This window comes from Eubacterium album, assembly GCF_025336545.1.
In the GTDB taxonomy this organism is placed as follows: Bacteria; Bacillota; Clostridia; order Lachnospirales; family Lachnospiraceae; genus Eubacterium_U; species Eubacterium_U album.
Genome location: NZ_JAODBU010000006.1, coordinates 229,544 through 318,091, shown reverse-complemented (window position 1 = coordinate 318,091; position 88,548 = coordinate 229,544). Strand labels below are relative to the sequence as shown.

General features: G+C 42.1%; 102 protein-coding genes (1 of these 102 running past the window's edge). 66 read left to right on the top strand and 36 right to left on the bottom strand.

Annotated features, from left to right (window positions below; translation table 11 throughout):
- The first annotated feature begins 298 nt into the window (after positions 1-298).
- Complete coding sequence (istB, locus tag N5B56_RS07550) at positions 299-1,009, top strand: IS21-like element helper ATPase IstB (RefSeq protein WP_313958660.1); 711 nt, start codon at positions 299-301, stop codon at positions 1,007-1,009.
- Here the strand turns inward: istB and N5B56_RS13450 are convergent.
- Both N5B56_RS13450 and N5B56_RS07540 read right to left on the bottom strand, forming a co-directional pair.
- Positions 963-1,211 carry an Arm DNA-binding domain-containing protein gene (locus tag N5B56_RS13450; protein ID WP_346432196.1) on the bottom strand — a complete coding sequence of 83 codons (249 nt, stop codon included), beginning with the start codon at positions 1,209-1,211 and terminating at the stop codon, positions 963-965. The two genes, istB and N5B56_RS13450, sit on opposite strands and share 47 nt — an antisense overlap.
- Before the next feature lie 11 nt (positions 1,212-1,222).
- Positions 1,223-1,411: a helix-turn-helix transcriptional regulator gene (locus N5B56_RS07540; protein ID WP_260978670.1), complete on the bottom strand. Its 189-nt coding sequence runs from the start codon at positions 1,409-1,411 to the stop codon at positions 1,223-1,225.
- 160 nt (positions 1,412-1,571) lie between these two features.
- Between N5B56_RS07540 and N5B56_RS07535 the strand changes: the two genes are divergently transcribed.
- The 4 genes from N5B56_RS07535 to N5B56_RS07520 are packed head-to-tail and all read left to right on the top strand — an operon-like array spanning position 1,572 to position 4,058.
- Positions 1,572-2,180 carry a helix-turn-helix domain-containing protein gene (locus tag N5B56_RS07535; RefSeq protein WP_260978669.1) on the top strand — a complete coding sequence of 203 codons (609 nt, stop codon included), beginning with the start codon at positions 1,572-1,574 and terminating at the stop codon, positions 2,178-2,180.
- A 33-nt stretch (positions 2,181-2,213) separates the two neighbouring features.
- Positions 2,214-2,450, top strand: a complete 237-nt coding sequence (locus N5B56_RS07530) for a colicin E3/pyocin S6 family cytotoxin (protein ID WP_181967115.1) — start codon at positions 2,214-2,216, stop codon at positions 2,448-2,450.
- On the top strand, positions 2,443-2,757 hold the full coding sequence (locus N5B56_RS07525) for a hypothetical protein (RefSeq protein ID WP_260978668.1): 315 nt from the start codon (positions 2,443-2,445) through the stop codon (positions 2,755-2,757). Before N5B56_RS07530 ends, N5B56_RS07525 begins: the two co-directional genes overlap by 8 nt.
- Entirely contained in the window at positions 2,757-4,058 is a 1,302-nt protein-coding gene (locus tag N5B56_RS07520; protein ID WP_260978667.1) for an ImmA/IrrE family metallo-endopeptidase, read from the top strand. The genes N5B56_RS07525 and N5B56_RS07520 overlap by 1 nt, the downstream gene beginning before the upstream one ends.
- Before the next feature lie 252 nt (positions 4,059-4,310).
- Here N5B56_RS07520 and N5B56_RS07515 read toward each other — a convergent pair whose 3' ends face one another.
- The 8 genes from N5B56_RS07515 to N5B56_RS07480 form a co-directional block, all read right to left on the bottom strand.
- On the bottom strand, positions 4,311-5,252 hold the full coding sequence (locus tag N5B56_RS07515) for a DUF1848 domain-containing protein (protein ID WP_260978666.1): 942 nt from the start codon (positions 5,250-5,252) through the stop codon (positions 4,311-4,313).
- 4 nt (positions 5,253-5,256) lie between these two features.
- Positions 5,257-6,159, bottom strand: a complete 903-nt coding sequence (locus tag N5B56_RS07510) for a hypothetical protein (RefSeq protein ID WP_260978665.1) — start codon at positions 6,157-6,159, stop codon at positions 5,257-5,259.
- Positions 6,160-6,238: 79 nt separating this feature from the next.
- On the bottom strand, positions 6,239-6,589 hold the full coding sequence (locus N5B56_RS07505; RefSeq protein WP_260978664.1) for a DUF6061 family protein: 351 nt from the start codon (positions 6,587-6,589) through the stop codon (positions 6,239-6,241).
- A 21-nt stretch (positions 6,590-6,610) separates the two neighbouring features.
- Positions 6,611-8,230, bottom strand: coding sequence for a plasmid recombination protein (locus tag N5B56_RS07500; protein WP_260978663.1), 1,620 nt, complete (start codon positions 8,228-8,230; stop codon positions 6,611-6,613).
- 290 nt (positions 8,231-8,520) lie between these two features.
- Positions 8,521-8,829 (bottom strand): complexin-2, encoded by a 309-nt coding sequence (locus N5B56_RS07495; protein ID WP_313958659.1) that lies wholly within the window; start codon positions 8,827-8,829, stop codon positions 8,521-8,523.
- 48 nt (positions 8,830-8,877) lie between these two features.
- Positions 8,878-9,858: an AAA family ATPase gene (locus N5B56_RS07490; RefSeq protein WP_260978662.1), complete on the bottom strand. Its 981-nt coding sequence runs from the start codon at positions 9,856-9,858 to the stop codon at positions 8,878-8,880.
- 107 nt (positions 9,859-9,965) lie between these two features.
- On the bottom strand, positions 9,966-10,355 hold the full coding sequence (locus N5B56_RS07485) for a plasmid mobilization protein (RefSeq protein WP_260978661.1): 390 nt from the start codon (positions 10,353-10,355) through the stop codon (positions 9,966-9,968).
- Positions 10,352-11,413, bottom strand: a complete 1,062-nt coding sequence (locus N5B56_RS07480; protein ID WP_260978660.1) for a site-specific integrase — start codon at positions 11,411-11,413, stop codon at positions 10,352-10,354. The genes N5B56_RS07485 and N5B56_RS07480 overlap by 4 nt, the downstream gene beginning before the upstream one ends.
- 374 nt (positions 11,414-11,787) lie before the next feature.
- On the opposite strand from N5B56_RS07480, the gene N5B56_RS07475 reads away from it, so the two are divergent.
- On the top strand, positions 11,788-12,327 hold the full coding sequence (locus tag N5B56_RS07475; protein WP_260978659.1) for a helix-turn-helix domain-containing protein: 540 nt from the start codon (positions 11,788-11,790) through the stop codon (positions 12,325-12,327).
- A gap of 144 nt (positions 12,328-12,471) precedes the next feature.
- Here N5B56_RS07475 and N5B56_RS13530 read toward each other — a convergent pair whose 3' ends face one another.
- The 4 genes from N5B56_RS13530 to N5B56_RS07460 all read right to left on the bottom strand — a co-directional run bounded on the left by N5B56_RS13530 (position 12,472) and on the right by N5B56_RS07460 (position 14,971).
- The gene (locus N5B56_RS13530; protein WP_022085598.1) at positions 12,472-12,588 is read right to left on the bottom strand and encodes a putative holin-like toxin; all 117 of its coding nucleotides are present in this window, start codon (positions 12,586-12,588) and stop codon (positions 12,472-12,474) included.
- A gap of 152 nt (positions 12,589-12,740) precedes the next feature.
- Positions 12,741-13,712, bottom strand: a complete 972-nt coding sequence (locus N5B56_RS07470) for a GNAT family N-acetyltransferase (protein WP_260978658.1) — start codon at positions 13,710-13,712, stop codon at positions 12,741-12,743.
- 297 nt (positions 13,713-14,009) lie between these two features.
- Positions 14,010-14,528, bottom strand: coding sequence for a GrpB family protein (locus tag N5B56_RS07465; RefSeq protein WP_260978657.1), 519 nt, complete (start codon positions 14,526-14,528; stop codon positions 14,010-14,012).
- A 38-nt stretch (positions 14,529-14,566) separates the two neighbouring features.
- Entirely contained in the window at positions 14,567-14,971 is a 405-nt protein-coding gene (locus N5B56_RS07460) for a transposase (RefSeq protein ID WP_260978656.1), read from the bottom strand.
- Positions 14,972-15,335: 364 nt separating this feature from the next.
- On the opposite strand from N5B56_RS07460, the gene N5B56_RS07455 reads away from it, so the two are divergent.
- The 5 genes from N5B56_RS07455 (at position 15,336) to N5B56_RS07435 (ending at position 21,457) form a co-directional block, all read left to right on the top strand.
- On the top strand, positions 15,336-18,389 hold the full coding sequence (locus tag N5B56_RS07455) for a VaFE repeat-containing surface-anchored protein (RefSeq protein WP_260978655.1): 3,054 nt from the start codon (positions 15,336-15,338) through the stop codon (positions 18,387-18,389).
- A gap of 177 nt (positions 18,390-18,566) precedes the next feature.
- The gene (locus N5B56_RS07450; protein WP_008704175.1) at positions 18,567-18,890 is read left to right on the top strand and encodes a YdcP family protein; all 324 of its coding nucleotides are present in this window, start codon (positions 18,567-18,569) and stop codon (positions 18,888-18,890) included.
- A 15-nt stretch (positions 18,891-18,905) separates the two neighbouring features.
- Positions 18,906-19,289: a YdcP family protein gene (locus N5B56_RS07445; RefSeq protein ID WP_260978654.1), complete on the top strand. Its 384-nt coding sequence runs from the start codon at positions 18,906-18,908 to the stop codon at positions 19,287-19,289.
- A gap of 87 nt (positions 19,290-19,376) precedes the next feature.
- Positions 19,377-19,994 (top strand): hypothetical protein, encoded by a 618-nt coding sequence (locus tag N5B56_RS07440; RefSeq protein WP_118278886.1) that lies wholly within the window; start codon positions 19,377-19,379, stop codon positions 19,992-19,994.
- 74 nt (positions 19,995-20,068) lie between these two features.
- A complete protein-coding gene (locus N5B56_RS07435; RefSeq protein ID WP_260978653.1) occupies positions 20,069-21,457 on the top strand; it encodes an FtsK/SpoIIIE domain-containing protein in 1,389 nt (462 codons plus the stop codon).
- Here N5B56_RS07435 and N5B56_RS07430 read toward each other — a convergent pair.
- Complete coding sequence (locus N5B56_RS07430; protein WP_117613155.1) at positions 21,449-21,649, bottom strand: helix-turn-helix domain-containing protein; 201 nt, start codon at positions 21,647-21,649, stop codon at positions 21,449-21,451. The two genes, N5B56_RS07435 and N5B56_RS07430, sit on opposite strands and share 9 nt — an antisense overlap.
- A 107-nt stretch (positions 21,650-21,756) precedes the next feature.
- Here N5B56_RS07430 and N5B56_RS07425 point away from each other — a divergent pair, with 107 nt between their 5' ends.
- The 18 genes from N5B56_RS07425 to N5B56_RS07340 all read left to right on the top strand — a co-directional run bounded on the left by N5B56_RS07425 (position 21,757) and on the right by N5B56_RS07340 (position 37,340).
- The gene (locus N5B56_RS07425) at positions 21,757-22,170 is read left to right on the top strand and encodes a hypothetical protein (protein ID WP_118640745.1); all 414 of its coding nucleotides are present in this window, start codon (positions 21,757-21,759) and stop codon (positions 22,168-22,170) included.
- Positions 22,171-22,422: 252 nt separating this feature from the next.
- Positions 22,423-23,622: a MobT family relaxase gene (mobT, locus tag N5B56_RS07420; protein ID WP_428979593.1), complete on the top strand. Its 1,200-nt coding sequence runs from the start codon at positions 22,423-22,425 to the stop codon at positions 23,620-23,622.
- Between the two features lie 3 nt (positions 23,623-23,625).
- Positions 23,626-23,760 (top strand): DUF3789 domain-containing protein, encoded by a 135-nt coding sequence (locus N5B56_RS07415; RefSeq protein ID WP_005611092.1) that lies wholly within the window; start codon positions 23,626-23,628, stop codon positions 23,758-23,760.
- A complete protein-coding gene (locus N5B56_RS07410) occupies positions 23,757-23,978 on the top strand; it encodes a hypothetical protein (protein ID WP_004844214.1) in 222 nt (73 codons plus the stop codon). The genes N5B56_RS07415 and N5B56_RS07410 overlap by 4 nt, the downstream gene beginning before the upstream one ends.
- A gap of 97 nt (positions 23,979-24,075) precedes the next feature.
- Complete coding sequence (locus N5B56_RS07405) at positions 24,076-24,603, top strand: YcxB family protein (RefSeq protein WP_005334889.1); 528 nt, start codon at positions 24,076-24,078, stop codon at positions 24,601-24,603.
- A gap of 83 nt (positions 24,604-24,686) precedes the next feature.
- Positions 24,687-25,178 carry an antirestriction protein ArdA gene (locus N5B56_RS07400; protein WP_055200583.1) on the top strand — a complete coding sequence of 164 codons (492 nt, stop codon included), beginning with the start codon at positions 24,687-24,689 and terminating at the stop codon, positions 25,176-25,178.
- Between the two features lie 15 nt (positions 25,179-25,193).
- Complete coding sequence (locus N5B56_RS07395; protein WP_118365087.1) at positions 25,194-25,589, top strand: hypothetical protein; 396 nt, start codon at positions 25,194-25,196, stop codon at positions 25,587-25,589.
- Positions 25,590-25,605: 16 nt separating this feature from the next.
- Positions 25,606-26,109, top strand: a complete 504-nt coding sequence (locus N5B56_RS07390) for an antirestriction protein ArdA (protein WP_260978652.1) — start codon at positions 25,606-25,608, stop codon at positions 26,107-26,109.
- Between the two features lie 114 nt (positions 26,110-26,223).
- Positions 26,224-26,613: a conjugal transfer protein gene (locus N5B56_RS07385; protein WP_005611098.1), complete on the top strand. Its 390-nt coding sequence runs from the start codon at positions 26,224-26,226 to the stop codon at positions 26,611-26,613.
- Positions 26,600-29,053 carry a conjugal transfer ATPase TcpF gene (gene tcpF / locus N5B56_RS07380; RefSeq protein WP_260978651.1) on the top strand — a complete coding sequence of 818 codons (2,454 nt, stop codon included), beginning with the start codon at positions 26,600-26,602 and terminating at the stop codon, positions 29,051-29,053. The genes N5B56_RS07385 and tcpF overlap by 14 nt, the downstream gene beginning before the upstream one ends.
- On the top strand, positions 29,050-31,188 hold the full coding sequence (locus N5B56_RS07375; protein WP_260978650.1) for a CD3337/EF1877 family mobilome membrane protein: 2,139 nt from the start codon (positions 29,050-29,052) through the stop codon (positions 31,186-31,188). Before tcpF ends, N5B56_RS07375 begins: the two co-directional genes overlap by 4 nt.
- Positions 31,185-32,192: a bifunctional lytic transglycosylase/C40 family peptidase gene (locus N5B56_RS07370; RefSeq protein WP_118093456.1), complete on the top strand. Its 1,008-nt coding sequence runs from the start codon at positions 31,185-31,187 to the stop codon at positions 32,190-32,192. The genes N5B56_RS07375 and N5B56_RS07370 overlap by 4 nt, the downstream gene beginning before the upstream one ends.
- A gap of 14 nt (positions 32,193-32,206) precedes the next feature.
- Positions 32,207-33,109 (top strand): conjugal transfer protein, encoded by a 903-nt coding sequence (locus tag N5B56_RS07365; RefSeq protein ID WP_260978649.1) that lies wholly within the window; start codon positions 32,207-32,209, stop codon positions 33,107-33,109.
- 169 nt (positions 33,110-33,278) lie between these two features.
- Positions 33,279-33,965, top strand: coding sequence for a response regulator transcription factor (locus tag N5B56_RS07360; RefSeq protein WP_005342931.1), 687 nt, complete (start codon positions 33,279-33,281; stop codon positions 33,963-33,965).
- A 101-nt stretch (positions 33,966-34,066) separates the two neighbouring features.
- Entirely contained in the window at positions 34,067-35,005 is a 939-nt protein-coding gene (locus N5B56_RS07355) for an ABC transporter ATP-binding protein (RefSeq protein ID WP_035403278.1), read from the top strand.
- The gene (locus tag N5B56_RS07350) at positions 34,983-35,678 is read left to right on the top strand and encodes an ABC transporter permease (protein ID WP_106493214.1); all 696 of its coding nucleotides are present in this window, start codon (positions 34,983-34,985) and stop codon (positions 35,676-35,678) included. Before N5B56_RS07355 ends, N5B56_RS07350 begins: the two co-directional genes overlap by 23 nt.
- A 15-nt stretch (positions 35,679-35,693) precedes the next feature.
- Complete coding sequence (locus N5B56_RS07345; RefSeq protein WP_035403273.1) at positions 35,694-36,431, top strand: ABC transporter permease; 738 nt, start codon at positions 35,694-35,696, stop codon at positions 36,429-36,431.
- A gap of 9 nt (positions 36,432-36,440) precedes the next feature.
- Positions 36,441-37,340 (top strand): sensor histidine kinase, encoded by a 900-nt coding sequence (locus N5B56_RS07340; RefSeq protein ID WP_035403270.1) that lies wholly within the window; start codon positions 36,441-36,443, stop codon positions 37,338-37,340.
- A gap of 231 nt (positions 37,341-37,571) precedes the next feature.
- On the opposite strand, the gene N5B56_RS07335 is transcribed toward N5B56_RS07340, so the two are convergent.
- Positions 37,572-37,931: a helix-turn-helix transcriptional regulator gene (locus N5B56_RS07335; protein WP_005342894.1), complete on the bottom strand. Its 360-nt coding sequence runs from the start codon at positions 37,929-37,931 to the stop codon at positions 37,572-37,574.
- A 498-nt stretch (positions 37,932-38,429) separates the two neighbouring features.
- Between N5B56_RS07335 and N5B56_RS07330 the strand changes: the two genes are divergently transcribed.
- From N5B56_RS07330 to N5B56_RS07275, 12 genes are all read left to right on the top strand, one after another.
- On the top strand, positions 38,430-38,861 hold the full coding sequence (locus tag N5B56_RS07330; protein ID WP_044925118.1) for an RNA polymerase sigma factor: 432 nt from the start codon (positions 38,430-38,432) through the stop codon (positions 38,859-38,861).
- Complete coding sequence (locus tag N5B56_RS07325; protein ID WP_005423216.1) at positions 38,851-39,090, top strand: helix-turn-helix domain-containing protein; 240 nt, start codon at positions 38,851-38,853, stop codon at positions 39,088-39,090. Before N5B56_RS07330 ends, N5B56_RS07325 begins: the two co-directional genes overlap by 11 nt.
- 494 nt (positions 39,091-39,584) lie before the next feature.
- Complete coding sequence (locus N5B56_RS07320; RefSeq protein WP_009265203.1) at positions 39,585-39,779, top strand: DUF3173 domain-containing protein; 195 nt, start codon at positions 39,585-39,587, stop codon at positions 39,777-39,779.
- A complete protein-coding gene (locus tag N5B56_RS07315; RefSeq protein ID WP_428979592.1) occupies positions 39,776-41,005 on the top strand; it encodes a site-specific integrase in 1,230 nt (409 codons plus the stop codon). The genes N5B56_RS07320 and N5B56_RS07315 overlap by 4 nt, the downstream gene beginning before the upstream one ends.
- A 301-nt stretch (positions 41,006-41,306) precedes the next feature.
- The gene (locus N5B56_RS07310) at positions 41,307-42,482 is read left to right on the top strand and encodes a MarR family transcriptional regulator (RefSeq protein ID WP_226850870.1); all 1,176 of its coding nucleotides are present in this window, start codon (positions 41,307-41,309) and stop codon (positions 42,480-42,482) included.
- Between the two features lie 2 nt (positions 42,483-42,484).
- Entirely contained in the window at positions 42,485-43,015 is a 531-nt protein-coding gene (locus N5B56_RS07305; RefSeq protein WP_005333547.1) for a hypothetical protein, read from the top strand.
- A 132-nt stretch (positions 43,016-43,147) separates the two neighbouring features.
- Positions 43,148-43,996 carry a MerR family transcriptional regulator gene (locus tag N5B56_RS07300; protein ID WP_117470887.1) on the top strand — a complete coding sequence of 283 codons (849 nt, stop codon included), beginning with the start codon at positions 43,148-43,150 and terminating at the stop codon, positions 43,994-43,996.
- 328 nt (positions 43,997-44,324) lie between these two features.
- Positions 44,325-44,852, top strand: coding sequence for a DUF5697 family protein (locus N5B56_RS07295; RefSeq protein WP_117536971.1), 528 nt, complete (start codon positions 44,325-44,327; stop codon positions 44,850-44,852).
- 6 nt (positions 44,853-44,858) lie between these two features.
- The gene (locus N5B56_RS07290) at positions 44,859-45,560 is read left to right on the top strand and encodes a DUF6100 family protein (protein ID WP_117536972.1); all 702 of its coding nucleotides are present in this window, start codon (positions 44,859-44,861) and stop codon (positions 45,558-45,560) included.
- Between the two features lie 109 nt (positions 45,561-45,669).
- A complete protein-coding gene (locus N5B56_RS07285; protein ID WP_022415648.1) occupies positions 45,670-46,776 on the top strand; it encodes a hypothetical protein in 1,107 nt (368 codons plus the stop codon).
- The gene (locus N5B56_RS07280) at positions 46,766-48,736 is read left to right on the top strand and encodes a VirD4-like conjugal transfer protein, CD1115 family (RefSeq protein ID WP_117823279.1); all 1,971 of its coding nucleotides are present in this window, start codon (positions 46,766-46,768) and stop codon (positions 48,734-48,736) included. Before N5B56_RS07285 ends, N5B56_RS07280 begins: the two co-directional genes overlap by 11 nt.
- Positions 48,737-48,752: 16 nt before the next feature.
- Entirely contained in the window at positions 48,753-49,679 is a 927-nt protein-coding gene (locus N5B56_RS07275; protein ID WP_117718923.1) for an RNA-binding protein, read from the top strand.
- Positions 49,680-50,064: 385 nt separating this feature from the next.
- Here the strand turns inward: N5B56_RS07275 and N5B56_RS07270 are convergent, their stop codons facing one another.
- From N5B56_RS07270 to N5B56_RS07230, 9 genes are all read right to left on the bottom strand, one after another.
- Positions 50,065-52,527 (bottom strand): ABC transporter permease, encoded by a 2,463-nt coding sequence (locus N5B56_RS07270; RefSeq protein WP_117718924.1) that lies wholly within the window; start codon positions 52,525-52,527, stop codon positions 50,065-50,067.
- Positions 52,527-53,198, bottom strand: a complete 672-nt coding sequence (locus tag N5B56_RS07265; RefSeq protein WP_172676439.1) for an ABC transporter ATP-binding protein — start codon at positions 53,196-53,198, stop codon at positions 52,527-52,529. The genes N5B56_RS07270 and N5B56_RS07265 overlap by 1 nt, the downstream gene beginning before the upstream one ends.
- A 95-nt stretch (positions 53,199-53,293) precedes the next feature.
- Entirely contained in the window at positions 53,294-54,547 is a 1,254-nt protein-coding gene (locus tag N5B56_RS07260) for a sensor histidine kinase (protein WP_117823338.1), read from the bottom strand.
- Entirely contained in the window at positions 54,520-55,194 is a 675-nt protein-coding gene (locus N5B56_RS07255; protein ID WP_117823340.1) for a response regulator transcription factor, read from the bottom strand. The genes N5B56_RS07260 and N5B56_RS07255 overlap by 28 nt, the downstream gene beginning before the upstream one ends.
- Before the next feature lie 225 nt (positions 55,195-55,419).
- Entirely contained in the window at positions 55,420-55,836 is a 417-nt protein-coding gene (locus N5B56_RS07250; RefSeq protein WP_005333532.1) for a hypothetical protein, read from the bottom strand.
- Between the two features lie 22 nt (positions 55,837-55,858).
- Positions 55,859-56,092 carry an LPXTG cell wall anchor domain-containing protein gene (locus N5B56_RS07245; RefSeq protein WP_005333531.1) on the bottom strand — a complete coding sequence of 78 codons (234 nt, stop codon included), beginning with the start codon at positions 56,090-56,092 and terminating at the stop codon, positions 55,859-55,861.
- Between the two features lie 61 nt (positions 56,093-56,153).
- Positions 56,154-56,483 carry a DUF1648 domain-containing protein gene (locus tag N5B56_RS07240; RefSeq protein ID WP_117887990.1) on the bottom strand — a complete coding sequence of 110 codons (330 nt, stop codon included), beginning with the start codon at positions 56,481-56,483 and terminating at the stop codon, positions 56,154-56,156.
- Positions 56,484-56,568: 85 nt separating this feature from the next.
- On the bottom strand, positions 56,569-57,282 hold the full coding sequence (locus tag N5B56_RS07235) for a hypothetical protein (RefSeq protein WP_117887989.1): 714 nt from the start codon (positions 57,280-57,282) through the stop codon (positions 56,569-56,571).
- Positions 57,283-57,438: 156 nt separating this feature from the next.
- Positions 57,439-57,750, bottom strand: a complete 312-nt coding sequence (locus N5B56_RS07230; protein WP_260978673.1) for a helix-turn-helix domain-containing protein — start codon at positions 57,748-57,750, stop codon at positions 57,439-57,441.
- Between the two features lie 448 nt (positions 57,751-58,198).
- On the opposite strand from N5B56_RS07230, the gene N5B56_RS07225 reads away from it, so the two are divergent.
- From N5B56_RS07225 to N5B56_RS07165, 13 genes are all read left to right on the top strand, one after another.
- A complete protein-coding gene (locus N5B56_RS07225) occupies positions 58,199-58,576 on the top strand; it encodes a fimbrial protein (RefSeq protein ID WP_182396778.1) in 378 nt (125 codons plus the stop codon).
- Between the two features lie 18 nt (positions 58,577-58,594).
- On the top strand, positions 58,595-59,305 hold the full coding sequence (locus tag N5B56_RS07220; protein ID WP_005333522.1) for a hypothetical protein: 711 nt from the start codon (positions 58,595-58,597) through the stop codon (positions 59,303-59,305).
- A 15-nt stretch (positions 59,306-59,320) separates the two neighbouring features.
- On the top strand, positions 59,321-60,229 hold the full coding sequence (locus N5B56_RS07215) for a hypothetical protein (protein ID WP_005333520.1): 909 nt from the start codon (positions 59,321-59,323) through the stop codon (positions 60,227-60,229).
- Position 60,230: 1 nt separating this feature from the next.
- On the top strand, positions 60,231-61,922 hold the full coding sequence (locus N5B56_RS07210) for a lysozyme family protein (protein WP_005333517.1): 1,692 nt from the start codon (positions 60,231-60,233) through the stop codon (positions 61,920-61,922).
- A 10-nt stretch (positions 61,923-61,932) separates the two neighbouring features.
- Positions 61,933-62,553 carry a DUF5038 domain-containing protein gene (locus N5B56_RS07205; protein ID WP_158575516.1) on the top strand — a complete coding sequence of 207 codons (621 nt, stop codon included), beginning with the start codon at positions 61,933-61,935 and terminating at the stop codon, positions 62,551-62,553.
- Positions 62,550-65,747 carry a TraG/VirB4 family ATPase gene (locus N5B56_RS07200; RefSeq protein ID WP_117536982.1) on the top strand — a complete coding sequence of 1,066 codons (3,198 nt, stop codon included), beginning with the start codon at positions 62,550-62,552 and terminating at the stop codon, positions 65,745-65,747. The genes N5B56_RS07205 and N5B56_RS07200 overlap by 4 nt, the downstream gene beginning before the upstream one ends.
- A 56-nt stretch (positions 65,748-65,803) precedes the next feature.
- Positions 65,804-69,073, top strand: coding sequence for a VaFE repeat-containing surface-anchored protein (locus N5B56_RS07195; RefSeq protein ID WP_260978648.1), 3,270 nt, complete (start codon positions 65,804-65,806; stop codon positions 69,071-69,073).
- A 67-nt stretch (positions 69,074-69,140) separates the two neighbouring features.
- Entirely contained in the window at positions 69,141-69,503 is a 363-nt protein-coding gene (locus N5B56_RS07190) for a hypothetical protein (protein ID WP_260978647.1), read from the top strand.
- Entirely contained in the window at positions 69,493-69,750 is a 258-nt protein-coding gene (locus N5B56_RS07185; protein ID WP_005333506.1) for a hypothetical protein, read from the top strand. Before N5B56_RS07190 ends, N5B56_RS07185 begins: the two co-directional genes overlap by 11 nt.
- Positions 69,751-70,001: 251 nt before the next feature.
- Positions 70,002-70,421, top strand: a complete 420-nt coding sequence (locus N5B56_RS07180) for a DUF3268 family zinc-finger domain-containing protein (protein WP_117536983.1) — start codon at positions 70,002-70,004, stop codon at positions 70,419-70,421.
- A gap of 13 nt (positions 70,422-70,434) precedes the next feature.
- Positions 70,435-71,022, top strand: a complete 588-nt coding sequence (locus N5B56_RS07175) for a sigma-70 family RNA polymerase sigma factor (protein ID WP_117536984.1) — start codon at positions 70,435-70,437, stop codon at positions 71,020-71,022.
- Between the two features lie 20 nt (positions 71,023-71,042).
- A complete protein-coding gene (locus N5B56_RS07170; protein WP_260978646.1) occupies positions 71,043-71,729 on the top strand; it encodes a cell division protein in 687 nt (228 codons plus the stop codon).
- A gap of 13 nt (positions 71,730-71,742) precedes the next feature.
- Positions 71,743-72,189 (top strand): hypothetical protein, encoded by a 447-nt coding sequence (locus tag N5B56_RS07165; RefSeq protein WP_117827098.1) that lies wholly within the window; start codon positions 71,743-71,745, stop codon positions 72,187-72,189.
- Positions 72,190-72,377: 188 nt separating this feature from the next.
- Here N5B56_RS07165 and N5B56_RS07160 read toward each other — a convergent pair whose 3' ends face one another.
- The 10 genes from N5B56_RS07160 to N5B56_RS07115 form a co-directional block, all read right to left on the bottom strand.
- Positions 72,378-72,710 carry a hypothetical protein gene (locus N5B56_RS07160; protein WP_260978645.1) on the bottom strand — a complete coding sequence of 111 codons (333 nt, stop codon included), beginning with the start codon at positions 72,708-72,710 and terminating at the stop codon, positions 72,378-72,380.
- Entirely contained in the window at positions 72,667-73,503 is an 837-nt protein-coding gene (locus N5B56_RS07155) for an EcsC family protein (protein WP_005333496.1), read from the bottom strand. Before N5B56_RS07155 ends, N5B56_RS07160 begins: the two co-directional genes overlap by 44 nt.
- Before the next feature lies 1 nt (position 73,504).
- The gene (locus N5B56_RS07150) at positions 73,505-73,864 is read right to left on the bottom strand and encodes a YccF domain-containing protein (protein ID WP_005333494.1); all 360 of its coding nucleotides are present in this window, start codon (positions 73,862-73,864) and stop codon (positions 73,505-73,507) included.
- A gap of 3 nt (positions 73,865-73,867) precedes the next feature.
- Complete coding sequence (locus N5B56_RS07145; protein ID WP_005333491.1) at positions 73,868-74,302, bottom strand: hypothetical protein; 435 nt, start codon at positions 74,300-74,302, stop codon at positions 73,868-73,870.
- Positions 74,303-74,531: 229 nt separating this feature from the next.
- Positions 74,532-74,864: a hypothetical protein gene (locus N5B56_RS07140; RefSeq protein ID WP_005333489.1), complete on the bottom strand. Its 333-nt coding sequence runs from the start codon at positions 74,862-74,864 to the stop codon at positions 74,532-74,534.
- Between the two features lie 3 nt (positions 74,865-74,867).
- The gene (locus N5B56_RS07135; RefSeq protein ID WP_022415108.1) at positions 74,868-75,158 is read right to left on the bottom strand and encodes a hypothetical protein; all 291 of its coding nucleotides are present in this window, start codon (positions 75,156-75,158) and stop codon (positions 74,868-74,870) included.
- Positions 75,159-75,279: 121 nt separating this feature from the next.
- Positions 75,280-76,143 carry a sensor histidine kinase gene (locus tag N5B56_RS07130; protein ID WP_346432195.1) on the bottom strand — a complete coding sequence of 288 codons (864 nt, stop codon included), beginning with the start codon at positions 76,141-76,143 and terminating at the stop codon, positions 75,280-75,282.
- Between the two features lie 33 nt (positions 76,144-76,176).
- Positions 76,177-77,028: a DUF2705 family protein gene (locus N5B56_RS07125; RefSeq protein WP_008373910.1), complete on the bottom strand. Its 852-nt coding sequence runs from the start codon at positions 77,026-77,028 to the stop codon at positions 76,177-76,179.
- Entirely contained in the window at positions 77,021-77,947 is a 927-nt protein-coding gene (locus N5B56_RS07120; protein ID WP_008373911.1) for an ABC transporter ATP-binding protein, read from the bottom strand. Before N5B56_RS07120 ends, N5B56_RS07125 begins: the two co-directional genes overlap by 8 nt.
- Before the next feature lie 77 nt (positions 77,948-78,024).
- On the bottom strand, positions 78,025-78,714 hold the full coding sequence (locus tag N5B56_RS07115) for a response regulator transcription factor (protein ID WP_022415110.1): 690 nt from the start codon (positions 78,712-78,714) through the stop codon (positions 78,025-78,027).
- Positions 78,715-79,048: 334 nt separating this feature from the next.
- Between N5B56_RS07115 and N5B56_RS07110 the strand changes: the two genes are divergently transcribed.
- The 12 genes from N5B56_RS07110 to N5B56_RS07055 all read left to right on the top strand — a co-directional run bounded on the left by N5B56_RS07110 (position 79,049) and on the right by N5B56_RS07055 (position 88,328).
- A complete protein-coding gene (locus tag N5B56_RS07110; RefSeq protein ID WP_005333477.1) occupies positions 79,049-79,750 on the top strand; it encodes a single-stranded DNA-binding protein in 702 nt (233 codons plus the stop codon).
- 141 nt (positions 79,751-79,891) lie between these two features.
- The gene (locus N5B56_RS07105) at positions 79,892-80,668 is read left to right on the top strand and encodes a hypothetical protein (protein ID WP_022415111.1); all 777 of its coding nucleotides are present in this window, start codon (positions 79,892-79,894) and stop codon (positions 80,666-80,668) included.
- A 16-nt stretch (positions 80,669-80,684) separates the two neighbouring features.
- Positions 80,685-82,496, top strand: a complete 1,812-nt coding sequence (locus N5B56_RS07100; RefSeq protein WP_260978644.1) for an AAA family ATPase — start codon at positions 80,685-80,687, stop codon at positions 82,494-82,496.
- A 9-nt stretch (positions 82,497-82,505) separates the two neighbouring features.
- Positions 82,506-82,772 carry a helix-turn-helix domain-containing protein gene (locus N5B56_RS07095; protein ID WP_005333471.1) on the top strand — a complete coding sequence of 89 codons (267 nt, stop codon included), beginning with the start codon at positions 82,506-82,508 and terminating at the stop codon, positions 82,770-82,772.
- Complete coding sequence (locus N5B56_RS07090; RefSeq protein WP_260978643.1) at positions 82,769-84,886, top strand: vWA domain-containing protein; 2,118 nt, start codon at positions 82,769-82,771, stop codon at positions 84,884-84,886. Before N5B56_RS07095 ends, N5B56_RS07090 begins: the two co-directional genes overlap by 4 nt.
- Before the next feature lie 16 nt (positions 84,887-84,902).
- Positions 84,903-85,589: a hypothetical protein gene (locus N5B56_RS07085; protein WP_005333468.1), complete on the top strand. Its 687-nt coding sequence runs from the start codon at positions 84,903-84,905 to the stop codon at positions 85,587-85,589.
- Positions 85,590-85,651: 62 nt separating this feature from the next.
- Positions 85,652-86,170 carry an AbrB/MazE/SpoVT family DNA-binding domain-containing protein gene (locus N5B56_RS07080; protein ID WP_005333466.1) on the top strand — a complete coding sequence of 173 codons (519 nt, stop codon included), beginning with the start codon at positions 85,652-85,654 and terminating at the stop codon, positions 86,168-86,170.
- A 19-nt stretch (positions 86,171-86,189) separates the two neighbouring features.
- Positions 86,190-86,438, top strand: coding sequence for a hypothetical protein (locus tag N5B56_RS07075; RefSeq protein ID WP_005333464.1), 249 nt, complete (start codon positions 86,190-86,192; stop codon positions 86,436-86,438).
- Positions 86,435-87,022: a hypothetical protein gene (locus tag N5B56_RS07070; protein WP_022415112.1), complete on the top strand. Its 588-nt coding sequence runs from the start codon at positions 86,435-86,437 to the stop codon at positions 87,020-87,022. The genes N5B56_RS07075 and N5B56_RS07070 overlap by 4 nt, the downstream gene beginning before the upstream one ends.
- Positions 87,003-87,380, top strand: coding sequence for a hypothetical protein (locus N5B56_RS07065; RefSeq protein ID WP_117537003.1), 378 nt, complete (start codon positions 87,003-87,005; stop codon positions 87,378-87,380). The genes N5B56_RS07070 and N5B56_RS07065 overlap by 20 nt, the downstream gene beginning before the upstream one ends.
- A complete protein-coding gene (locus N5B56_RS07060; protein WP_005333458.1) occupies positions 87,380-87,988 on the top strand; it encodes a hypothetical protein in 609 nt (202 codons plus the stop codon). The genes N5B56_RS07065 and N5B56_RS07060 overlap by 1 nt, the downstream gene beginning before the upstream one ends.
- Positions 87,989-88,043: 55 nt before the next feature.
- Positions 88,044-88,328 carry a hypothetical protein gene (locus N5B56_RS07055; protein ID WP_005333456.1) on the top strand — a complete coding sequence of 95 codons (285 nt, stop codon included), beginning with the start codon at positions 88,044-88,046 and terminating at the stop codon, positions 88,326-88,328.
- A gap of 32 nt (positions 88,329-88,360) precedes the next feature.
- On the opposite strand, the gene N5B56_RS07050 is transcribed toward N5B56_RS07055, so the two are convergent.
- Positions 88,361-88,548: the final stretch of a winged helix-turn-helix domain-containing protein gene (locus N5B56_RS07050; protein WP_005333454.1), read on the bottom strand. It continues 214 nt past the right edge of the window; only the last 188 of its 402 coding nucleotides appear in the window; its start codon lies beyond the right edge, outside the window; its stop codon occupies positions 88,361-88,363.

The window sequence follows — 88,548 nt, the reverse complement described above, 5'->3', positions numbered from 1 at the left end:
GTACTTAAATTTTAACACTTATTACCCTTTATTCAACCAAAAACTTTTAAATTTAGGTTGATTTTTAACAGCGGGTGGAATTTAGTCTTTCATACGGAATTTACTTTTACAAGTCAGCAAAGCTTAATTATAAAACTTCACATTACAAGCAACTTTTATCTGGTTGTATCGAAGATAACGCTACGATAGATGAACTTGCAGAGGGCAACCTAAGGCAGCTTGATCAACTCCTGTAAGGAGGTATTATGGCTACATATCAAATTTATTATCTGGTCTAGAGGAATTAGGCATACACAAAATGCAGGAATATCTAGACACTTATGTCAATCTGGTTAATAATGGTGAAAAATCATTTACCCAAGCACTAGAGGAATTAGTTGAAATCGAAAAAAAAGAAAATCAAAAAAGAAGAGATTTAGCAAATGTAAAGGTTGCCAATTTCCCATTTTTAAAAACATTTGATGATTATGAATTCGATTTCCAACCAAACGTAAACAAAAAAGAGTTACTAGAGTTAAACTCATTAGGATTTGTAGACAAACACAAAAATGTAGTGTTTGTCGGTTCTAGTGGTGTTGGTAAAACACATCTTGCAACATCATTAGGAATAACCTGTGCAAAAGCAAGGTATCAAACATATTTTATTACATTTGAAAATCTAATTACTCAGTTAAAGAAAGCAATTCAAGAAAACAGGCTTGAAAACAGGCTAAAATTCTATGCTAAATACAGAGTATTAATTATTGATGAAATAGGATACATGCCTATTGATCAAGATACTGCAAATGTGTTCTTCCAACTCATAGCTAAACGTTATGAAAAGAATAGTACGATAATTACAACAAATATGCCATTTTCAAAGTGGGGTGAATTCTTCGGTTCTGCAACACTAGCTAATGCAGTATTAGACCGATTACTGCATCATTCCACTGTTATATCAATAAAAGGTCCGTCATACAGGCTCAAAGATAAGAAACTACTTTTTGAGTCGAATTCAAAGGAAGGTTAACGGATAAAATGTACATTTTTATTTTCCACTTTTTGTACATTTTAATATTGACATTTACAATGAGGAAATTTCTAAGCCATTCCTCCGCCTCTCTTTTGGTCGCAAAACCTCTTTTGGTAGATTTCCGACGTTTCCCTTGCCAATCCGTATAATGATACTGAATCAACCATTTTCCTGTTTTCTTGTCTTTTTCCGCTTTCATTCGACCACCTCCTACAAACTGAAACCATACCAGCGTTTTTCAAAATAGCGTCTGGGAACTTTACCCGCAATCACCAGAAATCCCTCTTTTTTAAGTTCCTGATTCAGCTTACGAATCAACTTGTAAGCATGACCTACAGAAACACCCAGCATTTCTGCGAGTTCATTTGCAGTAATATAAATCTTGTTGTTTTCTGCCATATATGCATCCTCCTTTTCTTTTTTATAGCGTTATCGCTACATTCTATATCCCCATTATATGTAGCGACTTCGCTATTGTCAAGTATTTTGAAATGCCAGTAGAAAAAATTTTTCAAACATGGTATAATGTAGCCATCTCGATACATGGAGGGCAATAAAAATGACTATAGGAGAAAAAATCAAATACTGCCGAAAGCAAATCGGCATCACGCAAGATAAACTGGCTGAGCTGACCGGCATCCATCCGGTTTCTATCCGAAAATACGAAACAAATAAAATGCAGCCACAACCTCCTCAGTTAGAGAAAATTGCAGCTGCACTTGGTGTCAGTTATAATGCTTTGAATGGCAGTGATACTGCCGGACTTCGTCTGGAAACAGTCGGTGATCTGATGGGCGTACTTATGGTCCTTTGTAATTCCGGCATCCTCCAGATTAGCGGAGAGCGTGGAGAGGACAAGATGTTAAAAGATGATACTGTATCTATCCATCTGAATCCGGTTCTTTCTTCTTATCTTGAAATCGGATATAACAGCAGAGGAAAAGCACATACGCTGTCTTTGCAAGATGCATTGTTGAATATCAAAAGTTACCAGGTATTTAATGACCTGTTGAAATGGGAAAAGATGAATCATCTCTATCAGAGTGCTTTGAAATCCGCTGGAGATAATCCAAATGAAGCTACACAGGCAGCTATAGGGGAAATAGCAGAGACGAAAGAGAAGGTAGAATTGGAATTGCAGAGATCAGGAATAAGATTAATTCCTTAATATATCTGTTTAAAAATAAGGAGGAATAAACATTTGATACCATATAGTCCACCTTCTTTTCTCGAAGATTGCTTTATTCTTTCGAAAAGAATTGAAGGTAAAAAAACTTGGAAATCCAGAGATGGAAAAAGACTATATCAGTGGGATTCGCAGCATGGTGACGTAGAAATCTATAGTGCTAAAAACGGAGTACATCTTGGATCCGCTGATAAAATCACAGGTCGAACAATTAAACCAGCAGTAAAAGGGAGGAAATTAAGTGATGTCTAATTTTATCAATGATGTTATTAATGCAGACGCAATATTAGATGAAATTGATGATTATATAAAAAAATGGCATGACTCAGATACAGATTGTAGTGTATTTGAATATCTTGGTATGACAGAAGAAGAATACTTTCTTTGGGTTGAAAATGATTTCTATCTTAAATATATCATTTCAGCTCACGAAAAAGACATTAATATTAATGAATTACTTAAAGAAGAATATACTTCTAAATTAGTCGCTCGTTCTTCATCACCGGAAGAAGCAAAAAAGATTTATAATTGGCTTAAAGAAAAAGGAATGATTGAATAATGAGTATAGAATTAGCACGAAAAAGAGCAAAAAAATTTTTTCAATATCATAAACTATCACTACCAGTAAAAATAGATGAACTCTTGAAGCATTATGCCGACGTTAAAGAAGCCTATATTCCTGTTGATGGCGATGCCATCTGCCTCAATAATGACAAACCCCTCATTATTATAAAAAGCAATATGTCCCCTTTACGTAAACGATTCACATATGCACATGAGCTAGCTCATTTGCAAATACCTTCACATACCGGAATGATTTCATGTACAACAGAATTTTTAAATGAAATTGATATAACAGAGTATTATCAAATGGAACAAGAAGCAAATGCTTTTGCAGCAGAGCTGCTTATGCCTTCATCCTGGTTACAATCCTTAATAGCACAACATAATAACAAAATTACAACATTAATAGACGATATATGTCAAAGAGCGATTGTTTCATTGCCTGCCGCAATATATAATATAATACCACTACTTCCTGCAAATTATCTATTTATAATCAATAACAAAATTAATAATTATTCACATATGAAATGTGGTTCTAATAGTCCTAGACCTTTTTTACTGGAAAATCCCAATTACACGCTTGATAATAATTGGCTTGCAATTAACTGTTTAGATACTGAAAATATTGATACTGACATAATGAGCGTCAAAATATATCATTTCAAAAATATACTTGATGAAACTACCATACAAAAAATTGCAAAGCATATTTCAACTAAATCTCATTGTGCCACTATTTGCAATAAACTTGTATCTTCCTCAAATATTAATTATGCTCATTTATTTAATAATCTTAGACAATATCTATTACCAGGAACCATATTAAAAATAGAAGTTGTTTCATCACATAACTATAAATATATTTTTGCTCCTAATACATATATCCATTCTCCCTATCAAAACAACATTGATACAGATAACTGGTACAGCCAAAATTGTATTTATCACACAACTGCTTCTGGCAAGCATATAAAAATTACCGTCTGGTATTGTCGTGCTGATTACAAATTCACTGGAAACACACATGATAGAAGGGATTCTAAAACTATTTTACATAATATTATTGATTATTATTATCCAGACAAAAAAGAACGTGCTAGCCTATTCGGTCGCATAAATGGAATCATAGGGAATCTAAATACTTCTCAGTGTTCTTATTCTAAACAAGAATTTTATAATATATTAAAACAAAAATTTCTCAGTCGTTCTGATTTAGAATGGATTACCAACACTGAAGAGTTTGATCAATTTCTTTTTCGAAAAACAGAAGAAATATTTCAAAAGAAAAATTAATTTTTATACTCAATCTGCACTCAAACCACACAACAAGAGCCCGGAAACCCGCATAAATGCTGGATTTCCGAGCTCCATTTTTTTACTCAAACTCTTGGACGGAGAGATTTATCTGGCTGTTTCTAGGTGCACATTTGTGCATTTTATTCTTCATATTCATCTTATTTCGCATTTTTGTGTACCTCGTCTAAAATTTTTAGAGCCAAAATGGAGCCAAATATACTCTTAAAAATATACGTTATAATAATGAACTCACATATCAAAAATACTTAGCTGTGTTTCTTTTAATGACTCAACTTTTCTAATCGTTATTTTGTCATCTTCTTGAACTTGCCCACATAGAAGAGGTGACGAAGGATCATATTTGGCAACGTTTGTTTCTACACTTTTTGAACTATAATTTGCATAGCAATATGCACATCCATTTTTGCATGTATTATAAGTACCTATTTCAACGCTTTCAACGCATCCACATTCTTTACGCTGATTTTTGTCTTTGCCAACATTAAGTTTACATCCGATAATTTTTTCAATTAATTCTCTATCTATGCAACAATTATGAATTATACCACATTCATCCAAATCTATTTTTTCTGCACAACTTCCAATCTTAATATTATTATCCGCAGCTATCTTACTTAATTTCTCAGCAAATTCCCGCAGCTCATCATCATTTAATTCATAACTTGACAATCCATCCATATTTTTTTTATTTTTAGGATATATATCAACAAAACTAATCACGCATTTTTCCGTGTATCCACTTAAAGCCTCAGCAATACTTTTAAATGCCTTCAAATGATATTCTTTCGTATATCTATCAGAAAAGAATATAGGATCATATCTCCAAATCACTTTTTGCTTGCCAATTTTTTCAGATAGTTCTTGAAATACTGGAATCATTTTTGTTTTTTTATTTGGCAAATTAACCTCAACATCATTTCCATATCCCGTTAATGTGAATTGAAAATAATAATTATAATCTTTTATCTCGTCTAACCTCTTTATCATTGGCAAAGGGTTCTTTGTCCAAAACACTATGCAATCTACAACATCTGGAGTAATTTTTATTTCACTTATCTGATGAGCATTCATAGGATTACGAACATATAAAAATCCTTCTTTTATTCTATTATAGAACCATTCCGAATAATAATTAGGAATATCCGTTCTTCTACTAACACTTAATATCATTTCATCACTTCTTTCTTTCCTTTTTTATGAGCATCTGTGCGCTAGCACAACTTTCAAATGGATTATACGCATTTCTAATTTCATCTGAAATCATATTAAAGACGAGCTCACTACTATCATACTGCCCGCCATATTCGTAATGTCTTTCTTTATTTACATTATTAAAATGCATTCTTCTCACTATTTTCGGTGTTTGAATTTTTGACTCTAATAAATCAAAGAATTCTCTTCCTCCGCCCATAGATTTGCTGAGATTAATGTCATTACACAAAATATATATAGGCTCTTGATTATATGAATTCAAAAAAGATGCCAACTTACCAATAAACTGAACTATTTGCTTTTCGTCTGAATGTTTATACATATCCGAAAATACATATTGAAAAATAAGCACATCTGGCACCCACTTTTTTGGAACAATAATATCCACTAATTGTAATATATCATTTGGATAAAATCTTATTCCGTCGCCAAAATAATCTATAATATCATTCCAAATAGGTTGCCATACCTCTCCTAATGGATCAATTCCCCTATAGTCCAATTGGTCATAATTAAGCACCCCCTCATTTCTAAGATAATCAACTGCAGCCAATTCTGTACATGGTCCGCATCCAACTGACATAATCTTCAATTTCTTCTTATCTCGAATTTCAGCAAAGCAGCTTAATTCATACACCATTTCAGATGCATATTTATATGCATATTTACAATAATAGCAATCTGCCATATGTATACAGTCATATTTTCTTGGAGCCGGAGCATTTTGAGGAAAATGTACATACTGTAAACAACTTTGACAATCTCGTGGACAACAGTCCCCATATGAGCAATCCTCACATTGTTCATGTTCCTTCTGATATTCATCTCTGTAAGAACATTTCTCAATCAAATCATATAAAAGCATATCATTCCCTCCCACACATATTTTTATTAATTATACTACATTTTTTCACATTCTTATAGTTATTTTATTTACATCTATCTCAACTCTCATAACTAAAGAACTCCCTAGCCATCATCTCCGCCGTAGCCCGATTATACCCCTTTTTCAAATACCCCTGCACAATCGTCCCAAACATTCCCTTAACCATATCATCCTCAATATCACAATATGCCTGCATTTCCCCGGACAAAGCCATTGCCACATACTCTATCGGCTTGTTATCCAACAACCTATGCAACTTCGCCAGAGACTGCTCTGTTGTCCTCAGAGCAGCCTCCACTTCTTCGCACTTTATCCGTAACATATTTCCATCTGTAAACCACACCTCAACATAGCCGTTATCCATGTTATAAGCACATTCTACGATATTATCCATTCGATTATCTTTCATATCATCAATCCATCCTTCCCATTATCTTGTCCCATAGGACCTGTCATACCGCCTTATCTGCTGTTCTGTACGCTCCTGTTCCTTTACCTTACGAATAATCGCATCAATCTGCTCCGCACCAGCATATCTCTTCACACGCTCCAGATCATCAGCCTTTTCCTGCAACAGCTCTGTCCTATCACTCATATCCTTAATCTTACCCTTATAAAACTCCACATCATCTGACAGTCTCTTCTTTTCCTTCCGAAGCTGTAATACTTCCTCTTTCAGCCTTACGCACTGGATTGTCAGATTTTTTATCAAGGTCTTAAGTTTATTCACAAATGGTATAACCACCTTCTCCCGAAATGACTTAGCACTTGCAAATGCTCCCGGTCCCGGCAACTGCCATTCCGGTGCTTCATCATACTTCCTTACATCACGCTGTAATAACTGCTCCGACTGTACTATCTGCTCTATATGGCTCTTAAGCTCATTCTGTTGCTTTTCAAGTTGAACATTATTCTGTTGCAAATCATTGTATTTCTGTCTTAGTGCCTGATTATCAGATTTCAATGAATCATTCCTTTGCTCCAGAGTGTGATTGTCAGCAGATAACTGATCATTCACATTCTTCAATTTACTATTCTTATATTGTAAATCTTCATTCCTTTGTTCCAGTTCTTCATTATCTGTCTGCAACTGTAGCTGCTTCTGCTTCAAATCATGATTTTCCATGCGAAGTCTGTCCTTGCGACTTTCAAGCCTTGTATTCTCCATCCTCAAATTCTGATTACCTGCAAGCAGTACTTCCTTCTCTTGTTGTGCTATAGTTCTCTCTTCATTTGCCTTCTGTATAGCTTCCTCAGCCAGTTCCTTTTCTATAGTAACATTTTGCAATTCCTGTTTCTTTACAGAAACCGCTTCCCCAAGCTGTAAAACCACCGAAGATATTTCCTGTTTTTGGCTATCCAGCTCAGCTACTTCTTTTGCTCGCTCTTTCTTTTCAAATTCAAGCACCGACAAATGCTTCTCATGTGTTCCCTTTTTCAGCCATTCCACACCATATCGCTCCATGACTGTAGCAAGTTCCTGCTTCTCTGATGCAATCCATTGATTTAATTCTGTTGCACCCCTTGTACCACCAGCAAATCCTTCTGCCGCTAGTGCAGATTTTAATGATACCCTTGTATCAAGTCCTCGCTTACTTCCTGTAATATATGGTACAAAATCAATATGCAAATGCGGTGTTTCTTCATCCATATGCAAATGCGCCGAGAATACATACAAGTTCGGATTTCTAGCTTGGAACTCATCCATAAATTCCGTTAAAATCCTTTTTGCCAACAATCCATCTTCATTTTTGGCATTCATATCATCTTTATTTCCAATCTGAAATATCACTTCATGAAATAACTTTTCCTGCTTACCCCTCCTGATTTTTTCATAGTAATTATCAATCATGCGATCTTTCCGTTTCTGTTTTGCATTATATCGTTCCCGTGCTTCATCAAACAATTTATGATAAACCTGCTTAATATCTTCCTGGCAAAATTCCACATTATCAGCACTTCTGTTTTTATCTACATTTTTAGCTGTAAATGCTCTGGTATTATGGTTCACAGAACCTTTTCCGATCATTGCACTTATCGTTCTCTCCATAGGCAATCTTCCCCTTTCTTTTATCTGTCATATTAGCGCCGGATTTCGGCATAGAGCGAGGTTTCCTCGCTCTGGCTTTGTTACTTTCGTCGAAAGTAACGCAAAAGCACTTTTGACAGCTACGCCATCAAAAATGCAACCTGACAAGTCAGGTTTTGCGCCCTGCCGGGAGCTTTTCTGCCTGCGGCAGTCAGTGTACACAAGCCTCTACTGTGTCAAGCACACCACATTTTCCTTATCGATTCTAACGGAAGCGTGACACGCAGCCGTTATATATGTTTAAGAAAAAACTACCACCGGAAGCTCTCCGGCACACCTCGTCTATCCAAATATTCCTTTCGAGCCTTTTCCTTTTCTTCTTCCGTTGGTGCAGTCTTATATTTTGTATATAATTCTCTCATTACCATTGCATCCAGCTTCTTCTCTAGTCCCTGTTTTATCTGAGGCAACATTTCCTCCTGTTCCAACATAAAATATCTCATTATCGCAACGAAAAGTTCTTCTGAAATCTGTACATTTTTCATATCAATCCACCATTCCTTTCCTAACTCGTTCAAGACCGCAACACTGCAAAGTCTATATGCTTTGCAACCTTGCAAATTTTATCTCCGCAATTTCTATATAGCCTGCAATGTTGCGTTCTTGTCCTATCTCTGTTTTACTGCATCCAATTCCCAATACCACGAGTTATTGATTTTCTTTGCCTGGATGCCCAATTCTTTCTTTGCATTTTCCAATGTTCTCTTTGAAATGCCCTGTCTATCAGCCATTTCAAATATTTCATTACTCTGCACCATATTAGTTGTTTCTGCCAATTCACGAAGCATTTGCTTTGCTTGTTCCAGCTTATTTGCCTTTGGTGCAATACCGCCAAGTACTTCATCTGCTGTAATCTCATAATCTCCCAACCAACGAAAGCCCGTTTCTGATAACATAAATGCCTTCGGATGTCCAAATGCCGCAAGATTATTCTTTATCTGAACAACTGCTCTTGTATTAGGTTCTCCCTCTATTCTGCCGACCAAAAGCACACTCCTCGCCACAGCAAAGAAGTCAATGGAACCCATGCCCCTGTATGCAGCTTTATTACCAGATGCCTTGTTCATATGACCAATAAGAAGAATTGCACACTGGTATTTCTCTGCTAATGCTCCCAGCTTCTTCGTCATATCTCTTGCCTCATTTGCCCGGTTCATATCCATGCCACCACCGAGATACGCCTGTATCGGGTCTAATATCAATACTTTTGCCCCTGTCTTTGCAAGTGCCTCTTCCAGTCTTTCATCTGCCATAGATAAAGATTTATCACTTTCATCAATAACCAGTATCTTTTCACAGTCCGCCCCGGCAAGTTCAAGCCTCGGCTTTACTGTATCTGCCAGTCCATCCTCTGCTGTCTGATAAATGACATTTACCGGCTCCTGCACATCCATATCACTGTCGAGACATTCTCCCTTTGACAGCTTTACTGCTATGTTTAACACCAATGTGGTCTTTCCATCACCCGGATCTCCCTGAATAATTGTCAGCTTCCCATATGGTATAAACGGATACCACAGCCATTTCACTTCTTGTGACTCAACCTCCGACATTCGTATTATCTTTAATTCTGTCTTCTGTCCTTCCATAAAAGTCCTCCATTTTCAAATCTTTTATTTGCTCCTAAGAAGAACCTCTGCTATACTCTAGTTGTATTTACAGGTGTAACAGAGGTTTTCTTTTGTTACCGCAAGTCCTAACAGTTGCCGCTGTCAGGACTTCTTTCTTTATCAATCTGTACTCCCTGCCAGAGATACTTTGCACCATCCAGCATTGCAATAATCGCCTGTAACATATCCATACAGTCATTTCGCATATCTTCCAACCCCTCAGCAGTAAGTGTTACCTCCTGCTGTCCCAGTTGTTTTACCAGTTCGGAAAGATTTGTCTGCATATTCTGCAATTCCTCTACAAGCTGGTAAATGACCTCTTTCTTTCCTACAACACATATTCTGTTATAAATGCAGGAACGGACAAAATAATCTTTCTTCTGCATACCACTTGCAAGTATCTTAGCTTCAATCATTTCCCACTCTCTGTCCGATACACGAAAGCTGATTGTTGGATGTTTGTGTACTCCACTCATAGATTGTCCTCCCCATTCTCCAGCTCTAGCCTGTCTGCCAGTTCTGCCTGCTTATTCGGATATAAATGTGAATAAGTATTTAATGTTGTTTCTATCTTTTCATGTCCCAGTCGTTCTGCTATTGCCAATGGCTGAAATCCAAGCTCCACCAGAAGTGATGCGTGGCTGTGACGCAGATCATGAATACGGATTCTCTTAACTCCTGTTTCCTTTATGCCTCGTACAATCTCATGCTCCATATAAGATTTTGTAAATCGGAACATTCTTTCATTTGGCATAATTCCATATAAACGACTACAATATTCTTTTAACTCTTCTGCCAGAAATGGTGGAATAGTAATCTTACGATTGCTCTTTGGTGTCTTAGGCGGTGTAATTACATCTCTTCCATCCAATCTCTGATATGATTTAGAAATGCTTATAATTCGTTTTTCCAAATCAATATCTTCATAGGTAAGTGCCAGCAATTCTCCTATACGCATCCCTGTCCAATACAGAAGCATAAATGCCATTCTCGCCTCCGGTTTCTTGTCCATAGACGGAAGAAACTGCTTAAATTCCTGTTTTGTCCAAAACTCCATATCATCAGCCTTGCTTTTCCCGATACTTCCTGCTTTCCTGCATGGATTATCTTTCAGGTCATTATATCTGACCGCATAATTGAAAAGTACTGCCAACTGGTTATTAATACCTTTAAGATAAGTTGGTGCGTACCCCTGCTTAATCAATTCATTCTGCCAAGCCCGGATATCTGAAGTCTTAATCTCACACATCTTTTTCTTTTTAAAATAAGGTGTAACCTTTAAATCAAACACATATCTTTTATTCTTGATTGTGCTTTCTCTAAGCCGGTTCTCCACATCAGAGAAATAGATTTCAACAAAATTCTCAAAGTTAATATCCAAATCTTTTCTCTGCTGTTGACGGAAGTTCCGCTCCCACTCCTCTGCTTCTGCTTTTGTCTTAAAGCCTCTTTTGTTCTTTTTATGGCGTACACCCTGCCAGTCCTCATAATAGAACTGGCTGCGCCATGTTTTACCATCTCTTGTAGCTGGCATATCATCATCTCCTCTCCATTAACCAACTGCCATACCATAAACTTTTCTTTAAAATACTTTGTAGGTACCTTGCCTGAAATCACTCGATAGCCTTTTTCTTTCAATTCATTATTAAGACCACGAATGATTTTATAAGCATATCCTCTTGATACTCCAAGAATCTGTGCAGCTTCATCTGCTGTTACATACATCTTCATCGTATTCTCCATATTGTGTTCTCCTTCCTGTTTTTATTTTAGTACACTTTTATGACCTTATTTACTCGTATTGTATAGTACACATTTGTGTCCGTCAAGTAATTTAATCAAATTTTTATACACAAATGTGTCCCATTGTGATAGAATAGGGGTAACAAATCATAAAGGAGCATTTTTATGACTATTGGAGAAAAGATTAAATACTTTCGCAATATGCGTGGAATATCGCAGGAAACGCTTGGTCAGTTATCCGGCATAAACTCCGCAACAATAAAGAAATATGAATATGGAATCCGTAATCCAAAGCCTGACCAGCTTTTAAAGATTGCCAATGCATTAGGCATCAGTATTAACATTTTCATGGATTTTGATATAGAAACAGTTTCTGATGTATTATCATTGCTGTTTAAACTGGATGACCAGATTGATATGAAATTTGAAGCAGATAAGGACGATGAGGGCAATTTCAAGCCATCAACTGTAAAGCTGTCATTTAAGAACAACCTCATCAACAAGAAACTTTGTACCTATATGAAAGCTTTGGAAATTCGTGAAAATATGCTAAAAGCTAAAGATGATTATTCAGAAGAAGAGTATGCTGACAGTTTGCAGCATATCAATGAAAATATCGAAGAAATCAAGCAACACCTGCTTGATGACAATATGGTTGTCAAAAAAGGCACTGACCGCCTTACTGTAAAATTTTTCCCAAATTAGTGAAACCTCTTGAATTATCAGACATAAGATGATAATATCTAATTAAACAGAAAGCACCCACTCCAAAGGTGGATGCTCCGAGTTTAGGTTAATGAATGTCCTTAAGGACACCGCCTATCCTGTTGGCAGACAGGATAGGCATTTTTATTTTCGCTTGTTTCTCTTATCGAGAAAGGCAAGCAACGCTACAATCAAGCTACCAAAGGACATCAACAATGCTAATATCCCAATGAAAATCGAAATGATCTCATAAGCCGTCATCGGCGCCACCTCCCTTCCTATGTATTCCGGTTGCCCGGTATCATAAAACTCGGGAGGCTACCACCCTGTCATGGGTACTTTCCTTAGAGAGTATCCTAACATAAGAACTAATGCTTCTGCAAGGATAAATAAAAATAATTGATTATCTGTTGTTATTTCAACCCTGCCGCCTTAAACTTTTCCAATCTGTAATGGTGTTCATCATCCAATTCCTTAACACCATTTTTGTAATCATATCCAAATTTTCTATAAAATTCCGTTGCTGTAATGGATGCCGGTATCTCAATTCTGCTTGCTCTTACATAAAATTCATCCGTTTCTAATGTATTTATGATTTTTCTTCCAACACCCTTCCCATGAAATTCTGGGAGGACAAAAATGGACAAAAGTATACTTTCTGTTTCACTTCCCCAAAAACTTGAGATAGAACCTGTTCCAATTATTTTTCCATCAAATTCAAAGACGTACATATGCGCATAACTTGCCACATTCAGAACTTTTTCCACATCGTAAACCTTTGCAAGTTTTTCCATTGCTGATATGCCATAATCTTTACTATTAACCTCTAAGAAATTCCTGACAATAAGATTTCTGACCTCTTTGGCATCCTCTTCCTTAAATCTCCTTACCTCAATATAACTCTTTACATAAAAAACTAATGTCATATTTTCTTTTACAACTATTTCATCTCCAGTTCGAACAAATCCACATTTTTCATACAAATGACAATTTTTCTCTTCCTGCTTAATAGTAGATAACCACCATTCTATTGTATTCGGATAAATATCAAATAATTGTTTGATTACGTTACTGGCAATTCCTTTATTTTGAAATTTTGGAATAACAAAAATAGGAGATATCCAATTTACATTCTTGTGTACTTTTTGCCCTTTATGCCATTTAACTCTTACAGCTCCAGCTTTCTCACCATTAAACAAAATAAAATAGAAATCCGAATTATCATCAACTATCTTCTTTGTTATTGTTTCAAGGCTTTCTTTCGCCGGACTTGTAGCATCATCCTGATATTTTTCATATAAGGGCATAAACGCTTCTATCTGCAGTTTATGCAGACATTCAGCATCTTCTCTTGTTATCAGTTTAAGTTCAATTAAATCATTCATTTTCTGCACCTCTTTCTTGTAAACATAAAAAATCGCACCAAACATTCAATGTCCAGTGCGATATCTCCAATTTAATAAGATGCAATGTATGTAAAATCTTCTCTTATATTCTGGTTTTATGCACTAGACTAAAAGACCTACAAGCTATAACCTAATGCACTATCCTTGCATGTTTATAGCCGTGTACGTCCGTAATACATGTACATATAATGTCTTGAATATAAGTTCTGATTCATGTGTATGTTCTCCTTGTTTTTGTTGAATAATATACCAGTCTTGGCAATTCATGTCAACAATCTATTTGCCATTCAGAATAATATCTATCATTTCTTGCTTTCCATTAGTATATGCCACCCTATCATCTGCATACTTACTTTCCAGTTCTTCCTTCACCCTATCATACTGCAAAGCTATATTCTCATTAGCATTTAGACAATCTCTAAAATGAATATAATTCTTCCACTCAGTTCCATTCCACTTCACAACATGAATATGGTGTGTCCTAATATCCTTTTCCATATCACCCATTACATAAAGAATCTGATATTCCACATCCGAGCCACGATAAAAGATTCCTTCCTTCTGTAACTGCTCATTATGTAACATTATTCTCTCAAAATCGGTTACCCCAACGACAATATCAATAACCGGTTTTGCTTTGATTGCCGGTATTGCTGTACTCCCAATATGCTGTATATCAATAGCATCATCACCTAATATAGATTTAAGTTTTCTGATTGTTTGAATGGCAGCCTCATCCCACTGTTTATCATGTGGTTCAAGCTGCACTGTTCCTCTTTTTAATCCTAATGGCATAATAACATTTTCCTCTTTTCATTCTGCAATAAACCTGTTTATATCTTTGTGTTATCAGGTTGATGTCTTCTAATATATGAAATGCAATTATCAAGGTGGTTTTTATCAACAATAGGTTCAAATGACTTACCACCCCACAAACCTTTTGGTATTTGTTCTACAAGAACAGGAAATTCTTTTCTCAATATTCTTGACGAAACCCCAAATAAAAGTTGTCCTACTTTAGAAGGATCTACTTGCGTTTTTACTAAAACATGAATATGATTATATGCAACTGTACTTTCAACTAACTCTATCTCTTCTTTTTTATTAAAAATGTCTGCTATAATGCAACTTAATCTATCACGAATCTCATTGTCATAAAAAAGAGGTTTTCTGTATTTTGTAGCACCTACAAATTGATAATAATTTTCATATGCATCATTCTCGGATAACTGTTTCATTTTTATCTCCCTTCCAATCAATTACTCCACCCACAAATAGAGCCAAACTAGAGCCATTTGATAAAACAAATGCCGGAAGCCCGCATAAATACAGGCTTTCGGCATTCTAATCCGTTATTCAAACTCCAGACAGACAGTACGGAGTATAAAGCAAAATCGTTGATTTTAAGCCATTTTTAGGCAATATAAGTAACTATAAAACCATATAAAAATATTAAAAAATGCAATTTTAATGCAATGAGGTGCAATTAAAATTATCTGATTTGTACCTAATCCCAAATCTCAATATCGACTATTTAGTTAAAGGCGTTCAATAAATGAGCGTCTTTTTTCATACCCAAAATCGAAAGGAGAAAGAGAAAATATGAATAAGCTAGTAAAGCGATTACTGACAGGAACGCTTGCTTTTGCAACCATTCTCACGGCATTACCAATGACGGCGGTTCACGCTTCCGGCAATCAATACTGGACAGAATCAGCAGAACGTGTCGGCTACATTGAACACGTTATGAATGATGGTTCTATCAAATCCACATTTAATGAGGGACACATGAAAGTTGAGGGCGAAACTGCTTACTGCGTGGACATCAATACCAGTTTCAAGAATGGCTATAAAACACGCTCTGACGCAAGCTCCCGTATGAGTAGCGATCAGATTGCGGACGTTGCTCTTTCATTAGAGTACGTCAAGCAATATACCGCTACTCATACCGGACTGAATAACAACCAGAAGTATTTGCTGGAACAGTGTGTTATCTGGCAGAGATTGAGTGAACAGCTCGGCTGGCAGTGTGACAACGTCAGAGCTTCTTATAATGAAATCTCACAGACAATACAAAATGAAGTGTACACTGGTGCGAAAGCATTTGTGAAAGAAAACAAAGGACGCTATGAATGTGGTGGTTACATCTACACTGGCGAAGGACAGGACATCGGACAGTTCTGGACGAAGTTAAATGTGGGAAATGCAAAAGTCAAAAAGACTTCTTCCAATCCAACGGTCACAGATGGTAACGCCAGCTATTCCTTTGAGGGTGCGACATTTGGTGTCTATTCTGATAAGGGCTGTAACAGCCAGCTTGCCACACTTACTGCCGATGGAAACGGTGATACCAAAGAAGTTGAGGTAAAAGCCGGAACAGTTTACATCAAGGAGCTTTCTGCTCCAAAGGGTTACAAGCTGGATTCTACTGTCCATCCCTTAAATGTGGAAGTTGAGAAAACAGCGACTTTGACTGTTGCGGACACTCCAAAGGTCACAGAAACTTTGATTGATTTATTTAAAATCGACATGGAAACAGGAAAATCCACTCCACAGGGAACTGCTTCTTTAGAGGGTGCAGAGTTCACATGGAGCTATTATGACGATTACTACAATGCAGACAATCTCCCTGCAAAGGCTACCCGTACATGGACAACCAAAACCGTTGCCAAAAAAGACAGTGACGGAACTATCCATTATGTATCCAGACTTGCCGACAGCTACAAAGTATCTGGCGACAGCTTCTATACACAGGACGGTAAAAATGTACTGCCACTTGGTACCCTCACTGTCACAGAAACAAAAGCACCAAACGGCTACTTATTAGAGGGTGCATATATGCAGGCTGACGGAAGTTCCGAACAGATTAAGGGAACATACCTTACACAGATTTCCGAAGATGGCGAACTTGCCGTACTTTCTGGAAGCAACCAGTATTCCGTATCCGACAAAGTTATCCGTGGCGGTGTAAAAATCCAGAAGCGTGACCTTGAAACAAAGGATACCAAAGCACAGGGCGGTGCTACCTTACAGTACACAGAATTTAATATCATTTCCTTAAATGACAGTCCTGTACTGGTTAAGGGAAAATTATACAGCAAGAATGAAACGGTAAAGAAGATTCAGACAGGCATTGACGGAATTGCTTCTACTTCTGCTGATTTACTCCCTTACGGAAAATACAGATTAGAAGAAAGCAAAGCACCAGAGGGCTACTTAACAGATGGTGCAAAGACAATCGACTTTTCTATCACGGAAGATGGAAAAATCGTGGACTTGACCGACAAATCCCACTCTGTCTACAACCAGATTAAACGTGGCGATATTGAGGGTGTAAAAATCGGTGCAGGTACACATAAACGCCTTGCAGGTGTTCCATTCAGAATTACAAGCAAGACAACAGGAGAATCCCATATTGTAGTTACTGACAAAAACGGTCAGTTCTCCACTGCTTCAAGCTGGGCTTCCCACAAAGTCAATACCAATGCTGGAAAATCCAGTGAGGACGGTGTATGGTTTGGGACATCTGAACCAGACGACAGCAAAGGTGCATTACTCTATGATACCTATGTGATTGAGGAATTAAAATGTGATTCCAATACCGGATTTAAGCTGATTCCAGCTTTTGAGGTGGTCGTATCCAGAAATAAAGTGACCGTAGATTTAGGGACACTTACTGATGAATACGAAAAAGAAATCACAATCCATACCACAGCTACCGACAAGAAAACAGGCGAAAAAATGATTGTTGCTGGAAAAGACATCAAGATCGTGGACAAAGTCACACTTGATGGCTTGGAAACAGGCAGAAAATATAAACTTTCTGGCTGGCAGATGTTAAAGGAAGAAAACGCCGAACTTCTGATTGACGGGAAATGTGTAGACAGTGATTACACATTCACTGCTGACAGTGAAAAAATGACGGTTGAGATTACTTACAGTTTTGACGGTTCTTCTCTTGGCGGTCAGAACCTTGTTACCTTTGAGGAATTGTACGATATGAGCAATCCGAAAGAGCCTGTCAAGGTTGCCGAACATAAAGACATCAACGATGATGGACAGACCGTTTTTATCACGGAACGTATCATCAAAATCCATACGACCGCTACGGACAAGAACGGCAAGAAAGAAATCGAAGCCGGAAAAGATGTAACGATTGTGGATAAAGTCACATTAGATGGTCTGGAAGTTGGAACAAAATACAAACTTTCCGGCTGGCAGATGTTAAAAGAGGAAAATGCAGAACTTCTGATTGATGGAAAGAAAGTATCCAATGATTATGAGTTTACAGCCGACAATGAAAAAATGACGGTTGAGATTGCCTTTACCTTTGATGGTTCTTCTCTTGGTGGCAAGAGCCTTGTCACATTTGAGGAATTATACGATATGAGCAATCCAGACGAAGCAAAGAAAGTGACAGAACATAAGGACATCACAGACGATGGACAGACTGTGACAATCAAGGAAGTGCCGGAAGTCCCAGACACACCAAAGGATAGCGACACGCCGGATACACCATCTACGGTTACTAAGACAAGTGACAGCCCAAAAACAGGCGACAATACCAATATCTATGCTTATCTTGCCATGCTCGGTCTTTCCTGCGTAGAGCTTGGCAGTATGCTTTACTTCAAACGCCGTAAAAAGAAATCATAAGGCGGTAATGTAGCGGTTGGTAGAGCGTTCAAGGTCGCCACCCTTTTTGCAACTTCACGCTCCCGTGAAGCTCTGATTTACGGGAACGTGAAGTCCACTAGGGGCGTGGGGAGTGTATCTCCCCACAAAGTACAGCAGGAAAGAAACTAAAACAGAAAGAAAAGAGGTCAATCATTTATGGAATTAAGATTTGTCGTACCAAACATGGAAAAGACATTCGGGAACTTGGAGTTTGCCGGAGAAAATACTACGGAACAGCAGAGAATCAACGGGCGTATGGCTGTCATTACCAGAAGCTACAACCTGTATTCTGATGTGCAGAGAGCTGATGATGTAGTTGTGACACTTCCTGCCAAAGCTGGCGAAAAACATTTCTCGCCGGAGCAGAAAGTAAAACTTATCAACCCACGAATCACTACCGATGGCTATAAAATCGGGGAACGTGGTTTTGTCAATTACATCTTACTTGCAGACGATATGTTACCAGCAGAAAGTAAATAAGGGGGTATTCAGATTATGAGATTAGCAAATGGAATCGTCATTGATAAAGAAAAGACTTTCGGAGTGTTGAAGTTCTCCGCATTACGCCGTGAGGTTCATGTACAGAATGAAGATGGAACAGTCAGTGAAGAAATCAAGGAACGCACTTACGATTTGAAGTGCAACACACAGGGACGCATGATACAGGTATCTGTTCCGGCGACTATTCCGTTAAAGGACTATGACTACAACGCCGAAGTGGAACTTATCAACCCTGTTGCAGATACGGTAGCTAATGCGAATTACCGTGGTGCAGATGTGGACTGGTATGTAAAGGCAGACGATATTGTTCCGAAGAACAAAGGTACTCGCGCCGGAAATCCACAGAACAATGCTCCACAGCAACCAGCGAAGAAATAAATCCATAGCTTAGATTTTCATTGTACTGGTCAAATGCAATTGTTATAATGTATTAAATCATCAAATCATTTTTTAGGAGTCATAAATATGGATTATAAAGATTATATAAAAGCGGAATATTGTGACGCATATGTACAAGAGAGAGATAATTTAGCTGATAGGCTGATTGAAGCAAAGTATAATTTGCTGTTCTTAAACATGGTATATGAACGAGATGTAGCTTATCGTAATAGTAATGATAGTACAGAAAGATTTGAGATTAGGATTATCTTAAGGCGAATATATATAACCGTGGCTTGGGAATTAGTTCTTCAAATTAAAGCGTTTACTGACGATAAAGAAAAAGATTGTTTGACCGTTGATAAATTTAAAAATAATATTTTTAGATATATTAAAGACGAAAAAAAGCAAGAGTATTATGATTCTTTAGGTGCAATAAAAAAGGAAATTGACCGAAGTACCTGTGATAAATTGGTTGCTCGTATATCTGAGTATCGAAATAAAATTGTTGGACACAATATGCTGGATTCTCCTAAATTGACATTTGATATTCGTGATGCGGATTTTGTTATTTCACAGTATGAAAAAATATTTAAAGTACTTAATTTTCAAAATGAAAGTTATGTAAAACGGGTGGCTGATTTAGATGATGAAATGGCAAGTTTTATTACAGCATACTTGGACGTTGTATTACCGTTAAACTAAATAATACTTATATTTGCAAAGCAGTTAGTCTACACGATTGACTGCTTTTCTTATGCCCGAAGAAAGGAGCTTATATGAAAACATGGAAATCTAAAGGTAACAGGATTCGTGCCAGTGACAAGTCACTGGTCTATCATTTCTGTATCGGCTGGTTGTTGCTCCTGTTCGTTGCGGTATTCCTGCTACTGAACCTGCGACAGCTCCTTGTTACCGACTGGAAAGATTTTAACCTGCTCCATGCCGGAATTACTTGGACTGCCTACAATTCCATTACGGTTCTGATAGCGACTGGTATTTGTGTATTGGTCACTTTTCTCTACTACCGTTACGGATATGACCGTATCAAGCGGTTGCTACACAGACAAAAGTTGGCTCGTATGGTGCTGGAAAATAAATGGTATGAAGCGGAGAACACCAAAGACAGCGGTTTTTTCACTGACCTGCAAAGCAGATCAAGAGAAAAAATCGTGTGGTTTCCCAAAATCTACTATCAGATGGACAATGGCTTGCTCCATATCCTGTGTGAAATCACAATGGGAAAATATCAAGAACAGCTCCTGTCCTTAGAGGATAAACTGGAATCGGGGCTGTACTGTGAGCTGACCGACAAGACACTGCATGACGGATATATCGAATACACCCTGCTCTATGATATGATAGCGAATCGTATTTCGATTGATGAAGTGATTGCCGAAAACGGCGGTCTGCGGTTAATGAAAAATCTGGTGTGGGAATATGATTCACTTCCCCATGCCCTTATCTGCGGTGGTACAGGTGGTGGAAAGACCTATTTTCTGCTGACCATCATTGAAGCCCTGCTTAAAACCAATGCGGATTTATACATTCTTGACCCGAAGAACGCTGACCTTGCAGACTTGGGAACAGTCATGAGAAACGTCTATCACACGAAAGACGATATGATTGACTGCGTCAATGCCTTTTATGAGGGCATGGTCACACGCTCGGAAGAAATGAAACTGCACCCGAACTACCGCACAGGAGAAAACTACGCCTATCTGGGGCTTGCTCCACAGTTCCTTATCTTTGATGAATATGTGGCGTTTTTGGAAATGCTGACGACAAAGGAAAGCACTGCCCTGTTAAGCCAGCTAAAGAAAATCGTTATGCTCGGCAGACAGGCTGGATACTTTCTGATTGTGGCTTGCCAGCGTCCAGACGCAAAATATTTCGGAGATGGTATCAGAGATAATTTCAACTTCCGTGTGGGACTTGGTCGCATGAGTGAACTCGGTTACGGTATGCTCTTTGGAAGTGATGTAAAAAAACAGTTTTTCCAGAAGCGAATCAAAGGGCGTGGATACTGTGATGTGGGAACAAGCGTCATATCGGAATTTTACACTCCCCTTGTACCCAAAAGCTATGATTTCTTGGGTACGATTGGGGAACTTGTAGAAAGGAGAACAGAAAAAAAGGCTCTGGAACAATCCGAAGCCTTACTTTAATTTCAAGATGTCATTAGGTGTGCAGTCCAGATATTCACATAACTTTGCTAAGATGGAGAAGTCGATTCTGGTTACTTTATTTTTGCAATAGTTGTTGAGCTGTGTCCTCTGTAAATTACAGGCTTCACAGACTTTGTTTTTACTGACATTCTTTTCTTTGAGAAGATTTTCTAAATCCATGTATACTGTCATTTTTGTTTACCTCGTCTTTTAATCAAATTATAAATATAGCTGTATTGAAAAATAAGCTGTTTTGTTCTACACTTGTACTGTAATACAGGTGTATGGAGGAAATTAAAATGATAAGAAAACGGACAATAATTATAGCAATCACTATACTTCTGCTCTTGGCAGGAAGCCTGTCTTACTTGCAATGGGGTCGGCAGATGGACGTATCTTCTTCGTCCGGCTCTGGCTCGGATAACCATTATGAGCTACGGGTGTCAGTCATACTCAACACTCTGATTGTGACCGATCAACAGAAATGTGCGGAACAAATATTTGAAAAATGCAGGGACAATTCTTTTCACAGTGTCCGTTTCAGTTATGATATTCAGATTCCCCACGCACTTTCTGTTACGGTCTACAAGAACCAGAAAGACGCTGAATCCGGCAACTCGGCATTTAGCTTTTCCTATCAGCAGGAGAACCAGATAGACGGTTCATACAATATTGTGGACAATCCAGAAAAATTTACTCTGGAAATGGAATGATTGCACACATAAGGCAGGACGGACAGGTGGCGTGCGGAGCGAAAGCCACAGGTACGGACTAGCCTTGCTGGTGTGGCGGTAGCCACGCCAGCAATATCAAGCCCCTCGGTATCTAACAGAGGGGCACAAATCACAAGGAAACATACACAAAAGTTACCGATTCTTAGCTGAAATCAAGCATTTGGTAGCTTTTTTTACTGCTGTGACATCGGATATAAAATGTCACAGTTTTTTCGTAAAGGGGGTATCGCACTGAATGATACAGAGTGGATACAGGATTTTGCAGACAGACGTTTGCAGTACGGTGTATCCCAGACGAAACTTGCGGTCATGGCTGGAATCAGCCGTGAACATTTAAGCCGTATCGAATCCGGAAAGGTGGCGGTCACAGAAGAAATGAAAGTAAAACTTTTGGAAGCTCTGGAAAAATTCAATCCAGAAGCACCGCTTACCATGCTGTTTGATTATGTGAGGATACGGTTTCCGACACTGGATATTGGACACATCATTAAGGACATCTTACAGCTCAATATCCAGTACATGATACATGAGGACTTCGGGCATTACAGCTACACGGAACACTACTACATCGGAGATATTTTCGTATATACTTCTCCCGATGAAGAAAAAGGTGTCCTGCTGGAACTGAAAGGAAAAGGCTGTCGCCAGTTTGAAAGTTATCTGCTGGCACAGGAACGGAGCTGGTATGATTTCCTTATGGACGCTCTGGTGGACGGTGGTGTGATGAAACGCCTTGACCTTGCCATCAATGACCATACAGGAATGTTGGATATTCCAGAACTGACCGAAAAATGCCGGAATGAGGAATGTGTATCGGTGTTCCGTTCCTTTAAGTCCTATGCTTCCGGCGAACTGGTCAAGCATGAGGAACAGGACAAGGCTGGTATGGGCTATACACTTTACATCGGCTCATTGAAAAGTGAGGTGTACTTCTGTGTCTATGAAAAAAGCTATGAGCAGTACATCAAACTTGGGATTCCCATTGAGGAAGCACCGATAAAAAACAGATTTGAAATACGGTTAAAAAATGAACGTGCTTATTATGCTGTCCGTGACCTGCTGACTTACTATGACGCTGAACGGACGGCATTTTCTATTATCAACCGTTATGTACGCTTTGTGGATAAGGAAGCAGACAAGAAACGGAACGACTGGAAATTATCTGTCCGCTGGGCGTGGTTCATCGGGGAAAACAGAGAGCCGTTAAAGCTCACGACCAAACCCGAACCCTACACACTGGACAGAACCCTACGCTGGATTCAACGGCAGGTTGACCCGACACTCAAAATGCTGGAAACAATCACAGCGAAAACAGGGATTGATTATCTGAAAGAAATCCGTAAATCCACGAAACTGACGGAAAAGCACTACAAGATAATCGAACAACAGACCACATCAACCGAAGATGTAATTTTAGAAAAGGAGAATTGAAAAATGCAACGATTATTATTTGACTTCCTGTTCTTCTCTTTAGGTGGAACAGTTGGCGTGATTGCCATGTGTATTTTACAGGCTGGCAGACAGTCTGACCGAAAAATGATGGAACTGAAAGGAGAAAAGAAAGCATGAATTTTGGACAGAACCTTTATAACTGGTTTTTAAGCAACGCACAGAGCCTTGTGCTGATGGCGATTGTTGTTATCGGAATCTACTTGGGATTCAAGCGTGAGTTTTCCAAACTTATCGGATTCTTGGTAGTTGCCTTAGTCGCCGTTGGTCTTGTATTCAATGCGTCCGGCGTAAAAGACGTATTGTTACAGTTATTTAATAAGATTATTGGAGCGTAAAATTAAGGATCCCACATTTTGAACACAAACTTGTGGTAATATACTAATTTGTGGTAATATACTAATATCATTAAAATGTTTAAAGGAGATTCTTATTATGGTTAGATACAGTATTGAAATCGGACAGCAAGAACAAGATATTTTAAAAGAAATCGTTTTAGCCAGTGATAAAAATGTAAAGAAACGTAAATTTGCAACAGGGTTATCGTCTGTGATGGCTGTCATAATGTTAATATATACGATTCTTTGTTTTATGAATAGTCGTATTGGATATGGTATTATTGGATTATTATTTTCGGTTTTCTTTATCTGGATTATCATAAACGGAGCTAACACATTTCAGAAAAAAGTAATAAATATTGTTCATTCAAAGATGGATAATAAATTGACTTCGGGAAAACGTGAATATTGTTTTGATACCGATGGTATTACAGTTAGTTCTGATATCGGTAACGGGACTAATCATTGGAACGCCTTTAAATGTTGGGGGATTTTCAGAAATTACATATATATCAGAACAATAAAAAATGAAATGGTTCTTGTTAATCAAAATGATTTGTCTGAAAATGATGTAAAAGAGTTAAAATCCCTTTTGAGTCAGAATTTAAAAGAAGAAACGCTTTAATATTGTTTTAGAGTTAAGCAGTCTTTCAGTTATGATCGACTGCTTTTTTCATACTCAAAATTAGAAGAAAGGACTGAATTACGATGGAAGAATGTAGCGTATTGATTGAAACGACCAAATCAGCAGAGGATAAAACCTCTCGCTGGTTTGATTTACCCATTGATTATGAGCTGTTCCGTGACCTGCTCGGTGTGGAAGCTGACAGCAAAGATTATCAAATCACAGATATGAAACTTCCTTTTGCTGGCGACATTGTAAGGACAACTTCTGTCAGACGCTTAAATAAGCTGTACTTTGCTTACACGGATTTATCGCCAGAGGTTCAGCAGGCTTATAAAGAGTTGATTCCGTATTGTGGCGGTGTTGAGGATTTATTGCAGAAGTCGGAAGAATTTCTGTTTTATCCAGAATGCCACAACATCATGGACGTTGCCCGTTACCGCTTGGAGCATAACATTGAATTTTCTGCACTATCCGAAAAGGGAAAGAAATATTTTAATCTGGAAGCCTACGCCCATGAGTTGGAAGAAAAAGGACGTTATGCTCTCTGCAACAATGGTATGTTCAAACTTTGACAGGTGGTATTGCTTATGGCAGAAATGAAAGTATTTGTTATCAATCTTGATGAACAGGAAAAAGATACAGGCTGTGCATGGTTTACACTTCCCTGCAACATAGAAGCATTAAAACAATCCATTGGCTTACCGCCGGACAGTGACCGTTATCTTATCAGTGATTATGATTTCCCTTTTGAAATCCTGCAAGATACAGACCTTGACCTGTTAAACAATATCTGCCTTGCGATTTCGGAGAGTGAAATTCCACCCGAAGATATACCTGCAATTCAAAGAGAATGGTTTCCAAACCTGCAAGAGCTGGAAGCCGGACTTTGCAATGTTACATACCATCGGAACTGTTCGGATATGGAAGAACCATCAGAACGGTTCTTGTGTGTGCATGGCAGATTTTATGAATACAAAGAGTGAAAGGAAGTGACCGCTTATGATTGATGATATGCAAGTCTATATAGCCAATCTTGGCAAGTACAATGAGGAAGAACTGGTCGGGGACTGGTTCTCTTTTCCGTTGGACGAAGAAGTGATTGCAGAACGTATCGGCTTAAATGCAGAGTACGAAGAATACGCAATCCATGATACGGACAACTTCCCGATGGAGATTAGCGAATACATTTCCATCGAAGAACTGAACCGTATCTATGAGCAGTTGGAAGAATTACCGGATTACCTGCTGGACGACTTGGACAGTTTCGTATCCTATTATGGAAGTCTGGAAGAACTGGTGGAGCATAAAGATGACATCATTCTGTATTCCGGCTGTGAAACGATGACCGATTTAGCCTACTATCTGATTGATGAAGAACAGGTACTCGGAGAAATCCCGTCCTCTTTACAGAACTATATCGACTATGAAGCCTACGGGCGTGACCTCGATATAGAGGGGACATTTATTGCGACAAACGCTGGTATCTGTGAAGTACTGCGTTAAGGGCTGGCAGATCAGCACCAACTACTGGTGCTACTGTCAGCTTTTCTCTTGGGGACAGTCTGTTAAATCCGGCTGTCCCTGTTGTTATGAAAATGAAGAAAGGAGTTACTACAAGTGAAGAAAATCCGAAGTTATACAAGTATCTGGAACGTGGAAAAGGTACTGTATGCCATCAATGATGTAAACTTGCCATTCCCCGTGACCTTTACTCAGATTACATGGTTCGTGCTGACGGAATTTATCATCATTTTGTTTGCAGATGTACCGCCACTTTCCATGATTGAGGGTGCGTTTTTGAAATATTTCGGGATTCCCGTTGCCCTCACATGGTTTATGTCACAGAAAACCTTTGACGGGAAAAAGCCATACAGTTACATCAAGACGATGGTTCTGTATGCCCTGCGTCCCAAAGTGACTTATGCCGGAAAAGCCGTGAACCTGCATAAGCAGAAATTTGAGGAAACTATCACGGCAGTAAGGAGTGTGACCTATGTTCCCGATTAAATATATCGACAATAACCTTGTCTGGAATAAGGACAATGAGGTGTTCGCCTACTATGAGCTGATACCGTACAATTATTCATTCTTATCCCCAGAACAGAAATACCTTGTGCATGACAGCTTCCGTCAGCTTATCGCACAGTCCCGTGAGGGAAAGATTCATGCGTTGCAGATTGCAACTGAAAGTTCAATCCGAAGCATACAGGAACAGTCTAAAAAGCTGGTAATGGGAAAATTAAAGGAAATCGCCTATCAGAAAATAGACGACCAGACCGAAGCCCTTGTATCCATGATAGGCGACAATCAAGTAGATTACCGTTTCTTTCTGGGATTCAAGCTCATGGTCACAGAGGACGAAGTCAATCTGAAGAACATCAAAAAATCGGTATTTCTGACATTCCGTGAGTTTTTGAATGAGGTAAGACACACGCTGATGAATGACTTTGTTTCCATGAGCAATGATGAAATCAACCGTTATGTGAAGATGGAGAAGTTATTGGAAAATAAAATCTCCCGTAGGTTCAAAATCCGCCGACTGGAAGCCAAAGACTTTGCGTATCTGATGGAACACCTCTACGGCAGGGACGGGATAGCCTATGAAGATTATGTATATCCTCTGCCAAAAAGAAAATTAAAAAGGGAAACACTGATTAAGTATTATGACCTTATCCGTCCTACTCGTTGTGTGGTAGAAGAAAGCCAGCGATATTTGCGTCTGGAACATGAGGACAGTGAAAGCTATGTATCCTACTTTACGGTCAATGCCATTGTCGGAGAATTGGACTTCCCATCATCGGAAATCTTCTACTTCCAGCAACAGCAGTTCACATTCCCTGTGGATACGTCCATGAATGTTGAGATTGTCGGAAATAAGAAAGCCTTAACCACTGTCCGTAACAAGAAAAAGGAATTAAAGGACTTGGACAATCACGCCTATCAAGCCGGAAATGAAACAAGTTCAAATGTGGTGGAAGCCTTAGACAGTGTCGATGAACTGGAAACAGATTTAGACCAGAGCAAGGAAAGTATGTACAAGCTAAGTTACGTCATACGGGTGTCTGCACCCAATCTTGACGAGCTGAAACGCCGTTGTGATGAGGTTAAGGATTTTTACGATGATTTGAATGTAAAGCTGGTTCGTCCTGCCGGAGATATGCTGGGACTGCATGGAGAATTTCTTCCAGCCAGCAAGCGTTATATCAATGATTATATCCAGTATGTGAAATCCGATTTTTTAGCCGGACTTGGTTTCGGTGCTACCCAGATGTTGGGAGAAAATACAGGAATCTATATCGGATATTCCGTGGATACGGGAAGAAATGTCTACCTACAACCGTCCCTTGCCAGTCAAGGGGTAAAAGGTACGGTCACAAATGCGTTGGCTTCTGCTTTTGTCGGTTCGCTTGGTGGTGGAAAATCATTCTGTAATAACCTGCTGGTGTATTATTCCGTCCTGTTCGGTGGACAGGCAGTTATCCTAGACCCGAAAAGTGAGCGTGGAAACTGGAAAGCAACACTGCCGGAGATTGCAGAAGAAATCAACATTGTAAACATTACCAGTGATTCCAGCAATCAAGGACTGTTAGACCCGTATGTGATTATGAAAGATGTCAAGGACGCTGAAAGTCTTGCCATTGATATTCTGACGTTCCTTACAGGTATCAGCAGTCGTGATGGCGAAAAGTTTCCTGTCCTTAGAAAAGCTGTCCGTACGGTATCCCAGAATCAGAACCACGGACTGTTGCAGGTCATTGAGGAACTGCGGAAAGAGGATACCGCCGTATCCCGTAACATTGCAGACCATATCGAAAGTTTTACTGACTATGATTTTGCACAGCTCCTGTTCTCGGACGGTTCGGTGGAAAATGCAATCAGTCTGGATAACCAGCTCAACATCATACAGGTTGCAGATTTGGTTCTGCCGGATAAGGATACCACCTTTGAGGAATACACGACCATTGAGCTATTGTCGGTATCCATCTTAATTGTTATCAGTACCTTTGCCCTTGATTTCATTCACAGTGACCGAAGCATTTTTAAAATTGTGGACTTGGACGAAGCATGGGCGTTCTTAAATGTGGCACAGGGAGAAACACTCTCAAATAAGCTGGTGCGTGCTGGTAGAGCCATGAACGCCGGAGTTTATTTCGTGACACAATCCTCTGGGGACGTATCGAAAGAAAGTCTGAAAAATAACATCGGTTTAAAGTTTGCGTTCCGCTCCACAGATACCAATGAAATCAAGCAGACCTTAGAGTTTTTCGGTCTGGACAGTGAGGACGAAAACAACCAGAAACGGTTGAGGGATTTGGAGAACGGACAATGCTTAATGCAGGATTTATACGGACGTGTCGGTGTGGTACAGATACACCCTGTCTTTGTAGAACTGCTCCATGCTTTTGATACCAGACCGCCGATAAAAAGTGAGGTGGATTTGGAATGATGAAATCTGTCACAAAAGAAAAGGTATTCCATGTACTGAAACTGGTTCTGCTTTCCGTGACCGTCACACTGGTACTGCTGTCCCTGCTTGGGACGGTAGCTCATGCGTCTGGACTGGTCGATGATACGGTCAATGCAGACAACCTGTATTCAAAGTATCCGCTTTCCAACTATCAGCTTGATTTCTATGTGGACAATAGCTGGTCATGGCTTCCGTGGAACTGGCTGGACGGCATTGGGAAATCAGTGCAGTACGGACTTTACTGTATCACAAATTTTGTCTGGACAATCAGCCTGTATCTTAGCAATGCCACTGGGTATGTGGTGCAACAGGCGTATAAGCTGGACTTCATCAATGATATGGCAGACAGTATCGGGAAAAGTATCCAGACACTTGCCGGAGTGACCGAACATGGATTTTCCAGCAGTGGATTCTATGTGGGATTCCTGCTCATTATCATTCTGATTGTAGGTGTTTACACCGCCTATACAGGGCTTCTCAAACGTGAAACAAGCAAGGCACTTCACGCCGTTATCAACTTTGTGGTGGTGTTTATTGTATCTGCGTCCTTTATTGCTTATGCTCCCAATTATATCCAGAAAATCAATGATTTCAGTTCGGACATCAGCACCGCTTCTCTGGACTTGGGGACAAAAATCATGCTCCCCGATTCACAAAGCAAAGGCAAGGACAGCGTAGACCTTATCCGTGACAGCCTGTTTGCGATACAGATAGAAAAACCGTGGCTGTTATTGCAGTTCGGGAACAGTGATACCGAAGAAATCGGGGCTGACCGTGTGGAAGCTCTGGTATCTGCCAGCCCATCAGACGAAGATGGGGAAACAAGGGAAAATGTTGTCAAAACAGAGATTGAGGATAACAACAATGACAACCTTACCATTCCACAGGTCGTCAACCGTCTTGGCATGGTGTTCTTCCTGCTCATTTTCAATTTCGGTATCACAATCTTTATCTTCCTGCTTACCGGCATAATGTTATTTTCCCAGATACTTTTTATCATATATGCCATGTTTTTGCCCGTCAGCTTTTTACTGTCCATGATACCGACTTATGAGAACATGGCGAAACAGGCAGTTGTCCGTGTGTTCAATGCCATTATGACAAGAGCCGGAATCACACTGATTGTGACCGTGGCATTTTCGATTTCCAGTATGTTCTACAACATCTCCACGGACTACCCGTTCTTCATGGTGGCATTTTTGCAGATAATCTGTTTTGCCGGAATCTACATGAAGCTCGGAGAACTAATGAGTATGTTCAGTCTGAATGCCAATGACAGCCAGCAGATAGGTCGCCGGATTTTCCGTAGACCGATGGTGTTCATGCGACACAGGGCAAGACGTATGGAACACAGGATTGCAAGGGCTGTCGGTGCTGGAAGTGTTGCAGGTGCGGTGGCTGGTGCAAGTGTTGCCAGAGCCGGAAAGCCAGCAACGAACCAACCGCCAAAGAAACGGGAAAATACCTCTGCCAGCATGGGAAGCCGTGTCGGTTCTGCGGTAGGTGCTGTGATGGATACGAAAAATAAAGTCCGTGACAGTGCTTCCTCTCTGAAAGAAAATGTGAAAGACTTGCCGACACAGGCTGGTTATGCTGTCCACTCTGCAAAACAGAAAGCAAAGGATAATGTATCAGACTTTAAGCGTGGCGTTGTGGAAGAACGGGAAAACCGACAGGAACAGCGTACACAGAAACGCAATCTGCACAGGGAAAATATCTCACAGAAAAAACAGGAATTGCAGAAAGCACAGGAAGCAAAACAGACAGTTCATGCGAATGGATCAGCGACAGCCGGAGCTACCAGAAGCCATGAACGCCCTGTTGCCACACCTGTTCCAAAACCTGCACAGACCGATACGGTCAAAACGCCGGATATGAAACATCCTGCTACTTCTCCTGTGATAAAAAATGCAGAAGTTAAGGCTGGAAAAGAAACTGTCCGAACCAATATCAGACAGGAACAGCAGGTCAAAGCTGTTGCCAGAGCGAATCAGCCAAACGTAGCGGAATCCAGCAGTAATCATAAGGAATCTACGGTACAGAAAACACAGGTCAATGGAAAATCTGCCCGTAAAACTGTTACGAAACATTCAGAGAAAGGACGGAAGAAATGAGATTAAAGCGTATCCTTATCATAGGTACGATATTTCCTGTCCTTTTCTCCATCGTCCTCTTTTTCGGGATACTGATTTCCGGCGAAGATGACGACAGTTCCAACAGTTATTCAACTGTCTACTCTGGCATGAACCTGTCAGCCGATGTCCTCAAACATCAGCCGATGGTAGAAAAATACGCCAGAGAAAGCGGTATCACGGAGTATGTGAACGTCCTGCTTGCCATCATACAGGTAGAAAGTGGCGGTACGGCTACCGATGTCATGCAGTCCAGCGAAAGTCTGGGACTACCGCCAAACTCACTAAGTACAGAAGAATCCATTAAGCAGGGGTGTAAATATTTTGCGTCCCTGCTTTCTTCCTGTAAAGCAAAAGGCATGAATGACATTAACGTGGTCATTCAGTCTTATAACTATGGTGGTGGCTATGCAGACTATGTGGCGAAGAACGGGAAAAAGCACAGCTTCAATCTTGCAGAGAATTTCGCAAAGAATAAATCCGGCGGTACAAAAGTGACCTATACGAACCCGATAGCGGTCAGTAAAAATGGTGGCTGGCGTTACAACTACGGAAATATGTTCTATGTGGAGCTGGTCAACCAATATCTGACCGTGAAGCAGTTCAGTAATGAAACGGTACAGGCGGTTATGAATGAAGCGTTGAAGTATCAAGGCTGGAAATATGTCTATGGTGGCAGTAACCCGAACACCTCTTTTGACTGTTCTGGTCTTACCCAGTGGTGCTACGGAAAAGCAGGAATCAGCCTGCCACGAACCGCACAGGCACAGTATGACGCAACCCAGCATATCCCATTGTCACAGGCACAGGCTGGCGATTTGGTCTTTTTCCATTCCACCTACAACACCAGTGACTATGTTACCCATGTAGGAATCTATGTGGGTAACAATCAGATGTATCATGCCGGAAATCCAATCGGCTATACCGATTTGACTTCTGCCTACTGGCAACAGCACATCATTTGTGCCGGAAGAATCAAACAATAGAAAGGACTTGAAATATGTTTAAGAAGAAAGAAAAAACAGAGAAAGCACCTAAGAATAAGAAAGTGCGTACCATGAAAGTCGGGACACATAAGAAATCTGTCCTGCTGTTGTGGGTGGTGCTTTTAGCAAGCACCAGCTTTGGTGTGTATAAGAACTTTACCGCCATTGACACCCACACGGTACATGAAAAAGAAATCATTCAGCTAAGATTGAACGATACCAACGGTATTGAAAATTTCGTCAAGAACTTTGCGAAAGCCTACTACTCATGGGATACCAGCAAGGAAGCCATTGAAGCAAGAACAACGGAAATCAGTAAATACCTTACCAAAGAATTACAGGACTTGAACGCTGATACCATCAGAACGGACATACCAACCAGTGTTACGGTTACAAATGTGCTGGTCTGGAATGTAGAACAGTCTGGAACGGACGATTTTACCGTTGCCTACGAAGTAGATCAGCAGGTAAAAGAGGGAGAACAGACACAGGCAGTCACAGAAAACTACACAGTGACCGTTCATGTGGATAAGGACGGTGCAATGGTCATTACCCAGAATCCTACCCTTGCTCCGGCAGTGCAGAAATCAAAGTATGAACCGAAAGCACAGGAAGCCGATGTTAGTGTCAGTTCCGACACAGTCAAGGACGCTACCGCTTTCTTGGAAACATTCTTTAAGCTCTACCCGACAGCTACGGAAAAGGAACTTGCCTATTATGTCAAAGACGGAGTGCTTGCTCCTGTATCCGGCGACTATGTATTTTCGGAACTGGTAAACCCTGTCTTTACCAAAGATGGCGATAATCTCAAAGTTAGCGTGTCCGTAAAATATCTGGATAACAAGTCGAAAATGACGCAAATCTCACAGTATGACCTTGTGCTTCATAAGGACGATAACTGGAAGATTGTAGAATAAATGTTACAGCAGAATAGTATGGTAATTGTTTATCCAATCTATACTATTCTGCTTACAATTAGATTGACAAAATAAGAATCCCTCTCATATAATTGGTTGCAATGGTATTGAGGAAATACAACCTTAAATGTATAATGGGAAAGTAGCATTGCAGGAATGAGGTAGGCTAATGAATAAAATATTGATTATTGAAGATGATTTAGAAATAAATGCGTTATTGGCTGATTTCCTAAAAGAAAAAGGATATGCTGTGCATTGCCAATATGATGGACTTCATGTTCTGGATTTTTTGAATAAAGAAAAAATTGATTTGATTATACTTGATATTATGCTTCCTTATCGGAGTGGTGATATTATTTTATCTGATGTACGCAAGAAATTTACGATACCTGTTATTATTATTTCAGCGAAAGAAACTACACAAAATAAAATCGACTTGCTTCGTCTGGGAGCAGACGATTATATCACAAAACCTTTTGATATGGAAGAAGTGCTTGCCAGAATTGAAAGTAATCTGCGAAGAGTACAATTTCAAAATAGCCAGACAGAATGTTTGCAATATAACAATCTGACTTTAGACCTAGAGAAAAATACAGCATTTTTGAATGGAATAGAATTATCCTTAACCGCTAAAGAATTTGGCATTTTAGAATTGTTGATGAAATATCCAGATAAAGTATTTTCAAAATCGAATCTTTTTCAAAGTGTTTGGGATACGGAATATATTGCTGAGGATAATACACTTAATGTTCATATCAGTAATTTACGCAATAAATTAAAAGCGATATGCTCTGATACAGAATTTATTGATACTGTTTGGGGCATTGGCTACCGCCTACATAAAGCTAAGGATTAAACGTTCCTTAGCTTTATTATTTTTTTAACTTTTCTCATTACGATTTAAGAAATTCTTTAAAATTGCCCGTTATACTGGTTTAAGTAAAGGAGGTTTGGGATATGAGTTCAATTATTTTAGAAGCAAAGTCTTTAACCAAAGAATATAAACAAACATTAGCATTAGACCACATAAATTTACAAATAAAAAAAGGAAAAATTTATGGATTTATTGGTCAAAACGGAGCAGGTAAGACTACTTTTTTAAGATTAGTCACAGGGCTTGCGTTTCCAACAAGTGGTACACTTTCTTTATGGGGAAATTCTGGAACAGAAGAATTGCAGAAACAGCGTAAACGAATTGGAAGTATGATTGAAACGCCTGCTCTATTCCCGTCAATGACTGCCTATCAAAATATGGAAGTACAGCGTATTCAACGAGGCATACCAGATAAATCAGTTATTAAAAGGACATTAGATATGGTTGGATTGCAAGATACAGGTAAAAAGAGTGTCCGCAATTTTTCATTAGGTATGCGTCAACGATTGGGGATAGCGATTGCACTTTTAAATACACCAGAACTATTGATTTTAGACGAGCCTATCAATGGTCTTGACCCTGCTGGAATTGTAGAAATCAGAAATTTATTGAAAATTTTGAATAAAGAATATGGTATGACCATTTTGGTTTCAAGCCATATCTTAGAAGAATTGTATCAAACAGCATCAGAATTTATTCTGATTGACCATGGAAAAATTATAGAAGAGATTTCTGATTATGAATTAAATGAACGGTGTAAACGACATATAGCTATTAAAACAACAGATGTTCAGAAAACGGTTCTGGTTTTGGAAGAGAATCTTCATACAGATAACTTTAAACTAATGCCAGATGGCATAATTCGTTTGTATGATTATTTGAATGATTTAGAGACAGTTGCGTCTGCTTTGGCAGAATCGCACATTCTTGTAACAGGACTTTCTGTATCTGGCGATACTTTGGAGGACTATTTTTTGAGCAAAATAGGAGGAACAAAAGATGTCAAATCTCCTAAAAACTGAGTTATATAAGTTGTTTCACAGTTGGTATTTTTGGGGAATTGGAATATTCAATCTCCTTTTAAGTAGCATATTGCTGTTAGATAGTAAAGAATGCTCTTCAAACTTAATTATGGCATCATTATACAATATTCCGTTACTCTATTTTTTGATTATAGTGTTTATAGCATTGTTCATTGGAAGTGATTTTAGTGGAAGAACTTTAAATACTTATATTACTGCCGGACATAAAAGAAGTTCTATATTTAGAGTAAAGTTAATTGTATCTCAAATAGGTTGTATTATCATTCTGGTATTTCCATTATTTGTACATGGAATTATTAGTCAATTTTATATTGGAGAAAAACTTTTTTGGAATGATAGCACATATACTATGGTTTTACTAACTCTGTTTGCCATGATAACACTGTGTGCATTACCGATGTTTTTTGCTTTTATTTTTCGTGATATGGGGAAAACACTGACAGTTTCAATGGTTTTATTTTTTGTTATGATTTTTTTACTGAACAGTGAATCTGCACAAATAATCAGCAGAATAATACCAATGGGACAACTTAGGTTAATTTCATTGCAAAAGGTCTATTCGACAAACTTTTGCTTGTTTGTAGATTTTTTATGGAATTTTATTTTATATTTCATTGCAGGTAGTGCTTTTTTACATACAGACTTGAAATAACCGGAGGTGTTTTTTATGGATAAATTATTAAAACTGGAAAAATATCAGTTGTTACATAATTCTATTTACTGGTGTGGTATGATTGGAATATTTATTTTAGGATTTTTTACAGCAGATACTTATGTTACAGAGGTCATGGGACCGACAGAAGAAATTGTTTCTTCTCTTGCTGATATTTTTAATGGAATGGTGTATGATTCTACGTTTCTTCTTATCATCATGTCGGCTATACTTGCATTGATTTTAGGACAGGAATTTTCTAAGAGAACAATAAACTTAGAGGTCAGTGCTGGACATTCCAGAAAACAAATTTTTACAAGTAAAATAATATCGTATTTAATTGCTTTTAATCTTATGGCTCTTGTCTATCCAGTTTCAGGGTGCATAAGGGAATTTGGACGCTTTGGTGTTGCAGACGTGGGAATGTTTTTTTACAATATTATAAAAGCAATCATTTATTCTTGTCTGCTTAATAGTGCGATATTTCTAATTGCAATACTTATTTGTTGCTATTTACAGGATGCTGTAAAAGCAACTTCGGTTACAGCAATTATTATTTTTGGTCTTAGCTTATATCTTGGCTATGGAATGATGTTGAGATTACCAGTCGGTTTTTTACCTACTTATCAAATCAGAATCGTTGTCAGCATGAAAACCTTTTTTCAACCGATAGCTATTTTAGTAGGATGTATATGGTCTGGTATATTGGTATTGCTTTCGTGGATAAAATTTTGTAAATGTGATTTTAAATAGGTGGAGAAAATGTCTAACATAGAATGGATTTTAATTATCATAACAATATTTTTAGTAATACTGCTATTTCGATATATTCAATTAAAAAAACAAATCCGTAATCTTGCGGATCAAGTTAATGAATTGAATTCTGGAAATTCACAGCAGATGTTAGACATTTCGTTGATTGATAAAGATTTAGAAAGACTGGCTGGTATATTGAATCAATATAATATCAGACAACGACAGGCTGTTGCAGGCGTATTACGCAATGAAGAGTATTTAAAAGAATCTGTTGCTAATATATCACATGATTTGCGTACACCTCTTACAGTCATTCTTGGTCATTTACAATTATTGCAAAAAGAAAATTTGGAATCCAGTCAAGCACAGCGTGTAAAAGTGATTTTTAGCAAAGCCGAAAAAATGAAAGAATTGGTAGAAACATTCTATGACCTTTCTATTTTGGAGGAACAGCAGACAGTTCCAGAAAAAGAAAAGTTTAATATATCTAATATGTTAATAAATTTAATTACGGAAAATGCCGTTGCATTAGAAAAGGAGAATATTTTACCCGAAATAAATCTCCCAGATTATTCAATATACGTATATTCTGATAAAAATATGGTAGAACGAATTTTACAAAATCTGTTGACAAATGCAATTAAGTATTCTGTTGGAACGATAAAAATAACACTTATGGAGAAAGAAAATAATAATATTATATTTACCATTGAAAATCCAATGAGTGACAGTTCAGAAATTGATTGCAATCGACTTTTTGACCGTTTTTATACAGGCGATAAATCAAGACATAATGGAAGTACAGGATTGGGACTTGCGGTAGTAAAAACACTTGTTGCCATTCTTGGCGGAAATATTGTTGCAAAAGTACATGCCAATAGCCTTATTATTACTCTTGAATTATAAAGTATTGAAGATATATTCGTATGATAATTCATTGAAGAGTGGACATCAAAATGTAAAGTCAATAGTTTGTAAAGTTCAGTTACAAACTATTGGCTTTTTTCATTACTGTGTAACAAGTAAATTTACGATAAAGAAATAAGGATAGTCGGCTCTTATTTGTTGCCTGCGGAGCAGATCAACAAATAAATGTTGAAGAATCTGTATAGGAAAACAGAGAAAACAAGAAGCAAATCACTTCTTATTCTCTCTGCTGTTCAAGATACCGTCAATCGTACCTTGAATGATTTTTAATTCATTATCACTCAATAAATCAAGTGACGAATCTATCTGACGGCGGGCTGTGTTTTTCTCAACATTCTTCGCTGGATAGAAATACTCGTCAACAGATATATTGAACATTGTAACTAAATCATGGAATAACTGAAAGCTAGGGTGTTTTCCGATATTTTCAATATCTGCGATATGACGTTCTCCGTAAAAGACTTTATCGCCTAAATCATTTCTGGAAAGCCCTGCTTTCTCTCTGGCTTCTCTGATTGCCAGTCCTAAAGGACGAAAATCAAAGCTGTGTGTATCTTTCTTTTTTCTCATTTTTAATCACCTAGCATGAGTTTATACTTCATGTTGTGCGATTAGAATGTATTAAAAACTCATATTATATGCACTATAAATTCAAATAAAGTATTACCTAGTTCGGTAAATAAAAAAAAACCGTTCTGTGGGTAATCTCTTTTATAATGTCCAAAAATATAGGGACGGTTTTGGTATAACCAGAGCTGTCCTTTTTCTATTTTCACAGGATTGCTCTGGTCAAGGAGCAATTTGTGATTCTAAGTAAAACAGGCAGTCTATACCAACAACCGAATTTATTCCGTTTTTTTCTTAGTACATCATCAGTCCTTGAACATGAATTAAAAACTCATATATCAGATGTTTTAAAAACAGTCTATTTGTTATTGATGCAAATAGGCTGTTTTCATATTTACAAAAAACTTTTTCAATCCTGCAACAAATCACACCCTGCCGTACAGATATGGTGCGGAAAGAGGGATACATACTTTTCACTTCATAGCGAAAGGGGGTGTGATTTTGAAACCATCAGACTTCCAAAAGACAATACAGTGTCAGTTTGACTGTAAGCTCAAAAAGGTTGTGAAAGGCATTGTCCGTAACTACCGCAAGGAATTAGCCAGACGACAGGCAAAGGAAGTATCCTTTTGTGAGCTTCCAGAGATTGTTGTTGAGAAATTGATTGTATGGGACGATTACGAAAGTGAATATACAACGTTCGATGTGTGCGGTACAGAAATCCGTGTACTTGATGAAGAACTTGCAGAAGCACTGAAACAGTTGCCGGAGCAGAGCCGAAACATTGTATTGATGTTTTTCTTCTTGGATATGAGTGATTCGGAGATAGGCGAAAAGCTGAACATCAACCGAAGCACATCATACAGGCACAGAAGAAATTCACTTGAAGAAATCAGAAAGCAGTTAAAGGAGAAGAAAACAAATGAAGAATAAGCAACACACACTTCCATCATTTTTTCTCATATCATCAGCCGTGGACGGTAACGAAAACGCCATAGAAAAGCTGTTGCTGTTCTATGAAGCCTACATATCAAAATGCTGTTTACGCCCATTTTACGATGAATACGGCAACGTATACATTGTGGTTGATATGGAATTAAAGGGACGTATCAGAGAAGCCCTTTTGAAAATGATATGTGAATTTGAAATAGACGAACATTAAGTAATATTTGAGCGGAGCATAATTTAACAAACTCCCCTCTTTCCTGTTCCGCTTTTTCTTATCATTCTGTATCAGTCCATTTGCAAAAATGAATTGATACAGGCTGACAAGAGCCTAACAGTTCTTTGACAAGTGAATAAAGCAGTCAGATACGTTTGTGCTTGCAGTGAGCCATCAGAGGTTGTACGCCGTGACTTTTCCAATCGGGAGATAGCGATTCATGCAATGATCTGGGAGCGACCGTTGGAAAAGTCGTTCTGCCATGACCTGCAACACAGGATAATGATACACCCGTATGACACGGTTCAGCCCACAGGAATGGGAATGGTTGAGATACCAGCGGAGCTTGCCGAAGCCGTCTGATTGCTTGTAAAACTATCTAACAACGATTTTGCAAGAAAAAATCATCTTAATAGAGCTTTTTTGCTCATCATTTGATATACTGATAGACAAGATATTGAGATTTCCTTATCTGGTCTATGGAAAGGAGGATTATGATTACCGTAACAAAAAAAGACCTCATAGCACTAGGTTATGGGACTTCTTTCTCGGCAGACATCATAAGAAAAGCAAAAAAACTTATGATTGAAAAAGGGCATACTTATTACCAATCCCGTAAATTGGACAGAGTACCCAAAGAAGCCGTGGAAGAATTATTAGGGATTACATTATCAGACACAAACGATTGATTGTACTTCTTGCATATCATGTAAGGAGTGAAATCATGGCAAAAGACCCTATTAAGAAAGCAGATAACGGAACTTATTATTTCAGAGCTAATTTAGGCTACAATCCCATTACCGGAAAACAGATACAGAAATACCGAAGTGGATTCAGAACGAAAAAAGAAGCAAAGGAAGAATATTCAAAACTGGTGTTAGCTTCTACCGAAGAATTAACAACAAAAAAAGATGGCGTTTCTTTTCAGCAATTTATAGAAGAAACCTACCTGCCATGGTATAAAACACAGGTAAAAGAAAGCACTTATCTTAATCGTGCTACTACCATCAAGAAACATTTTTCCTATTTCTACAAAATGGAAACAGACGAAATCGAACCTATCCATGTTCAAAACTGGCAGTTGAAACTTGCAAAAGATTTTAGCCCTAATTACATTCGTATCGTACAGGGAATGCTTTCTATCGCATTCGACAGAGCTATTGTTCTTGGAATTGCGAAGAAAAATCCCTCTCGTATGATAGGCAATATCAAAAGCAAGAAAACCAAAGTTGATTTCTGGACATTAGAAGAATTTCAAAAGGTTATTTCCTTACTCTGTAAGAAAGACTATTATGAACATTATCTGTTTATGTCGTTCTGGTTATTATTTATGACGGGTATGCGAATTGGCGAAGCGTCAGCATTACATTGGTCAGACATAGATTTTGAAACAGGCTTGCTTAGCATTACCAAAACATTATATTACCGAACAATGACGGACTATAAATTCGTTGAGCCGAAAACACAGGCAAGTATCCGTACTATTTATATTGATTCAGATACACTCAATGAGCTAAAGGCTTGGCAAAGTGTTCAGCAACAGGTTCTTCCCGATTGTCCACTTGTACTAAGTTATAACGGAACTCCAACCAGTAAAACAACGTTTCCCAGAGCTTTGGAAAAGTTGTCAAATTTAGCAGGTGTTCATCGTATTAAAATTCATGCCTTGCGACATTCACACGCTTCATTGCTTATCAGCATGGGCGAAAATCCTTTACTTATTAAGGAACGTTTAGGACATGAAAAAATACAGACAACACTCGGCACTTATGGTCATCTGTATCCAAATACGAATCTTGAAGTTGCTAAAAAACTGACTGGAATATTACAAGTACAATCTGCTACTGAAAGCATTGCTAATTATACCAGCAATCAACATACAGCAATCTATCACAGAACAGTTGAAGAAAAATAATGCAATGAAAATGCAATCCTATAAAGGAAAAGCTGTAAAACCCTTGTAAACAAAGGCTTTACAGCTTAGCTCCAACTATTCAAACTCCAGATTGACAGTACGGAGTATTAACGCATATAGACGATTTTAAAGGCTTTTTAACCAGTTAAGAGCAACATAGCCACATAATCTAAATTTTAAAAATGCAATAAAAATGCAATGAGTGAAACGACTACTTGCTATACTTCCATCGGCTTCTTCTTGATACCAACACTATGAAAAGTCCGATTACAATTAAATATACTTTGAAAGGAAGATCACCATGAATTACAAATTAGAACTCAAACAAATCGTGGAATTTCCACGCTGTCGCATTTACCGTGACTTCATACAAACTTTAATCACTACCAAGAGCATCCGAACTACCGGGGGCTCTTTTCTTTTTTATTATCTGGTATTATGCTCCTATGCAAATTACCGCACATCCTACCGCCGGATGGAACACATTACCTATACCATTGGTCCAGGAGAGTGGATCTGCACAGTCACAGATCTTCAGGAATGGTTTCGCTGCCGTTTCCAACATCAAGCGTTGTCCATCCTTCGATTTTTTGAAGAGCAGAATTACATTACCTACTCTCTTCTCGGCAAAAAGCGCCTGGTCAAATTCAAAATATCAGACTGGCCCAAAGACAATACCGTATTGGAATACAACTATCCCTGTAAAAAAGATACAGGGTTTTTCTTTTTCCCGATTGCCAAAGTTCACGAACTAATTGGCATTGGAAAATGCTCGGAAATGGATGTTATTCTGGATCTGTGGATTCATGCAGTTTACAACGATTCCTCTGTCCTGGGATCTGATTCCGGTCCCATTGTCTATTACCGGGATAATACCGGAAATCCCCTTACCAGCTTTAATGAACTGGGTGAAAGGTGGAGTCTGTCAAAGGCATCGGTATCACGACTCTTGAAGAAACTGGAGGAAAAAGAATACATTACACTTATCTCATTTACAGGAAAACACGGAAGCGTAATTTATCTCAACAATTACCTGTCCGTGATGTTTAATATCAGCGACGTTATGATTGACAAGGAGGAGATCGCTATGAAGATGCAATTACCAATCCATGTACCTGAAGAAATCACTATTGAGGATTCTGCTTCTGTTAGCGTTTCAGAAACTGTCACAGACTCACAAATCACCGTTACAAAAAATGATTCCTGCGTTCCAGATTCACACATGAAATTTATCGTGCAAAAAGTCGCAGAACTATTGGATTCACAAGGGATTCCATGTTGCCACTGCTCCAAAACCCGCTATATATTATCTCCATTATCAGCCTGCAAAGATATATTTAATACATTTACTCTAAATATTATCTGTCCCTACGGAAATGCCGCTTATCGGTTTGAGTTATCCGTAAGTCCGGGGGATGAGTCTGCCCAAAAGATGCCTGCCGTGGCAGAGCCTTCTGCACTGAAAGGGGGGGAATAGACATGGCAAACCGCAATACACAGGGATTTCCTTCACCCGAAGAAGATCCACGTTTTCACGACACCTATCAGTTTTTACGCAGATACCGGGATGCAACCTACAGCCTGAAGGTAGTCGTACACCAGATGGAGCACCAGTTTAAGCTCCAATACGACAATGACATCGACAAATTTCTGGACTCCATCTATGCTGCCGGGGCTGATCTTACCGGAAGCGACATCGAACAACGGGCAAAAAGTATTGCCAGAAGCAACCAGATGCTGAAGCTTTTGGAATCATCCATCGATCTCCTCCGGAACAATCACAAGCATGGGGAACAGTATTACTGGATTCTCTACTACGCTTTTCTCTCTCCACAGGAAATGAAAAATACAGATGAGATATTGGATAAGCTGGCTCACCACATCACCAATATTTCCTACCGCACCTATTACCGGAAACGCAGGGCTGCGATTGAAGCACTCAGTACCATCCTTTGGGGATTTACTGCAAAAGAGACATTGGATACGCTCAACAAGTTCTTTCCAGAGTAATACATATCGCCTATCTTCTCGGCTTTTCGTAATATCATAAAAATGTTATACTAAAAAATGCAAAATATATATTGACTCTCACGGAACGTCATAGCGTACAGTTATCTTATCAGGAACAGGAGGTCAGCAACTATGAGGACAGTCAAAGAAATATCAGGACTTACAGGTATCAGCGTTCGCACGCTTCACTATTACGATGAAATCGGGCTTTTAAAACCAACACAAAAAAGTGATGCGGGATACCGGCTTTATGACGATAGGGCATTGGAAATATTACAGCAGATTCTGTTTTTCCGTGAGTTTGACATTCCTTTGAAAGAAATCAAAGCTGTTCTGGAGAATCCTGCTCTTGAAAGGAACCAGATCTTGCAAATGCAGAGAAAAATGTTGGTAGCAAAGAAAGAACGTATGGAACATCTGATTGCCAGCATTGATGATATCCTGAAAGGAGAGAATAAAATGGATTTTGCGATTTTTAGTAAAACGGAAGTTGAAGAAATGTTCCAAACTATGTTTGAACATATGCCTGACAATATGAAAGAACTTGCTGTAAAAGAGTTTGGAAGCATTGAAGAATGGAAAAAGCATTATATTAAAACAGTTTCATCAGAAGAAATGCAGAAAGGCTATGCTAAAGTTGTTGAGTGGTATGGAGGAAAAGAGCAATTCCTGTCTGTTGCCAACAATCCTATTAGCAAAGAGGCTGCAGAAAGTTACAACCAACAATTTGACAATCTTTTATACAAATTAGCAGCTAAAAAAGTATGTTCACCAGATTCTTCTGAAGTAAGAGAACTTGTTTCCGAATACGGTTTTCTTATGAAACAACTTTCACAGATAAAGAAAGAACACGGTCTGATGGTTGCACAGGCTCAATATTACCGTAATGAAAAAATCAAACCTATGATAGATGAAAAATACGGCAATGGTACAGCCGAATTCTTCGCACAAGCTTTCGAAGCATTTTATAAAGACAAGTAATCATTAGAACTACACAAAAGCACAACAATACACCATGCAGGGAATCAAAATGGTTTCCTGCTTTTTTTATGCCAACCAGTGAAAATGGCACAGAAATGACCTGCTTCTGCGATTGAAGCGTAAAATTACCCATGCTACAATAGGTATTGCTTATAGTTTTCCTTATTTCCAGCACCCATAGATGGTGCTTTTTTTGTACCTGTAAATTCAATCGCTGACAGCAGGTTCTATGTACTTTGTACGTACACTATACCTACAATACCAAACGTATTCTGTACGTACAGCCATACGTATAAAGTTTCCTATTATATATAGAAGGGAGTCAATCATGAAAACAAGGAACGAAATCTATCAAGGAGAGGGAGCCAAGCTCTTACGGTTCATTACCACTTACCATACTCTGAAGTATGACCAGGTTTTACAACTTTTCTCCCGACATGAGCAGTCTATCAAGTCATTGGTTACCAGCCTCATCAAACAAGGGCGCATCATTTACGATAAAGAGCATGACCTTCTTTGTGACAGCCAGCAGTCTGCTGAGAATCCTGACTATGCTATAATTACATGCTTTTGGGTACTGCTGGATTTTAAGAAAGGTATTGTATACCACACCAGTGGCGAATTTCCAATCAAGCTCAATTTCTTTTCGCAAGATGAACAATACGAAATCATCTATATCGGTGAAGAACAGGAGGCTCTGATCAATCATGTGATGGAAAGTATCCCATCAAATGGTTCCAAACGCCTGATTGTCTTAGAATCCGAAAGCCAGGCTGCCAAAATCACCATTGATGATGTAGCCGCTTACTGCCTTGTAAATGAATCCGGTGCTGTCAGTTACTACATGAGAAAGTAGGTTATTATGACGCAAAATACACCAACCATTTACCAGCGGCTTGAAAAACTGGAAGGGGAGCTGCAAAAACTGACGAATACCGTTTACGCTCTGAAGGTCACTGATATCCAGAATTATGATAAAAATTTTGAGGAACTAAGCGTCAGTGCTGCTCTTCGGGCGGAGCGGATTGCCTGCCAGATGCGTAACCTTGTCTGTCCGGCTCTCTCCCCAAATCAAGCAGTTTATCTTCCCAAAGCGGCAGATGCACAGGGAATGCGGATTGCAGAACAGCAGGGGATTCTCACCATTACGCTTCCCGGACTGCTTCCGAAACGAAGAGTCCACACAAACACTGCATTTCTCCATGAACCGCTTAATTATATGCTTCGGGAGTATGTAAAACAAAATGCCCTGCCCCTCTATCGTGACTGCGTGATATGTTTCAGTCAAATATATGACAGGGAACTTCCTCAAAGACGTATCCGGGATTATGACAATCTGGAGTTTAAACAGATTCTGGATACACTTTGTACTTATGTTCTGACAGATGACAGCGGCTTTTTCTGTGATTCCTACTACACGACACAGCTTGGCTTAAAGGACTGTACACTAGTATCGGTTATGGAAAAAGCTGACTTTCCGAAATGGCTGCAGAACCAGAAAAATCATCACGAAAGCATGTCGGAAAATCTCCTGACTTCTCAGGCAGAAATCCGACATCGGTAAGAACCACCGCAGGGAACTTTGTTTTCTTGCTTTTTTTATCTCCAAACCACCAGAGATTTACCCAAGTATAGGCTTGCATGGGTAAGAACTGAATTGAGGTGATGCTTATTTGATAAGACCTGACACTACGAAATACCGCTTACTGGAAATGATAGGGATGTGCGGGGAATTTCCCGCAGACCAGCTAAACAGACTCATCCCAAGTGCCTCCTATGCGGAAAAACTCATTACGGATTTGAAGGCGGAACACCTCATCCGTACCCACTACCGGGATGCTCTCAGAGGCTACCGTCTTACAAAAGCTGCGAAAGAAATGCTGTTATCTGTCTCGCCGTTACGCTTCCAGTGCTATCTGACCGGCAATACCGAGACGAACCTCATCCGAAGTGAAGTATCCCGACGTATCCGCTTACATCAGAAAGCCGAAACGTATCTGACACTCCTTCATGCCGGGATTCCCTTTTATCCGGATGTAAAACCTGACATCTTCTGTAATCACCGCGAAGCTGGTTCCATCGGTATGCGAAGCCTTCCTCTTTTTTACGCTTCCAGAGAAATTAAGGAACTAGGCCCGGAGACCACGAAGATTAGGAACTCCCGCAGCATGGGCATCCTGATGGCACCGCAATGTGTCTATGTCCTTTACAACACGGGAAACGGAGTCCTGAAATGGGAATATCGAACGGAAGTCCGCTTAAACGCCTTCCTGCAGCATTACCTGCAAGGCTACCCTTACAACGGACATCCACAGATCCGGGCAATCATGACCGGAACCGACATGGAAATGGCTTTCCGGCTGTTTACCAGTACAGGAGGCTACAAAAAGAGCCTGTTTATGCTGGACACTTCCTTCGAGCATTTCCATTACCTTCCCAATACTCCGGAAGGGGAAGTGCTTTTAAAACTGCTGGTTCACCCTGAGATCATGGAAAAGCTGGACAACCTCCTGCTGTCCGATCTGGGCTGCCGCAGCGATTCAATTCCACTGGAACATGATGCCACGGATGCTTCCGGGAACCCCATCCTTCTTGCTTATGATTTTGACATGCAGCGAATCAACCGGTTCAATACCGGCTTAAATGTATACGGCAGATCCGGGAACCTGATCTGTTTCGATTTTCAGATTCCGGTCCTGAAAAAATACTTAACTGCCACAATCCATTTCTCCAGTATTGACCTTTGCAAATTCAAAAGGGGGTTTTTACATGAACCGTAAATGGTGGAAGCTCATTTATATGCTTCCGATCACCTTCTGCACCCTCTATGCAGGAGGCTATGTTGCTCAATTTATCCGCAACTATCAGACCTGGGAATCTGCCGGCAATTTTGCCGGAAACGGAACTGCCCCGCAGATCCCCTCCCCGAACCCGCTCGCCTGTCTGGATGCCCTGACTGCTTTCCCGTACAATCTGTATGGGATTTTTCTATGTCTGGCAGCTTTTGGACTCCTGACCTTCCTTCTCATGCGTATGGGATTTGACCGAAACGGGGAAATAACAGACCGGGACCGGAACCTGAATTATTCCACAAAGGGAACCTATGGGACTTCCGGTTTTATGACTTTGGAGGAAATGCATCAGGTACTGGAGCTTACGAATGATGTCAAGAAACACAAGGGAACCATTCTTGGAAAACTGAACGGAAAAGCCGTTTGTCTCCCGAAGGATACCCGCATGAACCGGAATATTGCCGTTTACGGTGCCAGCGGTTCCATGAAAAGCCGGGCCTTTGCACGCAACATGATCTTCCAGTGTGTTGCCCGCGGGGAAAGCCTCATCATCACCGATCCAAAATCGGAATTGTACGAAAGTACAGCCACTTACCTTGAGAATACCGGATATATCGTGAAATCTTTTAATCTTGTAAACCCGGAAAACTCGGATAGCTGGAATTGTCTGGGTGAAATTGGCGGACAGGAAACCATGGCACAGGTATTTGCTGATGTCATCATCCAGAATACCGGTTCTGCCAAAGGCGATCACTTCTGGGACAATGCCGAGATGAACTTATTAAAAGCTCTGATTCTCTATGTGGATCAGGGATTCCCACCGGAGGCAAAGAATATCGGACAGGTATACAAACTCCTGACCATGAGTTCGGAAAAAGAACTGAACAGCCTCTTTGACCTGCTTCCGGTCTCCCATCCGGCAAAAGTCCCCTACTGCATCTATAAGCAGGCAAGTGACACGGTACGTTCCGGTGTCATCATCGGACTCGGTTCCAGACTTCAGGTGTTCCAGAATAAGCTAATCCGCCAGATCACTTCCTATGATGAGATCAACCTGACGCTGCCAGGAAAAGAAAAATGTGCATACTTCTGCATCACTTCGGATCAGGACAGCACTTTTGATTTTCTTTCTTCCCTGTTTATGACCTTCGTATTTATCAAACTGGTCCGTTATGCAGACACCTATGGGGAAGATGGAAAACTGCCGGTTCCGGTACATATCCTGGCTGATGAGCTGGCGAATACGGGAGCAATCCTATCGCTCAACAAAAAGATTTCCGTGATCCGAAGTCGAAACCTCAGTATTTCCTGCATTTTCCAGAACCTGCCTCAGATGCAGAACCGGTATCCCTTAAACCAATGGCAGGAAATCATCGGGAACTGCGACACTCAGCTATTTTTAGGCTGTACGGATGAGGTAACTGCTACATTTATCTCTAACCGCTCCGGTGATGTGACCGTTGGTGTCAGCAGCGAAGCCAAACAATTAAATAGCTGGAGAGTATCCGATTATACACCGGAATACCGCCAGACCAGATCCATCGGGAAACGAAAGCTCTTAACTCCGGATGAGATCCTGCGCCTGCCTCTGGATACCGCACTGATTATCCTGCGTGGCCAGAAAGTACTGCAGGTAGAAAAATACGATTACACCCTGCACCCGGATGCCAAAAAACTCATTCCCCGGAAGGCTTCCGAGCATATTCCGGAATGGAGAAAAGGAGCATGTAGTGAAGAATATACGTACACTCCGACTATTCCTGCTTCCCGCCCGAAGAAAACTGCTTCTTATGGAAAGCAGAAAAAGAAAAAAACTGAACCGATTTTTGACCAGCAAAGCGTTTATCAGGAACCTGACTATCACGATTTCCCGGATGACTTCTCAGCAGATGACTATCCGGATCACACAGACATGGTTCCTTTAGATAAAGATTCTATCATGTCATAATTTGAAAGGAGACACTATGATGCCAAACGAAACAACCAACACACCTATTTTAACTCTGGATTCCGATGCAAAGCTGGAAACAGCCCAGTCCATTTCAGACCTTACCTGGCATGAGATCCAGAATGCCTACCGTACCCGCCGGATCTTAACCGGAATGCTTGGCGGTATCGAGAAAACAGAAAACGGCAGCCTCATTGCCGTGGTTTACTACAAGGATTTCCGTACTGTCATCCCGGTAACTGAGATGATGATCCATCTCATGCAGGATGAAGCACACGATTATGGGGAGCTTGCCCTGCGGCAGAACAAAATCCTCAACAATATGCTTGGATGTGAGATTGATTTTCTGATCAAGGGATTAGATCCGAAGACACGCAGCATTGTCGCCAGCCGGAAAGAAGCGATGCTGAAGAAACGCCAGATCTTCTATCTGGATAAAGATGCTTCCGGAATGCCGAAAGTTTATGAAGACCGTATCGTGCAGGCAAGAGTCATTGCCGTTGCGGAAAAGGTAGTCCGGGCGGAAATTTTCGGTGTGGAAACCTCCATTCTTGCCAGAGACCTGTCCTTCGACTGGATGGGTGATGCCAGAGAACGCTTCCAGGTAGGCAATCACATCCTGGTACGCATCCTGGATGTGCGGGCAGACTCACCGGAGCAGGTCATTGTCCACGCAGATGTCAAAAGTGTGGAAGGCAACACCAGCAAGGAAAACATGAAAAAATGTAAGATTCAGGGAAAATACGCCGGAACTGTGGAAGACATCCATAAAGGCACCGTCTTTGTCCGGCTCTCCATCGGTGTCAATGCCATTGCCCACTCCTGCTATGACAGCCGGACAGTCGGGAAAAAGGATCAGGTATCCTTTGTGGTGACGCATATTGATGAGGAACGGAACGTTGCCCTCGGCATCATCACCCGCATCATCAAGCAGACCATTTAAAATTATAGGTTGTTCCATAAAAAGGAACGTGGTATACTGATTCGGTATTATTGAACTGGAAAGACGGATGCATTTCGATCTTGCCCTCTAGTAACAAAGGAGGGTGATGCCCATGAATACAATGGAAGTATTGACTTTACTATTGGTAATTTTTGCGGCTTTGACTTATATAGATCGACATAATAAGAAATAGCATCCACGACCCTAGGAAAGTTTTGGATGCTATGTCTTATACATAGAATATAAAATTTAACTGAGGGCATCAGATTTTGCATCTGAATACCTTTCTTGAGTTCATTATACACTGGGGGCTTTGAGAAATCAAGTCCCCCTTTTTATTACGACATTGATTAGTACCTGCATTAAACATCAGAAATTTATATTCTTACTCACTGAAACGAATTCTCTCTATCAATGAATCTTTCCTTACTGACTTTGCAATGAATATTGCCAATAACATCTGTATCACAAACAATGTTAAAATTATAATAATAGCTGCTGTTACCGGATAATGGTATGTGCTGATATCAAACATTCCTGTACGCTTTGCATATAAAAACAACGGATATCCTGCAAGACTTCCCACTCCGATACTGATAATAAGAGTGCCTACTGTATAGAATATACCTTCCAACTGGAGCATCTTCATCAACTGACGGTCCGACATTCCGATTGCCTGCATCATGCCAAGCTCCTTTTTTCGCACATGGACACTATTGATCATTGTGTTAATCAAGTTCATAATGCTGATTGCTGCCAGAATGATGATAAATGCATAACATGCACCTCTAGTCATCTGTATGGCATTTTCCCATGTATCGTACTCATTCTTCCAGGTACGCATCTGCAGTCTGCCTGATCCATCCACAATAGCCTGTAGAGATGCTTCCAGTGCCTCATCATAATCCTTATCTGCAATCACCTGAAAATAGCTGGAAGAATTATTTATGGTAAGTTTCTCTGCCCCTTCTTTTGCCATGATAAGACAGTTATAGTTTGTCAGACCTCTTCCATATTCACCAATTGCTGCCACTTCAATCTCTTTTTGAAAGGTATTATCTCCATCATGAATATTGAGTTTCAGCTTATCTCCCACTTTAATATCTGGATACCAGTGAAGTAGCGCACGGTCCAGAATCACTTTATCCCCGGATTTCAATTCCTCGTATGTGACATTGCCTTCAGTGATTCCTTTTTTCAGCTCTTCTGCGTATTCTTCCGGCACTCCATTGATAAATTCGGTTCCAATTTCTTCTTCAAAAGGTCCTCCTGATACCTTCAACGCGGTAAACACATCTACCCGCTCAACACCGTCAATCTCCTCTATCTGCTGCTTTAGTCCTTCATTTAATGGATTATTCTTTTGAACCTCCGCCCATTCATATTCAGGATGCTCTTTATTCCCGGATTCCACAATTGGAGAAATCTCATATTGCCCCACAATCGAACTCTTTGCACTTTCCATCGGATTTGCACAAGACAGCACCGTTGCTACCATCATGACAAATATTCCGGTAACGGCCATAGATACAATCGTGATAGTACTCTTCTTTTTATTCTCCGCAAGATTTCTCTTGGTCAGTCGTCCGATATTCAGAAATTGATATCCCTTCCTGCTGCTTTTCTGTCGCTTACTGCCTCCCTGGTAACGCATAGCTTCTATTTCTGATACCTTCGCCGCCATACGCATAGGCTTCATCAGTGACAGATACACTGTACACAGAGTCACTGCAATTGCCAACAGATAAATCCACCAATAATAAAGTTGGACTTCTCCTTTAGCTACAACCTTGTATGCCTCTGTCACAAGTACGTTTGAATCCTTTGCATGTTCTACAAACTGGAGAAGTACAACTTTCACAGCAACTGTTCCGATCAAAAGTCCTATCGGAATGGCAAACAACGCCACTCCCATTCCCTCTCTTAGTACGATTTGTCTAAGTTGCCGTTTCGTAGCCCCGATTGCCTTTAACTTTCCAAATTCCCGAACCCTCTGGTTCATAGATACATAATAAACACTATAAATTGTGATAATGCCCGCCAATACAACAATAAGCATGATTCCTACAATCACCGGAATTGTAGCCGGATCCACATAATTTGCTGCAAGATACTCTTTATTAATATTCATGTCATCCTCGGAAATCCCGAACTGTCTGGCAATATTCTGTATCGTCTCTGTATAATCTGCAGTCGTATTTCCTTTCTGTCCATTCACCTGAAGTAAAAACCGATATTTCACCTGTTCTACCGGTATCTCCGCTTTCAGAAAGGCCTCTGAAACCAATGATGTATATTGTTTTTGTTCTTTGCTGCTCTCATTATCTGCTAAAAAGCCACAGATTCGAAATTCTTTCTCCTTCGTATAATCCAGTCCGTCATCTTTCAGAATCTGATAAGGTACTGTGATGGTGTCACCGATTTTCCCATTCTGTCCTAATGCTTCCAGTATTCCTTTTGAAACCACAATATCATTTTCTTTCTGCGGAAGTTGCCCCTCTTTCAGCTTCACTTTATAAAGTTCCATCCCTGTTCTGTCCATATACATCATGGAAACCGTCGCATCTTCCAGATTCATGTACCCCGCATCGCTGCGGAGTCCGTAAGTTTTCACATCGTGATGTGCCGCCAGTTTCATAACTGTACTCTCGTCCACGTTCCGATAAAGGGCATGCCATGTTGGATAAATCTTATTGATTACCGCAAAGTTCACTTCCACCATATCTTTTCCGATTGATGGGATTACGAACAGCAGTAATGTTGTCAGGATAATGGCAATTCCAATCAGTATGTTTTTGCTCTTATAATGCCGCATATTGCAATATGCAACTCTGGTCGTCATCTTCATTATCTTCTCACCGCCTTGCCATCTTCAATGATAATCATTTCATCCGCCATCTGGGCAATCGTTTCATCATGGGTAATCATGATAAGCGTCTGCCCGAAATCCGACACGCAGCTTTTCAATAGGCTCATAACCTCTAGCTCAGTCTGGGAATCAAGGTTTCCAGTCGGCTCATCCGCCAAAATTATCGCCGGTCTTGTCACCAATGCCCTGGCTATCGCAGTTCTCTGTTTCTGTCCACCAGACAAAGCAGACGGCATCGCATCTTTCTTATCCTGCAGTCCGATTTTTTTGAGAATATCTTCCACTTCCCGCGGCTTTACCTTGCGATTATCAAGTCCCAGCGGAAGAACGATATTCTCCCACACATTCAGCGATGGAATCAGATTAAAATCCTGAAAGATAAATCCTATCTTCTTTCTTCGAAACTGTGCCAGTTTATCATCTTTTCGAGAATAGATATCGGTTCCATCAATCCATACTTTGCCGGAATCTGGTCTGTCAAGCCCTCCAATCAGATGCAGAAGTGTAGATTTTCCGGAGCCGGAACGTCCTACGATAGCTGTAAACTTGCCTCTCTCTATCTGTAAACTTGTATGATCCACGGCTCTCACCTGATTCTCGCCTTCTCCATAATACTTTACTAGATCTTCTACTTTTAAAATACTACTCATATCTTCAAGTCCCCTTTCCATTTCATACCCCTACTATAACATTCCTGCATTACAAAACCCTTACAACAACCATAACAGTTTTGTAAGGGTTCCGACTATTCTCCTATTATGAGCGGCAGTGTCACTTTAAATATCATACCTTTCTCAGCCTTTCTTTTGGCTGCTATTGTCCCCCCCTGTTCTTCTATGATCTTTCTGGCAAGATACAGACCGACACCCGCTCCGTCTTTTACCTGTTCCTTTGCTTTCCTTCCCCGGTAAAATCTCTGATAGATCTTATGCAGTTCCTCCGCAGGAATGCCCATTCCTTCATCTTCTACTTCAATAAGCACATTGCTTGCTAGCTCCTGCGTCCTCACTGTAATCGTTGTGTGCTCCGGTGAATATTTGACTGCATTCTCAAGGATATTCGTTAATGCTTCTACCGTCCATTTTGAATCATGGTTCACAACTATATCATCATCCATCTCCACCTGAATGGAAATATCTTTTCCTCTTGCCTTCATATAAATCTGACTGACAGCCTCTGTTAGCGTTTTCTTCAGGCTTTCATGAAGCGAATGTATCTGGATCATATGTGTTTCCAGCCTTGAAAGATTTACCAGTTCATTCAAGAGCTGTTCCAGTTTGGTAAGTTCCTGTGATTCCTGCTCCAGAAACTCCCTCTGTTCTTCTCCTGTAACCCGATTTTCTGCCACCAGCTCATGACTCATCCGGAGTGATGCAAGCGGAGTCTTCAACTGATGGGAAATATCTGTAATCAGACTCTTCGTACCATTTTCTTCCTGCTCCAGACGTTCCTTCAAATCTTCGAAATATTGCCCCAGCTCCTTTACAGATTCCCACACCTTTAACCATTGTTCCGATTCTGATGTTTCTTCAGGATATGTTTGGAATTTTCCTTTTCTGAATTCCTGCAGACATTCATATAATTGCTGTAATTGTTCCTCATCACCGTATCTGCTCCAGTTTTTTCTTCGGTCCAGGTACAAGAACAGGCCACATACTATGACTCCCACTAGTAATCCAATTCCCCAGATAATCCTTATAACCACATCTGAAGATCCACTCCCTGAGTGATAACCATAAGTTTCTTCCAGCATCTGTACGACTCTTTCTATCTTCTGATCGTCCCGGTCTCTTATAAAATCTACTGTTCCTGACTTTTCCCAGATTGCAACTATTTCCCCTTCCAGTTCAGGATGTTCTGCAAGGAGCAGTGCTATCTGCGTTGCTTTCGCATTTTCCTCATACTTTGTTATCAGATACATTCCTACTGTAAAAAATACTGCAAAGATTACATATACGATAAAATACCGTTTTAATTTTTGTTTACCTTTCCGGTCCATATATATCCCAGTCCTCTCACATTCGCTATCTCTTCTGTTCCAAGTTTATTCTTCAGTCTGCTTATATTGACAGTAACCGTATTATCATCGACAAATTGACCGTCTATATCCCATACATGCTCCAGGATACTTTCTTTTGAAACAATCTGTCCTGCATTCTCCCAGAGATACAGCAACAGAGAGAATTCTTTCTTACTTAAAGTAACTGGTTCATCCCCTTTATACACCTGCATCGTTTTCATATGCACCGTAATCTCTCCGGAAGACATAATCTGTGCCTGTACCTTAGAAAGCCGTCTCATCAATGCGTTCACCTTCGACACCAACGCCATCAGTGAAAATGGTTTGGTAATATAATCATCTGCCCCTGTATCATAACCATTTACAATATCTATTTCCTGATCCAAAGCCGTAAGATAGATAAGATATGTATCTCCACCTGCACGTACCATCCTTCCAAAATCCAGTCCTGTACCATCCGGCAATGTAATATCGCTGATAACAAGAGCATAATCTCCTTTTTGAAATGCTTCTTTTGCTTCCTTTATTGTATAAACCTGACGAACCTCATACCCTTCCCGTGAAAGTAACAGGGCAATTCCCCGATTTAGATTCGAGTCATCCTCCAGTAATAATATTTTCTGCATCAAATACTCCACCTCTATTTGTAATAACCTGTTCTTTTATCATATCAGTCCTATCTTTTGTCTACAATAAAAATAAAATTAACATACATACTTTTCCTTCATATGTTCAAGGATTTCACCGGATACTGCTTCAGAAATCGATCAATCCATTTCTGATTGCTTCTCTGTAACATCCGAAGTCTGGATAAAAGCTGTAGACAACTGCAGCTCTATGTTACTAAAGTCCTATCCATCAATACAGGAATTATAGAATGCCGTGAAGATACCGTCAAACTCCATCTCAATGATATGTAGGCTGTCCATTGTGTGCTCCAGATAAGTCAGTGTTCCTCTATCCAAATCTATACTCGGCTTTCCTAGTGAGTTTGCTATTACATCTGGATTTGTAATTCCAAACATCTCCTTTATATCCGGCATAAGATAATCCACGATATCCGGCAGCCTTTTCTCATACGCCTGTGCCAGTTCAACTGCATGCTTCTCATAATCGGAATGTATACTGTCACAGACAAATTCAATCCCGTTTATTTCCATCTTATAGTAATCATTATTCTCATCATAGACAAACGCTGTACCCTTACTTTTTTTATTTTTTTCCAAAATCCCCATGATATATCTACACTTTCCCGGTTCTTCCGCCATACACAGTCTAAAAAACTGTAACTTAATGCTTACGTTTGTAAAAAATAACTCCTGCCAAAATCAATAAAATAATTCCAACTACAATCATAAAAATAAAATTATCACCATTTAACTTCCCTGCTATGAAAATAGAAGTCGGGCCATCCGCACCACCAATAACAGAAACGGCTGTGTTTTCTTTCTGCTTCAGTACAATGCCAATGACTGCCAATACAATTCCTAAAATTCCGGCTATGATTCCCAATCGCTTTTTCATTGCTACCATCTCAAATCATTTTTATCTGCTCAATCAAATGTAAATTGTTATGCAAGTATTTCTATGCAAATGAAGCATAGATAACCCATATTTCTGCAAACATTACCAATAAAAGTACACCATCTATCATCCAATTAAACTGAATGTCCGTTAAGAAAGTTTTTGAATGTGTCAGGCAATATTTTACTTTTTCTCGTCCAGTCAAAAAAGTGATAAGCACTTGTAATATAGGAAATAAAAATATTTGTATTTTTCTTCCATAATCATCCGCAATCCCATTTGCAAAATGTACTGGAATAATACTCGGTAAGAAAAATATACTTACAAGAGCAAGCAAAAATCCTATTATACAAATTATCCATGTGAATTTTCTAGTTTTGATAAATTTCATAACAATCCTTCTTTCTGTTAAATTCATATTTTTCTAATACATAACACGTACTTACATTATATTCCTCACCAATGCAAACCTCAAATCATTCTCCATCCTTTTTCCCGTTATTAAGTTTCGGGCAGTAAAATGCCTTTACTTCCACTCTGTCTTCCTCTGACTCAATTTCCACATAATAATCCCGGATAAAGTATCCCGCATTATGCTCCTGAATGGCGTACAGCTCCAATGTCTGAAAATCCACCAGTACCAGATCACGGGGCTTTGGTTTTTGCGTTTCCTCACAGAATACCTCCATGCTTTCCACCAGCTTATCCAGGCATTCCTGACACAGATGGTTCTGTACTTTTTTCACATCGAAGATACTATCTTCCCCGTAATCCACCGATACTTCGGAAATCCCGTAATCCGACATCTGCTCCGTATGGAAAAAGCAGCCGCCTTCTCCTGTCCCGGTATAACCCATATGCCCGTTTCCCTGCGGGCCGGTAAGATTCCCGTCCTCATCATGATTCCGGATATGCATATCCATCACATACCAGTGATTGGTACAGATCACTCCCAGATCGTCAAACTTCCGGAAATAATCCATCATACTCCGTTCATCGCTTCCACACAGCCAGCACTGTTTTGGATCTTTCAGCTTGCTTTCTACTGATTCAGGCACCTTTCTTTCTACCGGGTGATATTCCTGCTCCTGTGTTTTTTCAAGATAACCTGTCAGATCCAGCCGGCTGATTCCCAGTCCGATCAGAATTCCTGACGCACATGCCAATAATCCCACATATCCCTTTTTCATATCATAGTCATCCTTTAAGAATTAGTTTTATAATGCTTTTAGGATTACTATATCAAATCTTGCAATCACTTTCATCATAAATCGCATATTTTTATGTGTTTTATTGCATATACAGCTTTCAAAAAAAACTGCCTGCGGCAATTTCGCAGACAGCTTCTATGTCATCATCTCTTCAATTATCACATCCAGCATCCGAAGCACGCTTTCCTGCTTCTTCGGTGTGAGCCTTTCCAGCTTTCCTTCCACTACAGAAGTATGTTCCATTCTGGTAAGAGGAATCACTTCCTTCAGCACTTCATTCGGTTCCGCACCTAATACATTCAACAGCTTTACAAATGTTTCCATCGTAGGTGTTTTCACTTCCCGCTCAATCGCACCCAGATGGTTGGTACTGATATCCACCAGTTCAGCCAGTTTCTCCTGCGTAATTCCTGCCTCTTCCCTGTACCTGCGGATTGCCTTTCCCATTCCTTTCACACGCACACCTCCTCCTTCCAGTATTCACTAACGCTTAAAGCATTAGTCATGTAAATCCAGTATAATTGGTTGCAAATCACGCTTACAGTATCCATAAGGATTGCATTTACAACGCTTTTAGCGTTGGTCACGTTTTTGGCACTCCATCGTCTGTAACTGGCACAGTCCTGCGATTGTAGCGGTAATTTACCCATGTTAAAATTGATATTGTCAAAATTATATGCAGAACGAAACGCAGCACTGCCGTATGGGAAGCCTCTCCTGCGGCAAATAAGCTGCGTTTTTTCTGTAAGATAGGAGGATCTTTACAATTTCATACTTTGATTTAGGACGCAGCCTGCATTGACCGGGCTGCGTCTTTTCTTGAGGCAGGAAAACCATAAGCAAAGGCAGGGGAGATACTTCTCCTGCCGCTCTTATAAAAAGGAGGTACCTTTACGTGAAACACAAACTGAAAAACGCTCCGCCGGACACAAAACGGCATGTCAATTATGGCAAATGCCTGTATGCTGCATTTCTGGCTGTCACAGTCCTCTGCGGATACACACAGCCGGTTTTTGCCGCTACCATCTGGACCAAAGCCAATGAGATCATGAAGGATGTCTATAACCAGATTATCCTCATTTCCACCATTGCTGCAGTCGTAACGGCATCGGTTGCCCTTCTGATGATGAATTTTTCCAAAAGCGGAAAAACCGTGGACGAATCACGTGCATGGCTCAAGCGTATCGTCATTACCTGGGCGATCTTAAACGGGCTTGGCTTTATCATGGCTTACATCACCCCGTTCTTTGCAGGCGGAAAATGGAACGGATAGACGAAAGGAGATGCCACTATGGGAATACTTGACGGAATCGTGGAATGGATTGCCGAACAGGTCATGAACATTCTGGATCTGATCACCACTTCAGTCCTCGGTGCTCTGGGCTGTTCCATGGATACGTTTCTTCGCTACTTTCCTGCTGCCGAGACCATGTATCAGGTCTTTCTGGCACTGGGCATCGGGCTGATCCTCTTAAACTGGGTATGGCAGCTCTTTAAAAATTACTTTATGGGAGCCGGTATCGAAGCGGAAGATCCCATTAAGCTGTCCATCCGTTCCTTCCTCTTTATCTTTCTCACCTTCTATGCGAAAGATATTGTGGATCTGCTCCTGAAGATTTCAGGAACACCGTACAACTGGATTCTGACGGAAGACCTGCCGCCTTTAAAATTTGCGGATTTTAACTCCGTAGTCACAGTCATCCTGGGAGTCTGTGCAAATGGGGCGGTAGCCATCATTGCACTGATTCTGGTACTGATTCTGGCGTGGAACTACATCAAACTGCTCTTTGAAGCGGCAGAACGCTATATTCTTCTGGGGGTACTGGTCTACACAGCCCCGGCAGCTTTTTCCATGGGTGCCAGCCAGTCAACCGGAAATATCTTCAAAAGCTGGTGCCGGATGCTTGGCGGCCAGTTCTTTTTGCTTCTGATGAATGCGTGGTGCCTGCGGCTGTTTACTTCTATGGTCGGCACCTTCCTTGCCAATCCGTTATCCCTATAAGAAAGGAGGACCAAAATGAAACTTAGAAAGAAACTCATACCATTCCTGGTACTAACTGCCTGTCTGGTACTGTTTTGCTCCATGCCGGTCTTTGCAGCGGAGCTTACGGAAGCAGACGTGGAAGCGGCAGTTGCCAGTCAGGGAAAGGAAGCGGTAACCGGAAATGTCTTCGTCTGGTTCCTGTGTGCCATTGCCTTTTTAAAGGTATCCCAGAAAATTGATTCTTTTCTGGCATCGCTTGGCATCAATGTCGGCAATACCGGAGGAAACATGATGGCTGAACTTCTGATTGCAGGACGGAGCCTGACCGGTTCCATGCGTTCCCATGGTGGTGGCGGCTACCACAAAGCCTCTTCTCCCGGAAGTGCGGCTGTCGCAGGAAGCTTCCTATCCGGCGGGCTTGCCGGGGCAGTGGGAAGACAGGTACAAAGAGAAGCGGTCAATTCCGCAACCGGTTATACCGAACACAGCAGTATCGGAAACATGCTCTACCAGTCATCCCTGAACAAAGGCGGAGACTTTGCCAATCAGGTCATCAGCAACATTGCACAGGGAAATTACGGTCAGGTAGGTTCCATCAAGGGAGCAGACGCACAGAAAGCCTTTACTTCCTATATGGGCATCAATCCGGGCGGCGGTTCTTCCTATGATAATGTAGAAATCGGTGGCGGAAGGATCACCGGTACCGAAACCGGAAGCTCCGGGAACCGGGATTTTGCCCTGTACCATGCCGACCAGTATGCAGCTCCTACTCAGGGCTCCTACTCTACGGTACAGTCCGTGGACGGTTCCACCTGGTACAAGCAGTATGCACAGGATACGGTCGAAAAAACACCATATACTTCCGGCAGCGGCAAAGTAGCCTACAATGAATCCATTGTCCAGAAACTGCCGCCAGCCCCACAGCGAAAGGAGCGTATGTAACATGCCAAAAACAGCCTTGATGGGCAGTCCTCTTGCTGTCATCGGTACAGTATTCCGGCACAGGCGCACCCTTGCGAAAACTGGAGCAGCCGTCGGCGGTGTACTGATGCTTCCCATTCTGTTCCTTGTCATGCTTCCGGGACTCGTCTTCGGAGACCTCTCTGAAAATACCGGAGCACTGACCAGCAACACGGTAATCAGTGAAAATATCCGGGCTTCCAATCAGGCAATCGTGGAGGTGCTTCAGGAAAGCCATGATGCACTGCTTGCTAAGATCAATGCGGAAATTGCCAGACTCCCGGAAGGAGATACTGCCTCTATCAGCGATCCTTACGCTTCCAGTATCATCGTAAATGCGAACCAGCTCATCGCACAGTTTTGTGCCAGCCAGGATGACTATAAAAATATAAATATCAGCAAACTCAAAAGCCTGATCCGGGAAAACGAGGACGGGCTTTTTTCTTATGACGTTACTTCAGAAACGGCCACGGTGGAAGTTCCGGCGGAAGAGGAAAATGCACCACCCAGAAAGGTTACTTTTACCCGCCATACCTACACGGTCAGCTATGCCGGAGATGCCTACTTTGCAGATCACGTCTTTCATCTGACCGATAAGCAGAAAAAAACGGCAGACAGTTATGTGGAAAACCTGACCATGTTCTTTGGCGGCTCCGCTTCCGGTCTTGCCATGGCGGTAGGTGTCAGCGATGAGGTGCTGGCTTACCGGGCTACCATCCAGCAGGTCGCACAGAAATACGGCATGGAAGCTTATGTGGAACTCCTCATGGCAGTCATGATGCAGGAAAGCGGCGGGCGTGGAAGCGATCCCATGCAGGCGGCAGAAGGCGGCTTTAATAAGAAATACCCCCATGTCCCCAACGGCATCACCGATCCTGCTTATTCCATCGAATGTGGGATTCAGGAATTAAAGTATGCACTGGATAAAGCAGGATGTACCGGACCTACCGACCTGGACCGCATCAAGCTGGCGCTTCAGGGTTACAATTACGGCTCCGGCTATATCGACTGGGCAATGGAACGTGACGGCGGTTATACCAAAGAAAACGCCATTGCTTATTCGGATATGATGTGTGCCCGTCCGAACTGGCATTATGACCGGTATGGGGACAAGGAATATGTGGAGCATGTTCTCCGGTATTATCAGATTACCAATACCGGCGGAAGCTATCCGGCAAACGGAATGCAGATTCCGCACTATCTCCAGACCGATTACGGGAACATTCCTTATGGCGGCGGCTCTATCGCATCTTCCGGCTGCGGGCCTACCAGCTTTGCCATGATCGCCAGCTACCTGACCGGGAATACCATTACCCCTCCGGATGCGGTGGCATGGTGCGGGAATTCCTATTACAAGCCGGGAGTTGGAACCTACTGGAGCTACTTTCAGGCTGCAGCCAGTCATTTCGGCTGTGGCAGCGTCACACAGACCAGCAATGCCAATACGGTACTTCAGGCACTCTCCGAAGGCTGTCCGGTCATCTCCTCTCAGCGGGCAGGACTTTTCACCAGCGGCGGACACTTCATCGTACTCCGAGGTGTTACGGCAAACGGCAAGGTACTGGTCAATGATCCCAATGACAGTGACGCAAAGAACTATATTAACCGTGAATTTGATATGATGTCGGAAATCCATGCCACGGCAAATGCCTACTGGATCTTCGACAAAAAATAAAGGAGCCATTATGAACAGAACAAAAGTGATTCTTTCCATTTTCCTGATGCTGTTTCTGCTGCTTGCCGGACTGGTTCTCCCCAGTTTCTGGAAAAGCCAGAAAAAAGAAGCTTCCGGAAACAAAGGCAGGGAACCGGCAAAGGAAACAACAGAAACAAATTCTGATACCCCCATGCCGGAATATCTGGATTTTGATGCTTTAAAAGCATTTTTCTCCGACAGCCAGATTGCTTCTCTCAAAGAGCAGTTTCCTGTCTACCTAAAAGAGTATGTCAAAAAAGAACAGACAAGCATCACCTTCCTACCGGAAAAAACCAGCTACCCTACCGAAACAACCGTCTGCCTGATGTTTTCACTTTCCGATCAGGATACGCTTCCGGTTACCTACCACACCCCGACGGGTGTGTTTTTATTTGGAGAAGACGGGGTACAGGTCTCTGCAGATACAACTGTTTACGAAAAACAGACAGATGATTCCCTGCCGTCCCTGACTTCGCAGGACATCGAACACCTGCAGGAAGGCGGGTATCCGGATACTTCTGACAGCCCGGAAGCTCCGGACACAGAATCCGGCAGTGCCTCTGTGCCTTCCAAAGATGCGAAAGATACGAAAAAGGAGGTGCAGCCATGACACAGCCAGAAGAAACACCGGTTTCCTTTATCCCGCCCAACTTCATTGAGAAAGGCAAGATCCTAAACGGAACTTTTGACATCCGCAATGCCATAGAAAGCATTGTTCTTTCCCTGGCAATTGGTATCCCTGTTTCCCACCTGCCGCTGTCCCTGACTGCCCGCATCATCATTCTCTGCATGACCGCACTTCCGGCGGCAATGGTAGCCCTGATTGGAATCGGCGGAGAGAGCATCACTGCCTTTCTGATGAATGCCTTGCGTTTTGTAGTGAACCGCAGGGTAATCTGGAGGTCCGACAGTCTTCCGGAAGGAAAGCCACGCAGGAACCCACGTTCCAAAGAGCCAAAGACAAAGAAACACCGGAAAGCAGAAAAAACGGCAGAGCCTTCCAAAGTAATGGCATCGGCTCCCCCGCAGTCTGAACCGGACGCACCAGCCCCGCCAAAAAGTAAAAAAAAAGAACACCGACAGTTTGATACCTCCACCAAGCGGGGCATCAAAAAACAGGCAAAGGAAGATATCCGTTATCTAAAGTGGGAGCAGAAAGAAGCCAGCCGACAGAAAAAAGAGGCGGCGAAACAGATAAAAATCCAGAAAAAAACGGAAGCCCGGAGACGAAAGGAGGAAGAAAAACGGGCAGTTTCCGAAAATCGGGCGGCAAAAAAAGAGCAGAAAAAGAAGGTGGTTTCCAAGAAGGACGCCTCATCTGCCACGGCAAACCCCGTTTCCCGGAAAAAGCGAAAGAAAGACCAGACCTTGGAGGATTATCTTCCGGTGGAAAAAATCGAAAACGGGATCGTCTATACCACAGACGGACGGTACGTGAAGATCCTGGAGATTGAACCAATCAACTTCCTGCTTCGAAGTGCCAGAGAACAGCAGGGCATCATTTACAGCTTTATCAGCTACTTAAAGATCAGCCCGGTCAAACTCCAGATCAAGATGATCTCCAAAAAAGCAGACATCAATAAGCATTTGGAGCAGTCCCGGCTGGAGCTGGAGCGGGAAACCGATCCTCATTGTCAGGAGCTGCAACGTGACTACATCCAGTTTGTCCAGAACTTAAGTTCCAGAGAAGCAGTATCCAGACGGTTCTTTCTGATTTTTGAGTATGAACCCTTCAATGCCAACCGGAAGGAGGAGGAACGGGAAATCCTTGCCGCCCTTGAGACGGCATCCCAGACTGCCAAAACCTTTCTGTACCAGTGCGGGAATGAAGTGGTCACCCATGACAATGAGGATGAATTTACCACAGATGTCCTGTACACACTGTTAAACCGTACCCTTTGTACGGAGGTTCCGCTTCCGGACCGGATCAGCACTGTACTGTCCGCCTATACAAAGGAAAACCGCATGGAGGAACTGGATCACATCCGGATCAACGAGTTTCTCGCACCGGAAAGTGTGGATTTCAAGCACTCCCATTATGTGCAGATCAATGGGCTTTACCATTCCTACCTGCTTGTGCCGTCTGACGGCTACAAAAACCGGGTAACTCCCGGATGGCTGTCACTCCTTGTCAATGCCGGGGAAGGGATTGATATTGATTTCTTTCTCCAGAAACAGCCAAAGGACAAGATCCAGCAGCGTCTCGGTCAGCAGATCCGTATCAACCGTTCCAAATTAAAGGATGCGTCCGATACCAACACTGACTATGATGACCTGAATTCTGCCATCCGCTCCGGATATTTTCTGAAGCAGGGACTTGCCAACAACGAAGATTTCTATTACATGAATCTTCTCATCACCATTACCGCTTCCACTCTGGAAGAACTGCAGTGGCGGATTCAGGAAATGAAAAAGCTCCTGATTTCGCAGGATATGAACTTACACTCCTGCTACTTTTTGCAGGAGCAGGGCTTTCTCTCCTCTCTGCCGCTGGCAAATCTGGACAAGAAGCTTTTTAAGCTGTCCAAGCGGAACGTACTGACTTCCGGGGCGGCAAGCTGCTATCCCTTCGTCAGCTACAGTATCTGCGATGATAACGGAATCCTCTTTGGGGTAAACAAGCATAACAATTCCCTGGTCATTGCGGATATCTTTGATTCCAGGCAGTACAAGAACAGCAACATCTGTATCTTAGGCTGTTCGGGAGCAGGAAAGACCTTCACCATGCAGACCATGGCACTAAGGATGCGAAGAAAAGGCATCCAGGTGTTCATCATCGCTCCCCTAAAGGGACACGAATTTTACCGGGCTGCAAGGAATGTCGGCGGAGAATTTATCCAGATCTCCCCTGCCAGTAAAAACTGTATCAACATCATGGAAATCCGGAAGGTAGACAATTCTGTAAATGAACTTTTAGACGGACCGACCCTCGATGCCTCCGCACTGGCTGGCAAGATTCAAAGGCTTCACATCTTCTTCAGTCTGCTGATCCCGGATATGTCCCATGAGGAGAAGCAGCTTCTGGATGAAGCCCTGATCAAAACCTATGCCTTAAAAGGGATTACACATAAAAATGAATCCCTGACAGATCCGCAGCATCCGGAGCAGTACAAAAAGATGCCCATTCTGGAGGATGTCTACAATGTCCTGCTGGAAAGCGAAGATACGAAGCGTCTGGCGCACATCTTAAACCGGCTGGTTCATGGTTCTGCTTCTTCCTTTAACCAGCAGACCAATGTGGACCTGACCAATAAATATACGGTACTGGATATCTCCGAACTGACCGGTTCCAGCGATCTTTTAACGGTCGGCATGTTCGTAGCCCTGGATTATGTCTGGGATAAAGCGAAGGAAAACCGTACCGAAGAAAAAGCCATCTTTGTCGATGAGGTCTGGCAGCTCATCGGTGCATCCAGCAACCGGCTTGCAGCGGAATTCGTACTAGAAATTGCCAAGATCATCCGGGCTTACTCCGGAGCCGGCATATTTGCCACACAGGATCTGAACGACTTCTTTGCTCTGGATGACGGGAAGTACGGCAAGGGTATCATCAATAACTGCAAGACCAAGATCATCCTGAACATGGAGGATGAAGAGGCACAGCGGGTGAAGACTATCCTGCATTTATCGGAAACAGAAGTAATGAACATCACCCATTTCCAGCGGGGCAACGGTCTGATCTCAACCAACAATAATAACATCACTGTGGAATTTAAGGCTTCCAATCTGGAAAAGGAGCTGATTACCACAGATCGGCAGGAGCTTCTGGAAATCCTTGCGAAACAGAAGAAACAGGCTGTGTAACTTTGGGCAGCACTGACGCTGCCCTTTTCATTTGAACTTCAAGAAGGAGGAGACTTATGTTACAGACATACAAATCCTATACCAGACGGACGCTGGCTATGCTGCTGGCAGTCCTTGTCGCAGTCGGCGCATTGTTTTCCGGCAGTTTTCCGGTTCATGCAGCCGACGGCACCATCAGCTATAAGGCAGGTGCCAATATCCCTTACGGTAGCTATTTTACCTCCCGCATGAGCTTTGACGGGAGCAATACTGCCTACTGCGTGGAACCACTGAAGAAAACCCCTTCCTCCGGTTCCTATTCCTATGACCTTTTAAGCCAGAACTCCCCGCTCAGAAAAGCGCTCTACTACTTAAACGGCGGCTACGGCTACGATAAAGTCGTCAAGGATAAATATTTCAGTGGCTGGAGTGATGATAACAGCTATGTCATCGGACATCTGGTTGTCGCTTACATCTATGCCGGTAATTCCGCTGACACCGGAGCTTTCCATGGCGCTCCGCAGTCCTATATTGATAAAGCACTGGAAGTAGCCAGTGCCATCCAGGGACTTCCGAACCCGCCGGAAGACTTCCGGGCATTCATCGTTCCGGGACAGGGCAGCCAGACCATTGCCGGAAGCTGGTATCAGGTTCCAAACGGCTGGATCGAACTGAAAAAATCTTCTGCCAACGGAAGTATATCGGACGGGAATCCGAATTACAGCTTAAAGGGTGCTGTGTATGGAATCTATCAGGGTGAGAAGCTCATCCAGAAACTGACCACCGATGAAAACGGGTATGCCAGATCCGGCGAACTGGAGGAAGGCGATTATACCGTAAAAGAGCTCTCTGCTTCCAAAGGCTACATTGTAGACACCAAAGCTCACAAAGTCACTGTAAAAGCAGAACAGACTTCTGCTGCAAACGTAACAGAGATTCCGCAGAATAATCCTATGGATCTGGTGCTTGAAAAGCTGGATGCCGAAACAAAGAAAGCCTCCCCACAGGGAGCAGCTTCCCTTGCAGACGCAGAATTTACAGTCAAGTTCTATACCGAGCAGTCTGACAGTGATCCTGCGGAAGCTGGAAAGAAACCGGCACGTACCTGGGTATTAAAAACAGATGTTTCCGGAAAGATGCATTTTACCAAAGATTCCTTTGTAAGCGGCGATGCCTTTTACTATACCAGTGATGGCAAGACCGTCTGTCTTCCGCTCGGTACCATAACGGTACAGGAAAGCAAAGCCCCTGCCGGATACCAGCTCAATCCAACTGTCTTCGTACAGAAAATTACAGGTGACGGTAAGCAGGAAACGGTTTCGGTATACCAGTCTTCTACCGTAGAAGAATCTGTCATCCGTGGCGGAGTGAAGATCCAGAAACGTGACAGCGAGACCGGAGAAGCAAAACCGCAGGGTTCTGCCACATTGGAAGGTACTGTCTTTGCGATCACTACGTTAAATGAAAATCCGGTATTAGTAGACGGAACATCCTACACGAAAGATCAGGTTGTCCTTACACTTACTGCCGATAAATCCGGTTCTGCTGCAACTGCAAAAGATGCTCTCCCATTCGGACATTACCGTGTGGATGAAACAACTGCACCTTCCGGTTATCTGAACAGCGGAAAGATCTCTGTAGAATTTGACATCACAGAACAGGGAAAAATCGTGGAACTGACTGCAAAAGACAATTCCATCTCCAATCAGGTCATCCGCGGGGATCTGGAATTTGTCAAGATTGCTGACGGTAGCCAGAATCGTCTGGCAAATGTTCCATTTAAGATCACTTCCAAAACAACAAGTGAAAGCCATGTGATCGTAACAGATGCCAATGGTTATGCCAGCACTTCCTCAAAATGGAACAAACATACATCCAATACCAACCGTGGCGAATCTCCAGAGGACGGCATCTGGTTCGGCACATCCAAACCGGATGATTCCAAAGGAGCATTGATTTACGATACTTACATCCTGGAGGAACAGCGTTGCGACTCCAATAAAGGCATGGATCTCTTAAAATTTGAAGTTAAAGTTTATAAGGATTCTGTAACTGTACGGGTTGGAACTCTGACCGATGATGCCATTGAGATCGGCACGACTGCTCTGGATGCCGAGACCGGTACACACATGAGCCAGCCGGCAAAAGAAGTGACGATTGAAGACGTTGTGGAATACAAAGGCTTGAAAAAAGGCCAGAAATACAAACTGACTGGAACGTTAATGGACAAAGAAACAGGCGAACCAATCCTTGTGGATGGAAAACCGGTGACTTCCAAAACAGAATTTACTGCAAAGAAATCCTCTGGCTCCGTCAAAGTAACCTTTACCTTTGATGCAACTTCCTTAAAGGGCAAAACAACCGTTGTCTTCGAGGAATTATATCAGGATGAGATGCAGCTTGCAGTCCATACCGACATCAACGATGAAGACCAGACCATCTATTTCCCGGAAATCAAGACTACTGCGAAAGATGCGGACACGAACTCCAATATTTCCTGTGCAAAGAAAGAAATCACGCTGGTGGATACGGTTTCCTTTAAGGGGCTGGTTCCTAACCATAAATATGAAGTGACCGGAACTCTGATGGATAAAGAAACAAAGAAACCAGTCGAAACAGACGGAAAACCGGTGACAGCAAAAGCATCCTTCAAGCCAAAAGAATCCGCTGGTACGGTAGATGTTACCTTTACCTTTGATGCCAGCTCCTTAAAAGGGAAAACGGTAGTTGTCTTTGAATCCCTGGCTTACAAAGACAAGGAAGTTGCCGTACACGCAGACATTGCAGATGAAGGACAGACTATTTACTTCCCGGAAATCAAAACCACAGCCAAAGACGGCAGTGACGGGGATCAGGATGTCTCTGCTTCCAAGGAAGCGACTATCGTAGATACGGTCACTTATCATGGTCTGATGCCTGGATCTGAGTACAAAGTCATCGGAACCCTGATGAATAAGGAAACCGAAGAGGCTTTGTTAAAAGACGGAAAACCAGTTACCGCTCAGGCAGAATTTAAAGCAGAAAAAGCTGGCGGCTCTGTGGAAGTTACCTTTACCTTCGACGCTTCTGCTCTTGCCGGACAGGATGTGGTTGTCTTTGAAAAGCTCTACTATACAGACGGAAAAACCGAACATGAGATTGCTTCCCATGAGGATCTGAAGGATGAAGGTCAGACCGTACACATGACGGAGCTTCCGAAAGAACCGGAGACGCCTCCGGTAGCTCCGCCTGTAAAGACCGGCGATGAGACGCCGCTTCTCCTATATGCCGGAATCGCCATAGCTGCACTTGCAGGTGCAAGTGTCCTGGGCATCGTTTACTTCAAACGCAAAAAGAAACATCAGTAACTCATAACGAAGACTCCTGCAGGCAGCTCCCACATGGAACTGCCTGCTTCTTTAGTAGGTGATGAATATGAAACACTCCCACTGCAAGACAGATGCCAAGCACATCCGTCATTTTCTGAACCTCTGTGAAGGGAACTGGCACTCCTGTATCTACGTCTGGTGCCGCACTTGTAACGCACAGGAAAGCTGTGAGAACTCCGGCTTTTTATTCCATCCGGATGAAACGGGAAGCCCCTGCATCCTCCCTCTTTCAGATGCAGCGCTTTTGTTTCCCCGGATACCGGAGCCAACCGAATGTACCGGAAGCATGAGCATTGCTGCTTTTACAGAGCTTTATCTGCCCTATCTGGCCGCTCAGAAGCTGCCATTAAAGCCATGCCCCATTCCGGCACTGCTCCGGCTTCAGGAGAACCAGCAATATGACTGGTAACAAAAAGTTGCACTTTCAGGCTCTTATACGTACAGGATATGTAAAGAAAGGAGGCACTGCCTATGTTAAACGTAATTTCAATCATCCAATGTATCGATCAGGTCTTTACGAACCTGATATTTATTCCCATGATTTTTGTCCTGTATGTGAAATTCCGTCCGAAAAAGCCATGGACCAGAAGGCGCAGGAACACTTACCTGCTCTGTCTGGTACTGATCAGCTTATTCCTGCTACGGATTTTCTGTGAGAAGTTCATCTTTACACCGGTTAATTATCCACGTTTCACAGACAGCGGCTTATTCCCGCTCATCCGGGCAATTTTCTATCCCGGCATCTGAAAAATGGGGATTCGTGCCATTTAGTCCGAATCTGGGATCAGTATCCGCTTGCGTCCTATGGGAACTCATCACCTGCTTACTTACAATATAAGTATACAGTACGTACTGGTTATTCACGTACACGTTACGTATCGTGTATGTACAAGCGAGGTGAAAACAGATGAAGAAACCAAAAATCATCCGTTGCCCTTACTGCGGCGGAACAGCAATATTAAGAGATGCATCCTTTGTATATGGAACGCATTCTCATGGCGGACAGGTTTATGTCTGCTCCCACTATCCATCCTGCAATTCCTATGTCGGGGTACATCCGGGAACCAAGATACCAAAAGGAACGCTCGCCAACCGGGAGCTTCGTCAAAAGCGGATTCAGGCACATCGAATTTTCGATCAGATCTGGCAACAGGGCATCCTTTCCAAACCGGAAGCATATCGCTGGGTGGCAGATAAGTTCTGTCTGACAGATAAGCAGGCTCACATCGGACAGTTCAGCAACTATATGTGCGACCAGCTCATTCAGGAATCCGCAGATGTTTTAAAGAACAACCATATTCCCTTCCGCCTCCGGGCAGCCAGCTGAAAGGCGGTGATTGATGATGACCTTACCGCTAAATAAAAAGCAAAAACAACTGGTGGAAAAATCCATGGATCTGGTTCCGATCATGATTCGTTCCATGACCCGCACCGCTGCCTATGTAACTGAGGAAGAACAACAGGAATTATGTCAGATTGGATATCTGGCTTTGTGCCGGTCGGCTGTCGGATTTGAGGAAGGAAGATCATTCCAGCCTTATGCCAAAACTATCATCCGTCATGCCATCTTTGATTACTGGCGGAAAATTGCCCGTGACCGCTCCATGCTCTGTTCTCTGGACGAAGCATCATCTGAAGATGAACATCTCCATTATCGTGATTTGTTTTCCTACGAGGATACACAAACAACTCACCCGGAAAAGGACACAAATCAGACATTGCTTCTTGAGCATTTAACCCAGCTTGGCACCGGACATTCCCCAACTATTCAGAAGGGAATTGCAGCCCTCTATCTGCAACAGCAGGGATATACCAGCTTTGACCTGGCAAAACACTACCAAGTACCAGCCAATCGTGTACGGGCATGGCAGAGCAAAGCACGGAAACTATTACAGCAGGATGATGCACTCTATGCACTTCTGACTTAACTTTGAAGGAGGGAACTTTTATGCTGACACTTTATACTGCTGTCGGAACCTTAAAATTTCAAAAAACGACAGGCGGAAAATCCATTCCTCTTGTAATCAACGATGGACAAGAATATGGACTATCGGATGACGAACTGCTACTTTGGAGCTGTCTTGCTTTTCAGATTCTGACGCTCCATGAACTCCAGGATGCCTATACCCTGCGCCAGATACAGAAAGAAGGTCCGAAAGGTTTATCCTTCCAACACTATCTAAACCGACTTTCCTTACGTGGTCTGGTTGTAAGCGGAATTGGACTGACCGGGGTGGATGCCTTATATCGCCTTCTCGGCAGTCTGACCATTATTCCCTTGAAGGATACCTTTCTCATCCGGCTCTTTGGTTGCATTCAACTTTATCTGGAAGGAAGTATTGGCGCAAAAGAGTTTGGCAGATATTTAAAGAAGAAACCCTCTTCACCGATGGAAGATACCATTCTGAAGCTGGCTGATAAGGTACCCCTCACGACCGCTGAGCTTGTCACAAGTATGGAGCAGGAAAAAGTAATCCACAACGAATCGGATATTATGGATGAGTTATACACAGAACCGGAGACAACTTACCAAACACTTGTGGATGATGTCCAGATTCACCATACCCAGTATCCAGTGCTGCAGGCTATTGCTAATTTGTACCTGAATAAACAAATCACATTTCATACATGTTAAAGGAAGGAACCTTATGCCAAAACCATTTTTTACAAAGCTGGTTGCCATCAGTGCAATCGGCTTTTTCTGTGTACTTTTTGGGTGCATCTTCGGAATTGCCACCCACGACCGGCTCTTCATTCTTATGAGTCTCTTAATCGGAATCTGCAGCATCCTGCGTGCACTCAGTTTCTACCACCTGATCCATACACATGCTTATCTGTCACTGGACGTAAGCTGCACGAAACGGGAACAGACACTCTTCGGGAAAAACCAGCAATATTGGTTTGCCAGTGATAACGGAAAGGAATACGCCTTCTCACTGGAAAAGAATATCAAACTCCTAGAGGGACATCGGTATCGGCTGTACTTCCGGAAACCACAGCAGGGGACAGGGCAATCGATGCCATGTGCCGGAGATTTTCTCGGATATGAAGAACTCACCGATCAACTGCCGGAACTTCCGGATACATCCGTTTAGATAGAAAATGAGCCGCCTGTACTGCATCACCCCTACAGTTCTGGCGGCTCATTTTATTATAAATAACCTCTCTTATTTCTATCAAACAATAGTGTTTGTATCCGCTTCAATGCCATGAGCATTTGCTCCGGAAATGTCTTAGTTAAACTTGAAAGAATTAGATTTTCATTCTCATTACACAAATATTATTAGATAACCAATTCAGAAATATCAATGCTCGTTTTATAGTTTTGTTTTACTCCGCCAGGAGAAGTAATAAAAATCGTAGCATATTCCCCATTTTCATAAAGGGTAATTTCTTTTATATCTTTTTCTTCATCTTGGTTCGTAGTATCGCAATAAAATTTTATGGTATATTTAGGGTTCATAACTATGCTTTTTTCTGTCTCTTTCCATGATTTTATATTTAAAGCAGAAATAACCTTGTCTATATTATGCTTATCATCATACTTTACCAGCAATTCCTTATTTGCGGCATCATATATCTCTATAACTTTTACACCTTTTACATAATTGTCCATTCTCTGCCTTTTTCCGCCCCGCCAGATACCTGTGCCGGTATTTCAGCTCTGCATACTCTGTGATCCGTTTCATGTAGACTGCATCATAAGCTCCGCCTACAGCACCAACCACCGGAATTCCCTGTAAGAACTTCATATACAGAAGCTCTTTTGACAAAGCTCCCGCCGTTTGTTCGATCTGCTCCTTATCCTGATACTCTTCCGGCAGTATTCCGTTTCTGATAAATTCATTTACTTTCCCGTCAATCTCACAAAGTGTATCCCCATAGGATACTGCTCCCCGGATCAATAATAAGATAAAATATTTTTCTTCCCTGCTTTCATAGCTGTATCCATACTGCAGAGCAGTCTCATAAATATTCTTTAAAATCATCCCTGTAAATACCGGAATATCCGGCAGACCGATTCCCAATACGCCCATCCCGATTCCAGACACACCGGATAGCAGTAAATTCTTTGTTCCCGTATCTCTTGCCTTTTTAGAAAAAGAGCGGAGGGATTTGGAATTCTGCTTTACATCCGCCATATACTGCCGCACCTGATAATCCTGCTCCAGTTTTGTCCGCTGATACGTCTTTTCAATAACCCCGGTTCCTTTCTCGAAAATCAGAGCAAATGCCTTCGCAAAAGCGGTATCCAATGTTTTCTGAAGTTTCGGCGGTATCTTTTCCTCCAGTTTCTGATTCAGAATGCTCTCCCTTTTCTCTGAACGCTTCTGAAGGAATCTCTGCTCCTGTACTTCCAGCTTTTCCCACTCCTTCTGAAGCGGTGTCCTTTTATCAAATAATCGCATCTTAATACACCTCCGCACCAAACGGCATCAATGCCAGTTTCGCCAGTTTAAACTGCTGTAAACCAAACGGGATTCCGATAATCGTCACACATAAAGCTGTACCCAACGCCAGATGCTCCAGTGCAAGAGGCAGACCGGATACAATCAGCCAGATGATATTCAAAAGGAACGAACCAGCTCCGCCACCATACTGCACCTCTTTTCCAAAGGGGAAAAAACTAAGCGCCGCAAATTTAAAACACTGCATCCCCACCGGAATCCCCACAACGGTAATACACCAGAGACAACCTGCCAGACACCAGCTCAGCCCACTGACTGCGCCGCCAAACACAAACCACAACACATTTCCCAGGCATCCCATATGCTACACCTCCCCATTCATCCGATTTTTCACATCAGCAAGTATCTTTTCTATCCGGTTGATGGCATCATCCACCTGTTCTCTTGCATCTGCAATCTTGCTCTGCACCATATAATCTGCCACCAGCCCGTCCAGAAAGAAATCCGCAAAGGAAAGGAAGCTGCCGATTTCCATGCGCAGATCCAAGGAAACCTGCACATCTCTTAATTCTCTCTGAAAACGCTGAATATCGCTTTTCGCCTGTTCCATCAACGCAGCTGCGTCATTCATTTTAGAATGCTTCACAAAGTCACTGATAAAGCCTCCTCCAAGCATATCAAAAATGCCCCAGTTTCTCGCACTTCCCAACTTATCCCTTGCTGCGTAAAGGCTCTGAAGCGCCCGCTCCCCTGCCTGTACTGCTTCCTGCATTTCCCGTTTCATCATTTCGTTACTCATCGTTTATCCTCTCTTTCTTTTTAGCAGACTATTGCGGCAGATTTTCTATATTTCATAATAAAAAAAGACTCCTATCATGACCTCTGCCACAATAAAAGTCTTGCTATCTCATTTGCTACGGGTATCTCTCGATACCGGTTGTCGGTTACAAAACCACCTCTTTCAAGGCGTTCAGCTACTCCCTTTTTTGCTTGAGATGAATATAACATATTGGAAATAATTTGTCAAATCATGCATTTTTCTTTTCCAACCGTTCCGCTTCTCTGGCAAATACATGCGAGATATCAAACAGTTCCGGTACATCTGATATGGTACACACATTCACACAATAATTGAGCCATGGAAATTCTTTTGTCATCTGATAAATAACTGCCATGGCTTTTGCTTCTGACATTGCTTCCACCGAATGATATCCCGATCCCTGAATATGCTCAAATCCGTTTGCTTCAAAAAAGTCCCTTACATCCGCATATGCATTATGCCAGTCACCTTTCGGATAATATTCCTTTAGTGCTTGTGTATTCAGGTCAAAATTGATGCCTTTCCTCTGTAAGCTGTCCATCTGTTAGTTCCTTATAAAGTCTGTAATCAGGTTCTCCTTTTCTGTTCCGTTATACCAGAAACACTCTAACAAATTCTCTGCAATTCCTACGGAGTTTTTCAACTGAAAGATTGCTGCCCAGAATCTTCCATAGTCCTGCTTGCGTCCCCGGTCAAGATAAATCCTGCTTCCAAGGGCTTTGACTGCACAGCTTAAATCCTCCTGCTCAAAAATCTGATCTGCCTGTTCACACATCTGATTTACCGTTTCCGGAGCGAGCTTGCTTGTATCAAATTTAAGTTCTACTTTATACATTATACTCATCCTTTCATACAACAAATGACTGAGTGACTCTTCTCTTTCTACTGTAATTCTACCATGAAACCTATATAAAGTCATTCCCCATTTTCACTTGCTTTAATATAAATTTTTCCTTTTATTTTGGAAACACAATCTCCACACAGAACTCATTCCCTTCTATCCGGGCGCTGATTTTCCCATCCATACGAAGTACCAGCTCTTTCGCAATTGATAAGCCGAGACCGCTGGAAGTCTTACTGCGTGCTTCATCCGCTTTATAAAACCGTTCAAACACCTGATCTACATTTATTTTTTCCACATGACATACTTGATTTTTTATCTGTATCCGGATGTTGTTTTCAACTTCTTCCAGTGAAATACTGATTTTCTTCTCCCCGTGATCCAGTCCGTTTTTTATGATATTCTGAAAAATTCTCCGGATTCCCTGTTCATTTCCGTTCATAAACAGCAGTTTATCTGTAATCTGTATCTCCGGTTCAATTCCTCTGCCCGTCCATTCATCGTAGTAGGAAAATATGGTATCTTTCAAAATCTTGTTGATACAGCAGGATGACATTTCCAGATGAAAAGAATCGTTTTTAAGTTTTGTAAAAGTAAATAATTCTTCCAGCATTTCTTTCAGGCTGCCGATTCTCTCCTGTATGATCTTCATATACCGTCTCTGCTCTTCCTGGTCTTCACAGGTTTCCATTAACTGAAAATATCCGTCAAGGGATGTCAAAGGAGTACGGATATCATGTGAGAGATTTGTATATGTATCCGAAATCATCTCCTCTTTCTTCAAGTATTCCTTCTTTTCCCTTCGCTTCAGTTCCAGCCATTCGTTTAAAACATCTGCCAACTCACCAATGCCTCCAAAATCCATTTCTCTGGTAATCAGCATGTTGCTGTCGTGCTTCATCAGAAACGACAACTGGCGGCAGATGTCTTTCACCTGCCGCTGGTATTTCCAAAATAACATTCCTTGTACCAGTATCACTGCTATCAATAGCACGAACCCTAGTTTTATCATTTAGATATCTCTCTTTCTGAATACCCATGCTGTCAGTAATGTAACCACGATTCCGAACGCCGCCGCAATCACAACTGCCGTCAGGCATTCCTTATTGGTCGGTGACATGGATAAAAGTGCAATCTTTCCTGTCACTGTATATTTCAAAATCTGGAAATTCTCCACACCTGCCTTCTGGATCAAATGATTGATCACTCCGTATAAGACAATCATGGTATTCATGCACAGGCAGATAACAATCGTCATGCTGAACACGTTGCTGTTCAAAACCACCGCAATCGCCATACTGATTAGTACCAGTGCATAATGAAGCAAAATCTGAATACCAAAGTATCTCAGCAACTCGCTTCCATTCCCCCACTCCAGATATCCGAAGTACATCTGCTGTGCAATAATCTGAATGATGAAATAAAGCAGCATGGTAACAGTCGTATACACAAACAACACGGAAGCTTTGGAAAAGATCAGGTTTCTCCGGCTCCTTACCTGCCCGCCGATATTTTTAATATAACCGCTTCCTATATCTGCACTGGAAAACAGCACTGTAAAAATCACCAGAAACAACGCCACAAACTTCGCCTGCAGGTTTGCATATACCTGATCAAAGACCGTTACTTTTTCTCCCGGCTGTGTCGGCAGGAATACGGACATTCCCATATTGATGGTTTCTGGTTTCACTGTTTCTGCAATGCTTTCTGTCTGCTGTTGTTCCGCTTCCTTGTTCATCGTATCAATATCCAGTTTCGACATGGATGTGGAGAAGAATATAGCTGCCGCCATCACAATCCATACCACATACATACTTTTTGTCCGGACCATCCGGTACAGATCCATTTTTATCATATTAAGCATTTTGATTCCCTCCTGTCAGATTCAAGAAATAGGTTTCCAGTTCTTCACTGGTAATGGAAATTCCATTGACCAAAATTCCTGCTTTTGCCAGTTCCATATTGACATTGGCGCTTTCATTCAATCGTTCAAATATATGGATATGGCTCTTATCTGTAACCTGATAGTTGGTAAATCCCATTCTGTCCAGAATCGGGACTGCCTGCTCCGGATGGATTAACTCTATTTCAATCCGTTCACTGCAGCGTTTCATCAGTTCTTCGCTTGTCAGCTCCTGCAGAAGACTTCCATTATGGATAATTCCATAATCCGTTGCAATCTTAGATAATTCCTCTAAAATATGACTGGATATCAAAATCGTCATATTCCGTTCATCTCGCAGTCTCTGTATGGTATCACGCACCTCTGCAATTCCCTGGGGATCAAGCCCATTGATCGGTTCATCAAGGACCAGGAGATCCGGCTCCCCGACCAGTGCCAGCCCGATTCCGAGACGCTGCTTCATTCCAAGGGAAAAATGTTTCGTTTTTTTCTTTCCGACACCTTCCAGTCCGACCGTCTCTAAGATATCTTCGATGTATCCCTTTTTCCGAATACCAAACAATTCACATTTTATTTTCAGGTTTGTATATGCATTCATGTTGCCATACAGCCCCGGTGCTTCAATCAGACACCCCACACGAGAACGAATCCTCTCCAGTTCTTTTCCTTTACACCCGAACATCTCAATCTCTCCGGCTGTCGGTCTTGCAAGTCCACTGATCATCTTCAGGCAAGTCGTCTTTCCCGCACCGTTCCGTCCGATAAATCCATAGATAGCACCCTTTTTTATGTGAAGGTTTACTTTATCCACTGCCTTATGATGACCATACTGCTTCGTCAATCCATTTGTACTTAATAACAATTCACTCAATGCTTTCATCTCCTTTTCTTATCTGCTGTTATCATATCGGATAAATCCTAATCAAACGCAAATAAATAGTAAAAAAAGAGTAAAGATTAAGAATGCAGACGGTAGCCGATTCCCCATACGGTATCAATATATTCCTCCTGCGTTACTGCTTTTATCTTTTTCCGGATATTGCTGATATGTACATCCAGTGTCTTTGTCTCTCCCATATAGTGTTCATCCCACGCATATTCAAAAATCTCTTCTTTGCTGAAGACCTGTTTCGGATGCTCCAGTAAAAGCTCCAGAATTGCAAATTCCTGCTTTGTAATTTTGGGAAGCAGCACTCCGGCAATCCGGACTTCAAAGCGCTCACGGTCCAGTTCCAGGTTTTTATATGACACGCTTTTATGTTCCGGCTCCTGCTGCATATGGCGGAGCTGAACCTGAATCCGGGCAAGCACCTCCTGTATCTCAAACGGTTTTGTAATGTAATCATCTGCCCCACTGGTAAGAAGCCCGATTTTTTCATCCAATCCGTCTTTGGCTGTCAGGACAATAACCGGCGTATTGCCCTGTTTCCGAATCTGGGCAAGCACCTCTTCTCCTGAAATTCCCGGAAGCATCAGATCCAATAGAATCAAAGAAAAGCCCGCCTTATCCATCTGGAACAGCATCCTCGCTTCCGTCCCGGAAAAAGCCTGTACCGTCTCATACCCTGCTTTCTGTAATGCCGTATATAAAAGATTATTGATATCCGTATCGTCTTCTACAATCAGAATTCTGTTTTTCTGCTCCATTTTTCTCATCCTTCCATTTTCCGATTTAAACAATATTATATTGCACTTTTATAACTATGTCCAAAATTCTTTTGATATTATCCTTCCACCTCGTCTACATATGCTATATATAGTTCTAATTCTTTTGACATATGCTATATCTTGTGTTAATATAATCTTGTATTTAAGTTTTTGTGCTGTCCCGTCATGGGAGTCTGGACCATTCATCCAGAAGCATATGCAGTTTAAGTTTGGAAAATCGTGTCATTATACTGCCGTTTTATACGGTGCTATAATGGCACTTTTTTTATTTTAATCTATTTTAACGCCCAAAGAGGCAGAAAGGAGAATTTTTATGTCAGCAATTTTAACAATTTTAGGGAGGGCCACAAGAGATCCTGAGATGCAGCAAGGAAAAAATTCCGGTACGGAATATGTTTCTCTGGACATTGCAGTTTCACAGCGAGGCCAGGATGGAAAGGAAGAAACCATTTACTATCAGTGCTATTTTAACAAGTTCCTTGCAGAACGCTTAGCAAAAGCAGGCGTAAAGAAAGGAACCGGGCTGATGATCTATGGTGATCTGGAGCTTCATCCGTTCATTTATCAGAAAGGAAAGAATGCGGGGCAGGCAAATGCCGGTCCGAGGATCAATGTCAAGGACTGGCACTTTGTACCATCCAACCGTTCTGACAGCAATACCGGACATCCGGGTGCAAACCAGAACAGCCAGCCGAATGGTGGTGCGGCAACGCCCGGTGCAGCCGGCAATGGCAGCTACCCAATGCAGGGAAATCCCAATGGCAGCTACCAGAATCAGGCAATGCCTGGCGGCTATCCACAGCAGGGAATGGCTCCTGCTAACGGTGCCTACACGCCTCCTGCAAATGGCGGACAGTATCAGGCTCCGCCAAACGGAACCGGTCAGCCACAGAGCAGCTACCCGCCGCAGGGCAGTTATACCGGAATGCCAAATTACGGAGGTATGCCGGGCAGTCAGCCAACTGACGGCTTTCAAAATGTGCCGGAACAGATGGCATCCCAGTTGCCCTATTAACTCTCAAGGAACCCTATGTTGAGGAATTGCATTTATCATCTTTGTGATGATGCAGTTCCTCTTTTTCATGTCCGGAAGCGGCGATTTCCCATCCAGCTTCCGGGCTTGTCTAAGAATCATGAATCAGAAAGGAATCAGCTCATGAAAAAATCAAATCGAAAAAAATTCTTACAGTTTGTCGTGCTTGTACTGTTTCTTGCAGCACTTTTCGTACCACAGGATGCCAACCGGCTTCTGATTGCAGGCATTGCCCTGATCGGTATCGGAGTCACGCTGTTCAGTTATCTTCTCCCGCTTTTCACGGAACGCCTGAAAAACAGGGAGCATAAGCTACGAAAACGCCCAGAAAGAACTCGTCATCTGGAAGGAACACCTGATCTGGAAACCATTCTCTGGAGACAGATCAAATTCCAGATTACCGGAAAGCTCAAGGAAGCCTTCCCGGATGCCACATGGGATTTTGTGAAAGAACCACCGCTCTCCCAGATACTGGATGGGGAACCATTACGGATTCGCACACGGAATACCGGAAGTTATAATTTTGCGGAAATTCTCATGGATGCCCGTGGCAGTCTGACGCTTCAGATGATGACCATTGAATCCTTACATAAAAAGGAACCGTCAGAAGGAAATCCGGATTCCAGACCAGCCGTTAATCCCAAATCATGGTATTCCCTGATTGGGAAACCGCTACTGATGGAATTGGTCGGTGACTTACAGGCAAGGGGCTATGAAAAGCTGTTTATCAACGAGCAGGGAGATGTCTATATTCTGAACGGCACTGAACCGGAAGTCCGGGGAAAGCTGGAACATTTCCCGCCCAAAGATTACTGGGGCGAATTGACGGAGATTTTTACTGAAGATGAATTGACCACAGAAGAGACCGAGCAGGCACTGGAACTGTCCTGGATCTCATAAGAAGGAGGAACGAATCATGGCAAATAACATCGTAGCAACCTGGGGGTTCAAACGCAAACTCCCGGAACCATTTGAGGATTATACGGACCATGCAATCTTTGATGACATTGCATCCAAATACTGTACTCAGCCACGGAAAAAATCCACGCTTCATGCAGCTACCCTGCGGGCAGTCCTTGCTTATCTGGAGCTGGAAAGCCCGGTTGGCAGTACCTCGCCGGAAAAGCTTGGGGCGGTCGGTACCCAATCCAACAATTTTGTTGTGGCGGAATATCCGAGCAAAACCGGTGATCTTCAGGTGGTTGTCTACAACCAGCTAAACGGAAAGTTTTACGGAGGCTGCTATACTCCTCCGCCGGATGTGGAAAGCACACCGGAAAAATACGAATTTAAAGACTCCAAACAGTCCGGTGCGGCTCTGCTGTTCGCACTGATGCCGGTTTTTCTGGCAGATGAAGAGTGTAATGAAAAGTATCAGGAATTAAAAGCGCACCGGGACAACGGTTATCCCGATCTGGACGCCGCTGCGGAAACAGCAGCCGTTCTCTGCGACAACATTTACCGGAGAACCCGCTATGCATCAGGTCTCCCGACCGGTGGTGTTAAGATTGACCTTCCGGCAAACGGCGTATTGTCGCTGATCAAACCGTTAAATATCCAGAAGGGGGTCTATGCACCAACCGAAGTGCTCCATGGAGACTTTCAGGTGTTACGTCCAGGAAGTGGATTTAAGAAAGCACAGGCAGCCATTTCCAGAGATGATTTTGTTGGGAAATTTATCCTGACCGCATCCCGAAGGCTGTCTCCGGAAGAGGAGGTATCTGTTCCGACATTGGCAGAGTGGTACATCATCCCTCCGGAAATCAAACGGATCTGCGAACACGCAAAACTGACAACGGATACCACACAGCCGATGCGGAATTTTCTTTTACGGGGACCGGCAGGTACCGGAAAGACCGAAGGAGCCAAAGCCATTGCTTCCGCACTTCACCTTCCTTACCGCTGCATTACCTGTTCCGCAAATACAGAGGTATTCGACCTTTTAGGTCAGATTCTTCCGGATGTGGACGGAAAACGCACCCGGCTTCAGCGGCAGTACCCGTCTTTTCAGGAAATCCAGTTAGATCCCTCCGGTGCCTATCAGAAGCTGACCGGAAACTATGATGAAGAAATTTCTGCCGAGGACACCTACCAGAAGCTGATCGATACGATTTTTGATGAAATGCACAGCTATTATAAGGAACACACCTCCGGACAGAACTTCCAGTATGTGGATACGCCTCTAGTCGAAGCCATCCGCTATGGGTATATTCTTGAGATACAGGAGCCTACGGTCATTGCTAATCCCGGTGTACTGGTTGGACTTAACTCCCTTTTAGACCGCTGTAACAGCGTATATCTTCCAAACGGAGAAACCATCCACCGTCATCCGGATACGACCATCGTAATCACCACAAACAATGACTATGCAGGCTGTAAACAGATGAACCAGTCTGTCATTTCCCGAATGAACCTTGTGATTGATCTGGATGAACCGGATGAGGATACACAGGTAGAACGTGCCATGGCTGTTACCGGATGCAAGGATGCAAAAACGGTACGTCTGATGACACGCATTGTCAAATCCATGGCTGTCTACTGCCGGGAAAATCTCATTACAGATGGCTGCTGTGGCATGAGGGAGCTGATTTCCTGGGTGCAGTCCTACATGGTCTGCGGGGATATCCGGGAAGCGGCCCGTTACACGGTGCTTGCCTCTGCCTCTGCCGATGCTGAGAACCGTACGGAAGTGGAAGAAAGCTGTCTGGATACTGTGCTTGCTGCGTAGGACACGCCTATGAGAAAAGCAGCACTCACAGAAGCCCAGATCCGAAAGCATCTGGCAGATAATCTGTCTTATCTCCGGCAAGCCAAAACACCGAAGTTATCACAAAAGGCAGTTGCCAGAATCTTAAATCTTCCCCCGAAAACCATTATGAATTATGAAAATGCAAACTCCTCCCCGATGGCTTATGCCGTCCTTCGCCTTGCTGTGTATTACGGCTGCACGATGGAGGAACTGCTGACAAAAAATCTAAGAAAAGAAAGGAAGAATATCACGTGAATCACAGCCAAAGAAATTTAAAGAAACTAATCCGGGCAAAAGAGGATTCCATTGCGGATGAGGAGTTATTCCTCTCCGCTGCCTATCAGAAGTACCAGACCTCCCTTGCCAGAGCCGTTACCGGACGTTACCGGTATGGACTGCAGGTACTGCTGGACTGGGACATTTCCGAACAGGCAGGCGTTGCATATACCGACAATTATAAGGTACATCTCAACGCAGCGAACCCGATCACCCAGTCTTTCCCCACCCGTTTCTTACGTTCCCAGAGCCTGACAGGGCTCACCGGGCATGAAGTGGGGCACTTACTCTATTCTGATTTCACAGCCCACGCTGTTCATCTGAGGAGTCTGGAAAACGGTTCCTTCTATCCGAAGGAGCCGGAGCTATCCCTTCCAGCTTATCAGACAGCACTGGAGGAGATCAAAGAAGTGTTAGAAGAAAAGGACAAAGCCGGATGCCTGACACTGGCACGATGCGCCGCAACTTTTCAAAACATTCTGGAAGACATCCATATTGAAGACCGTATGTGTGAGGAATTCCACGGCACCTTCCGACAGGGGATTGAACTCAATAACCTGCGTATGTCCGAACAGATTCCTTCCATACAGGAACAAATTGACAAAGAATACCAGCCATTTTCCATCATTGCCAACCTGATCCTTTCCTATTGCCGGACCGGAAACATCAACAATCCCACCGGCTATCAGGGGGATTATCTGGATACCATTTCCGATTGTACCGATCTTCTGGATACGGCAATGGAATCGGAAAAAGGCACTGACCGGATGCTGACTTCTAATGCACTCTTAGCCCTGACCTGGAACTATATCCAGCCGCTCATCGAAAAGACACGGGAGGAATTGGAAATGCATGGCGAGGATTCCGCTGCCGATGCTCTGGAAGATCTTCTAGGGGATGAAGTCAGCAGCGGCGCTCCTCTTCCGACCGGAAAAAGCGGTGCCATTCCAAAGAATATCAAACCAGCTTCCCCAAAAGGAAGCGGGAATGATGAGGGCAATGCTCCTTCCGGTCCACGTACCAAAGAGGATGCTATAGAGGAAGCCAAACAGGTGCTTTCGGAAGAAGGCGGGCGCATCGCTCTTACAAAGACCAATACCATTCTGGATGAAAACAACCCCGGCGTCACTTATGTCAGTCAGTATCAGGGCAGCGGCTATGAGCATGCTGCAGAGGATCTGTTCCGGATCTTGAACGATGTGGCTGCAGAAAAGGTGCAGGAAGACTGTCAGACGGAACTGACCGAGGAACTGCAGAAAACAGCCAATGATATTCATTACGGCAATGCCCATGCAGGCATCCATGTTACCATCCATCGCCTGACCAGTGTTTCCGATTACCTGAAGAATGAATACCAGACAGTTGCTCCCCCGCTCCTGCGGGCTTCCAAAAAGCTGCAAAGCACCATCCTGCCGCTTTTGAAAGAAGAACAGCAAGGCGGAAAGCAGAAGAATCTCCTGTTTGGAAAACGTCTGGACTCCCATGCTCTCTATAAGACAGACGGAACCATCTTTACCAGAACCAGACTTCCAGGAGAGGAAAAACGTCTGGCTGTTGCCCTCCTGATTGACGAGAGTGGTTCGATGGGTTGGGGTGACCGGATGACACATGCAAGAAAGACTGCCATTGTCCTTTATGATTTCTGTAAAAGCCTCGGTATCCCTATCACCATTTACGGGCATTCCACGGATGCAGGCGGCGTTGCTCTTTACTCCTATGCAGAATTTGATTCTGTGGACAATGAGGACTGTTACCGGCTGATGGATATGTGCGACCGCAACGGGAACCGGGACGGCGCAGCTCTCCGCTTCGTAGCAGAGCATTTGTGCACACGCCCGGAGCTTCAGAAGCTGCTGATCCTGATTTCTGACGGTCAGCCAGCCGATTACGGCTACAGCGGAACGGAAGCAGAGGCAGATCTGCGGGGCATCAAGAAAGAATACGAAAAACGGGATGTCATCCTGTTTGCGGCTGCCATTGGTGACGATAAGGAAAATATCCGCAGGATTTACAAGGACGGATTCCTGGATATCACGAAACTGGAAGAGCTTCCAAAGAATATGGCACAGCTTGTCAAACAGCATCTCAAATAAAGGAAGGTGAATACTCATGAATGAAACTTATCAAAACCGGATTACCGACCAGATCTGCAAGATCCAGAATGACCGGGCACTCATTGCCTTTTATGACCGGCTCCGCTACGCACCACTCGGCAACTATGCACAGCTACATGCCAAAGGGGAATATCAGGAAAACGGGCATAAAGTACATTCTTTAATCTGCATCACCATTCAGGATTATTCCAACGGTACCGGAGACCGGAATATCATCACCCGTTTCAACCTGGCACCGGAACAGATCCAGTTCCTCTTAACCCGGATCACTTCCGGTTTTCAGGAATTTGAATGGAGCCAGAGCAAGATCTACGGCAATCCCGATCAGAACGGTTATTCCACAGCCCAGATGTTTTATATCTCCAGACATCCCTATGATTCCAAAGGGCAGCCTATGAAAAGCCCATGGAAAATCCAGATTGTAAATGGGAAAGGCATCAAAGCACAGAATAAGAACGGTGGTTCCTACATGCAGCCACGCAGCTTCCAGTCCGAAAAGACGACAGCCATCCAGCTTACCGACATGGATCTGTTCACGCTTCTGAAGCGGACGGATTCCTATATTTCCAACTGGGAAACGGTGATTGCTGCATCACTGATCAATAACGGAAAACGGATGCTGGCAGACCAGCAGAACAGTCAAATGCAACAGACAGCACAGGCTCCGCCTTACGCTGCCTAAATTTTCAGAAGAGAAGCGGTACTTTACTGCTTCTCCTCTTTTTAAGAAAGGAGACTTTAGTTATGAATATTGCACTCATCCGGACCATGGACTCTCAGGGGCGTATCGTCATCCCTGCAGAAATCCGGAAACAAATGAAGCTCTCAGACGGAGATGCACTGGAACTGGAAAATGTGGGAATGGAGCTGCTTTTACGCAAATGCCCTACCCACTTAAACGGAAAAGAGGAAATGGCTTCCTATCTTTCCGTCCTCTACAGTGTCATCCACTGTGGTATCGCAATTTGCAGTGAGGCTCACATACTCGTATCTGCGGGCATCTATCTTCCGGAAGGCACTCCCGTTACAGAAGAACTCGCCGAATTGGTTGCGGACGGCCAGGAACTGATCTCTGCTGAGAACTGCCCTGTCTACCCGGTATCCAACACCCGTCAACCGGTTTGTGCTTTTTTCCCGATTTTAAGGGAAGACAGAGAGCCGCTGGCACTTCTTCTCTGTTCCAGAACCGGACAGCATTTATCCGAGATGGAATTGGGATGCGCTAAACTGGTCGCTGCCGTAATTGCAAACAAAATTAAGTAAGGAAAGGAGCGTGAAATCAATGAAGAATACAAATATAACCTTACACACCACCCAAAAGAAAGAATATGTCCTCACCGGAATCCTGTCCCTGCCCCTCCATCTGGGAGAACGGGCGTGGATCTATAGTTATAACCAGACCTTTGCTACCAGTCCGGTGCAGAGTATTCTGGAAGTATCCGAAAACGGTGTGGTATTTGAGACCTGCAACAGTATTTACCGTCTCAGCTACACCCGTGTTCCGATGGAGCTGGAGGCGATGTGTGCTTGACAAGAATGGAAGAACTGGAGAGCTGCCTTTCGGGGCTCCTCTCCACCTTAAAGAAGAACCGGGAACATGTGCCTCTGGAAGTGCTGAAGACACAGTATAAGCAGCCGTATGAAGAACTGGTCAGAAACATCAACCTGACCGCTTCTGCCTATGCAAAATCTGTGCTGCTCCACCGGCTGGTCCTGAATCCGGATGCAGATGTGGAGGAACAATGTACCGTCATCAACCAGATGATACAAACTTCCGGGATGCTGAAGAAAATCAGCTCCTGCATGTCCAAAACCTATGATGTAGGACAGATATATCCTCTGATACTGGAACTACGCCATATGGTCGAACAGGCACTCTGGCCCTATGTGAATCAGGCAACTTGTCTGGTCGCAGATCTGGATGATATAGAAAAAGAACCGACAATTTACAATTTTTTGACACATGAAGTTTATGAAAATGATACCTGGATTCACCGAGAAATCGACCTGCGCTGGAAACTACTGGTACATCTTACTCCCGAACAAAGAGAATCCGTACCACCAGCCAATCATAGTATGAATGGAGGAATTTACCATGAAAGAACAACCATCTAATCCTTGCGAGAAAGTCTCATTTATTTTGACCTATGACCAGCTTGAAGCTGCTTATAACATCTACCGGGAACAATTTATTTCCTGCGACTTCATCCGCCGCTCCATGGAACGTCTGGAGGAAAGAATCGGACTCTGCAACCTTCCATATGAAACGCTGCGTGATGATCCAAGCCTTCTTCATGAAGCATACCTGCAGTTTCTCCGACTGGAAGACTGCAATGTGGCTTATAACGACACGCTGGAGCAGGTAATTGATGCAATCGAACAATGGCTTGCCTCTGGCACCTTATCCCCTGTAAACCTTACGGTTCCCAACCAGAATATGGGTGAAACTTTTGGAACGGAGGTGGATGTGTAATGGCAAATATCTGCTGTGATGATGTGATCTTTTATACAGAAGGAAATCCGGAAGGACTATATGACTTGTGGGAGGACCTGGAAACCTACATCATTCTGAACCAGAATCCTGATTTATGCTGGATTGGCAATTTATTTTCCCACAAGAAAATAGATTCCACCGGAATATCTCTTCGTGGAAATGTCAGCTACATGGAATGGAATGATACGTATATTCTACTTTCTTTAGAGACAGCATGGACTCCACTTTATGAAGCATATCAGGCGATAGCCGCTGCATATCATGTTCCCTTTGTGATGCAAAGCATAGAACCTGGAGAACGAATTTATTATAACACGGATGAAGCACACCTATTTTTCCCTGACCGATATTGTGTCCGCTTATATGAAGAAAGCCTATTGACTCCATGTGGCTTAATAATCGGAGAAAAGCTGGAAGACGGTGAACCATTTGAAACGGAAACAGACGTATTAGAACGATTCAGAGATTGCGGATATCCAGCAGCTACACTAAAAGAGTTGGAGCTCATGTTCGATGCGGATGAACTTATTATTTTTGAATTTACAAATCCATATTTGGATCTGGAGCAGAAAAATGCTTGTGCATGAAACTTCTCCCCTCCACACCAAAGACGATTATCATCAGATTTAAAGGAGGAACACCATGACTGATTTGGAACTGGATGTCTGGGATGCATGGCTCAGGGAACGTCAGGAACATCTGGAAGAAACCCTGTCCAATATCTCACCATCGGAAGAACCCTGCAGATATTACCTGCTAACCGGATATATTCAGGGAATGCTAGAAGCTCTTACCATGCTTACGACTGTTGAGGATGGGAAACGCTTCAAGATCAAACTGGAGCAATTTCGCCAGAATCTGCTCCTCTCTGGAGATTACGATGCTACCGGTAACTATAAACAGGCAGTGAAGAAAACTGCTGTTTAAATACTTCGAGCCGCCCAATCGGACGGCTCTTTTTATGCCCGAAAACGGTAGCCTACACCACGTATCGTTTCTATGTAGTGCGGTTCTTCCGGATTTTCTTCTATTTTCTTTCTCAGATTCTTGACTAACCCATAGACACGGTTATCCACTTCTGACTCCACATCCTCATAAATATGCTGGTAAATCTGTTCTTTTGTAAATACCCGATTGGGGGATAAGG

Bases quoted from the DNA above. Each gene is read 5' to 3' on its own strand.
- N5B56_RS07480 (WP_260978660.1), bottom strand. From the start codon at position 11,413: ATGCCAGCTACAAGAGATGGTAAAACATGGCGCAGCCAGTTCTATTAT.
- N5B56_RS07180 (WP_117536983.1), top strand. From the start codon at position 70,002: ATGAAGAAACCAAAAATCATCCGTTGCCCTTACTGCGGCGGAACAGCA.
- N5B56_RS07450 (WP_008704175.1), top strand. From the start codon at position 18,567: ATGGAATTAAGATTTGTCGTACCAAACATGGAAAAGACATTCGGGAAC.
- N5B56_RS07485 (WP_260978661.1), bottom strand. From the start codon at position 10,355: ATGAGTGGAGTACACAAACATCCAACAATCAGCTTTCGTGTATCGGAC.
- N5B56_RS07320 (WP_009265203.1), top strand. From the start codon at position 39,585: ATGATTACCGTAACAAAAAAAGACCTCATAGCACTAGGTTATGGGACT.
- N5B56_RS07095 (WP_005333471.1), top strand. From the start codon at position 82,506: ATGAGAAAAGCAGCACTCACAGAAGCCCAGATCCGAAAGCATCTGGCA.
- N5B56_RS07265 (WP_172676439.1), bottom strand. From the start codon at position 53,198: ATGAGTAGTATTTTAAAAGTAGAAGATCTAGTAAAGTATTATGGAGAA.
- N5B56_RS07240 (WP_117887990.1), bottom strand. From the start codon at position 56,483: ATGAAATTTATCAAAACTAGAAAATTCACATGGATAATTTGTATAATA.
- tcpF (WP_260978651.1), top strand. From the start codon at position 26,600: ATGTTCCCGATTAAATATATCGACAATAACCTTGTCTGGAATAAGGAC.
- N5B56_RS07335 (WP_005342894.1), bottom strand. From the start codon at position 37,931: ATGAGAAAAAAGAAAGATACACACAGCTTTGATTTTCGTCCTTTAGGA.
- N5B56_RS07205 (WP_158575516.1), top strand. From the start codon at position 61,933: ATGAACAGAACAAAAGTGATTCTTTCCATTTTCCTGATGCTGTTTCTG.
- N5B56_RS07185 (WP_005333506.1), top strand. From the start codon at position 69,493: ATGACTGGTAACAAAAAGTTGCACTTTCAGGCTCTTATACGTACAGGA.
- N5B56_RS07325 (WP_005423216.1), top strand. From the start codon at position 38,851: ATGAAGAATAAGCAACACACACTTCCATCATTTTTTCTCATATCATCA.
- N5B56_RS07145 (WP_005333491.1), bottom strand. From the start codon at position 74,302: ATGAGTAACGAAATGATGAAACGGGAAATGCAGGAAGCAGTACAGGCA.
- N5B56_RS07140 (WP_005333489.1), bottom strand. From the start codon at position 74,864: ATGGACAGCTTACAGAGGAAAGGCATCAATTTTGACCTGAATACACAA.
- N5B56_RS07295 (WP_117536971.1), top strand. From the start codon at position 44,325: ATGAAAACAAGGAACGAAATCTATCAAGGAGAGGGAGCCAAGCTCTTA.
- N5B56_RS07500 (WP_260978663.1), bottom strand. From the start codon at position 8,230: ATGGAGAGAACGATAAGTGCAATGATCGGAAAAGGTTCTGTGAACCAT.
- N5B56_RS07540 (WP_260978670.1), bottom strand. From the start codon at position 1,411: ATGGCAGAAAACAACAAGATTTATATTACTGCAAATGAACTCGCAGAA.
- N5B56_RS07310 (WP_226850870.1), top strand. From the start codon at position 41,307: ATGAATTACAAATTAGAACTCAAACAAATCGTGGAATTTCCACGCTGT.
- N5B56_RS07300 (WP_117470887.1), top strand. From the start codon at position 43,148: ATGAGGACAGTCAAAGAAATATCAGGACTTACAGGTATCAGCGTTCGC.
- N5B56_RS07100 (WP_260978644.1), top strand. From the start codon at position 80,685: ATGGCAAATAACATCGTAGCAACCTGGGGGTTCAAACGCAAACTCCCG.
- N5B56_RS07110 (WP_005333477.1), top strand. From the start codon at position 79,049: ATGTCAGCAATTTTAACAATTTTAGGGAGGGCCACAAGAGATCCTGAG.
- N5B56_RS07415 (WP_005611092.1), top strand. From the start codon at position 23,626: ATGCAACGATTATTATTTGACTTCCTGTTCTTCTCTTTAGGTGGAACA.
- N5B56_RS07065 (WP_117537003.1), top strand. From the start codon at position 87,003: ATGAAAGAACAACCATCTAATCCTTGCGAGAAAGTCTCATTTATTTTG.
- N5B56_RS07235 (WP_117887989.1), bottom strand. From the start codon at position 57,282: ATGAAAAAGGGATATGTGGGATTATTGGCATGTGCGTCAGGAATTCTG.
- N5B56_RS07410 (WP_004844214.1), top strand. From the start codon at position 23,757: ATGAATTTTGGACAGAACCTTTATAACTGGTTTTTAAGCAACGCACAG.
- N5B56_RS07085 (WP_005333468.1), top strand. From the start codon at position 84,903: ATGAATGAAACTTATCAAAACCGGATTACCGACCAGATCTGCAAGATC.
- N5B56_RS07535 (WP_260978669.1), top strand. From the start codon at position 1,572: ATGACTATAGGAGAAAAAATCAAATACTGCCGAAAGCAAATCGGCATC.
- N5B56_RS07355 (WP_035403278.1), top strand. From the start codon at position 34,067: ATGAGTTCAATTATTTTAGAAGCAAAGTCTTTAACCAAAGAATATAAA.
- N5B56_RS07105 (WP_022415111.1), top strand. From the start codon at position 79,892: ATGAAAAAATCAAATCGAAAAAAATTCTTACAGTTTGTCGTGCTTGTA.
- N5B56_RS07155 (WP_005333496.1), bottom strand. From the start codon at position 73,503: ATGCGATTATTTGATAAAAGGACACCGCTTCAGAAGGAGTGGGAAAAG.
- N5B56_RS07520 (WP_260978667.1), top strand. From the start codon at position 2,757: ATGAGTATAGAATTAGCACGAAAAAGAGCAAAAAAATTTTTTCAATAT.
- N5B56_RS07525 (WP_260978668.1), top strand. From the start codon at position 2,443: ATGTCTAATTTTATCAATGATGTTATTAATGCAGACGCAATATTAGAT.
- N5B56_RS07230 (WP_260978673.1), bottom strand. From the start codon at position 57,750: ATGGGAAAGGCAATCCGCAGGTACAGGGAAGAGGCAGGAATTACGCAG.
- N5B56_RS07460 (WP_260978656.1), bottom strand. From the start codon at position 14,971: ATGAAACAGTTATCCGAGAATGATGCATATGAAAATTATTATCAATTT.
- N5B56_RS07455 (WP_260978655.1), top strand. From the start codon at position 15,336: ATGAATAAGCTAGTAAAGCGATTACTGACAGGAACGCTTGCTTTTGCA.
- N5B56_RS07360 (WP_005342931.1), top strand. From the start codon at position 33,279: ATGAATAAAATATTGATTATTGAAGATGATTTAGAAATAAATGCGTTA.
- N5B56_RS07280 (WP_117823279.1), top strand. From the start codon at position 46,766: ATGAACCGTAAATGGTGGAAGCTCATTTATATGCTTCCGATCACCTTC.
- N5B56_RS07165 (WP_117827098.1), top strand. From the start codon at position 71,743: ATGCCAAAACCATTTTTTACAAAGCTGGTTGCCATCAGTGCAATCGGC.
- N5B56_RS07220 (WP_005333522.1), top strand. From the start codon at position 58,595: ATGGGAATACTTGACGGAATCGTGGAATGGATTGCCGAACAGGTCATG.
- N5B56_RS07245 (WP_005333531.1), bottom strand. From the start codon at position 56,092: ATGAAAAAGCGATTGGGAATCATAGCCGGAATTTTAGGAATTGTATTG.
- N5B56_RS07510 (WP_260978665.1), bottom strand. From the start codon at position 6,159: ATGCTTTTATATGATTTGATTGAGAAATGTTCTTACAGAGATGAATAT.
- N5B56_RS07400 (WP_055200583.1), top strand. From the start codon at position 24,687: ATGGAAGAATGTAGCGTATTGATTGAAACGACCAAATCAGCAGAGGAT.
- N5B56_RS07120 (WP_008373911.1), bottom strand. From the start codon at position 77,947: ATGAAAGCATTGAGTGAATTGTTATTAAGTACAAATGGATTGACGAAG.
- N5B56_RS07175 (WP_117536984.1), top strand. From the start codon at position 70,435: ATGATGACCTTACCGCTAAATAAAAAGCAAAAACAACTGGTGGAAAAA.
- N5B56_RS07340 (WP_035403270.1), top strand. From the start codon at position 36,441: ATGTCTAACATAGAATGGATTTTAATTATCATAACAATATTTTTAGTA.
- N5B56_RS07160 (WP_260978645.1), bottom strand. From the start codon at position 72,710: ATGGACAATTATGTAAAAGGTGTAAAAGTTATAGAGATATATGATGCC.
- N5B56_RS07395 (WP_118365087.1), top strand. From the start codon at position 25,194: ATGGCAGAAATGAAAGTATTTGTTATCAATCTTGATGAACAGGAAAAA.
- N5B56_RS07365 (WP_260978649.1), top strand. From the start codon at position 32,207: ATGTTTAAGAAGAAAGAAAAAACAGAGAAAGCACCTAAGAATAAGAAA.
- N5B56_RS07215 (WP_005333520.1), top strand. From the start codon at position 59,321: ATGAAACTTAGAAAGAAACTCATACCATTCCTGGTACTAACTGCCTGT.
- N5B56_RS07505 (WP_260978664.1), bottom strand. From the start codon at position 6,589: ATGAAAGATAATCGAATGGATAATATCGTAGAATGTGCTTATAACATG.
- N5B56_RS13450 (WP_346432196.1), bottom strand. From the start codon at position 1,211: ATGAAAGCGGAAAAAGACAAGAAAACAGGAAAATGGTTGATTCAGTAT.
- N5B56_RS07435 (WP_260978653.1), top strand. From the start codon at position 20,069: ATGAAAACATGGAAATCTAAAGGTAACAGGATTCGTGCCAGTGACAAG.
- N5B56_RS07425 (WP_118640745.1), top strand. From the start codon at position 21,757: ATGATAAGAAAACGGACAATAATTATAGCAATCACTATACTTCTGCTC.
- N5B56_RS07305 (WP_005333547.1), top strand. From the start codon at position 42,485: ATGGCAAACCGCAATACACAGGGATTTCCTTCACCCGAAGAAGATCCA.
- N5B56_RS07200 (WP_117536982.1), top strand. From the start codon at position 62,550: ATGACACAGCCAGAAGAAACACCGGTTTCCTTTATCCCGCCCAACTTC.
- N5B56_RS07370 (WP_118093456.1), top strand. From the start codon at position 31,185: ATGAGATTAAAGCGTATCCTTATCATAGGTACGATATTTCCTGTCCTT.
- N5B56_RS07440 (WP_118278886.1), top strand. From the start codon at position 19,377: ATGGATTATAAAGATTATATAAAAGCGGAATATTGTGACGCATATGTA.
- N5B56_RS07055 (WP_005333456.1), top strand. From the start codon at position 88,044: ATGACTGATTTGGAACTGGATGTCTGGGATGCATGGCTCAGGGAACGT.
- N5B56_RS07465 (WP_260978657.1), bottom strand. From the start codon at position 14,528: ATGCCATTAGGATTAAAAAGAGGAACAGTGCAGCTTGAACCACATGAT.
- N5B56_RS07170 (WP_260978646.1), top strand. From the start codon at position 71,043: ATGCTGACACTTTATACTGCTGTCGGAACCTTAAAATTTCAAAAAACG.
- N5B56_RS07275 (WP_117718923.1), top strand. From the start codon at position 48,753: ATGATGCCAAACGAAACAACCAACACACCTATTTTAACTCTGGATTCC.
- N5B56_RS07210 (WP_005333517.1), top strand. From the start codon at position 60,231: ATGCCAAAAACAGCCTTGATGGGCAGTCCTCTTGCTGTCATCGGTACA.
- istB (WP_313958660.1), top strand. From the start codon at position 299: ATGCAGGAATATCTAGACACTTATGTCAATCTGGTTAATAATGGTGAA.
- N5B56_RS07390 (WP_260978652.1), top strand. From the start codon at position 25,606: ATGATTGATGATATGCAAGTCTATATAGCCAATCTTGGCAAGTACAAT.
- N5B56_RS07350 (WP_106493214.1), top strand. From the start codon at position 34,983: ATGTCAAATCTCCTAAAAACTGAGTTATATAAGTTGTTTCACAGTTGG.
- N5B56_RS07405 (WP_005334889.1), top strand. From the start codon at position 24,076: ATGGTTAGATACAGTATTGAAATCGGACAGCAAGAACAAGATATTTTA.
- N5B56_RS07060 (WP_005333458.1), top strand. From the start codon at position 87,380: ATGGCAAATATCTGCTGTGATGATGTGATCTTTTATACAGAAGGAAAT.
- N5B56_RS13530 (WP_022085598.1), bottom strand. From the start codon at position 12,588: ATGACGGCTTATGAGATCATTTCGATTTTCATTGGGATATTAGCATTG.
- N5B56_RS07115 (WP_022415110.1), bottom strand. From the start codon at position 78,714: ATGGAGCAGAAAAACAGAATTCTGATTGTAGAAGACGATACGGATATC.
- N5B56_RS07375 (WP_260978650.1), top strand. From the start codon at position 29,050: ATGATGAAATCTGTCACAAAAGAAAAGGTATTCCATGTACTGAAACTG.
- N5B56_RS07150 (WP_005333494.1), bottom strand. From the start codon at position 73,864: ATGGGATGCCTGGGAAATGTGTTGTGGTTTGTGTTTGGCGGCGCAGTC.
- N5B56_RS07430 (WP_117613155.1), bottom strand. From the start codon at position 21,649: ATGACAGTATACATGGATTTAGAAAATCTTCTCAAAGAAAAGAATGTC.
- N5B56_RS07470 (WP_260978658.1), bottom strand. From the start codon at position 13,712: ATGAATGATTTAATTGAACTTAAACTGATAACAAGAGAAGATGCTGAA.
- N5B56_RS07345 (WP_035403273.1), top strand. From the start codon at position 35,694: ATGGATAAATTATTAAAACTGGAAAAATATCAGTTGTTACATAATTCT.
- N5B56_RS07445 (WP_260978654.1), top strand. From the start codon at position 18,906: ATGAGATTAGCAAATGGAATCGTCATTGATAAAGAAAAGACTTTCGGA.
- N5B56_RS07125 (WP_008373910.1), bottom strand. From the start codon at position 77,028: ATGCTTAATATGATAAAAATGGATCTGTACCGGATGGTCCGGACAAAA.
- N5B56_RS07260 (WP_117823338.1), bottom strand. From the start codon at position 54,547: ATGGACCGGAAAGGTAAACAAAAATTAAAACGGTATTTTATCGTATAT.
- N5B56_RS07515 (WP_260978666.1), bottom strand. From the start codon at position 5,252: ATGATATTAAGTGTTAGTAGAAGAACGGATATTCCTAATTATTATTCG.
- N5B56_RS07270 (WP_117718924.1), bottom strand. From the start codon at position 52,527: ATGAAGATGACGACCAGAGTTGCATATTGCAATATGCGGCATTATAAG.
- N5B56_RS07490 (WP_260978662.1), bottom strand. From the start codon at position 9,858: ATGGAAGGACAGAAGACAGAATTAAAGATAATACGAATGTCGGAGGTT.
- N5B56_RS07190 (WP_260978647.1), top strand. From the start codon at position 69,141: ATGAAACACTCCCACTGCAAGACAGATGCCAAGCACATCCGTCATTTT.
- N5B56_RS07475 (WP_260978659.1), top strand. From the start codon at position 11,788: ATGACTATTGGAGAAAAGATTAAATACTTTCGCAATATGCGTGGAATA.
- N5B56_RS07250 (WP_005333532.1), bottom strand. From the start codon at position 55,836: ATGGCGGAAGAACCGGGAAAGTGTAGATATATCATGGGGATTTTGGAA.
- N5B56_RS07195 (WP_260978648.1), top strand. From the start codon at position 65,804: ATGTTACAGACATACAAATCCTATACCAGACGGACGCTGGCTATGCTG.
- N5B56_RS07080 (WP_005333466.1), top strand. From the start codon at position 85,652: ATGAATATTGCACTCATCCGGACCATGGACTCTCAGGGGCGTATCGTC.
- N5B56_RS07255 (WP_117823340.1), bottom strand. From the start codon at position 55,194: ATGCAGAAAATATTATTACTGGAGGATGACTCGAATCTAAATCGGGGA.
- N5B56_RS07290 (WP_117536972.1), top strand. From the start codon at position 44,859: ATGACGCAAAATACACCAACCATTTACCAGCGGCTTGAAAAACTGGAA.
- N5B56_RS07075 (WP_005333464.1), top strand. From the start codon at position 86,190: ATGAAGAATACAAATATAACCTTACACACCACCCAAAAGAAAGAATAT.
- N5B56_RS07135 (WP_022415108.1), bottom strand. From the start codon at position 75,158: ATGTATAAAGTAGAACTTAAATTTGATACAAGCAAGCTCGCTCCGGAA.